This window comes from Kitasatospora sp. MMS16-BH015 (genome assembly GCF_002943525.1).
Taxonomy (GTDB): domain Bacteria; phylum Actinomycetota; class Actinomycetes; order Streptomycetales; family Streptomycetaceae; genus Kitasatospora.
In genome coordinates, this window is record NZ_CP025394.1 from 515,202 (window position 1) to 629,801 (window position 114,600).

Annotated in this window: 96 protein-coding genes, 1 pseudogene and 3 riboswitches (1 of these 100 cut by a window edge); of the genes and pseudogenes, 49 read left to right on the plus strand and 48 right to left on the minus strand. The window is 73.3% G+C overall.

Annotated elements, in window-relative coordinates:
- From CFP65_RS40455 to CFP65_RS02310, 3 genes and pseudogenes are all read left to right on the plus strand, one after another.
- Positions 1 to 486: pseudogene (locus tag CFP65_RS40455) on the plus strand (glycosyltransferase family 2 protein) (its annotated part extends 240 nt beyond the left edge of the window); the annotation flags it as partial.
- A 99-nt stretch (positions 487 to 585) separates the two neighbouring features.
- Complete coding sequence (locus CFP65_RS40460) at positions 586 to 1,230, plus strand: DUF2064 domain-containing protein (RefSeq protein WP_254552806.1); 645 nt, start codon at positions 586 to 588, stop codon at positions 1,228 to 1,230.
- Positions 1,227 to 1,907 (plus strand): methyltransferase domain-containing protein, encoded by a 681-nt coding sequence (locus tag CFP65_RS02310; protein WP_104814505.1) that lies wholly within the window; start codon positions 1,227 to 1,229, stop codon positions 1,905 to 1,907. Before CFP65_RS40460 ends, CFP65_RS02310 begins: the two co-directional genes overlap by 4 nt.
- Here CFP65_RS02310 and CFP65_RS02315 read toward each other — a convergent pair.
- Complete coding sequence (locus CFP65_RS02315; RefSeq protein ID WP_104814506.1) at positions 1,904 to 2,398, minus strand: hypothetical protein; 495 nt, start codon at positions 2,396 to 2,398, stop codon at positions 1,904 to 1,906. The genes CFP65_RS02310 and CFP65_RS02315 overlap by 4 nt on opposite strands.
- 62 nt (positions 2,399 to 2,460) lie before the next feature.
- On the opposite strand from CFP65_RS02315, the gene CFP65_RS02320 reads away from it, so the two are divergent.
- Entirely contained in the window at positions 2,461 to 3,441 is a 981-nt protein-coding gene (locus CFP65_RS02320; RefSeq protein ID WP_104814507.1) for a YafY family protein, read from the plus strand.
- 16 nt (positions 3,442 to 3,457) lie between these two features.
- Here the strand turns inward: CFP65_RS02320 and CFP65_RS02325 are convergent, their stop codons facing one another.
- Positions 3,458 to 4,807 (minus strand): glycosyltransferase 87 family protein, encoded by a 1,350-nt coding sequence (locus CFP65_RS02325; protein WP_254552177.1) that lies wholly within the window; start codon positions 4,805 to 4,807, stop codon positions 3,458 to 3,460.
- A 280-nt stretch (positions 4,808 to 5,087) separates the two neighbouring features.
- Here CFP65_RS02325 and CFP65_RS02330 point away from each other — a divergent pair, with 280 nt between their 5' ends.
- Positions 5,088 to 6,224 carry a molybdopterin-dependent oxidoreductase gene (locus CFP65_RS02330; RefSeq protein WP_104820591.1) on the plus strand — a complete coding sequence of 379 codons (1,137 nt, stop codon included), beginning with the start codon at positions 5,088 to 5,090 and terminating at the stop codon, positions 6,222 to 6,224.
- Complete coding sequence (locus CFP65_RS02335; RefSeq protein ID WP_104814509.1) at positions 6,221 to 6,676, plus strand: hypothetical protein; 456 nt, start codon at positions 6,221 to 6,223, stop codon at positions 6,674 to 6,676. Before CFP65_RS02330 ends, CFP65_RS02335 begins: the two co-directional genes overlap by 4 nt.
- On the opposite strand, the gene CFP65_RS02340 is transcribed toward CFP65_RS02335, so the two are convergent.
- The 4 genes from CFP65_RS02340 to CFP65_RS02355 form a co-directional block, all read right to left on the minus strand.
- Entirely contained in the window at positions 6,642 to 7,478 is an 837-nt protein-coding gene (locus CFP65_RS02340; RefSeq protein WP_104820592.1) for an S-methyl-5'-thioadenosine phosphorylase, read from the minus strand. The two genes, CFP65_RS02335 and CFP65_RS02340, sit on opposite strands and share 35 nt — an antisense overlap.
- A 131-nt stretch (positions 7,479 to 7,609) precedes the next feature.
- A complete protein-coding gene (locus CFP65_RS02345; RefSeq protein WP_104814510.1) occupies positions 7,610 to 8,281 on the minus strand; it encodes a response regulator transcription factor in 672 nt (223 codons plus the stop codon).
- 3 nt (positions 8,282 to 8,284) lie between these two features.
- The gene (locus CFP65_RS02350) at positions 8,285 to 9,466 is read right to left on the minus strand and encodes a sensor histidine kinase (protein ID WP_104820593.1); all 1,182 of its coding nucleotides are present in this window, start codon (positions 9,464 to 9,466) and stop codon (positions 8,285 to 8,287) included.
- Positions 9,467 to 9,493: 27 nt separating this feature from the next.
- Positions 9,494 to 11,761 carry an MMPL family transporter gene (locus tag CFP65_RS02355; protein WP_104814511.1) on the minus strand — a complete coding sequence of 756 codons (2,268 nt, stop codon included), beginning with the start codon at positions 11,759 to 11,761 and terminating at the stop codon, positions 9,494 to 9,496.
- Between the two features lie 260 nt (positions 11,762 to 12,021).
- Here CFP65_RS02355 and CFP65_RS02360 point away from each other — a divergent pair, with 260 nt between their 5' ends.
- The gene (locus CFP65_RS02360; protein WP_174805495.1) at positions 12,022 to 13,242 is read left to right on the plus strand and encodes a hypothetical protein; all 1,221 of its coding nucleotides are present in this window, start codon (positions 12,022 to 12,024) and stop codon (positions 13,240 to 13,242) included.
- Positions 13,243 to 13,268: 26 nt separating this feature from the next.
- Here the strand turns inward: CFP65_RS02360 and CFP65_RS02365 are convergent, their stop codons facing one another.
- The 6 genes from CFP65_RS02365 to CFP65_RS02390 form a co-directional block, all read right to left on the minus strand.
- Positions 13,269 to 14,258, minus strand: coding sequence for an MASE1 domain-containing protein (locus CFP65_RS02365; RefSeq protein ID WP_104814512.1), 990 nt, complete (start codon positions 14,256 to 14,258; stop codon positions 13,269 to 13,271).
- A 74-nt stretch (positions 14,259 to 14,332) separates the two neighbouring features.
- Positions 14,333 to 15,160 carry a PP2C family protein-serine/threonine phosphatase gene (locus tag CFP65_RS02370; RefSeq protein WP_254552178.1) on the minus strand — a complete coding sequence of 276 codons (828 nt, stop codon included), beginning with the start codon at positions 15,158 to 15,160 and terminating at the stop codon, positions 14,333 to 14,335.
- A gap of 78 nt (positions 15,161 to 15,238) precedes the next feature.
- Entirely contained in the window at positions 15,239 to 17,893 is a 2,655-nt protein-coding gene (locus CFP65_RS02375) for a TIM-barrel domain-containing protein (RefSeq protein ID WP_254552179.1), read from the minus strand.
- A 115-nt stretch (positions 17,894 to 18,008) separates the two neighbouring features.
- Positions 18,009 to 19,613, minus strand: coding sequence for a phospholipase D-like domain-containing protein (locus tag CFP65_RS02380; RefSeq protein ID WP_104814514.1), 1,605 nt, complete (start codon positions 19,611 to 19,613; stop codon positions 18,009 to 18,011).
- 104 nt (positions 19,614 to 19,717) lie between these two features.
- A complete protein-coding gene (dacB, locus tag CFP65_RS02385) occupies positions 19,718 to 21,325 on the minus strand; it encodes a D-alanyl-D-alanine carboxypeptidase/D-alanyl-D-alanine-endopeptidase (RefSeq protein WP_158701988.1) in 1,608 nt (535 codons plus the stop codon).
- 242 nt (positions 21,326 to 21,567) lie between these two features.
- On the minus strand, positions 21,568 to 22,182 hold the full coding sequence (locus CFP65_RS02390; RefSeq protein WP_104814516.1) for a hypothetical protein: 615 nt from the start codon (positions 22,180 to 22,182) through the stop codon (positions 21,568 to 21,570).
- Between the two features lie 236 nt (positions 22,183 to 22,418).
- Between CFP65_RS02390 and CFP65_RS02395 the strand changes: the two genes are divergently transcribed.
- Entirely contained in the window at positions 22,419 to 24,344 is a 1,926-nt protein-coding gene (locus CFP65_RS02395) for a PIG-L family deacetylase (protein WP_158701989.1), read from the plus strand.
- 54 nt (positions 24,345 to 24,398) lie between these two features.
- On the opposite strand, the gene CFP65_RS02400 is transcribed toward CFP65_RS02395, so the two are convergent.
- Together CFP65_RS02400 and CFP65_RS02405 are read right to left on the minus strand one after the other, a co-directional pair.
- Positions 24,399 to 25,517: a hypothetical protein gene (locus CFP65_RS02400; RefSeq protein ID WP_158701990.1), complete on the minus strand. Its 1,119-nt coding sequence runs from the start codon at positions 25,515 to 25,517 to the stop codon at positions 24,399 to 24,401.
- A 136-nt stretch (positions 25,518 to 25,653) separates the two neighbouring features.
- A complete protein-coding gene (locus CFP65_RS02405) occupies positions 25,654 to 26,343 on the minus strand; it encodes an alpha/beta fold hydrolase (RefSeq protein WP_104814519.1) in 690 nt (229 codons plus the stop codon).
- A gap of 252 nt (positions 26,344 to 26,595) precedes the next feature.
- On the opposite strand from CFP65_RS02405, the gene CFP65_RS02410 reads away from it, so the two are divergent.
- The gene (locus CFP65_RS02410; RefSeq protein WP_104814520.1) at positions 26,596 to 27,060 is read left to right on the plus strand and encodes a phage tail protein; all 465 of its coding nucleotides are present in this window, start codon (positions 26,596 to 26,598) and stop codon (positions 27,058 to 27,060) included.
- Positions 27,061 to 27,063: 3 nt separating this feature from the next.
- On the opposite strand, the gene CFP65_RS02415 is transcribed toward CFP65_RS02410, so the two are convergent.
- A complete protein-coding gene (locus tag CFP65_RS02415) occupies positions 27,064 to 27,660 on the minus strand; it encodes a TetR/AcrR family transcriptional regulator (protein ID WP_104814521.1) in 597 nt (198 codons plus the stop codon).
- A gap of 108 nt (positions 27,661 to 27,768) precedes the next feature.
- On the opposite strand from CFP65_RS02415, the gene CFP65_RS02420 reads away from it, so the two are divergent.
- Entirely contained in the window at positions 27,769 to 28,506 is a 738-nt protein-coding gene (locus CFP65_RS02420) for an SDR family oxidoreductase (protein WP_104814522.1), read from the plus strand.
- 165 nt (positions 28,507 to 28,671) lie between these two features.
- Positions 28,672 to 29,508, plus strand: a complete 837-nt coding sequence (locus CFP65_RS02425; RefSeq protein WP_104814523.1) for a hypothetical protein — start codon at positions 28,672 to 28,674, stop codon at positions 29,506 to 29,508.
- Here the strand turns inward: CFP65_RS02425 and CFP65_RS02430 are convergent.
- Positions 29,495 to 30,934, minus strand: a complete 1,440-nt coding sequence (locus CFP65_RS02430; protein ID WP_254552180.1) for an MFS transporter — start codon at positions 30,932 to 30,934, stop codon at positions 29,495 to 29,497. The genes CFP65_RS02425 and CFP65_RS02430 overlap by 14 nt on opposite strands.
- 215 nt (positions 30,935 to 31,149) lie before the next feature.
- Between CFP65_RS02430 and CFP65_RS02435 the strand changes: the two genes are divergently transcribed.
- Together CFP65_RS02435 and CFP65_RS02440 are read left to right on the plus strand one after the other, a co-directional pair.
- Positions 31,150 to 31,527: a hypothetical protein gene (locus CFP65_RS02435; protein WP_104820595.1), complete on the plus strand. Its 378-nt coding sequence runs from the start codon at positions 31,150 to 31,152 to the stop codon at positions 31,525 to 31,527.
- Positions 31,511 to 36,085 carry a caspase family protein gene (locus CFP65_RS02440; protein ID WP_217368128.1) on the plus strand — a complete coding sequence of 1,525 codons (4,575 nt, stop codon included), beginning with the start codon at positions 31,511 to 31,513 and terminating at the stop codon, positions 36,083 to 36,085. Before CFP65_RS02435 ends, CFP65_RS02440 begins: the two co-directional genes overlap by 17 nt.
- 51 nt (positions 36,086 to 36,136) lie before the next feature.
- On the opposite strand, the gene CFP65_RS02445 is transcribed toward CFP65_RS02440, so the two are convergent.
- From CFP65_RS02445 to CFP65_RS02455, 3 genes are all read right to left on the minus strand, one after another.
- A complete protein-coding gene (locus CFP65_RS02445; RefSeq protein ID WP_104820596.1) occupies positions 36,137 to 36,856 on the minus strand; it encodes a ribonuclease H in 720 nt (239 codons plus the stop codon).
- Positions 36,857 to 36,924: 68 nt separating this feature from the next.
- A complete protein-coding gene (locus tag CFP65_RS02450) occupies positions 36,925 to 39,435 on the minus strand; it encodes a DUF11 domain-containing protein (protein ID WP_254552181.1) in 2,511 nt (836 codons plus the stop codon).
- A 163-nt stretch (positions 39,436 to 39,598) separates the two neighbouring features.
- Positions 39,599 to 40,018 carry a DUF5997 family protein gene (locus CFP65_RS02455; RefSeq protein ID WP_104814526.1) on the minus strand — a complete coding sequence of 140 codons (420 nt, stop codon included), beginning with the start codon at positions 40,016 to 40,018 and terminating at the stop codon, positions 39,599 to 39,601.
- 58 nt (positions 40,019 to 40,076) lie between these two features.
- Here CFP65_RS02455 and CFP65_RS02460 point away from each other — a divergent pair, with 58 nt between their 5' ends.
- The 5 genes from CFP65_RS02460 (at position 40,077) to CFP65_RS02480 (ending at position 44,895) form a co-directional block, all read left to right on the plus strand.
- Entirely contained in the window at positions 40,077 to 40,883 is an 807-nt protein-coding gene (locus tag CFP65_RS02460; RefSeq protein ID WP_254552182.1) for a LysR family substrate-binding domain-containing protein, read from the plus strand.
- A gap of 72 nt (positions 40,884 to 40,955) precedes the next feature.
- Positions 40,956 to 41,540, plus strand: a complete 585-nt coding sequence (locus tag CFP65_RS02465; RefSeq protein WP_104814528.1) for a TetR/AcrR family transcriptional regulator — start codon at positions 40,956 to 40,958, stop codon at positions 41,538 to 41,540.
- Between the two features lie 126 nt (positions 41,541 to 41,666).
- The gene (locus tag CFP65_RS02470) at positions 41,667 to 42,647 is read left to right on the plus strand and encodes a zinc-binding dehydrogenase (RefSeq protein WP_104814529.1); all 981 of its coding nucleotides are present in this window, start codon (positions 41,667 to 41,669) and stop codon (positions 42,645 to 42,647) included.
- A 79-nt stretch (positions 42,648 to 42,726) separates the two neighbouring features.
- The gene (locus CFP65_RS02475) at positions 42,727 to 44,268 is read left to right on the plus strand and encodes an AMP-binding protein (RefSeq protein WP_104814530.1); all 1,542 of its coding nucleotides are present in this window, start codon (positions 42,727 to 42,729) and stop codon (positions 44,266 to 44,268) included.
- Between the two features lie 183 nt (positions 44,269 to 44,451).
- Entirely contained in the window at positions 44,452 to 44,895 is a 444-nt protein-coding gene (locus tag CFP65_RS02480; RefSeq protein WP_104814531.1) for an SSI family serine proteinase inhibitor, read from the plus strand.
- A gap of 93 nt (positions 44,896 to 44,988) precedes the next feature.
- Here the strand turns inward: CFP65_RS02480 and CFP65_RS02485 are convergent, their stop codons facing one another.
- On the minus strand, positions 44,989 to 46,791 hold the full coding sequence (locus CFP65_RS02485; RefSeq protein WP_104814532.1) for a ricin-type beta-trefoil lectin domain protein: 1,803 nt from the start codon (positions 46,789 to 46,791) through the stop codon (positions 44,989 to 44,991).
- A gap of 148 nt (positions 46,792 to 46,939) precedes the next feature.
- Here CFP65_RS02485 and CFP65_RS02490 point away from each other — a divergent pair, with 148 nt between their 5' ends.
- Entirely contained in the window at positions 46,940 to 47,827 is an 888-nt protein-coding gene (locus tag CFP65_RS02490) for a polysaccharide deacetylase family protein (RefSeq protein ID WP_254552183.1), read from the plus strand.
- 34 nt (positions 47,828 to 47,861) lie between these two features.
- On the opposite strand, the gene CFP65_RS02495 is transcribed toward CFP65_RS02490, so the two are convergent.
- The 5 genes from CFP65_RS02495 to CFP65_RS02515 all read right to left on the minus strand — a co-directional run bounded on the left by CFP65_RS02495 (position 47,862) and on the right by CFP65_RS02515 (position 55,998).
- Positions 47,862 to 48,503, minus strand: a complete 642-nt coding sequence (locus tag CFP65_RS02495; protein ID WP_104814534.1) for a class I SAM-dependent methyltransferase — start codon at positions 48,501 to 48,503, stop codon at positions 47,862 to 47,864.
- 24 nt (positions 48,504 to 48,527) lie between these two features.
- Complete coding sequence (locus CFP65_RS02500) at positions 48,528 to 49,607, minus strand: MerR family transcriptional regulator (protein ID WP_217368129.1); 1,080 nt, start codon at positions 49,605 to 49,607, stop codon at positions 48,528 to 48,530.
- Between the two features lie 306 nt (positions 49,608 to 49,913).
- Entirely contained in the window at positions 49,914 to 53,084 is a 3,171-nt protein-coding gene (locus CFP65_RS02505) for a hypothetical protein (protein WP_104814536.1), read from the minus strand.
- Positions 53,081 to 54,952 (minus strand): HSP90 family protein, encoded by a 1,872-nt coding sequence (locus CFP65_RS02510; RefSeq protein ID WP_104814537.1) that lies wholly within the window; start codon positions 54,950 to 54,952, stop codon positions 53,081 to 53,083. Before CFP65_RS02510 ends, CFP65_RS02505 begins: the two co-directional genes overlap by 4 nt.
- 11 nt (positions 54,953 to 54,963) lie before the next feature.
- Entirely contained in the window at positions 54,964 to 55,998 is a 1,035-nt protein-coding gene (locus CFP65_RS02515) for a hypothetical protein (protein ID WP_104814538.1), read from the minus strand.
- Between the two features lie 289 nt (positions 55,999 to 56,287).
- Between CFP65_RS02515 and CFP65_RS02520 the strand changes: the two genes are divergently transcribed.
- From CFP65_RS02520 to CFP65_RS02540, 3 genes are all read left to right on the plus strand, one after another.
- On the plus strand, positions 56,288 to 57,454 hold the full coding sequence (locus tag CFP65_RS02520) for a CapA family protein (protein ID WP_104814539.1): 1,167 nt from the start codon (positions 56,288 to 56,290) through the stop codon (positions 57,452 to 57,454).
- A 12-nt stretch (positions 57,455 to 57,466) separates the two neighbouring features.
- On the plus strand, positions 57,467 to 58,471 hold the full coding sequence (locus CFP65_RS02525) for an aldo/keto reductase (RefSeq protein WP_104814540.1): 1,005 nt from the start codon (positions 57,467 to 57,469) through the stop codon (positions 58,469 to 58,471).
- A gap of 664 nt (positions 58,472 to 59,135) precedes the next feature.
- A complete protein-coding gene (locus CFP65_RS02540; protein ID WP_104814543.1) occupies positions 59,136 to 59,624 on the plus strand; it encodes a macro domain-containing protein in 489 nt (162 codons plus the stop codon).
- Between the two features lie 156 nt (positions 59,625 to 59,780).
- Here CFP65_RS02540 and CFP65_RS02545 read toward each other — a convergent pair whose 3' ends face one another.
- Both CFP65_RS02545 and CFP65_RS02550 read right to left on the minus strand, forming a co-directional pair.
- On the minus strand, positions 59,781 to 60,986 hold the full coding sequence (locus tag CFP65_RS02545) for a tetratricopeptide repeat protein (RefSeq protein WP_158701991.1): 1,206 nt from the start codon (positions 60,984 to 60,986) through the stop codon (positions 59,781 to 59,783).
- Positions 60,987 to 61,147: 161 nt separating this feature from the next.
- Positions 61,148 to 61,702, minus strand: coding sequence for a restriction endonuclease (locus CFP65_RS02550; protein WP_254552184.1), 555 nt, complete (start codon positions 61,700 to 61,702; stop codon positions 61,148 to 61,150).
- A gap of 316 nt (positions 61,703 to 62,018) precedes the next feature.
- Between CFP65_RS02550 and CFP65_RS02555 the strand changes: the two genes are divergently transcribed.
- Positions 62,019 to 62,216, plus strand: a complete 198-nt coding sequence (locus tag CFP65_RS02555) for a hypothetical protein (RefSeq protein WP_104820599.1) — start codon at positions 62,019 to 62,021, stop codon at positions 62,214 to 62,216.
- A 149-nt stretch (positions 62,217 to 62,365) separates the two neighbouring features.
- Complete coding sequence (locus CFP65_RS02560) at positions 62,366 to 62,710, plus strand: hypothetical protein (protein WP_104814545.1); 345 nt, start codon at positions 62,366 to 62,368, stop codon at positions 62,708 to 62,710.
- Positions 62,711 to 62,865: 155 nt separating this feature from the next.
- Here CFP65_RS02560 and CFP65_RS02565 read toward each other — a convergent pair whose 3' ends face one another.
- A complete protein-coding gene (locus CFP65_RS02565; RefSeq protein ID WP_254552808.1) occupies positions 62,866 to 63,867 on the minus strand; it encodes a DUF6183 family protein in 1,002 nt (333 codons plus the stop codon).
- Between CFP65_RS02565 and CFP65_RS02570 the strand changes: the two genes are divergently transcribed.
- Entirely contained in the window at positions 63,769 to 63,975 is a 207-nt protein-coding gene (locus CFP65_RS02570) for a hypothetical protein (RefSeq protein ID WP_158701992.1), read from the plus strand. The two genes, CFP65_RS02565 and CFP65_RS02570, sit on opposite strands and share 99 nt — an antisense overlap.
- Here the strand turns inward: CFP65_RS02570 and CFP65_RS02575 are convergent.
- Positions 63,970 to 65,442 carry an alpha/beta hydrolase family protein gene (locus CFP65_RS02575; protein ID WP_371682346.1) on the minus strand — a complete coding sequence of 491 codons (1,473 nt, stop codon included), beginning with the start codon at positions 65,440 to 65,442 and terminating at the stop codon, positions 63,970 to 63,972. The two genes, CFP65_RS02570 and CFP65_RS02575, sit on opposite strands and share 6 nt — an antisense overlap.
- Positions 65,443 to 65,754: 312 nt before the next feature.
- Between CFP65_RS02575 and CFP65_RS02580 the strand changes: the two genes are divergently transcribed.
- From CFP65_RS02580 to CFP65_RS02610, 7 genes are all read left to right on the plus strand, one after another.
- Entirely contained in the window at positions 65,755 to 66,933 is a 1,179-nt protein-coding gene (locus CFP65_RS02580; protein ID WP_104814549.1) for a sensor histidine kinase, read from the plus strand.
- Positions 66,930 to 67,601 (plus strand): response regulator transcription factor, encoded by a 672-nt coding sequence (locus CFP65_RS02585; RefSeq protein WP_104814550.1) that lies wholly within the window; start codon positions 66,930 to 66,932, stop codon positions 67,599 to 67,601. Before CFP65_RS02580 ends, CFP65_RS02585 begins: the two co-directional genes overlap by 4 nt.
- Positions 67,602 to 67,936: 335 nt before the next feature.
- Positions 67,937 to 68,428: a hypothetical protein gene (locus CFP65_RS02590; protein WP_254552185.1), complete on the plus strand. Its 492-nt coding sequence runs from the start codon at positions 67,937 to 67,939 to the stop codon at positions 68,426 to 68,428.
- A gap of 58 nt (positions 68,429 to 68,486) precedes the next feature.
- Positions 68,487 to 68,954 carry an NUDIX hydrolase gene (locus CFP65_RS02595; RefSeq protein WP_104814552.1) on the plus strand — a complete coding sequence of 156 codons (468 nt, stop codon included), beginning with the start codon at positions 68,487 to 68,489 and terminating at the stop codon, positions 68,952 to 68,954.
- Positions 68,955 to 69,075: 121 nt separating this feature from the next.
- Positions 69,076 to 69,450: a hypothetical protein gene (locus CFP65_RS02600; protein WP_104814553.1), complete on the plus strand. Its 375-nt coding sequence runs from the start codon at positions 69,076 to 69,078 to the stop codon at positions 69,448 to 69,450.
- A gap of 88 nt (positions 69,451 to 69,538) precedes the next feature.
- Complete coding sequence (locus CFP65_RS02605; RefSeq protein WP_217368130.1) at positions 69,539 to 69,871, plus strand: hypothetical protein; 333 nt, start codon at positions 69,539 to 69,541, stop codon at positions 69,869 to 69,871.
- 44 nt (positions 69,872 to 69,915) lie between these two features.
- Positions 69,916 to 70,728, plus strand: a complete 813-nt coding sequence (locus tag CFP65_RS02610) for a DUF4253 domain-containing protein (RefSeq protein WP_104814554.1) — start codon at positions 69,916 to 69,918, stop codon at positions 70,726 to 70,728.
- Between the two features lie 36 nt (positions 70,729 to 70,764).
- Here CFP65_RS02610 and CFP65_RS02615 read toward each other — a convergent pair whose 3' ends face one another.
- The 4 genes from CFP65_RS02615 to CFP65_RS02630 all read right to left on the minus strand — a co-directional run bounded on the left by CFP65_RS02615 (position 70,765) and on the right by CFP65_RS02630 (position 73,866).
- Positions 70,765 to 71,634, minus strand: a complete 870-nt coding sequence (locus CFP65_RS02615; protein WP_104814555.1) for an ABC transporter permease — start codon at positions 71,632 to 71,634, stop codon at positions 70,765 to 70,767.
- Positions 71,594 to 72,475: an ATP-binding cassette domain-containing protein gene (locus tag CFP65_RS02620; RefSeq protein ID WP_104814556.1), complete on the minus strand. Its 882-nt coding sequence runs from the start codon at positions 72,473 to 72,475 to the stop codon at positions 71,594 to 71,596. Before CFP65_RS02620 ends, CFP65_RS02615 begins: the two co-directional genes overlap by 41 nt.
- Positions 72,472 to 73,029: a MarR family winged helix-turn-helix transcriptional regulator gene (locus CFP65_RS02625; protein ID WP_174805496.1), complete on the minus strand. Its 558-nt coding sequence runs from the start codon at positions 73,027 to 73,029 to the stop codon at positions 72,472 to 72,474. Before CFP65_RS02625 ends, CFP65_RS02620 begins: the two co-directional genes overlap by 4 nt.
- Positions 73,030 to 73,101: 72 nt before the next feature.
- Positions 73,102 to 73,866, minus strand: coding sequence for an adenosylcobinamide amidohydrolase (locus CFP65_RS02630; protein WP_104814557.1), 765 nt, complete (start codon positions 73,864 to 73,866; stop codon positions 73,102 to 73,104).
- Between the two features lie 295 nt (positions 73,867 to 74,161).
- Positions 74,162 to 74,307: riboswitch (cobalamin riboswitch) on the plus strand.
- Between the two features lie 101 nt (positions 74,308 to 74,408).
- Between CFP65_RS02630 and CFP65_RS02635 the strand changes: the two genes are divergently transcribed.
- From CFP65_RS02635 to CFP65_RS02650, 4 genes are all read left to right on the plus strand, one after another.
- A complete protein-coding gene (locus CFP65_RS02635; RefSeq protein WP_104814558.1) occupies positions 74,409 to 75,416 on the plus strand; it encodes an ABC transporter substrate-binding protein in 1,008 nt (335 codons plus the stop codon).
- A gap of 19 nt (positions 75,417 to 75,435) precedes the next feature.
- Complete coding sequence (locus tag CFP65_RS02640; protein ID WP_217368131.1) at positions 75,436 to 76,548, plus strand: iron ABC transporter permease; 1,113 nt, start codon at positions 75,436 to 75,438, stop codon at positions 76,546 to 76,548.
- Between the two features lie 17 nt (positions 76,549 to 76,565).
- Complete coding sequence (locus CFP65_RS02645; RefSeq protein WP_254552186.1) at positions 76,566 to 77,366, plus strand: ABC transporter ATP-binding protein; 801 nt, start codon at positions 76,566 to 76,568, stop codon at positions 77,364 to 77,366.
- Positions 77,367 to 77,592: 226 nt separating this feature from the next.
- Positions 77,593 to 77,880 (plus strand): hypothetical protein, encoded by a 288-nt coding sequence (locus tag CFP65_RS02650; protein WP_104814559.1) that lies wholly within the window; start codon positions 77,593 to 77,595, stop codon positions 77,878 to 77,880.
- Positions 77,881 to 77,940: 60 nt separating this feature from the next.
- Here the strand turns inward: CFP65_RS02650 and metE are convergent, their stop codons facing one another.
- A complete protein-coding gene (gene metE / locus CFP65_RS02655; protein ID WP_104814560.1) occupies positions 77,941 to 80,256 on the minus strand; it encodes a 5-methyltetrahydropteroyltriglutamate--homocysteine S-methyltransferase in 2,316 nt (771 codons plus the stop codon).
- Positions 80,257 to 80,433: 177 nt separating this feature from the next.
- Positions 80,434 to 80,602: riboswitch (cobalamin riboswitch) on the minus strand.
- A gap of 88 nt (positions 80,603 to 80,690) precedes the next feature.
- Positions 80,691 to 82,061, minus strand: coding sequence for a rhodanese-like domain-containing protein (locus CFP65_RS02660; RefSeq protein ID WP_104814561.1), 1,371 nt, complete (start codon positions 82,059 to 82,061; stop codon positions 80,691 to 80,693).
- A 287-nt stretch (positions 82,062 to 82,348) separates the two neighbouring features.
- On the opposite strand from CFP65_RS02660, the gene CFP65_RS02665 reads away from it, so the two are divergent.
- Entirely contained in the window at positions 82,349 to 83,212 is an 864-nt protein-coding gene (locus tag CFP65_RS02665; RefSeq protein WP_104814562.1) for a sulfite exporter TauE/SafE family protein, read from the plus strand.
- Between the two features lie 73 nt (positions 83,213 to 83,285).
- Here CFP65_RS02665 and CFP65_RS02670 read toward each other — a convergent pair whose 3' ends face one another.
- Entirely contained in the window at positions 83,286 to 84,407 is a 1,122-nt protein-coding gene (locus CFP65_RS02670) for an alkaline phosphatase family protein (protein ID WP_254552187.1), read from the minus strand.
- A 189-nt stretch (positions 84,408 to 84,596) separates the two neighbouring features.
- Between CFP65_RS02670 and CFP65_RS02675 the strand changes: the two genes are divergently transcribed.
- From CFP65_RS02675 to CFP65_RS02685, 3 genes are all read left to right on the plus strand, one after another.
- Entirely contained in the window at positions 84,597 to 86,984 is a 2,388-nt protein-coding gene (locus CFP65_RS02675) for a ricin-type beta-trefoil lectin domain protein (protein WP_104814564.1), read from the plus strand.
- A gap of 104 nt (positions 86,985 to 87,088) precedes the next feature.
- Positions 87,089 to 87,940 carry a DUF6585 family protein gene (locus tag CFP65_RS02680; protein ID WP_104814565.1) on the plus strand — a complete coding sequence of 284 codons (852 nt, stop codon included), beginning with the start codon at positions 87,089 to 87,091 and terminating at the stop codon, positions 87,938 to 87,940.
- 108 nt (positions 87,941 to 88,048) lie between these two features.
- Positions 88,049 to 88,813: a maleylpyruvate isomerase family mycothiol-dependent enzyme gene (locus CFP65_RS02685; protein WP_104820604.1), complete on the plus strand. Its 765-nt coding sequence runs from the start codon at positions 88,049 to 88,051 to the stop codon at positions 88,811 to 88,813.
- Positions 88,814 to 88,823: 10 nt separating this feature from the next.
- Here the strand turns inward: CFP65_RS02685 and CFP65_RS02690 are convergent, their stop codons facing one another.
- Positions 88,824 to 89,537 carry an IclR family transcriptional regulator gene (locus CFP65_RS02690; RefSeq protein WP_104820605.1) on the minus strand — a complete coding sequence of 238 codons (714 nt, stop codon included), beginning with the start codon at positions 89,535 to 89,537 and terminating at the stop codon, positions 88,824 to 88,826.
- A gap of 217 nt (positions 89,538 to 89,754) precedes the next feature.
- A riboswitch (SAM riboswitch) is annotated at positions 89,755 to 89,897 on the minus strand.
- Between the two features lie 263 nt (positions 89,898 to 90,160).
- On the opposite strand from CFP65_RS02690, the gene CFP65_RS02695 reads away from it, so the two are divergent.
- Entirely contained in the window at positions 90,161 to 90,799 is a 639-nt protein-coding gene (locus CFP65_RS02695) for a ClpP family protease (RefSeq protein ID WP_104814566.1), read from the plus strand.
- Between the two features lies 1 nt (position 90,800).
- Positions 90,801 to 91,406, plus strand: a complete 606-nt coding sequence (locus CFP65_RS02700; protein ID WP_104814567.1) for a ClpP family protease — start codon at positions 90,801 to 90,803, stop codon at positions 91,404 to 91,406.
- An 85-nt stretch (positions 91,407 to 91,491) separates the two neighbouring features.
- Here the strand turns inward: CFP65_RS02700 and CFP65_RS02705 are convergent, their stop codons facing one another.
- The 7 genes from CFP65_RS02705 to CFP65_RS02735 all read right to left on the minus strand — a co-directional run bounded on the left by CFP65_RS02705 (position 91,492) and on the right by CFP65_RS02735 (position 98,963).
- Entirely contained in the window at positions 91,492 to 91,911 is a 420-nt protein-coding gene (locus tag CFP65_RS02705; protein WP_104814568.1) for a RodZ family helix-turn-helix domain-containing protein, read from the minus strand.
- A gap of 112 nt (positions 91,912 to 92,023) precedes the next feature.
- Complete coding sequence (locus CFP65_RS02710; protein ID WP_371682347.1) at positions 92,024 to 92,863, minus strand: ABC transporter ATP-binding protein; 840 nt, start codon at positions 92,861 to 92,863, stop codon at positions 92,024 to 92,026.
- Between the two features lie 26 nt (positions 92,864 to 92,889).
- Positions 92,890 to 93,864, minus strand: a complete 975-nt coding sequence (locus tag CFP65_RS02715; RefSeq protein WP_104814570.1) for an ABC transporter ATP-binding protein — start codon at positions 93,862 to 93,864, stop codon at positions 92,890 to 92,892.
- On the minus strand, positions 93,861 to 94,703 hold the full coding sequence (locus tag CFP65_RS02720; protein WP_104814571.1) for an ABC transporter permease: 843 nt from the start codon (positions 94,701 to 94,703) through the stop codon (positions 93,861 to 93,863). The genes CFP65_RS02715 and CFP65_RS02720 overlap by 4 nt, the downstream gene beginning before the upstream one ends.
- Positions 94,700 to 95,653: an ABC transporter permease gene (locus tag CFP65_RS02725; RefSeq protein WP_104814572.1), complete on the minus strand. Its 954-nt coding sequence runs from the start codon at positions 95,651 to 95,653 to the stop codon at positions 94,700 to 94,702. Before CFP65_RS02725 ends, CFP65_RS02720 begins: the two co-directional genes overlap by 4 nt.
- The gene (locus CFP65_RS02730) at positions 95,650 to 97,275 is read right to left on the minus strand and encodes an ABC transporter substrate-binding protein (RefSeq protein ID WP_217368132.1); all 1,626 of its coding nucleotides are present in this window, start codon (positions 97,273 to 97,275) and stop codon (positions 95,650 to 95,652) included. Before CFP65_RS02730 ends, CFP65_RS02725 begins: the two co-directional genes overlap by 4 nt.
- A gap of 17 nt (positions 97,276 to 97,292) precedes the next feature.
- The gene (locus CFP65_RS02735) at positions 97,293 to 98,963 is read right to left on the minus strand and encodes an amidohydrolase (protein ID WP_104814573.1); all 1,671 of its coding nucleotides are present in this window, start codon (positions 98,961 to 98,963) and stop codon (positions 97,293 to 97,295) included.
- Between the two features lie 107 nt (positions 98,964 to 99,070).
- Between CFP65_RS02735 and CFP65_RS02740 the strand changes: the two genes are divergently transcribed.
- Together CFP65_RS02740 and CFP65_RS02745 are read left to right on the plus strand one after the other, a co-directional pair.
- Positions 99,071 to 99,889, plus strand: coding sequence for a TetR/AcrR family transcriptional regulator (locus tag CFP65_RS02740; RefSeq protein ID WP_104814574.1), 819 nt, complete (start codon positions 99,071 to 99,073; stop codon positions 99,887 to 99,889).
- A 207-nt stretch (positions 99,890 to 100,096) separates the two neighbouring features.
- Positions 100,097 to 101,824 carry an NAD(P)/FAD-dependent oxidoreductase gene (locus CFP65_RS02745; protein WP_104814575.1) on the plus strand — a complete coding sequence of 576 codons (1,728 nt, stop codon included), beginning with the start codon at positions 100,097 to 100,099 and terminating at the stop codon, positions 101,822 to 101,824.
- A gap of 40 nt (positions 101,825 to 101,864) precedes the next feature.
- On the opposite strand, the gene CFP65_RS02750 is transcribed toward CFP65_RS02745, so the two are convergent.
- Entirely contained in the window at positions 101,865 to 104,012 is a 2,148-nt protein-coding gene (locus CFP65_RS02750) for a DEAD/DEAH box helicase (RefSeq protein ID WP_254552189.1), read from the minus strand.
- 115 nt (positions 104,013 to 104,127) lie between these two features.
- On the opposite strand from CFP65_RS02750, the gene CFP65_RS02755 reads away from it, so the two are divergent.
- The gene (locus tag CFP65_RS02755) at positions 104,128 to 104,610 is read left to right on the plus strand and encodes a MarR family winged helix-turn-helix transcriptional regulator (protein ID WP_104820608.1); all 483 of its coding nucleotides are present in this window, start codon (positions 104,128 to 104,130) and stop codon (positions 104,608 to 104,610) included.
- Complete coding sequence (locus tag CFP65_RS02760; protein WP_254552190.1) at positions 104,603 to 106,312, plus strand: MFS transporter; 1,710 nt, start codon at positions 104,603 to 104,605, stop codon at positions 106,310 to 106,312. The genes CFP65_RS02755 and CFP65_RS02760 overlap by 8 nt, the downstream gene beginning before the upstream one ends.
- An 8-nt stretch (positions 106,313 to 106,320) precedes the next feature.
- On the opposite strand, the gene CFP65_RS02765 is transcribed toward CFP65_RS02760, so the two are convergent.
- The 3 genes from CFP65_RS02765 to CFP65_RS02775 all read right to left on the minus strand — a co-directional run bounded on the left by CFP65_RS02765 (position 106,321) and on the right by CFP65_RS02775 (position 110,822).
- On the minus strand, positions 106,321 to 108,837 hold the full coding sequence (locus tag CFP65_RS02765) for a beta-glucosidase (RefSeq protein ID WP_371682348.1): 2,517 nt from the start codon (positions 108,835 to 108,837) through the stop codon (positions 106,321 to 106,323).
- Positions 108,838 to 108,839: 2 nt separating this feature from the next.
- Positions 108,840 to 109,553, minus strand: coding sequence for an alpha/beta fold hydrolase (locus CFP65_RS02770; protein ID WP_104814576.1), 714 nt, complete (start codon positions 109,551 to 109,553; stop codon positions 108,840 to 108,842).
- Positions 109,554 to 109,625: 72 nt separating this feature from the next.
- Entirely contained in the window at positions 109,626 to 110,822 is a 1,197-nt protein-coding gene (locus tag CFP65_RS02775) for an MFS transporter (RefSeq protein WP_371682349.1), read from the minus strand.
- 151 nt (positions 110,823 to 110,973) lie between these two features.
- Between CFP65_RS02775 and CFP65_RS02780 the strand changes: the two genes are divergently transcribed.
- From CFP65_RS02780 to CFP65_RS02790, 3 genes are all read left to right on the plus strand, one after another.
- Positions 110,974 to 112,029, plus strand: coding sequence for a LacI family DNA-binding transcriptional regulator (locus CFP65_RS02780; protein ID WP_104814577.1), 1,056 nt, complete (start codon positions 110,974 to 110,976; stop codon positions 112,027 to 112,029).
- 154 nt (positions 112,030 to 112,183) lie between these two features.
- Entirely contained in the window at positions 112,184 to 113,677 is a 1,494-nt protein-coding gene (locus CFP65_RS02785) for a transferase (protein ID WP_104814578.1), read from the plus strand.
- Positions 113,678 to 113,752: 75 nt separating this feature from the next.
- Positions 113,753 to 114,454 carry a DUF4328 domain-containing protein gene (locus CFP65_RS02790; protein WP_104814579.1) on the plus strand — a complete coding sequence of 234 codons (702 nt, stop codon included), beginning with the start codon at positions 113,753 to 113,755 and terminating at the stop codon, positions 114,452 to 114,454.
- The last annotated feature ends 146 nt before the right edge of the window (positions 114,455 to 114,600 follow it).

The window sequence follows — 114,600 nt, forward strand, 5'->3', positions numbered from 1 at the left end:
GCCGCCACCGCCGAGCTGGTCTGCTTCATGGACTGCGACGGCTCGCTGGACCCGGCCCAACTGCCCCTGGTCCTGGGGCCGGTGGCCGAGGGCTCGGCCGATCTGGTCCTCGGGCGGCGTCGCCCCCGGACCTTCGGCGCCTGGCCGCCGCACGCCCGGCTGGCCAACGCCGTCCTGGCCCGGCGGCTGCGGGCGGCGACCGGGGCTGCCCTGCACGACCTCGGACCGATGCGGGCCGCGCGCCGCGACCGGCTGCTGGCGCTGGGCCTGGGCGACCGCCGCTCGGGCTACCCGCTGGAGATGGTGCTCGCCGCCTCGGCGGCCGGGATGCGGATCGCCGAGACCGAGGTCGACTACCTGCCGCGCTCGGGCCGTTCCAAGGTCACCGGTACGGTGCGCGGCACCCGGCAGGCCGTCCGGGACATGCGGGCCGTGCTGGCCGCCCCGCCGCCCACCCTCCTGGTGATCGCCAAATCGCCCGCCCCGGGCCGGGTCAAGACCCGCCTCACCCCGCCCTGTACGCCCGAACAGGCGGCGGCACTGGCCGAGGCCGCGCTGGCCGACACGCTGCTCACCCTCTCCCGGATGCCGGCCGGCCGACGGCTGCTCGTGCTGGACGGACCGGTCGGCCGGTGGCTGCCCCCGGGCTGGGATGTCCTGCCGCAGGCGACGGGCGGGCTGGACCGCCGCCTGGCGGCCGCCTTCGCCGCCGCCACTCCGGGTGCTCCCGCCCTCCTGGTCGGGATGGACACCCCGCAGCTGGACGCCGGCCTGCTCGCGGCCGCGCTCTCGCCGGCCCGGCGGGCCGGCGTCGACGCCTGGTACGGCCCGGCCGAGGACGGCGGGTTCTGGGCCCTCGGACTGGCCCGGCCCGACGCGGAGCTCGCCCGGCGGCTACTGGTGGGGGTGCCCATGTCCACGCCCGACACCGGGCGGGCCCTGCTCGACCGCCTGGCAGCGGCCGGCCTGACGGTCCACCACCTCCCGGCGGCCACCGACGTGGACACCATCCGGGATGCGCGCCTGGTCGCCGCCCAGGCCCCGCACGGCCGGTTCGCGGCCCGCCTGCGCGCGGTGGAGGGCGACCACGCAGCGGATGGCAGCCGCGCGATGGAGAGCAGCCGCGCCGTGGCGGGCGACCGTGCGACGGAGAGTGATCCCGTGCCGGAAGGCAGCCGCGCGATGGAGGGCGACCGCGCGACCGCGAACAGCCGCGAGGTGAACCGGTGACCGTCGAGGCCGAGCCCTGGGTGGACGACCCGTTCGCCGAGGCCGTCCGGGCCGGCCGGGGCCCGCTCTGGCTCCGCCACGAGGACGGTCGGCGGATCCCGCTGGACGTCGAGCGCTGGTGCGCGCCCGCCGCCGGGGCCGACCACGGGCTGCTGCTGCGCTGCGCCACGCTGGCCGCGCCGGTGCTGGACCTCGGCTGCGGGCCCGGCCGCCTGGTCGCGGCCCTGCTCGGCCTCGGGGTGCCGGCCCTCGGCGTGGACGTCACCGGCGCGGCGGTGGCCCGCACCCGTGGCCTCGGCGGGCCGGCCCTTCGCCGCTCGGTCTTCGACCGGCTCCCGGCCGAGGGCCGCTGGGGCGGCGCCCTGCTGGCCGACGGCAACCTGGGCATCGGCGGCGACCCTCGGTCGCTCCTGCGCCGGAGCGCCGAACTCCTCGCCCCCGACGGCCTGCTGCTGATCGAGGTGGACCCCTCCGAGGTGGACGAACGGATCACCGTCCGGGTCGAAGGGCGCCACGGCGAGCTCGGCCCCCCGTTCCGCTGGGCCCGCTGCGGCGCAGCGGCCACCGCCCGCCTGGCCACCCGGGCCGGGCTCACCGAACACGAACGGTGGTCCTCGCACGGCCGCCGCTTCCTCGCCTGCCGCAAGCCCCCCCCCCCCCGACGTGACGGCCCCTAGCGGCGGGTGAACTCCATCGACCAGTTGGTCACCCAGCTCTGCCCGCCGTCGGCGGAGAACGCCTGCTGCCAGCGGGCGGTGGTGGCGCTGATGCCGTCCCAACGGTAGCGGACCAGGACCGGCCGGCCGGCGTACTCGTCCTCGCCGGTGAACTCACCGACCAGCCCGGCCGCCGACTCCGTGAACCGCCCCCGCACCGGCGGCTCCAGCCGCCCGGTCCGGGTGCTGGACCAGTACAGCGACCACTCCCCCGCCTCCGGGTCGAACAGCCTGAGCGTCATGCCCTTGACGCCCAGGGTCGGGAAGTCGATCTCGTCCGTGTTGCCCAGGCCGTCGAGCAGCCGCCGACAGCGGGAGAGGCCCGGGAACTCGGTCCAGCCGCTCGCGGGGTCCAGGAAGTCGGTGAGCCTGCGATTGGCCACCTTCCACTCGCCGAGGAAGAAGTCGAAACCGCCGAAGGGGACCCGGGGGTCGGTGTGCTCGTTCGTCATGCCAGGACGGTAGGGCCGGTCCACTGACAACCGATGTCAGTGGAGTCGGCGAGGATGGCCGGATGCGCGCCAGCCGACTCGTCTCCATCCTGCTGCTGCTCCAGACCCGGGGCCGGGTCACCGCCGCCCAGCTGGCGGCGGAGCTGGAGGTCTCCGTCCGCACGGTCTACCGCGACGTGGAGGCCCTGCACGCCGCCGGCATCCCGCTCTACGGCGACGCGGGCCACCGCGGCGGCTACCAGCTCCTCGACGGCTACCGCACCCGGCTGACGGGGCTCAGCCCGGGCGAGGCCGAGGCCCTCTTCCTCTCCGGATTGCCCGGCCCCGCAGCCGAGTTGGGGCTGGGCTCGGTGCTGGCCGCCGCCCAGCTGAAGGTGCGGGCCGCCCTGCCGGCCGCCCTCGCGGCCCAGGCCGAGCGGACGCAGTCGCGGTTCCACCTGGACGCGCCGGGCTGGTACGCCGACCGCGACGAGACCCCCTTCCTGGCCGAGGTGGCCGACGCGGTCTGGCACTCCCGGGTGCTGCACGTGCGGTACCGCCGCTGGAAGGCCCCCACCGAGGTGGAGCGGCGTTGGGAGCCGTACGGCCTGGTGCTCAAGGCGGGCCGCTGGTACGTGGTCGCCGGGCCGGGGCCGTACGCGTACCGGGTCGACCAGATCCTCGCCGTGCTCCCGCCCGAAGACGGCCCGGGAGCCGGCGCGCCGGGCGCGTTCACCCCGCCCGCCGAATTCGACCTCGCGGCCTGGTGGGAGCGCCACCAGGCCGAGTTCCACCGCAGCCTGCACCGGGCCGATGCGACGGTGCGGCTCGCCCCCGCCGCGCTCGGCCGTTTCACCGGCCCCACCGCCCGGGCCCTGGCCGCCACCGGCCGGGTCGAGCCGGACGGCTGGACGCGCGCGGTGCTGCCGATCGAGTCGGTCGAGCGCGCCTGCGCCGAGTACCTCGCCCTCGGCCCGGAGATCGAGGTCCTGGAGCCGCCCGAGCTGCGCGAGGCACTGGTCCGGGCCGCCCGGGCCGTCCTGACCCGGTACGGAGAGACCTGACCTCGCCCGGCGAGCGCTACCGAAGCCACTGACCGGCGAGCGCCGGCCGCGCGGCGCGGACCACCCGCCGGCGGCGCAGCACCGGAACCACCAGCACGACCAGCAAGGCTGCCCCATAAGCGAGTTGCTGCACCGCCTGGCCACCCACCAGGTAGAGCACCTGCCCGGCGGCCGGCACCGCCAGCCACTCCCAGCGGCCGTCGAGGGCCACCAAGGCGACCACCAGCAGCCCGTACCACGGGTAACCGGGGGCGACCAGCAGCAGCGCCGTGCCCGTCACCGACAGCGCACCGGCCCACGGCCGCCGCCGGTCGCCCCGGCGCAGCACCCGGAGCACCACCGCGGCGAGCACCAGAGCGGCCGCCCAGGGCGCGAGGCCATCGGGCAGCACCAGGCGCAGCAGCCCGAACCGGTCGAGGTGCCCCTGCTCGTACCCCTCCTCCCGCAGGTAGCCCGGCAGGTAGCCCAGCACGGCGGGGCCCGAGGCCGCCACGTACGGGAGGTAGGCGAGCGCGAAGGCGCCGAGCGCGGCCCCGGCGAGCAGCAGGTCGGCGCGGGTGGGGCGCCTGGCCAGGATGCCGGACAGCGCGCCGGGCAGCGCCAGGGCCGGCAGCAGCTTGGTCGCGACGGCCGCCCCCAGCAGCAGCCCTCCCCGGACGGACCGCCTGCGCACCGCACAGCCGAGCCCGGCCACCGTCAGCAGCGCACCGAGCGTGTCCACGTGCGCGTCGTTGACCGCCCACACCGTCACCCCGGGGCACCAACCCCACAGCGCGGCGCACCACTTGTCCGTCCCGCGCCGCCACAGCAGCAGCGCGGTGGTCGCCACCGCCAGCACCGCCCCGGCGGCCTGCACCCCGCGCACGCCACCCCCGAACGGATGCACCGCGAGGAACCAGGCCTGCGCCACCGGCGGGTAGACGGTGTGCACGGCCGGGCGGTTGATCCGCGTGCAGTCTCCGGCCGCCGTGCGGTGCTCGTCCCAGGCCCGGCAGCCGTCGCCCACCGGGAAGAGACCCGGATCGCGCAGCCGCGCCAGCGCCGGGTCCTCGGGGGTGTGCGCGTACGGGGAGATCCCGGCCGCCTGGACCCGGCCGTCCCAGACGTACCGGTAGGCGTCGTCGCTCGTGCGCGGCGGTGCCATCAGCCCGACGGCGGCCACGGCGACACCGCCGGCCAGCACCACCGGCGCCACCCACCGGGCGGGCACCGCGCGCAGCAGCAGCACCGCCGCGCCGAACAGCACGGCGTCGAGCAGGTACCAGCCGCCGAGCGGGAGGCCACCGTGGCCGGTGACGGTCAGCGCCAGCGCCGTGACCAGTACGGCGAGGACGAGGAGGCAGGGCAGCACGCGATGGGGGATCACCCGGCCCACCCTCCCACCACCGGCGCCGCGCAGACCGGAGCGCGAGCGGGACGTTCGGATTCCGTAAGCAGGGCGGACCACGGAAGGGACGGCCGTCGTCCCCGCACAGGGCGGACCACGCACGCGACGTTCGGAATCCGTAAGCACGCCGGAGCACCGGAGCGGCCCCGCGGAGCGCTTCGATGAACGGGTGGACACCGAACCCGCCGACTCCGGCGCACCGACCGCCCGCCGTCCCGACGACCGATCACCGGCCACCCGCCGCCGCTACGATCCGCCGCTGCCACCTCCCCCGCCCTTCCTCCGCCGCGGGCCGTTCCGCGCCGGGGCGTTCAGCTCTCCGCTGCGCGAACCGCGGACCGTGGTGGTGGTCGGCCGCTGGCTCGGCGCCGCCCTGCTGGTCTGCTTCCTGACCGGGCTGACCAGCCATCTGCTCCAGGACCCGCCCGCCTGGCTCGCGCCGCACCTGCCCCCGCGGCCGGTGAACGGCTACCGCGTCACCCAGGGGCTGCACGTGATCAGCGGCCTGGCGGCGATCCCGCTGGCCGGCGCGAAGTTGTGGGCCGTCTACCCCCGGCTCTTCGAGTGGCCGCCGGCCCGCAGCGTGCTGCACGCACTCGAACGGCTGGCCGTCGCGGTCCTCGTCGGAGCCGTGCTGCTGGAGCTGTTCACCGGCCTGCTGAACACCCTGCAGTGGTACCCGTGGCCGTTCCCGTTCCGGCAGACCCACTTCTGGCTGGGCTGGCTGGCCATCGGCGGCCTGCTGGTCCACCTGGCCGTCAAGGCACCGCTCATCGCGGCCAATTGGTGGCGACGGGCCGCTCCGGCCCTGGCGCAGCGCCGGGCGTTCCTCACCTCCACCGCCGCTGCGGCCGGTGCCGTCACCCTGGTCACCGCCGGACAGAGCGTGCCCTGGCTGCGGGCCCTGGACCTGCTCGCCCCGCGCCGCCCGGACCTGGGGCCTCAGGGCCTGCCGGTGAACCGCACCGCCGCCCAGGCCGGGACGCTCACCCCGCCCGCCGACTGGCGGCTGCGGGTGGACGGACCCCGGCCGTACACCCTCTCCCTCGCCCAACTCGGCGAACTGCCCCAGCACTCGGCCGAGTTGCCGATCGCCTGTGTGGAGGGCTGGAGCGCCAGCGCCCGGTGGACCGGGGTCCGGCTGGCCGAGCTGGCCCGCCGGGCCGGCGCCCCGCCCGGCTCGGCGCTGCGGGTCACCTCGCTGGAGGCCGAGGGGCCGTACCGGGTGACCGAGATGCCGGCGCCGTACGTGGAGGACCCACTCAGTCTGCTCGCCCTGCGGGTCAACGGCGAGGTGCTGGCCGCCGACCACGGCTTCCCCGCGCGGGTGATCGCGCCGAACCGGCCCGGTGTGCTGCAGACCAAGTGGGTCACCCGGATCGAGGTGATCGCATGACCAGGGTGGTACGAGCCCTGCTGCTGTCGGCGGGGCTGGCCGTGCTCGGCTACGGCCTCGCCGGGCTGCTCACCGATCCCTACGTCACCGACCCGCTCGGCGTGGCGGTCTGGGCGGTGGGTGCCCTGCTGGTCCACGACGGCCTCTGGCTGCCGCTGGTCTGCGCCCTGGGCGCGGCCCTGGCCCGCGCCACCGCCCCACGCGGCACCGTGCGGCACAGCTCGGTGCTGCGCGGCTGGCTGGCGGTGGCCGCCGCCCTCAGCGCCGTCGGTCTGCCGGCGGTGCTGAGGGCGGGCCGGGACGGCGGCAACCCGACCGTGCTGCCGCTGCCCTACCTGCGCAACTGGCTGCTGGTGCTGGCCACCACCGCCCTCCTGGCGCTGTCGGTCGCGCTCCTCCGGCGGTGGCGCCGCGCCGTCAGGCGCCGGGCACCCCGGGCAGGCCGGGGGTGAGGCCGTCCAGGGCGTGGCCGCAGGCGCACTCGCGCAGGGCCGGCAGGCGCTCCAGCGTCTTGAACAGCACGGCGCGCAGCCGGTCCAGGTTGCGGGCGAACTCCGCCAGCACCTCGCCGTGGGTGACGCCCTCACCGCTCTGCACGCCCGCGTCCAGGTCGGTGACCAGGGCCACCGAGCTGTAGCAGAGCCCGAGTTCACGGGCCAGCACGGCCTCGGGGTGGCCCGTCATGCCGACCACCGACCAGCCGTTGGCGGTGAACCAGCGGGATTCGGCGCGGGTGGAGAAGCGCGGGCCCTCGATCACCACCAGGGTGCCGCCGTCCACCGGCTCCCAGGCCGCCTCCCGGGCCGCCTCCAGCGCGGCCCGCCGCCCGGCCGGGCAGTACGGGTCGGCCATCGAGACGTGCACCACCCCGGGCACCGTGCCGTCGGGCAGCGGCAGGCCGTCGTAGAAGGTCTGCACCCGCCCGGAGGTCCGGTCCACGAACTGGTCGGGCACCAGCAGGGTGCCCGGCCCGTACTCGGGGCGCAGCCCGCCGACCGCGCAGGGCGCCACCACCTGGCGCACGCCCAGCGCGTGCAGCGCCCACAGGTTGGCGCGGTAGTCGATCCGGTGCGGCGGCAGCCGGTGCCCGCGTCCGTGCCGGGGTAGGAAGGCGACCCGGCGGCCCGCCACCTCCCCCACGCACACCGCGTCGCTCGGCTCCCCGTACGGGGTCGTCACCCGCACCTCGGTGACCTCCGTCAGCAGCTCGTACAGCCCGGATCCGCCGATCACGCCCAACTCGGCGCTCGGCATGATGCCCTGGTCGACCGTCATTGCGCTCCGCCCTTCTGCTCGGGAACAACCTCCCGGCCACTGTAGGAACGGATCACGGCCGCAGCCGGGCCCGGCACCTTACAGAACACGAACGTCCGGCCGGCGGGCGGTCAGCCGGTGGCGCCGGGGTGGGCGAGGCCGGACTGGTAGGCGATCACGACCAGTTGGGCGCGGTCACGGGCGTCCAGCTTGGTCATCGCACGGTTCACGTGGGTCTTGGCGGTGAGCGGGGTGACGAAGAGGCGGCTGGCGATCTCCTCGTTGGAGAGGCCGGCCGCGACCAGGGTGACCACCTCCCGTTCCCGGGCGGTGAGGGCGGCGAGGCGGCCGGACGCGGCGACGGGCAGCGCCGGCTGGGCCAGGAAGCGGGCGATCAGGGCGCGGGTCGCGGCCGGGGAGAGCAGCGAGTCGCCGGCCGCCACCACCCGGATCGCGGTGAGCAGCTCCTCCGGGTCGATCCCCTTGCCGAGGAACCCACCGGCGCCGGCCCGCAGCGCCTCGGCGACGTACTGCTCGTTCTCGAAGGTGGTCAGCACCAGCACCTTCACCGCGCCGAGGGCCGGGTCGGCGGTGATCTCCCGGGTGGCGGCCACGCCGTCCAGCTCGGGCATCCGGATGTCCATCAGCACCAGGTCGGGCCGCAGCGCCCGGGTCATCGAGACCGCCTGCCGACCGGTGCCGGCCTCGCCCACCACCTCCAGGTCCTCGGTGGAGTCGATCAGCAGCCGGAAGGTGCCGCGCAGCAGGGCCTGGTCGTCGGCGAGCAGCACGCGGATGGTCATGGGTCAGCCCTTGGGTCGGAGCGGGAGTTCGGCGTGCACCCGGAAGCCGCCGCCCGGGCGGGGCCCGGCGCTCAGGGTGCCACCGACGGCGCGGGCGCGCTCGTGCATGCCGATCATCCCGTGCCCGCCGCCGTGACCGAGCCCGCCATGGCCGGGTCTGCCGCCGCCGATACCGTCGTCGGTGACCGTGACGGTCAGCGCCGCCGGCCCGGCGGCCAGCCGGACCAGGGCCGCGCCGGCCCCGGCGTGCTTGTGGGTGTTGGTCAGCGCCTCCTGGACGATCCGGTAGGCGGTCAGTTCGGAGAGCTGCGGCAGCTCCTCGACCGGTCCGGTGCGTTCCAGACCCACCGTCAGGCCGGCGTGCCGGAAGGAGTCGAGCAGGGCGGGCAGGTCGGCCAGGCCGGGGGTCGGCTCGTGCGGCTCCTCGCCCTCCTCGCGGCCGCGCAGCAGGCCCACGGTGGCCCGCAGCTCGTCCAGCGCGGCCCGGCTGGTGTCGCGGATCCGCTCCAGCGCCTGGTAGGCGTGCTCCGGGTCACGCCGCATCAGGTGGTGCGCCACCCCGGCCTGGGCGTTCACCAGGGTGATGTGGTGGGCCACCACGTCGTGCAGCTCGCGGGCGATCCGGATCCGCTCCTCGGTGACCCGGCGCCGGGCCTCGTCCTCCTTGGTGCACTCGGCGCGTTCGGCCCGGTCGCGGTAGGAGGCGATCAACTCCCGGCGGCTGCGCAGCGCGTCGCCGACGGCGACGGCGGCGCCCGTCCAGCCGAGCACCCCGAGGTTCTCGGCCAGCCGGTCCAGGCCCGGGCGGAAGAGGAGGCCGGAGACCAGCAGCACGGCGGCCGAGCCGAAGCCGACCCGCCAGGCGGTGACCCGGTCGGTGGTGACCGCCACCCAGTAGAGCGCGAAGATGACGGAGAGCGGGGTGGCGGCCACCGAGGGCGTGAGGGCGTAACTGAGCTCGGCGGCCAGTACGGTGGCCGCGGCCACCGGGATCGGCCGGCGGCTGCGCAGCAGCAGCGGTAGGCAGGAGAGCACCAGCACCAGCACGGTCAGCGAGACCGACTTGTGCTGCTGGTACGCGGCGGTCAGCGCGATCGGCAGACCGAGCGCCAGGCAGGTGAGGGTGGCGACGAGATCGGCCACGGTCGGCCGCGCACGCTGCCAGTCCCGGAACCGTTCGATCATCGCCACCCTCCCACCTTAGATCGCTGGTCAGCGCCGACCGGCACGGCTGCGCCGGTCACCCGCGGCGTCGGCGTCCAGCGAAGCGTCCGCGTCCGACGGAGCGGCCTGGCCGACCACGGTCGGCTGAGGTGCGCGGACCGGCTCGGGGTCGGGCTCGCCCTCCACCGAGACGTGCGGCAGCGCCCGGTCCAGCCAGCGGGGCAGCCACCAGTTGGCCTTGCCGAACCGGTGCATCAGCGCCGGCACCAGCACCAGCCGCACCAGCAGCACGTCCATCAGCACCGCCACCGAGAGGCCCAGGCCGAACTCGGCGATCATGCGCTGCCCGCCGAACATGAAGCTCGCGAAGACCGATCCCATGATCACGGCGGCGGCGGTGATCACCAGGCCGGTCTCGCCGTGGCCCACCCGCACCGAGCGGTGGTTGTCCCCCGTCCGGTGCCACTCCTCGTGCATCCGGCTGATCAGGAAGACCTGGTAGTCCATCGAGAGGCCGAACAGGATCGCGATGATCATCGTGGGGGCGAAGGCCTCCACCGGCCCGGCCGCGCCGGCGCCCAGCGCCTCGGAGCCCCAGCCCCACTGGAAGACCGCGATGATCACCCCGAAGGCCACACCCATGGTGAGCAGGTTCATCACGGCGCCGAGCAGCGGCACCAGCAGGCTGCGGAAGGCGATCATCATCAGCAGGCAGCCGAGGCCCACGATGATCCCCACGAAGAGCGGCAGCTTGCCGGTGAGCACCTCGGCGAAGTCCGCCGAGGTCGCCGTCGCACCGCCGACCACCACCTCCAGGCCGGTGCCGTGCTCGGCCGCCGGGATGACCTCCTTGCGCAGGTGGGTGATCAGCTCCGTGGTCTGCTCGGACTGCGGGGAGCTGGTCGGCACCACGCTCACCGGGACGACCTGCTGGCCCGGCTTCGCCGGCAGTGCCGTCACCCGGGCGATGCCGGGCGTCTGCTTCAGCTCGGCGACCAGGTGGTCGAGGGCCTGCTGGTCAGCCGGTCCCTTGGTCTGCGCGACCAGCAGCAGCGGCCCGTTGGAGCCCGGGCCGAAGCCCTGCGCCATCAGGTCGTACGCCTGCCGGGTGGTGCTGCTCTTGGGGTTGTTGCCGGCGTCCGAGCTGCCGAGGCGCAGCGAGAAGACCGGCAGCGCCACGGCGACCAGCAGGGCGAGGGCGACCAGCGCCTTGCCCAGCGGCCGGGCCTCGACCTTGGCCGCCCAGCGGCCGAAGGCGCCGCTGTCGGTGTGCGCCGAGAGCTCCCCGGCGGCCAGCCGGCGGCGCTGGCCGCGGCTGAGCACCCGCAGCTTCAGCAGCCCGAGCAGGGCGGGCAGCAGGGTGACGGCGGCCAGCACGGTCATCGCCACGGTGACGGCGGCGCCGATCGCCATGCCGTTCAGGAAGCCGATGCCGAGCACCAGCATGCCGAGCAGCGCCACCACCACGGTCGCGCCGGCGAAGACCACGGCCCGGCCGGAGGTGTTCAGCGCCCGTGCCACCGACTCCTCCACGCTCAGGCCCGCCATCAGCCCCTTGCGGTGCCGGTTGACCACGAAGAGCGCGTAGTCGATCCCGACCCCGAGGCCGACCAGCGAGGCCAGCGTCGGCGCGGTGTCGGCCAGCGAGACGGCGTGGCTGAGCAGGCCGATGCCGAGCACCCCGGCCCCGACCCCGGCCGCGCCGGTCAGCACCGGCAGCACGGCGGCCCAGCCCGAGCGGAAGATCAGCAGCAGGATGGCCAGCGCGGCGGCGATCCCGACCAGCTCGCTGGTGCCGCCCGCGTGCCGCTCGGTCTTGCCGATCGCCCCGCCGCCGGCCTGCACGTCCAGCGCCGGGGTGCGGGCCTGCTCGACCAGCTTGACCACCTGCTCGGCGTCCCCCTTGGCCACGTGCATGGCCTCCTGGGTGAAGACCACCTGGGCGTAGGCGGTGCGGCCGTCCGCGCTGATCTGCGCGGCGCCGTGCGGGCCGTACGGGCCGGCCACCGAGGCGACGCCGGGGCTGTGCGCGATCTTCTCCAGGGCGCCGGTCATCCGGTCCTTGACGGCCGGATCGGTCACCGGGGTGCCGTCGGTGCTGTGCCAGACCACGGTGTCCTGGTCGCCGGCGGCGGCCGGCAGGCTCGACTTCAGCAGGTCCATGGCCTTGCTGGATTCGGTCGAGGGCAGCGACAGGCTGTTGCTGTAGGCCGTCCCGGCCTTGCCGGAGACGGCGGCCAGGCCGAGGAGCAGGCCGAGCCAGAGCAAGACGGTCACGACCCGGTGCCGGTGGCACCAGCGGGCAAGGGCGGACATCGAACCTCCTGGTACGTGGAACCGTTCCAGGCTCCGCGAAGCACGCGGATCCGTCGTCCGGCGGCCGCAGGCCATCGGTCTACTGCGTTCGTAGTACGGGGAGGAGCTGACGCCGTGTGAGGTGGGGCCGACCGGGCCATCGTCCGCCTCCGGTGGCGCAACGCGAGGAGAGGGATGCGGAGGGTTGTGGTCCGATGATCACACAACCCCTCCCGGACGCCGTCGCCAGCGGCGTACGTCCCTACGATCGAGAGGTTCCCATGCTCTTCACCGCACGTCGCAGCACCCGCAGCCGGCACCTCACCCGCCGCCTGGCCGTCGCCGGTGCCGCGTTGGCCGCGACCGCCGGCCAGGTGCTGGCCGCCCCGGTGGCGGGGGCCAGGGGCCCCGGGCCGGCCGCCCCACTGGCCGCCACGCCCCACGCGACCACGATCAGCGACAACCAACTGCCGTTCACCACCCGGTACGAGCACGACATGCACGGCTCGATCACCCGGATCAGCAACAGCCTGATGACCTGTGACGAGACCAAGCAGCCGCCGCTGGACCCCAACCAGGCGGCCTGCGTGGACGCCCGCAAGGGCGACGGCCCCCTCCCGATCAACAACAACTTCTACATGAAGTACATCAACATCGACCCGGGCGGCTTCGGCCCGGCCGGCGACCCGATCTACTCCGCCAGCTCCGCCGACCTCCACCTCATGGAGGGCTCCGAGGTCAAGTACGCCCGCCTCTACTGGGGCGGGACGCGCGGCATCGGCTCGACCGTGCTGCCGGACAGCAAGGTCGACGAGGTCTACCTCAAGCTGCCGGGCGACGCCAAGTACACCGACATCGCCAACGACCAGCCCACCATCGGGTCCATCACCACCACCGACGAGAGCAGCTACCAGGCCTCCGCCGACGTGACCGACCTGGTCAGGCAGCACGGCAACGGCACCTACACCGTGGCCAACATGGACTCCGTGGTCCAGCCGCACAGTTGGGGCGGCTGGACGATCGTGGTCGCCTACGAGAACCCCTGCCTGCCGTACCGCAACATCCACCTGTGGGACGGCTTCCAGGTCGAGCTGCCCGACCGCCCGACCCGCACCATCGAGCTGCACGACCTGAAGACCCCGGGCACCGCCGACTCGGACGTGCGCGGCAAGCTCGGGTACGTGGTCTACGACGGCGACCTCAAGTGGACCGGCGACACCGTGGCCGTGCAGACCAACACCAGCCAGCCGACCCAGTTCACCGACGTCAACCACAAGGCCAACGACGCGTTCAACTCGACCATCGAGGAGCTGGACCCGATCGACCGGTTCAAGCGGAACCCGTACAACCGGAACAACTTCGGTTACGACTCCGACACTTGGGACATCTCCAACCTCCTGCACGTCGGCGACGACACCATCACCGTCACCTTCGACACCGACAAGGACGGCTACGACCTGGGCGTCTTCTTCACCCACATCGACCTGAGCTGCCCGCACTAGAACCTAAGACCGAGACCCCGGCCGGCTCAGCCGTCCCGGTCCGTGCCCCGCTCCCGGCCCTCCACGGGAGCGAGGCGCTCCACCACCTCGGCGAGAGCGGCGCAGGCCTGCTCGATGGTCTGCAGGGTGTTCTCCCGCTCGGTGGTGACGGCGGCGAGCAGCAGGCCGGTCAGCGCGGCCACGGCGTTGAACGCCTGCAGCACGACCATGGTGGCGAGCAGGCCGTGGCCGGCGAACGGGCCGGTGTGGCCGACGGCGGCGGGGACGGCGAAGAGGGAGACCGTCAGCGCGCAGGGCGCGGCGCCGGCCAGCCGGAACCGCAGCGCGGCCCACATGACCACCGGGAAGACCAGGAAGAGCAGCGAGAGCGTGCTGCGGGTGGCCACCACCACGAGCAGCACGGTGCTCGCCACCAGGGCCGCCGCCTCGGCCCAGCGGTGCGGCGGCACCTCCCGGGGCAGCCGGGCGGAGCGGGCGGCCAGCAGCAGCGGGGTGACCACCAGCACGCCCATCGCGTCCCCGGTCCACCAGGCCGACCAGACCGGCCAGAACTGGCCGGTCGGCACCGCCCCCTCGGCGGAGAGCACCAGGCAGGCCGCACTCGCGCTGACCACGGTGGAGAGGAACGCCCCCAGGAAGACCAGGGCCACCCCGTCCCGCAGCCGGTCCAGCTCCACCCGGAAGCCCATCCGGCCGAGCAGCAGCACCGCGGCCACCGGCGCGGCCGTGCTGCCGGCGGCGATCGCGAAGGAGCCGGGGGTGAGGGGGCCGAAGCCCGCGATCACCGCCAGCGCGCCGATCGCGATCCCGGGCCAGACCCGCAGGCCGAACAGCAGCAGCCCGGCCACCGCGACCCCGGTGGGCGGCCAGAGCGGGGTGACGTGCACGCCGCCGACCACCACCTGGGCGAGCAGGCCGAGCTTGCCGCCCACCCAGTACCCGAGCGCGAGGCCGAGCACCGCCAGGGCCGTGGCCCCCCGTCTCCCGGCCTCCGTTTCGCGCAGCACAGCAGCCATCAGACCGCACTCCGGCCCCGGCGCCGCCCGTGACACGCCCGGCCGGCCCCCGGGTCACCCCCCGGCCGCCGGCCTCACGGGTCCTCGTGGCGCAGCACCAGCACGGCGGCGTCGTCCGAGTGGCCGGTGAGCTCGGCCAGCTTGATCACCTCGGCGGCCAGCTCCGCCGGCTCGGCGCCCACCCCGGCCCGGACCGCCCGCAGCACCTGCTCCAGCCCGGCCTCCAGCGGGAAGGACGGCCCCTCCACCACCCCGTCGGTCACCAGGACCACCGCCTCCGACCCGGAGAGCCGCCGCCTGGTCACCGGGTACACCTCGCCCGGCGCGATGCCCAGCGGCATCCCCACCCCGTCCTCCTCCGCCACCGCGGACCGCCCGTCCGCGCTCGCCCAGACGGCCGGGACGTGCCCGGCCCGGGCGGAGGAGAGCACCCGGGTGGCGGGGTCGAAGTGCAGCAGGCAGCAGGTCGCGAAGAGCCCGTCCGGCAGCGAGAGCAGCAGCTCGTTGGTCCGGCTCAGCACCTCGCCCGGGTCGGTCCCGGCGGTAGCCAGCGCCCGCAGGCCGATCCGGACCTGGCCCATGAACACGGCCGCCTCCACGTCGTGGCCCTGCACGTCGCCGATGGAGAGCACCAGCGTGCCGTCCGTGAGCCGGAAGCCGTCGTACCAGTCGCCGCCGATGTCCAGCCCGTGCCGCGCGGGCGCGTACCGGGCGGCGGTCCGCAGCCCGGGCAGGCTCGGCAGCGAGGCCGGCAGCAGGTCCCGCTGCAGGGCCATGGCGAGCTCGACCCTGGCCCGCTGCAGCTCGGCGTGCTCCAGGGCCTGTTCGGTGAGCCGCCCGAGCCGCCCCAGCAGCTCGTGCGCGCTCACGGGCTGGGCCGGCCGGCGGCGGTTCGCGGCCACGAGACCCATTCTCACCTCACCCGATCGGCCCCGCCCTCCCGCCCGTCACGGCGGCCGGGAGGGCGGGGCCGCGAGCGGTCAGTGGCCGGGACCGCCGTGGATCAGGTTGACGGTGAAGGCGTGGTCGGTGGAGATCGACGGGGTCTTGATCCGGGTCACGCCCGTCGCGGCGTCGTAGTACCAGCCGGAGGCGGCGCCGGCCAGTGCGGCGGCCGAGGCCAGCTGCGGCAGCGGGCCGCCCTCGGTGACCACCCGGCGCGGGGCGGTGGCCTCGTGGACGGTCAGCTGGTAGGACCGGGCGGCCGGCTTTCCGGTGTAACTCCCGGCGCTGGCACCGATGGTGACCACGGTCGCGCCCTGGCCACCGCCGGGGGCGTGCAGGTCGACCCGCTGGGTGGCGGAGGCGCCGGCGGCGTACTGGCGGGTGGTGCCGTCGTCCTCGTAGAGGGTGTACGAGGTGTCGCCCTGCGGGTAGAGGTCGTAGTCCAGCTCGGCCTTGTCCCGGGTCTGCCAGGAGGTGGTGCCCTGCGGCCACATCGGGACGATCGAGCCGCCCTTGACGAACAGCGGCAGGGTGTCCAGCGGGGCCGAGTAGCCGTTGATCGTGGTCGGGCCCTGGTAGGTGCGGCCCGTCCAGTAGTCGGTCCAGGTGCCGGCGGGCAGGTAGATGCCGTCCCGGGTGCTGGTGTCGCTGTAGACCGGGGCCACCAGGAAGTCGGGGCCGGCCAGGAACTCGTAGGTGGCGTTCAGCGCCTGCTGGTCGCCCGGGTACTCCAGCGCGAGCGGGCGCACCGCGCCGATCCCGGTCGAGGTGGCCTCGTGCGAGAGGGTGTACATGTACGGGAGCAGACGCTCCTTGAGCTGCAGGTACTTGCGGTTGATCGAGGTGTACGGCTCGCCGTCCAGCCAGGGCTGCTGGTCGTGCGGCTTCTTGGTGGTGAGGTCGCTGGCCCAGCCGTCCATCGTCATGATGGTCGGGATGAACGCCTTCCACTGCAGGTCGCGGGCGTACATCTTGGGGTCGTGCCGGAAGATCGAGCCCACGTCGCCGGTGTCGTAGGCGATGCCGGACATGGTGGCCCCGGCGTAGGTCGGGATCTGCCAGCGGATGTAGTCCCAGGAGAGGCTCTGGTCGCCGCTCCACAGCACGCCGCAGCGCTGCGCCCCGGCCCAGGAGACCGGCAGCCAGACGAAGCCGCGGGCCTCGCTGTTGTTCTCGATGCCCGCCTTGGCCTGGTCGCAGGCGTTGAGCGCGAAGTCGTAGCCGTTGCCGACCCAGGCCACGTCCAGCTTGCGCACCACCGCGCCGGCCTTGACCTCCTCGGCCTGGTTGGGCAGGCCGTTCTGGGTCCACAGGCCGAGCTGGGCGTGGTCCTTGCGCAGGCCCTCGCCGGTCTGCGGCAGGTTCTCGTAGCCGCAGCCGTAGCCGTCGTTGACCAGCATCCAGCCGAGCGGCATCTGGTTCTGCACGTAGCCGTCGGCCACCTTCAGCGCGTCCAGGGTGTGCCGCTCGCCCCGGTTGGCGTTGTGCAGGTAGCAGTCGGAGTCGCCCGGCTCCAGGCCGTAGACCGGCGGCATGAACGGCTTGCCCACCAGCGCGGTGTACTTGCCGATCACCGACTTGGTGTCACCGACGAAGTAGTAGGCGTCCAGGCGCCGTTCCTGCTGGCCGGTGCGGACGGAGGGCCCGAAGTCGTAGATTCCGGGCGCGAATGTGTTGCGGAAGACGCCGTAGCCCGCGCTGGAGACGTAGAACGGCTGGGAGTTGTTGTAGCCGCCCTCGTTCCAGTTGAAGCTGTTGGCCACGTGCATCACCTGGTCGCGGTGCGAGTAGCTGCCGTTCTGCTCGCCGCCGCCGAAGAACTGCTCGTCGCCGCCCCGGGTCAGGCTCTGCCGCAGGCCGCTGGTGGACCAGCGCAGCGGCGCGTTCTCCTGCCAGATGACCGACCGGTCGTCGGCCTTGTAGAGGGCGAACCGCAGCGGCTGCTTGTAGACCCGCAGCACCACGTCCTTGGCACGGATGCCGTAGTAGGCCCCCGCGTCGAAGGAGCTGGTGTCGCGCTGCGGGTCGGGCTGCCTGCGCACGATGGTGCTGCCGGCCGGGTCGGTGAAGACGCCGTCGGGGGCGGCCTGGAGCCGGAGTTGGTCGTCGGCCAGGAAGTCCACCTTGGCCTTGAGGGAGCCGGCCGCGATCGCGTAGCTGCCGTTGCCGCCGTCGAAGGAGGTGAGGTTGCCGGCGTCGCTGGTCTGCGGCAGGTAGACGTGGCCGGTGAAGGCGGCGCTGTGCACGTCGTACGGCACCACCAGCACGTGGTACGTGCCGGAGGCGTTGGGGATCACGGTGGCCTCGGGGTCGGCGGTGCCCGCGCTCTCGGCCACCTCCTTGCCGTCGGCGCCGTAGACGTACAGGTCGAAGTCGTTGCTGCCGTCCGCCCACTGGATCGAGATCGGCACCCCGCCCTCGGGGTTGTCCGCCCAGTACCCGGCCGGCACGTCGACGGTCAGGTCGAACCGGTCGCAGGCCGCGCTGCCCTGCGGGCAGGTATCCGGACCGCCGAGGGTGCCCTTGGCGAAGACCGGGCTCTGCCAGGTCAGATCGGTGTGGGTGAGGTCGAGGACCCCGGAGGCCGGGGTGGCGGCCTGGGCCGGCAGGGCCGGCCCGGCCAGGGCCGTGACGGTGAGGACGGCGGCCGGCAGGGCCGACCGCCGTAGCCGCGAACGGAATGGGCGCACGAGGAGATCTCCCGTCGAGTGAGCATTTGCTGCGCAGTACTGCGCAAACCTGATCGAAAGCGGGGAGTTGCGCACCAAGATTCGCGGCGAACTGAGTGCATGTCAACCGTGCTGCTCAGGCCTTGCAGCGGCCGCTCGCCCAGTCGACGGTCGCGGTGGCCTGCGAGTAGCGCCACTCGGGGGCCAGCAGCTCGCGGTCCAACCGCCCGGCCGCGCCCCGGTCCTCCACCACGTAGCCGAAGTCCTGCAGCCAGGCCGGGTAGAGGTTCTTGGAGCCGATGAAGAAGGCCGAGCCGTCCACGGCGACCAGCTTGTGGTGCAGCGCGTAGGGGTGTCCGTCGGCCCAGGTCGGCGCGTCGGCGGCCCGGAAGGTGGCGAGCTGGAGGTTGCCGCAGAGCGCGGCGCCGGCCTTGCCCGCGTCCCCGGTGAGCTCGGTCAGCCGGGCCTTCAGCACGTCGCTGATCTCGGCGAGCGACTTGATCTGCGAGTAGCCCCCGCTGCCGACGGCGCCCCGGTTGGCCGGGTCGCTCACCACGATCCGCACCTTGACCCCGGCGGCCAGCTTGGCGGCCAGCGCCTGGTAGAGCCGGGCGTCGTAGCGGGGCAGCGGCGGGCAGGTGCCGTTCAGGTCCTGCTGGGAGATCTCGATGTGCTCCTGCGCGCTGCCGACCAGCGCGCGCAGGGCGTTCTCCTCCGGGTTGACCGTCTCGTAGTCCCGGTCGGCGTTGGTGTTGTCGTGCAGGGTCAGCGGGCCGCACTTGGCGCCCGCCGCACCGGTCACCGGCGCCGGGCGGTAGTCGGATGCGGGGTCCGAGGCCTTGATCCCCACCCCCAGGCCGCCGACGGCGATCACCGGGACGCTCCCGGCCGCGGCGGCGGGCGGGTTGAGCTCGCGCTCGATGGAGGGGCGGCAGGCCCCGCCGTCGGAGGAGGCGAACCAGGCGTTGTCGAACACCCCGGTGTGGCCGCAGGTCCACTCCCAGAGGGTGTCCAGGTACCGGGCGGCGGAGGTCGCGGCGGGCCCGCTCAGCGCGAGGTCCACGTCCGTGACGGGGTGGGCGGTGTCGAGGTAGTCGCTCTTCCAGCCGTTGATCCCGCCGGTGATGACGGTCCGTCCGTCCACCACCAGGAGCTTGGAGTGGTTCCAGGAGAAGGCCGTCCGGGAGGCGGTCATCGAGGCGATGTTCAGGCTGACCGAGCCGGCCGCCGGGCCCAGCTCGGCCACCAGCTCGTCCCGGTAGCGCGAGGGCAGCACATTGGCGTTGTAGACCGGCGCCGCCCCGACCAGGATCCGCACCACCGGCCGGTGCCCGGCCGCCACGGCCGCCTTGAGGCCCTCCACCAGGGCGTCCTCGAACCCGCCGTTCGGGAAGGGCGCGAGGGTGGAGACGTCCACCGTGCGGGTCGCGGCGGCCACGTCGGCGGTCATCCGGGCCAGCAGCTCCCGGGTGCCGGGGCGGTCCGCACAGGCGGCGTCGCCCCAGCACCCGGGCGTCTGGAGCAGCCAGCCGTCGCCGAGCGCGTTCCCCTCGGTCCGCTCCCAGGCCGTCCCCTCCAGCCCGGGCGACACCTCGCGCAACACCCGCTCCACGGCGTCGAGATGAGCGGTCGCCGCCCCGGTGTCGGCCTGGGCCGGTGTGCTGAGCAGGGCGGAGACCGCGGCGGCGGCGAGGGTGGCGCGCAGGGCGCGGCGGAGCCGGCCGGGGGTGGATCGGTACACGTGAGTTCCTTCGAGCACGGTGAACGGCACCACGGGTCAGCTGTGGGCCAACCAAATGCTACTCACAGGTAACTCACTGTTCAATTTGGCGATCTGACGGAGTGTCAGCAGTGGGAGAGGACCTCGCAGTCCTCCCAGCGGGTGCCGCCCTCGGGCAGGCTGCCCGAAGTGGCCGGAGCCTGGAAGGACTTCATCCGGGGAGCGGCCGGGGCGGCCGGGGCGGAGCCGGCCGGCGCCGCCGGGCCGGTGGCCAGGCGCACCGCGATCGCGTCGATCACCGGACGCGGGCTGGTGCCCGCGAAGTTGCTGACCATCACCGAGAAGACCAGCTTGCGGCCGTCGGGGGCGGTGGCGAAGCCGGTGAGGTTGTCCACGCCGCTCATCGAGCCGCTCTTGGCGTGCACGTTGTTCTCGGCCTTGGTGCCGCGCATCCGGGCGGCCAGCGTGCCGCCGGTCATCCGGTCCGGGTTGCCGGCCACCGGCAGCGCGTTGTACCAGGCGGTGAACCACGGCTTGGTCTGGGCCACCTTCATCAGGCCGGCCATCTGCGCGGGGGTGGTCAGGTCGTAGCGGGAGAGGCCGGAGCCGTCCACCTGGCGGCCGGCCGGGGTGCCCAGGCCGTTGGCCTTGAGGAAGCCCTTCACCTGGTTGATGCCGGTGGCCCAGTCGCCCTTGCCGCCCTTGACCTTACCGAGCTCCTTGGTGAGCTGCTCGGCCATGCCGTTGTTGCTGAGCTTGAGCATCGGGACGATCAGCTCGGCCAGCGTCTTGGAGTCGTGCGAGACCAGCGGCTGCGAGTCCTCGGTGCCGGTCGCCGTCCGCACGCCCGAGAGGGTGCGCACCCCGTGCCGGGCCAGCGCGCCCTCGAAGGCCTTGCCGGCCAGGGTCGCCGGGTCCTCGACGGTCTCCCAGTAGGTGACCGGGGCGGCGCCGGCCGCGATGCTGCCGGAGAGCAGCAACTCGTTGGCGCCCCGGCGGCGCTCCACCGCGGCGGTGGAGCCGCTGCCGGCCGCGCCGGTGGTGATGCCGCCGGTGAACTTCATCGGCGTCTCGGCGGGCACCACGGCCACCTTGGCCTGCTCCCCCGCCGCGCCCGGAGTGACCGTCACCTGCACGGTGCCCATGGTGTACTCGGCGTCGGTGGAGAGGGTCAGCCCGGATATCTGCGGGCTGTAGGAGTACGGCTGGTCGTCCCAGGCCCAGCCCGGCCCGTACGGGGTCGAGTCGTAGCGGCTGCCGTCGGCGAGCACCCGGCCGGTGACGGTGGTGATGCCGGTGGCCGCCACCTTGGCGGCCAGGTCGTCCAGGTCCTGGGTCAGCAGGCTCGGGTCGCCACCGCCGCGCAGCACCAGGTCGCCGTCCAGCAGGCTGCCGTAGGTGTCGCCGGTCGTGCGGACCTCGGTGGTGAACCGGTAGTCGGCGCCCAGCAGGTCGAGCGCGGCGGTGGAGGTGAAGGTCTTCAGCGTGGAGGCCGGGGTCAGCAGCGCCCCGGGCTGCCGCGCGTACAGCACCTGCCCGCTGTCGGCGTCCAGCACCTCCACCCCGGCCTGCGCGTTGGCCAGCCGGGCGTCGGCGAGCAGCGCGTCCAGGTCGGCCGTCAGCGTGGCGTCGACCGGAGCCGGGTTGTCGGCCTGGGCCGCACCGGCCAGCAGGGAGGCGGCGAGGGCAGCGGCGGCCAGCGGCAGGGCGCGGCGGTACGAGCGTACGGGCACGGGTGCTCCATCTTTCGGGCATGACGGGGCAAGTGGATCGCCCACGCCCCCTTTTACCCGCAGATTACCAGCCGATGTACCGTCAAATGATCTTCGGATCGGTTCCCCGCCACCGACCCCTGGCCCCCGGGCCGCGCCGGTGCTACACCGTCACCATCGGGCGCCGGCGAGAACGGCGGCGGCACCAGCCCTCCGGACCTGGGCCGTCGCCCGCCTGGTCTGAGCGCTTCCGCCGGACGCCCTCATCGGGTGCGGACGGCGCCCGCCCCCTTGCCCGGCCGCTTCGCCTGGCCGGTGCCGGAGCCGGTCACCGTGAAGACCCCGGCGGCCTCCGCCTTCTCCAGCGGGAGGGTGCCGGGCGTGCCGCGGAGGGTGAGCGTGTGGGGCCCCGGGTCAGCGTCGGGAGCGACGGTGGCGCGGAACAGCAGTTGGACCACGCCCGCCTCCCTGATCCCGCCTTCGTACCAGTTCGCGACCTGGGTGGCGTAGGCGATCCGGCAGGCGGTCGGCGCGGAGCCGGCCAGCACCTCGCAGCCGTCGCTCACGTTCCACAGGCCGCTGTCGGACTTCAGGGAGAGGACGGCCACCGTCATCGGGTCCGCCGTCGGCGGCACGCCCTCCGGGGGGACGGTCATCGTCAGGATGACGTCCACCTCGTCGCCCGGCGCCGCCGACAGCGTCGACAGGGTCGCGGACACGTGCTCGGTCACCAGCACGGGTTCGGCCCGGACCGGTAGGGGCATCGCCGCCGCGGGCAGCGCGGCGGCGGCGAGCAGAGCCGGCACCAGCGCGGCGGCGAGCCGCCAGCGCGGACGGGGACGACGGGGCGCAGGACCGGCAACGGGCAGGGCGGGCATACGTGACCTCCTCGGACACCGGTCACGGTAGCCAGCGGTGCCGGGCCGCGCGCCGCACGACGCGGGTCGGCCCCGGCTCGATCACCCGTACGGCCCCGCGCTCCGTCGACGGCCCGTCAGCCGACCTCCGGGAGGAGCAAATGCCACTGCGTCGGTCCGGAGGATCCGCCCGACCGGGGGTTAGCCTCCTCCTTCCGGCCAGGTCACGGCCGAGCTCCTACCGAGGGGAAGACCCCATGGCCCTCGCAAGACGGCGGTTCCTCGCCTCCCTCGCGGCCACCGCCCTCACCCTGCCGGTCCTCGCCGAGCGGGCCGCGACACCGGCGGCCGCCGCCGGACTGCTCGGCTCCGGCCCGCTGTTCATGCAGGTCGTCGCGCACGAGGACGACGACATCCTGTTCATGAACCCGGACCTGTACAACGCGATCTCCATCGGCACGCCAGCCGTCACGGTCTTCGTCACCGCGGGGAACATCACCGGCGACCCCTGCCCCACCTACTGCTACGACGCGGCCGGCGATCCGCTGCGCACCTGGAACCGGCAGATGGGGGCCGTCAACGCCTACTCCAGGATGACCGGGGTGGGGGATGGCGACCCGACCACCGACGAGGTGGGCCACTGGACGGTGGACACCTGGACGGTAGCGGGCAAGCAGGTCGAGCGCTACGTCCTGAAGGGGCGGCCGGTGCACCTGATCTTCATGAACATGCACGACGCCGGGCTCGACGACGTGCAGGCCGGCGACACCGACACCTCGATCGTGCCGGCCAACAGCCCCCCGTCCCTGTCCTCCTCGGCCTACACGGTGGCGGACTCCGTCGCGGTGCTGCGGCAGCTGATGGTGGCGTACCAGCCGACCGTGCTGCGCACCCAGGACGAGAACCCCGACAGCCGCTACACCGGCGAGCACCCGGACCACCTCGCCGCGGCCGCGTTCGCCGGCGAGGCGGCCCGCCAGTACGGCGGCAAGCTGATCCAGATCAGCTACCGGGACTACAACATCAGCGACTGCCCGGTGAACCTCGACCCGGCGACCACCGCGGACAAGAGCCTGTTCTTCTCCGAGTACGCGAGCCACGACCACTCGGGCAACCACGAGGACTCCTGGTTCTCCCGGATGTACTACCGCTGGTCGCGGGGCACCTCCTGGGCGGGGCTGAACGCGGACGGCCGGCCACAGGTCTTCGTCGTCCGGGCCGGCGGCCTGTGGACCCACTGGCGCTGGTGGGACGGCACCTGGGGCGGTCCGCAGCTGCTGGCCGACCCGGGCGGGCGGCTGGCTCCGGGCGTCGCGGTCGGCAACAACGCCGACGGCCGGCTGGAGGTCTTCGCCCGCCGCCTGACCGACCACCACATCATCTCGCTGGCGCAGGACACCCCCAACGGCGGGTGGCGCAGCGCCTGGGTCGACCACGGCAACCCCAACGCCGGCGCCGGCGGGGAGGACCAGGTCGGCGTGCCCGTGGTGGCCAACGACCAGGACGGCCGGCTGGAGATCTTCGTCAAGAACGGCAGCGGCGGGGTCAGCTGCACCTGGCAGACCGCCCCCAGCGGGGGCTGGGTAGGCAGCTGGGCCGATCTGGGCGGCTCCGACGTGCAGGATCCGGTCACCGCGATCCGCAACGGCGTCGGAGCGATCGAGATCTTCGCCAGCACCCGCTCCGGCATCCTCGGTTGGTGGCAGGGGGCGCCGAACAGCACCATCTACGGCCCGGGGCTGATCCCGGGCGCCCAGCCGGCCAGCCCGCCCAAGGCCGCGCTCGACCAGGACGGCCGCATCGAGCTCGCCTTCCGCCAGAGCGGCACGGGGGCGATGCTGGTCAGCTACCAGGTCCGGCCCGGCGGCTCCTGGGTCCAGGCCCCGGTCTCCCTCGGCGGTGACCTCGGCGTGGGCGAGCCGGCGGCGGCCACTCTGGGCGGGCGCGTCGTCCTCTTCGAACGCAACCGCGGCGGCGGCGTGAGCACCACCGCCCAGGGCGCCCCCAACTCCAACTACACCGGCTGGCGCGACCTGGGCGGCATGGTCCTCGACTACCCCTCGGCCGTCACCGACGGCGCGGGCGTCCTCCACGTGTTCGCCATCGGCACGGACGGCCGCGTCTACTACCGCACCAGCACCACGGCCACCTCCTTCGACGACTGGCGGGGCCTGCCGGCCTGAGCGGGGGCGGCGCGGGCGGAGAACTCCTCCGGGAGGTCTCCGCCCGCGGCCCGCTCACCGCACGGCGCCCCGGTGACCGTGCACTCCTGCCGCGCCCTGGGCCGCGCAGTGGAAGTCCGCGAAGGGCGGGTGCCAGAGCCCGCCGTCCCCGTTGGTGCCCTGCGGCGGCTGGTGGGCGAGCGGCTCGAAGTGCAGCCCGGCCTTGGTCTCGTTGGTCTGCCCGGTCCACAGGTCGATGCCCTGCCAGGCCTGCCCGTCCACCACGGAGACGGTGCGGGGCTGCCCGCCGCAGGAGGTGGCCGAGATGTCCCGCCGCCCGCGCTCCGGCGGCCCGCCCGCGGCCAGGCTCACCGGGGCCGACCAGGGGCCGAACGGGCCGGCCGCCGTCATGTACCCGGTCGCGGTGCCCGTGCAGTAGCCGCAGTACGGATCGCTGTAGGTGCCGAACCAGCTCGCGGTGGCCGGCTCGTACCAGATGCCCGGCCCCTCCACCCCGTCCAGCCCGGCCAGGTACGCGCTGCCGCGCCTGGCGCTGGTGGTCCCCCACCGGTCGATCTGCTCGACCGAGAGCGTGGAGCCCGGCATGGTGCAGACCACCACCAGCGAGCGGCTCGCGGGGTCGACCGCCAGGCCGAAGTCCCCGTTGCCGTAGCAGTTGTACAGCGGGGGCTTGCGGTAGGAGCCGTACGGCGGCCCCGCGGTCGGCCCGCAGGGCCCGGCCGGCGAGTTGCACCCCATGACGTTGTACGCGTTGGCGAGGCTGCGGTTGTAGTCGGAGGGCGAGTTGAACCACAGCACCCACGCGCCGTCGTCCGCTCCCCACCCGGACCGCTTGACCATCCGCGGGTTGAAGCAGCCCGCGCTCGCGCACTCCTGCTGCCAGCTCAGCCCCGAGTACGGGTCCGTCGCGTCCGGGGGGAAGAGCGGCCGCGGCGGCGACCACGGCCCGTCGAGGCTGGGCGCGGTGGACACCCCGAACCCGCACCAGGGCGTCTGGGCGTCCAACCACCGGAAGCCGCACCCGTACTCGGTGCCGTACAGGTAGTAGGTCGAGCCCTCCTTGAGCACCATGCCGTCATGGAGGTCGACCGCATGGATCGTCACCGGGGCCGGTACGGCCGCCCCGGCTTCGCCGGCGGGGAGCACGGTCGAGAGCGCGACGAGGCACGCCACCACCCAGACCTGGGCCCATCTGAAGAATCGTTTCGTTCCGGAGGTCGTCGACACCCGATCATTGAACGGAGCCCCCTGCCCGGAACGGCCCGATTAGGCCGCCGCAGGGCGTGTCCGCCGGCGCGCCGGGCCGGCCCTACCCGGCGGCCACCGCGGCGGCGGCCCGGCGGATCAGCTCGATCACGGTCTCGGGGTGGGAGAGCATCGGGACGTGGCTGCTCTCCACCTCCACGGTGGTGGCTCCCATCCGCTCGGCGACGAAGCGCTGCAGATCCGGATGGACGGCCTGGTCCTGGGTGGTGAGGAGGTACCAGGAGGGCTTGGACTTCCAGGCCGGGTCCTCGGTGGTCTCGGCGAGCAGCTCGCCGCGCGGGGCCCCCTGGGTGGCCCAGACCAGCTGCTGGTCCGCCGGGGAGAGGTCGCCGCAGAAGTAGGAGATGCCGTCACGGGCGATCCAGACCCGCCCGTCCTGCTCCTCCAGGTGCGCGAACACCTCGGGCTGCGGGAAGGAGCCGATCAGCTCCTGCGCGCTCTGGCCGGCCTCCGGGCTGAGTGCGGCGAGGTAGACCAGCCCGGCCACCTTCTCGTGGGTACCGGCCGCCGTGATCACGAACCCGCCCCAGGAGTGCCCGACCAGGATCGCCGGGCCGCTCACCCGCGCCAGGGCGCGGTGCACGGCGTCGACCTCGCCCGCCAGCGAGTCCAGGGAGTTCTGCGCGGAGATCACCTCGTGCCCCTCCCGCTGGAGCGTCGGGATCACCTTGCTGAAGCAGGACCCGTCGGCCCACAGGCCGTGGGCGAAGACGATACTGGGCTTCTTCGACATCGAGACGCATCCTCTGTCCGGTACGGACCGCCGGCCCGCACACCGTGCACCGAAACCCCCCGGGCCAGTCCACCCCACCCCGGGCGCACCGACACCCGGGGCGGCCCGACCAGGTGAGCGGCTCGGCCGCTACGGGGACGGGCGGCTTCCCCGATCGATCAGGATCGAAGAAGCCGGGCTGCCGGGCGGCCCGTAGCGTGGGACACGTCGCCGGGGGAGCCGGCGCCGGGAAGTTCGGTACAGGAGGACCTCGTGAGCTACGTCGTCGATTTCGAGAAGGTGTCCACCGTCGGTCTGGAGTCCTCCCCGGTCGCCGAGCGGCTCGCGGGGCTGCGGGCCAACGAGGCGCGGTACTTCAAGAACAAGTACGACCACACCTTCACCGTCCGGCCGGCCGCCGAGGCGGCCGAGGTGGTCGAGTACGTCGGCCGGGTGCTGGCCGAGGAGCGGGACATCACCATCGCCTCGCCCGCCCTGGAAGCCACCGCCTTCGAGGCGGGCGGCTACCGGATGGCCTACGTCTTCTACTGCTCGGGCCTGGCGGTGAACGTGATGTACGGGATCGAGGACGGGGCCAAGCGCGCGGTGGGGTTCAAGCTCTCCGAGGGCATGGAGGTGCCCGAGGAGCTGGCCGCGAAGTTCAAGTTCGCCCGGCAGAAGTCGAAGCTGGCCGGCGAGATCCGGGGCTCGTTCTTCGTGATCAAGGGCGAGTACTGAGGGTCACCGCACCGCCAGGCCGTCCAGCACGAGGGTGAGCAACCGCTCGGCCTGCGGCCGGAGTTCGGGGCCCGCCGAGGTGCGGGCGATGCCCTCGAGGGCGGCGAAGAGATCGGCGGGCCCGAGGTCGGTACGGATCGCACCGGCCGCCGCGCAGGCCGCCATCAGAGTGGTGAGCGCGGCCCCGATCAGCTCGCGGCTGTGCCCGTAGGGATCCGCGCCGGTGGCGGCGATCGCCCGCAGCGCGTCGATCATGCCGTGCTTGGTGGTGACGTAGTCGAGGAAGAGCCGGGCCCAGGCGCGCAGCGCGTCCTCCGCCGGGAGCTCGGCCAGCAGTGCGGGAGCGGCCTCGCAGAGCCGGACCACCTCGGCACGGTAGACCGCCTCCACCAGCGCCTCCCGGGTGGGGAAGTTGCGGTAGAGCGTGGCGCTGCCCACCCCGGCCGCCTTGGCGATCCCCTCCAGCCCGGCCTCCAGCCCCTCCTCGGCGAAGGCCCGCGCGGCGGCGGCGAGGATCTTCGTCCGGTTGCGCTGCGCGTCGGCCCGCAGCGGGCGGGGCGGCTGCTCGGCCGACGGCGTCGGGGGCGGCTGCTCGGTCATCGGTGCTCACCGTCTTCGTCTCGCGGGGAATTGCCAAGTGGGGGCTTCCCCACTTAGCGTCGAGGGCAAGTGGGGACTCCCCCACTTTATCCTCGGGAGGGACCGACCATGACAGGCATCCAGGGCAAAGTCGTCGCCGTTACCGGCGCGAGCAGCGGGATCGGCGAAGCCACCGCGCTCCACCTGGCCGAACGCGGCGCCACCCTCCTCCTCGGCGCCCGCCGCACCGACCGGCTCGACGCCCTGGTGGCGCGGATCGCCGCCGCGGGCGGCACGGCCACCGCCCTCCCGGTCGACGTGACCCGCCGGGCCGATCTCCACCGGCTCACCGACACCGCCGTCGAGCGGTACGGCCGGCTCGACGTGCTGGTCTCCAACGCGGGCACGATGGCCGTCTCACCCTTCGACGAGCTGCGCCAGGACGACTGGGACGCCATGGTGGCCACCCACGTCACCGGGCTGCTCAACGGGATCGGGGCCGCCCTGCCGGTCTTCCGCCGCCAGGGCTCGGGGCAGTTCGTCACCGTCGGCTCCACCGCCGCGCACGTGGTGAAGTCGCCGCAGGGCGTGTACGCGGCCACCAAGACGGCGGTCAAGGTGCTCATGGAGGGCCTGCGCCAGGAGGCGGGGCCGCACCTGCGGGTCACCCTGGTCTCCCCCGGCTTCACCGACACCGAGGGCGTCGGCAAGGGCGCCGACCCGGAGGTGGCGGCGGCACTGATCCGCCAACGCGAGCAGCTCGCCATGCCGCCCGCCGCCGTGGCCGCCGCCATCGGGTACGCGATCGAGCAGCCGGCCGGGGTCGAGGTCGGCGAGATCGTCGTCCGCCCCACCGCCCAGGGCTGAACATCACGACTCCGCCACGAACGACGTACGAATACGGACGATCCTTGTCCCAGACGGAATGAAGGTCAAAACCTGGCAAAGTCCTCGGCTATGCTCAGGCGGTCGCCGCAGCCCCGTTCCGGGGCGCGGACCACCGCTCCGACCACCGCCCGAAGGACCCCAGCCATGCCCTCCAAGCGCCTCGCCGCCACCGCCCTCCTCTGCGCCGCCCTGGCGACCACCGCCACCGCGTGCGGCGGCGAGACGAAGCCGGCCCCCAAGGCCGCCGGCACGGCCACGGCCTCCGCCTCGGCCACGGCCTCCGCCTCGGCCACCAGCTCCCCCACCCCCGCCGCCTTGGCCGTGGACACCCTCAGCGCCGGGGAGATCGCCAAGCAGGCCCGCGCCGCGACGGCGGCCCTGAGCTCGGTCAAGGTCGTCGGCACCGTCACCGACGAGGGTGAGACCACCTCGCTCAGCCTCGTCGCGGACCGGAAGGGCAACTGCGCCGGCACGGTCAGCGTCCCGAAGATGGGGCAGGTCGAGATCCTGCGCACCAACACCCAGATCTGGCTCAAGCCGGACACCGCCTTCTGGACGGCCATGGCCACCCAGCAGGGCAATGCGAAGATCGCCCCCCAGCTCGCCGAACTGCTCAAGGGGCGCTACCTCACCGGCGGCCCCAACGACAAGGTCGTCACCCAGACCGCCGAGGTGTGCAACGTGGTCGAGGGCATCACCAAGGAGGACGACACCCCGTCCACCTACGCCAAGGGCAGCGCCGGCACCACCAACGGCTACAAGACCTTCAGCCTCACCGCCACCGGAGCCGACGGCGACCGCAGCACCCTGCAGATCGCCGCCGAGGGCAAGCCCTTCCTGGTCCGGATCGAGAAGGCCGACAGCCCCCAGGCCAACCACATGGACCTCAGCGACTTCGACAAGCCGGTCACCGTCCAGGCGCCCCCGGCCGACAACGTCATCGACTACTCGGTCTTCCAGAACAAGCTCAAGGACGCCTGACACTCGGCACCGGCGGGGCCGCCCCTCGTCGGGCGGCCCCCGGCACCCACCGGTACGAGGCCACCGCCGCCAGCACCAGCAGCCCGCCCGCCGCCACCGCCGACAGCCGCAGGCCGGTGGCCAGGCCGAAGCCGGCGGCGGAGATCAGCAGCCCGAAGAGGGTGACGCCGAGCGCCCCGCCCGCCTGCCGGCAGGCGCTGAGCAGGCCCGAGACCACCCCCGCCCGCTCGGCCGGAACGGCCTCCAGCAGCGCCGTCATCATCGGCGGGGAGGCCAGGCCGCCGCCGATCCCGATCGGCAGGGTGGCCGGCAGCAGCAGCCAGGCCGGGCCGTCCAGGCCGACCAGCGCGATGCCCAGGAAGCCCGTGGCGGAGAGGAGTTGGGCTCCCGCCATGGGCAGGCGCGGCCCGACCGTGCGGGTCAGCCGGCCGGCCAGCAGGTTGGCGGCCAGCACCAGCACCGTCATCGGCAGGAAGGAGAGGCCGGTGCGGATCGGCGACCAGCCGCGGTCCTGCTGGAAGATCAGCGAGAAGACGAACAGGATGCCGTAGAAGGAGAAGTTCAGCGCGAACCCGGTGGCCAGGCAGGAGACGAACACCCGCGAGCGCAACTCCCGCAGGTCCACCATCGGTGCCCGCGCCCGCGATTCGGCCCAGCGGAACCAGAACAGCGCGGCGAACGAGACCAGCAGCGGCCCGACCACCAGCGGCGACCGGGCCCCCGCCGGCCCGAGCTCGATCAGGGCGAAGGTGAACCCGGTCAGCGCCAGCACCGCCGAGACCTGCCCGGCCGGGTCGAAGGAGCGGCGCTGCGGCACCGACCGCCCGGCCCGGGCCAACCCGACCACGGCGAGCAGCCCGAACGGCACGTTGACGAAGAAGATCGCCCGCCAGCCGAGCGCCGAGGTCAGCAGCCCGCCGGCGATCGGCCCGGCCGAGAGCGCGGCTCCCCCGCCGGCCGCCCAGAGCGCGATCGCCCTGGTCCGCACCGCCGAGTCCGGCACCGACTGCCGCAGCAGCGCCAGCGAGGAGGGCAACACCGCTGCGGCGGCGGCCCCTTGGGCCACCCGCGCGGCCACCAGGGACACCACCCCGTCCGCCAGCCCGCACGCCGCCGAGGCCGCCGCGAACCCCAGCAGCCCGTACCCGAAGAGCCGGTCGGCCCCGATCCGGTCCGAGACCGTGCCCGCCGAGAGCAGCAACCCGGCGAAGGCCAGCGTGTAGCCGGCCACCACCCACTGCAGGCCCGACAGCCCGGCGTGCAGCCCCTGCCCGATCGCGGGCAGCGCCACGTTCACGATCGTCGCGTCCAGGTTGATCAGGAAGAACCCCAGGCAGGAGGCCAGCACCATCGCCCCGCCCCACCGGCCCGGAGTCTCGCCTTCCGTAGCTCTGACCTCCTGCCGACCGAGGGATCCGGTACTCATCTGGGCTCTTTTCCTTGCAGTTGACGGTTGGCCACAAAGCGAGTGGATCTTTCCCGCTCCCACACGAGCACGTCAACCACTTTTGGCCCGGCCACTCCGAGGCGCCCCGCCACACCGCACCCCGGAGGGTTCTCCACTATCCCTGCCATCACCCGTGAGCCCGTGTCAGGATGTCAGCGGTTCGTGTCAGGTCCATGGGAGAGCGGGAAGTGGCCATGCAGGCACGGTTATCGATCCGGGTCGATGGGGGCTGCGGCGACGACCTACGGTCGCTGCGACAGTGGCTCACCGAGGAAGAGGCACTACGGGGCCGGTTGGAACTGGAACGAGTGCGGCCCGCCCCGGGCACGCTGGGCACCGTAACCGAGACACTCACGGTCTTACTCGGCCCCGGCGGTGTGGCGACAGCCGTCGCGAGCGTGCTGATCTCATGGATCCGCCGCAGGCGCGGCACTGTGACGCTCAAGGTGACGCGCCCTGACGGCACGGCCACTGAGCTCAGTGCGACTCACGTCGGCGGCTTGGATGCGGCACAGGTCCGACAGCTGTCCCTCGACCTCTCTGATTCTTTCACCCGTGACGACGACGCCTGACTCCGTCGGCCGGCCACCGCTCACCGCGCTCGACGCACCCGGATCACGCGTCCTACTCGTCGGCACAGGACAACACGCACCCGGCTCCCTGCTGCCGGACGTGCCGGCGGTACCTGCCACCGTCCGCGAGATCGGCAGGGTGCTGCTGGAGATCTGTGGTTTGCGGCCGGAGAACTTGCTCCCTCCGCTGATCGACCCGCAGGACCCGATCACCTTCGGCAACGCCGTGGTGGAGGTGGCGCAGCAGGACGAGGACGTACTGTTGGTCTACTACGTCGGACACGGCCTGGTCAGCCCGGGCAACGAGCTCTACCTAGCAACCGCCGCCACCGACGACCCGGTCGAAGGCCTGGCGTTCAAAGCGCTGCCCTATCAAGCCCTGAGGGAAGCGTTCAGCGGCTGCCGGGCCCGCTCGATCATCGTGGTGCTCGACTGCTGTTTTGCCGGGCGTGCCCACGGCTCGTTCGGCAACGCGGCCAGCGACGGATTTGCGCTGGCCTCCCTCAGCGGCACCTACCTGCTCGCCTCGGCCTCACGGGACGAACAGGCCTTGGCCCCGGAGGGGCAGCCTTACACAGCGTTCACCGGGGAGTTCCTCCGCTTCCTGCGCGAGGGCGAGCCGGGCGGGCCTCCGGCCCTGACCCTGGAAGCGACCTACCGCTACCTGCGCCGCACCCTGCCCCTGCTCGGCATACCTGCTCCGGAGCGCCAACTCAGTGGTCGCGCCGCCGACCTGGTTCTTGCCCTCAACCCCCAGGCGGCACGGCCCGCCACGAATCCGGTCGGCCACCCGCCGCCGGCCGACTCACCTGGAGAACCGCTCTGTCCGTACCCCGGCCTGCAACCATTCACCGCCGACGACACACAGTTCTTCTTCGGCCGTGCCGAGCTGACCGCCGAACTGCTCGGCAAGCTGGCCCTGTGGTCCCGGGTTGGCGGCCCCGTCGCACTGGTCGGACTCTCCGGCGCGGGGAAGTCCTCACTGCTGCGAGCCGGCCTGCTACCTGCTGTCCGCCGTGGTGACTTTCGCACCAACGCAGTCGGCAGCTGGACCCAGCTCTTCCTCACCCCCGGCGAGCGCCCCTTGGCTGCCCTCGCCACCCAGTTGGCCAACCTCACCGATCTCCCCCGGGCCACCGTCCTCGACCAGTTGCGCACAGATCCGTCAAGCTCGGCGACTCTGCTGCACCACACCCTGCATCAACTGGGCGTCAGACCGAAGGTCCGCCACAGCCCACTGCTCCTGGTCGTGGACCAGTTCGAAGAGGTTTTCACAGCCTGTCAGGACGACAAGGAGCGTCACGCCTTCATCACCGCGTTGTGCGCCGCAGCGGACCGGACGGTGACCGGCCACACCAGCACGCCGCCCCTCGTCGTCCTCAGCATCAGGGCGGACTTCTACGCTCACTGCCTGGCCTATCCCGGCCTCGCCCGCACCCTGCAGGACCGCCAAATCCCCGTTCCGCCTATGACCCTCGACCAGCTTCGCGAGGCGATCGAGAAGCCTGCGGAGTACGCCGGCCTCGTCTTGGAGGAGCACCTGGCTGACACCCTGCTGCGCGACCTGCGGGCCGGCGCAGCCTCCGTCGGTGGCGACTTCTCGGCAGGCGCTCTCCCACTGCTTGCCTACGCCCTGTGGCTCACCTGGGGCCGTCGCACCGGTCGAACTCTCACCATGGCAGGCTATAGCGCCACTGGCGGCATCTGGGACGCAGTCACCAAGCAGGCAGAGCTCACCTACAGTGCCTTGGCCCCGGACGCCCAGAGCGCTGCCAAGCTGTTACTACTGCGTATGGTCCGGATAGGTGAGAACAGCGAGGACACTCGGCGCCGCCTCCGCCTTTCCAGCCTGTTGACCGAACGCGCGCCAGCCGAGCAGAACGCCATCGCCATCGCACGCGACGCGCTGGCGAAGGCGCGGCTGATCACCCTGGACGGCGGCACCGCCCAGCTCGCCCACGAGGCGCTACTGCGTGCCTGGCCGAGACTGCGGGGGTGGATCGAGACCAGCCGAGCCGATCTGTTGGTGGAGCAGAGGCTTGTGGAGGCTGCCGAGGCTTGGGATCATACGGGTCGTGACTCCGGCGGGCTGTACCGGGGCGCTGCACTCGAGCTCGCCCGGGATCTGACGGAACGGCCAGGCCACGAGGGATCCATCGCCTCGGCCGGAATCGACAGCCGCCCGGGGCAGCTCGCCCGGGAGTTCCTTGCCGCGAGCCTGCGCGCGGACCGACGGTTCCGGCGCTTGGGTACTGCCGTGGTGACGGCATTGGTCCTGCTGCTGGTGGTCTCGCTGACCGCTGCCAGCCTCGCCGTACGTGCACAGCAGGAGGCGCTACGGCACCAGCACATCGCCTCCGCGTGGGCATTGTTCGGCCAAGCAGACTCCGCTCGGGGCAACTCACCCCAGTTGGCCTTGCAACTCGGTATTGCAGCAGATCAGTTGGACCACAGCCCACAGAGCAGCGCCAACCTGCTGAGGACCCTGATCACGCCCTACAGCAGCACTCTGGCCGGCCACCAGGCCACGGTCTCCCATCTGGGGTTCGCGCCCGGAGGTCGGCTCTTGGCGACCGCCAGTCAGGACGGCACCGTCCTCCTCTGGGACACCAGCGACCCCAACCACCCACAGCAGACGGGCACACCGCTCTCCGCCGACGCGCACGGAGTGTTCGCGCCCGCATTCAGCCCTGATGGACACATCATGGCTATCGGAGGCGCAGACGACTCGATCGTGTTGTGGGACATCAGCACCCCCGGCAGTCCGCTGCACCTCTCCACCCTGTCGACGGGCAGCAAGGGAATATTCGCAGTCACCTTCAGCCCTGACGGGCGCACCCTGGCTGTCGGCTCAGGAGACGCGACGGTGAGACTCTGGGACTTGATCCATCCCCGGACGCCCCACTTGCGCTCCACCCTGCCGGGCCACACCGGCTCGGTGACGACGATCAGCTGCCGATCCGATGGCCGTCTGCTGGCTGCCGGCAGCACGGACGCCACCGTGGTGCTGTGGGACCTCGACGATTCCGCGCAACCTCACCAGCTCGGACCACCGTTCGAGGCTTCTTCGGGATGGGATGCGCTCCTCTTCTTACCCGATGGGCGCACCCTGGCCGGCGCCGGCAGCACTGCGAGTGCCGGGAGTGCGGTCTTTCTCTGGGATGTCCGCGATCCGCGCAGACCTCGCGTGCTCAGCCGACTCCCTGCCTGGGGCTCGACGGCTCCGGTCTACGCACTGGCTTTCTCGGCCGACCGGCTCGACGTCGGCGCGGCCGACCACACCACGAGCACCTGGGACGTCACCGATCCGTCGCGACCACGCCAGACCGCGGCTACAGGGACAGCAGGCGGGTCGAGTTGGTCATCCGCCGTCGCTTTCAGCTCCCAGCCGGATCAGCAGGGTCATCAAATGGATCTGGTCGCCACCGGCAGCGCGGACAATACGGTGATCCTCTGGAATCGCAACGGCCCTGGAGCACGCTTTCCCCTCCTGGCGCATCTCCCTACCCCAGGCCGTGCGGTGAACGCGATCACGCTCAGCCCGGACAGGCGGACGCTGGCCAGTGGGGAGGCCGACGGCACAATCTCACTGTGGGACATCGGCGACCGGCTCCACCCGACCGAGATCGCCAGTGGTCTGGCCGGTCATACCCGTGCGGTGGACACCATCGCCTTCAGCGCCAACGGACGCCTGCTGGCAACCGGAAGCCAGGATGCGAGCGTGGTCCTCTGGAACACCTCCGACCCGAAAAAACCAATCCCGATCACGCGGTTCACCGCCAACTTCGGTGGTGTCTACGGCCTCGCGTTCCGCAGCACGGGAGACATCCTCGCAACGGTAGGCGCCGACGGCACCGCCATGCTCTGGGACACCAGCGAACCTTCTCTCACCCAAGAGCTGGGGCAGCCTCTCGCCCGGCAGCGGTACCCAGTCGACGCCGTGGCGTTCACCGCTGACGGAGGCACCATGGTCACGGGAAGCACAGACTCGAGTGTGGTCCTCTGGGACACCCGTAACCCAGCCGCTCCGCGCTACCTGAAGACTCTCAACGGTCACACGGACGCCGTCGTCGCGCTGACCTTCAGCCACGACGGGCGCACGTTGGCGACCGGCAGCAAGGATGCCACCGTCATGCTCTGGGACACCTCAGTCCCAGCACTGGCACATCAGGTGGGGCTCCCGCTCACCAACCACCGGGGCTGGGTCAAAGGTCTGGCGTTCAGCCCCGATGACCACACTCTGGTCTCCGGGAGCTCCGACCAATCCACCATCATCTGGGACGTCACCACACCAGCGCAGCCCTATGCCCTGGCTGGTTTGGGCCAGCGCGGCGACGCGACCACCTCGGTCGCGCTCACTCCGGACGGGAGGACCCTCCTGACCGGGTCCGCAGACCAGAGCGTCGACCTCAACGATCTCAGCGTCTTCAACTCTTTGCGCGACCAAGCCCGCTCGGCAGCCTGTGCCCGGGCTGGCGGAGGACTGTCCGCCGAGAAGTGGGCCCGCTTCCTGCCCGGCCTGGCCTATCAGCGAACCTGCGGCGGCCAAAGCCGTTGAGGCAGGCGGAGCAAGCCGAACGTCGCCCGGGCAAGAACGGGAAGCCTTCCCTCAGTGGGCCGCCACGCACTCCGGGTGGCCCCAGCCCGCGCCGACCTTGGTGATGGTCGCGCCCTTGGGGTAGGCCTGGCCGCACGGGCAGGTGCCCGGGAAGCGGGCCGCCAGGGTGCGGCCACCACTCTTGCCGCCAGCGCTCTTGCCGCCGCCGGTCGTGCCGCCGCCGGTCTTGGCCGCGCTCTTGGCGGGGGCCGTCCGGCGCGGCTTGGCGGTGCTCGTGCTCGCCGGGTCGGGCTCGGGCAGGTCGGCGGCGGTGCCGGCCGCGTCCTGCTGGGTGCGGGCCGCGTCGCTGGCGGCCTTGTCGGCGATGGCGTTCAGCGGGTCGCCGTCCACCTGGTGCGCCGGGACGTAGACGAAGGTCACCTCGCGGCCCTCCAGCAGGCCGTCGATGCTGCGGATCAGCTCCTGGTTGGCCACCGGCTTGCCGGCGGCGGTCTTCCAGCCGTTCCGCTTCCAGCCGGCCAGCCACTTGGTGACGGCGTCCCGGGTGTAGGTGCTGTCCAGGCGCACCTCCAGCGGCACCCCGGGGTCGGTGGCGGCCAGCAGCCGCTCCAGCGCAGTCAGCTCCCCGACGTTGTTGGTGCTGTGCCCCAGTGCCCCGGCCGCCCAGCGCTGCGGGGCGGCGGTGCCATCCGCCACCACGTACGCCCAGCCCGCCGGACCGGGGTTGCCCTTCGCCGCTCCGTCACAGGCCGCGATCAGTCGTTCAACCATGAGCCCGATCATGCCAGCCGCCCCCGGCTCGGCCGAAACCGAACCGGGGGCGGCGCAACGGCGCGCGGTCAGTTCTTGTCGGGCACCGCCAGGATGCAGAGCAGCGAGCAGGCCACCGCCGCGGAGGGCGCGCTGGTGCTCGGCGGCGTGCCGGCGGGAGCGCCGGCCGCCACGAAGCTGGCCGAGGCGGTGTTCTTCAGCGGCAGCGCCAGCAGGAAGGAGTCGCAGTAGACCTGGCGGCTGGCACCGCTCGCCAGGCTGAAGCTGCCGGCGGCCTGTCGGCAGCCGGGGGTGACGGCGTCGTTCACGGTGACGTTCGCCGCGTCCACCGGGCCCGCGTTGGTCACGGTGATCCGCCAGTGCGCGGTGCCCAGCAGGCCGAGCAGCCCGACCGGGCTGGTCTTGGCCCAGGGGCCCGGGCCGCCGGGGGCGCAGTCGTGCCAGTTGCCCGAGCCGCAGATCTCCTTCTCCACGGTGACGTTCGGCCGGCAGCCGGTGCCGGGGGCGACGGCGGTGGTGACGGTGTTGGAGGTGAGCGCGCCGGTGGCGTCGGTGCCGGTCGCGGTGTTGGTCAGCTGGGTGGTCGCGCAGTCGGCGGTCACCACCGTGCGGAAGCAGAACTGCGGTGCGTCGCCCTGGAATTCGGCCACCAGCGCGGGGTGGTTGGTGCTGGTGAAGTCGCCGGTGCCGGTGAGCACCAGCTGCACGGTGACGGTCACCGCGGGGTGTGCGGTGGCGTTGAGGGAGGCCAGGTCCACCGTGCCGTCGGCGCCGAGCGCCGGGGCGAGCACCGGGGTGCCGTCGGCGTCGGTGACCAGGACGTGCGAGGCCGCCAGGTCGACGTGGGAGAGGTCGAGGTCGGTCAGCCGGGCCTTGCCGTACTGCTGGACGTGGCCGGCGGCGCCGTCGCAGTAGAAGTCGCCGGGCTTGAGCGTGACGGTGGCCCCGCTGTGCACGCAGGGGCTGGCGGCGGTGGCCGGGTCGAGCGAGAAGACCACGCCGCCGTCGCCGAGGCCGATCAGGCAGCGGGTGGTGGCGTCGTAGGAGTAGCCGTAGTCGCGGGTGGCCCCGCCGTTCACGCCGGGGTGGCCGGCCGGCAGCGGGAAGCCGGCGCAGGGCGCGTTCGCCGTCCAGTCGTGGCAGAGCGTCGCCCCGGGCACGCTGCCGCCCCAGGCGGGGAAGTAGCTTCGGGTCGCACCCCCTGCGGTGACCGTCTCGGGGTTGAAGGTCAGCACGTTGCCGGCCAGCGCGGCCAGCGTGCCGGGCGCGGCGTGCGCCGAGCCGTCCAGGCCGTAGCAGGTGGTCAGCACGTTGGCGCCGCCCACGGTGCTGGTGCAGACCCCGTCGGGCTGCCCGGCGGTGCTGTACGAGGCGAAGGCGTCGTAGGTGTAGTAGCCCGCGTTCGGCCCGGCGGGGTGCGGGGTGTCCCAGCCCGCGCAGGTGGTGTTGGCGGCGGTGTCGAAGCAGCCGAGCACCGGCGGGCCGGTCACCGTCGAGCCGGAGGTCTGCGGCGAGGAGGAGGCGAAGACCTTCTCCCCCACCACGATGAGCCCGCCCAGGTAGAGCGCGGTCGGGGTGCTCGGCAGGTCGTGGTTGGGCGCGACCACCGGCGCGTACGGCTGCCCGGCGCAGGGCTGGCGGGTGGCCAGGGTCAGGCAGAGCACCTGCCCGGTGGTGGCCACCCCGTAGACGCTGCCGCCGGCCTTGACCAGGCCGGCCAGGCTGTTGGCGCTGCTGGGCGAGGTGCCGGTGGGCGCCAGCGCGGTGTACCCGCAGTTGGCCTGGGCCGCCAGGTCGAGGCAGCCGACGCCGACCGAGCCGGTGGTGACGGCCGGGTAGTAGAGCAGGTTCGGCTGCTGCGGGTCGAAGACGTACTGCGGGGTCAGCGGGCTGCCGATGTCCCCGGTCCGGCCGGTGCCGAGCGGGCCGGCCGCCGTGTTCAGCGGGCGCGGCCAGGGGCCGCCGGCGCAGAGCTGACCGGTGGAGAGGCTGTTGCAGACCAGCTGCGGGGCGCCGATCGCGGCGTGGTGGTAGATGCTCCAGGACTGCACCTCGCCGGCGGCCGTCCGGTACAGCACGGGCGTGAACCCGTCCCCGCCGGTGGCCTGGGCCGCGGCCTGCACCGGGGCGAGCAGCGGGGCCGACACACCGGTGCCGCCGGCCCGGGCCACCGGGTTGTCGGCCCGGACGGCCGTGGTGGCCGCGCCCTGGTCGGTGCCGGTGAAGGTGGATCCGTCGGTGGACCAGGACGGCGTCCACCCGGGCGGGACGTGCAGCGAGCCGGGGACGTAGCTCTGCGCGGTGCCGGCGCCGACGATCCGGTCGGTGACGGTGGCCGGGGCGGCGGCGCCGCCCGCCGCGCCGTTCGTGTAGTTCACCGTCCAGCCGACGGTGTCCCCGTGGTCGGCGGCGGCCGCCCCGGGGTGGGTGACGTCCTGCACGCTCTTGACCAGCGTGGACGGCGCGGGCGCCGGGCCGTCGGCGGCTCGGGCGGCCAAGCCGCCCGGCGCCAGCAGGAGCAGGGCGACGGCGAGGGTGGCGCCCAGCAGGGCGCGTGGCGGACGCGAGCTTCTCAGCACAGGTGTTCCACCTCTGACTCTGATCAGCAGGAGGCCTGACGTGCCGTCAGGCCGGGCCGCCGATCAGATTAGAAGAGTGGAAGGTAAAGCCCGGGCCGCAGTCCGGTATTGGCCGTATCCCGACCGGAACTGACCATCCGTCCGCGAAGCGGGGCAGCCCGGATCAGGCGCCCTTGGCGGCCTTCGCGGCCTTGGCGGCGGCGTCCTTCTCCTGCTTCTCCTTGATCCGCACGGCCTCCTTGCGGACGTCCACCTGGTTGGCGCGCTCGTGCTGAAGCCAGAGCGGGTTCTCCTGCTTGAGCGCCTCGATCTCCTCGGTGGTGAGCGCCTCGCTCACGCCGCCCCGGGCCAGGCCGGAGATGGAGACGCCGAGCTTGGCGGCGACCACCGGGCGCGGGTGCGGGCCGTTCTGGCGCAGGTCCTGGAGCCACTGCGGCGGCTCGGCCTGCAGCGCGTTGAGCTCCTCGCGGGAGACCAGGCCCTCCCGGAAGCCGGCGGGCGCCGCGTCGAGGTAGATCCCGAGCTTCTTGGCCGCGGTGGCGGGCTTCATGGTCTGGCTGGTCTTCTGCTTGAGCGAGGTCATGGTGACAAGGGTAAGGGAGTGGGCGGGCGCTCCCCGCCACGGTCGGTAGCCTTGGCCCGTGACAGAGATGCAGGTGAACCCGGACTTCCGGCTCGTGTACGTCCCGGGCGTGACGCCCGGCAAGTGGACCCGGGTCTGGGGCGAGCGACTCCCGGACGTACCGCTCGCGCTGAGCGCGGTGGCCGTCGGCGAGGCCGAGCCGGCCCTGCACCAGGGCACGGCGGACGCCGGGCTGGTCCGGCTGCCGGTCGACCGGGACGTGCTCAGCGCCATCCCCCTCTACACCGAGACCACCGTGGTGGTCATCCCCAAGGACCACTGGCTGGCCGCCGCCGAGGAGGTCACCCTGGACGACCTCTCCGACGAGGTGGTCTTCCACCCGCTGGACGACAGCCTGGACTGGTCGGCCGGCCTGCCCGGCCGCCCGGCCTTCGAGCGCCCGGCCACCACCGGCGACGCGATCGAGCTGGTCGCGGCCAACGTCGGCGTGCTGCTGGTGCCGCAGTCGCTGGCCCGGCTGCACCACCGCCGCGACCTCACCTTCCGCCCGATGGTCGAGGCCCCGCAGTCCCAGGTCGCGCTGGCCTGGCCGCAGGAGCAGACCACCGAGCTGGTCGAGGAGTTCATCGGCATCGTCCGCGGCCGCACCGCCAACAGCTCCCGCGGCCGGGGCGCCCAGCCCGCCGAGACCCCGAAGGCCGCCCCCAAGAAGGCCGCCCAACCCCGCAAGCCCCAGGCCGGCAAGCCCCAGCCCGGCAAGGGCGGCTCCGGCCAGCGCACCCAGGGCAAGCCCCGCCCCGGCGCCGGCGGTCGGGGCGGCACCCAGAAGCGCACCGGCGGCGGCAAGCCGAAGCGCGGGCGCTGATCCGGCCCGCCTCCCCCGGCCCCGCTCCGGAAACCCCTGGTTCTTGAATGACCGTTCAGCTACAGTCGGGGCATGCCACGACCACGGGAGTTCGAGCCGGAGCAGGTCCTGGAGGCGGCCATGCGGCGCTTCTGGGAGCGCGGCTACCGGGCCACCTCCATCGAAGACCTGGTGAAGGCCACGGGGGTCAAGCCGGGGAGCATCTACAGCGCCTTCCCCGGCGGCAAGCGGGCGCTCTTCCTCAAGTCGCTGGAGCGCTACTCGAAGCTGATCGTCCCGCAGAAGCTCGGCGAGCTCGACTCCCCCGCCGCCTCGGTCGCCGAGGTGCGCGGGTACTTCGACGGCCTGGTCCGCGATCTGACCAGCCCCGAGGGCCGGCAGGGCTGCCTGCTGGTCAACACCGCGATCGAGGACGCCGCCGAGGACGACGAGGCCGCCGCCGTGGTCCGTGGCCACCTGGCCCGACTGGAAGACCGCATGACCCGCGCCCTGCGCACCGCGCAGCGGCGCGGCGAGGTGCGGGAGGGGCTCGACCCGGCCGGTTCGGCCCGGCTCCTGGTCGCCACCGCCCAGGGGCTGATGGTGGTCGGGAAGGCCAATCCGGACGAGACCGTGCTGCGGGCCATCGTCGACAACGCCTTCGCCGGGCTGCACTGACCCTTCCGCCCCCTGCGGGCCGCCACACCGCGTGGCGGCCGTTTTTTCGGCCCCATAAATGAACGACCATTCAAGAACGACCCGCGAACCATCCGAGAACGTCCTTCGCGAACGGAGACAGCCACCATGCGCGCCATCGTCATCTCCTCCCCCGGCGGCCCCGAGGTGCTCACCCACACCGAGCTGCCCGACCCGCACCCGGCCGAGGGTGAAGTCCTGGTCCGCGTCCGCGCGTTCGGCCTCAACCACGCCGAGACCTACCTGCGCAGCGGGGCCTGGGGCGAGGTGGCCGAGGTCACCGGGATCGAGTGCGCCGGCGAGGTGCTGCAGGACCCGAGCGGGCGGCTCGCGGCCGGCACGGCCGTGGTGGCCCTGCTCGGCGGGATGGGGCGGACCAGGAACGGCAGCTACGCCGAGCAGGTCACCGTGCCCGCGAGCAACGTGCTGCCGGTCCAGACCACCCTTTCCTGGGCCGAGTTGGCCGCCGTCCCGGAGGTCTACGCGACCGCCTGGAGTGCGCTGCACGGCAATCTCGCGCTCCGCCCCGGCGAGACGGTGCTGGTCCGGGGCGCCACCTCCTCGCTGGGCCGGGCGGCCGTCGACTTGGCCCGCGACCACGGCGCCACCGTGCTGGCCACCACCCGCGACGCCGCCCGGGCCGGGCTGCTGCGGGAGTTCGGCGCCGACCGGGTGCTGGTGGACGACGGGCAGCTGGCCTCGCAGGTGCGGGAGCTGGGGCTCGCCGTGGACGCGGTGCTCGACATCGTGGGCAACAGCGTGCTGCGCGATTCGCTGGCCACCGTCCGCCCGCGCGGCCGGGTCTGCCAGCTCGGCTTCCTGGGCGGGCTCGCGCCGGTCGACGCGTTCAACCCGCTCACCGATCTGCCCTCCGGCGTCCAACTGAGCTTCTTCGGCTCCGCGTTCGTCCTCGGCACGCCGGAGTTCCCGCTCACCGCGATCCCGTTCGACACCATTCTGGCCAAGATCGCGGCCGGCCGGCTGCGGGCGGAGCCGGCCCGGGTGTTCGACTTCGCGGAGATCGTCGAGGCCCACCGGGTAATGGCCTCCGGCACGGCGCTCGGCAAGCTGGTCGTCACGGTGGATTGATTCGCGCCACTGGCGCCCGGCCGGCGGCGGGGGATATATCGTGGTCGCACCATTCCAGTGCGAAGGGAACGAACTGCCCATGACCGACGCGGAGTTCATCAGTGCCCCCGCCTTGATCCTCCGGTCCCTCGCCGCCACGCCCGAGCGACAGGTGATCGTCACCGCCGACGGCCTCGGCATCACCGCCCTCGAGTTCACCACCGCCACCTGCCGGCTCGCGCACGAGCTGATCGCCCGGGGCGTCGGCCGGGGCGACACCGTCACCCTGCTCACCGGCAACACCGCCGAGGCGCTCGGCGCCCGCCACGCCGCCGGGCTGGCGGGCGCCCGGGTGGTGCACCTGTACGACGGCATGAGCGCGCCCTCGCTGGCCCGGATCGTGGCCAGCGTGGACACCACCGTGCTGCTGGTGGACGCCGAACGGTACGCGGACGCCGCCGAGTTGCTCCCGCTGATCGAGGTGCCGACCGTGCTCACCCTGGGCCCCGGCCCGGCGGGCATCGGGCCGGACGTGACGGCCGCCGCCGCGCACCGGCCGGCCACCCCGCCCGCCGTCGAGATCCTGCCCGAGGACGACATCGGCATCCGGCACACCGGCGGCACCACCGGCATCCCCAAGGGCGTGCTCAGCCTGCACGGGCCCTACCGCCGCGCCTTCGACCTCGACCTCGGCTTCGGCGGCGACGCCCGGTTCCTGGTCGCCACCCCGCTGGCCCACATGGCCGGCGTCTTCGCCGACCTGACGCTCCACCACGGCGGCACGGTGGTGCTCCAGCGCTCCTTCGACCCCGGCGAGGTGCTGGCCGCCGTCGAGCGCGAGCGGATCACCTTCCTCTGGACGCTGCCGCCGCTGCTCCACCAGCTGCTCGACCACCCGGCGATCGGCCGCACCGACCTCTCCAGCCTGCGCCACCTGGTCTACGGCGGCTGCGCGGCCTCGCCCGCCCGGATCCGGGAGGCGATCGGGGCGTTCGGCCCGGTCCTGGTCGGCGCCTACGGGATGTCCGAGGCCCAGGTGATCTCCCTGCTCTCCCCGCCGGAGCACGACCGGATCAAACCCGGCGACCCGGTGCCGGTCGGCCGCCCCTCCCCCGGCGTGGAGGTGGAGATCCGGGCCGAGGACGGCCGCCCGCTGCCCACCGGCGAGCACGGGGCGGTGCACGTGCGCTCCGGCGGCCTGATGGCCGGGTACTGGAAGCAGCCGGAGCTCACCGCCCAGGTGCTGCGGGGTGGTTGGCTCGACACCGGCGACCTCGGCTACTTCGACCAGGAGGGCTACCTCTACCTGGCCGACCGGGCCAAGGACCTGGTGATCGTGGTCGGCGGCCACGTCTACCCGACCGAGGTCGAGGAGCTGCTGCTCACCCACCCGGCCGTCGCCCGCTGCGCGGTCTTCGGCGTGCGGGACGACCAGGAGGTGGAGCACGTCCACGTCGCCGTCGTCCCCACCCCCGGCCTGCACCCCGAACTATCCTCCCTGCGAGCCTTCGTGACGGCTCGTCGAGGCCGGATCTACGCCCCAGACGCCCTCCACCTGGTCGAGGAGATCCCGCTGACCCCGGTCGGCAAGCCGGACCGCAAGCGGATGCGGGCCGAGCTGGCGAATCGGGAGCCCTTGTGAGGTGAGCACGTCATCTGACGGTTCATCAGCTGTTCATGATCTCTTGTATGCCGGGGGCTGATCAACGGACTCAAGATCCGCATAGTGTGCCTACGCACCCCACGGTGGATCCACCGGGCTGGGGGCTCCCCCTCGTCAAGTCGCCTGCCACGAGCGTACGGCGACCTCACGAAAGGCATCACCATGCGCAAGATCACGATCACGGCCGGCACCTTCGTCGCCGGCGCGGCCGCCCTGCTCCTCTCCACCGGAGTGGCGCAGGCGAGCGCCGAACGCGTGAGCACGCCCGTGCTGCTGGGCTCGCTACAGCTCGCCAAGACCGGGGCCGACGGCACCACCACCACGGCCTCGCTCAACTGCGTCCGCGGGATCGACGTCTACGGCCAGACCTACCTGGACGGCAACGGCACCGTCACCGACCCCACCGCGGCCTGCCAGGAACTGGCCGCGGTGAACGGTGACTTCACCCAGCTCAACGTGCACCCCAGCTGGCTGCCGACGGCCCAGGTCGCGCCGGTCACCGCCTCGGCCACCGGCCACTGGGGCAACACCGCGGTGAACTGGTCACAGGACTTCACCAACCCCTCCGCCCTGGCGAAGAAGACCGGCGACGTCTTCGTCTTCTGACGCCCGGGGGCGCCGACCTGACGATCCACCAGGTCGGCGCCCCACGGGGGGCTCAGCTCCACCCGTCTCCGCCCGTCTCGGCCGCCTGAGTCGTCAGGAGGCGGGCGGAGTCGCGAACGGCGCGCTCCAGGTCTGGTTGGGCTGGTGGCTGCCACAGGTGTAGGTGGCCACCGGCTTGGCCTTGTTGTTCAGCGAACCGCCGGCGATGTCGGCGCAGACCCCGCCCGCCTTGAGCTGGCCGCCCAGGGTGTAGGTCCAGAGCTGCTTGGCGTCGGCTCCGTTGCAGGTGCGCAGCTTCAGGCCGGTGGACTCGCCGGAGATGCAGAGCCCGGGCGCGGCGAGCGAGCTGATCCGCCCGTCGGCCTGGCGCTGCCACTGCTGGTTGCTGCCGCTGTGGCAGTCCCAGAGGCCCACCGTGGTGCCGTTGGTGGCGCCGTTGTACGCGTCCAGGCAGTAGGCGTACGCCTGGAAGCCGGGCTGCGCGGCCTGGATCTGGCCGGTGGGCAGCGCGGCGCCGCAGTTGCCGGGGGCCACGGTGTACATCACGTTGTCGTGCGCGCCGATGGCGGTGGTGAGCGAGCCGGTCACCTGCGAACTGGCGTGACTCCACAGGTCCTTGACCGTGTGGGCGCAGCCGGCGTCGGTAAAGCCGAGCCGGGAGAGGTCGAGAGTGAAGTTGGTGGCGGTGGCGTTCTTGTTGACCACCACCACGGCCCGCGAGCCGTCGGCCAGCGGCTTGACCACCGTCTCGGTGCCGGCGGTGGTGCCGGCCCCGTCCCGGGTGGCGAGGTAGCCGCCGGCGGTGGTGTCCTGGTCCACCGCGATGATGTCAGCGTTCTTCAGGATGCTCAACTGCGGGGCGTAGGCGGTCGGGTCGGCGGCCATCTTCCGCACGTCGGTACTGATCATCAGCGGGGAGCCCATCGCGGACCAGAGCGCGAACTGGCTGCGCTGCTCGGCCGGGCTGAGCTGGTTGTTGTCGCCGATCAGCAGCATGTCGGCGTCGTTGTGGTTGCCGGCGCCGTTGTAGCGGGCCAGCGCGACGGTGTCCTCGAAGTTCTGCAGCACCCCGCCCTCGTAGTAGTCGCCGCCGTGCTGCCAATCCCAGCCGCTGTTCGGCTGGTTGGCGTGCCAGACCTGGATGTCGGGGCTGACCCGCCACATCTGGCCGAGGCCGCGGACCCACTCCTGGGTGTCGTACTTCGTCGCGCTGTCCGGCCCGTACCCGGCGGGGGCGGACTCGTTGAAGAGGATCTTGCGGGTGGAGTTCGCGGTGGCCGTGTTCAGCGCGTTGGCGGTGGCGGTGAACTCCTGGCGCCGGTTGGCGTCGGTCGTCCCGCAGTTGTCGAGCTTGAGCGAGTCGACGCCCCAGTACGCCAGCGAGTTGGCGTCCACCTGCTCGTGGCCCATCACCCCGCCGGGCACGCCCTGGCAGGTGTTGACGCCGGAGGTGCTGTAGACGCCCGCCTGCATGCCGAGGCCGTGCAGGTAGTTCGCGTAGTCGGTGAGCTCCCAGTCGAAGCCGGGCTGGCTGCTGCCGCCCCAGGTCGCCGCGCCGTGCAGGTAGCCGGCGCTGGTGCGCTGCATCCAGCAGTCGTCCACCGTGAGGTTGGTGTATCCGGCGGCGACCAGGCCGGTGTCCTTCATCGCCTTGGCCTGGTCCTCCATGAACTGCTGGAAGGAGTACCCGGCCGTGGTGCCGTCGAGGCGCGCCTGCGCCGCGCAGGTGAACCGTGCCCAGTCGTTGAACCCCATCATCGGCTTGACCCCGACCGGGGTGCTGGTGTTCGCCGCCACCGGGTCGGCGACGGCGGCCGTGCTGCCGATGGTCACGGCCGGTGCCAGCGCCAGCACGGCCGCCGTACAGACCCCTGTGACCCGCTGCTGCCATCTCATGTGGATGCTCCCGACTGAGTGCTTATGATCAAATCTGCGCTTTAATCAATGCTTCGCGCAGCTTCGAGCAAGAGTGCTCATGCCGTGCACGCTCCGTCAAGAGATCCGGCGTTGCAAAACCTGACGTTCCGTCGGTTCATAGGGAGATATGAGGATCACTGCGCAGCGTCCCGGCCCCGGCCGCATGCTCAGCCGACGGACGCTGCTGGCCTCGGCCGCCACCGCCCTGACCGCCTGCGGTTCCTCCGTCCCAGCTCCGCCCGGGACCCCGTCCCCCGCGGTGACGCCCTCCCCCTCGGCCTCGCCCTCCGCGCGCCCCACCCCGGTGCTGCCCACCGAGGCCGAGGTGATCGCCCGGCACCAGGGCGCGGTGCCCACCGAGTGGGGCACCGCCGTCACGGGGGTGGTCTCCGCGCTGCCGGACGGAGCCACCGGGACGGCGCTCACCTTCGACGCCTGCGGCGGGCCCGGCGGGTCCGGGTACGACGCCGCGCTGATCGACCTGCTGCGCGAGCACGGCGTCCCGGCCACGCTCTTCCTCAACGCCCGGTGGATCGACGCCAACCCGGAGGTCTTCGCCCGCCTCGCGGCCGACCCGCTGTTCGAGATCGGCAACCACGGCACCCTGCACCGCCCGCTCTCGGTCACCGGCCGCTCGGCCTACGGCATCGCCGGCACCCGCGACCTGAGCGAGGCGTACCAGGAGGTCGCCGGCAACGCCGCCAAGCTCACCGGGCTGCTCGGCCGGCCGCCGCGGTTCTTCCGCTCCGGCACCGCCCACTACGACGAGATCGCCACCCAGGTGGTCGCCGACCTGGGCCAACGGGTGGCCGGCTTCTCCGTGAACGCCGACGCCGGGGCCACCTATACCGCCGCCCAGGTCAGCCGGGAACTCGCCGCCGCCCCGCCCGGCGCCATCGTCATCGGCCACTTCAACCACCCGGGCAGCGGCACCGCCCCCGGCCTGGCAGCCGCCCTGCCACCCCTGCTGGCGGCCGGCCGCCGCTTCCTCCGCCTCTCCGAGGCCCTCCCCTGAGGCCCCCTCCCCCTGCTACTCGGGGGAGCCTGCTTCAGCGACCCCCGTCCTTCACCGCCAGCAGCTGCACCTCCCGGAACTGCCGCTTGTCGGCGGGCCCCGGCTCGGCGATCAGCCGGGCCGCCTCCCGCAGCCCGACCGCGCGCAGCAGCTCCGCCAGCCGGTCGGGCGACCAGCGGTACGCCGTCACCACCGAGTGGTCGTACGGCTGGGTCTCGATCCCCGGCTCCTCGGTGGTGAAGCAGCTGATCAGCAGCCGCCCGCCGGGCGCCAGCACCCGGGCGAACTCGGCGAGCACCGCCGGCACCTCGGCGGGCGCGAAGTGGATGATCGAGTACCGCGACAGCACCCCGCCCAGCACCCCGTCCGCCAGGTCGAGCGCCCGCAGCGACCCCCGCTCGAACCGCAGCTGCGGGTACGCGGCCCGGGCCAGCCGGATCATCTCCGCCGAGCCGTCCACCCCGAACGCCCGCAGCCCCAGCTCGGCCAGCCGGGCCGTCACGTACCCCGGCCCGCACCCGAGGTCCGCCACCTCGCCACCGCCCCCGGCCCGCACCTGCTCGGCGAAGGCCGCGAGCAGCGCCCGCTCCACCGGCCGCTCCCGCAGGCTGTCGGCGAACAGCTCCGCGTACCGCACGGCCACGGCGTCGTAGGCGGTGGGGGTGGCGTCACTCATCGGGCGTCTCTCCTTCGGTCGGCGTCAGTCCTGCGGCTCGATCACGTCCGCGACCGCGCAGGCGATGTTGTCGGGCCCGCCGGCCCGGTTGGCCAGCTCGACCAGTTGCTGGACCACCTGGTCGGGGTCGGGGGTGGTGCTGAGCACGGTGTGCAGACGGTCGGCGGGCACCACGGTGGTCAGCCCGTCGGAGCAGAGCAGATAGCGGTCGCCCACCCGGGCGGTGTGCAGCGAGAGGTCGGGCCGGTGCTCGCCCGAGCCGGTGAGGGCGCGGATCAGCAGCGCGCGCTGCGGGTGCGAGGCGGCCTCCGCCAGGGTCAGCCGTCCGTCGTCCACCATCGACTGCACCAGGGTGTGGTCGTGGGTGATCTGGTACAGCTCACCCGCGCGCAGCAGATAGGCCCGGGTGTCGCCGATGTGCACCAGAGCCAGCTGCGAGCCCGTCCAGAGCATCGCCGTCAGGGTGGTGCCGAGTCCGGGCAGCCCCGGCTCGGCCTCGGCGAGGCTGCGCACCTGGGCGTCGGCCCGGGTGACGGCCTCCGCCAGCGCATTGAGCAGATCACCGGCGGGCAGCCCGTCCGCCAACCGCTTCAGCGCCTCGATCGCCACCGCGCCGGCGCGGTCGCCACCGCCCTCGGCGCCCATGCCGTCCGCCACGGCGATCAGCCGGGCGTCGGCGTAGGCCGTGTCGTCGTTGCGTTCGCGGACCAGCCCGGCGTCGGAGCGCGCGGCGTAGCGGATCCGCAGGTCGGTGGTCTCGGTCATGGTGGGGTCCTTCCCGGAGAGGTGGTCCACGAGGAAGGCGGCCAGGTCCTGCCGGGCGGCGGTCTCGGCCACCACCTGCTGCCAGTAGCCGGCCACTTCACCGGCCGCACGGATGGGCTCGAGCTCCAACACCAGCCGGATCCGCGCCAGCGGCATCCCGAGCCGGCGCAGCCAGGCCACCAGCCTGGCCCGCTCCACCTGCCCCGGCGCGTACCGCCGGTAACCGGTGACGGGATCCACCTCGGCGGGCCGGAGCAGCCCGAGCTCGTCGTACAGCCGGAGCGCCTTCGGCGACAGCCGCGTCACCCGGGCGAACGCCCCGATCGTCAGCAGCTCCACGCCCATCCTCCTCGTCACCGGGCACGGTGCCCGGCCCCACCGATGCTGGGCCTTCCCCAAGGGTCAAGGTCAACAGCCCCGGCCCGGGCACCCCACCGGGCCCTCGTCGCCGACCGGTCCTCGCACCCGCCTCGCCCACCCGCCGGCCGCCTCGCCCGCCGGTCGGCGCCTAGGGGCCCAGGCACTCGGTACCTCGGTGCCTCGGTGCCTCGGTGCCTCGGTGCCTCGGTGCCTCGGTGCCGGGCGGAGGCACCGGCCGGACGGGAGGAGCCGCGCCCCGGCTCCTCCCGTCCGCCCGCCACCCGCTCAGCCCAGGCTGCCCCGCAGGGCCCGCAGGGTGTGCGCCGCCTCCGGCAGGCCGGCCGTGTCCGCCTCGGCGGCGGCACGGTCGAGGCGGACGCGGGCCGCCTCGCGGCGGTCCAGCTTGCGACCCTCGACCAGCGCGGCCAGCCGGACCGCCTCGAAGCGGGCCGGGCGGTCGGCGAAGCCCGCCGCGTCGTAGACGGCCACCGACTCCTCGAACGCGGCCAGCGCCTCCTCGAACCGCTCGGTGATGCCGTGCACCCGCCCCCGGGCGTAGAGGCACTGGGCCCGGTCCACCTCGACGCTGCGGAACTGCTCCCGCGCCGCCTCCGGGTACTCCTCCCGCAGCCGGTCGGCCTGGTCCAGGTACCCGAGCGCCTCCTCGGCGGCCTCGCCGCCCCGGCGGTCGGCCGCTTCGAGCGCCATGGTGCGCAGCGTCTCCGTGAGTTCGGCGACCAGCGGAGCCTCCCGGTGGGACTCCAGCGCCCGCCCCAGCGCGGCCCGCGCACCGTCCCAACTCCCGGCCAGCGCGAGTGCCCGGGCGGCGCCGGCGGCCGCCGAGGTGAGCGGCTCCTTCGCCGGCCAACCGCTCACCGCGTCCGCGAGCAGCAGGAACTGCGCGGCGGCCTCCCGGGGTTCGCCCACCGAGAGCAGCGCATTGGCCAGCTCCAGCCGGATCTGCGCGGTCAACTCCTCGGCATCGGAGACGGCCCCGCCCTCACTGGTTCCGCCCTCACCGGTTCCGGCCGCACGGCGCTCGGCCGCAGCGGCGGCGTCCTCGTCACCCTCAGTCGCCGCAGGCCCGGCCGCCGCACGCCCGGTCGCCGCAGGCCCGACCGCCCCGCGCTCCGCAAGCAGGCCCGGCCGGGCAGCGGTGACGCCGTCGACCAGGGATTCCAGGATCGCCACCCCGTCCGCGGGCGAGCCCTGGGCGGAGAACGCGCGGGCCAGCTGGAGTCGGACCTCCCGGGCCTCCTCGGGCCGGCCCTCGCGGTCGAGGCGGGCCGCCGCCTCGGAGTAGGCGCGGACGGCCGTCCGGTAGCGGCCGGCCCGGTGGGCCAGGCCGCCGAGCATCCGGTGCAGGCCGGTCAGCTCGTCAGCGGGGGCCTCGGGCGTGGCCTCGGCCAGGCCGCGCTCCAGCTCGGCCATCGCCTCCTCCGACCGGCCCTGGCCGCTGATCGCGAGCGCGAGCAGCATCCGGGCCCTCGGCAGGCGCCAGGACCAGCCCTGCTGCTCGAAGATCTCCACGGCGCGGCGGGCGTCGGCCTCGGCCACCGCCCCGTCACCGTGCCCGGCCCGGTACTCCGCGAGCACCTCGTGGGCCACGGCCGGCTGCGCCCAGATGCCCCCGGCCAGGCCCTCGGCGATCAGCGCCTCGGCCTCGGCCACGAACACCCCGCTCCACCGGGCGTGCTGCTCGGGCGATTCGGCGTGGAACATCACGTGCCGCGCGATGAAGACCCGGCACTGCCGCACCACGAGGCGCCGACGCGGCGCCTGGTCCGCGTCGGCGTCCGCGTCCGCCGCGCCCCCGTCACCGGGGGCCTCCGCCACCAGCTTGTCGATCCGCCCGAGCAACTCCTCCAACACCGGCCAGACCGCCTCCGCCGCCACGGCCTCACGCGAAGCCGCACCCTCGTCGGCGCCCGCACCCGCGCCCTCGTCGGATCCCTCGTCGGATCCCGCGTCGGCGCCCGTCCCCGCGTCCGGCCGGACCGCGCTGCACCACGCCGCCCGCGCCTGAGCAGCGATCGCCCGCGCGGGCAGGCCGGCGGCCGTGTAGGCGGCCACCGCCTCCGCCAACTGCTCGGCCACCGTCTCCCAGTCGTGGCGCTCGGAGGCCCGGTGCGACAACTCCAACGCGATGTCGCCGCGCAGCCGTTCGTCCACCGCCGCCGCGTCGTCCTGCCCGGCCCGCTCGATGATCGCGGCCCAGAGCACCTTGGCCCGGGGGTGCCCGATCTGGTCCAAGGCCCTTGCCTCGGCCACGAGTTCGCCGAACTCCGCCGGCAGCTCGACCGGCGGTGCCGGAGCAGCCTCCACCGCAGGGGCCGGCCCCACCGGCGCCGAGATCTGCACCCCCAGGTTGAGCTGGGCCACCAGCGGCCGCACGGCCAGCCGCTTCCGGCGTCGGTCGGAGACCGCCTCGTTCCCGTTGCGCGCGTCGAACCGACCGGCCAACTGGTCGGCCTGTGCGGCGACTTCGGAGCGCAGCGCAGCCACCGTCCACTCGGTGCCGAGCGGGCCCGCGCAGGGCAGCTCGCCGTGGCCGGTCTCCACCAGGCGGGCGAGCAGCAGCTCCACGCCGGTGAGGAAGGCGAGCCGGTTGCTCGGGGCGGCGGTGAACTCGAAGGAGGCCCGGTTCTGGGCCAGCAGTTCGAGGCCGCGGGCCTCGTTGCCGGTCAGCGCGCAGAACTCCAGGTGGCGGCCGATAGCGGTGAGGGCGGATTCCTTGCCGCGCACCTTGCGGTAGCCGGCCAGGTGCGCGGCGCGGGCCTCCTCGTACCGGCCCAGGCGCAGCAGCGGCAGCAGGGCCAGTGCCTGGCTGCTGTGCGGCTCCTCCTCGCAGCCGCCCTCCTCGAAGAGCCGCAGCTCGGCCAGCCCGCGCTCGTCCTCGCCGTGCCGGAAGTGGTGGGCGGCCCGGCCGCGCGGTTCGCAGGCCCGGCAGTCGCTCAGCTGGGTGCGGGCCCGAGTGGCCCAGAGCTCGTACGCGAGCTGCTCGTTCTCGCCCAACTCCCGGGCCAGTTCGAACTCCTGGGCGTACACCGGCTGGAGGTCGTGGCCGGCCTCCTCGTACCGGCGGCGCATCTCGGCGATCCAGCCGCGCACGGCGGCCAGCGGCACGTCCGGGGTGGCGAGCAGGCCGGCGGTGACCCACTTGAAGTACCAGAAAAGCCGGTGCGTCTCGTACTCGTCGAACCAGCTGCGGTCCTCGTCCCAGAGCTGGAGCAGCCGGGCGAAGGCGACGGGGTACTTCACCGCCTCGCCGCTGCCGTGGTAGCAGCGCATCAACTCGACCAGGGCGGAGACGGTGACCTCGGGGTCGCCGAAGCTCTCGGCGGCGTCGACGAGTTCCTCCGCGATCGCGGCGGTGGCGCGCCCCTCGGGGCGCTCCCGGTTCGCCCGCAGGGCGGCGTAGAACTCGTCCCGGGTGGCGGGGGTGGTCTCGGTCATCGGGGGTCCTTGGTGCCGTTGTCGGCCGCCGGCGCGCCGGCGGCCTGGGTGGCGAAGTCGAGCAGGCCCAGGAACGAGCGGTTCAGCAGGGCGTGGTCGGAGGGTCGCAGCGGGCGGCGGGAGAGCAGCAGGGCCTGGCCGTAGAGCGCCTCGACGGCCGTCTCGGTCAGCTGCGGGTCGGCCGTGCCGGCCAGCTCCGCCAGCCGGCGGATCAGCGGGTTGAGGTGGTTGAGGATGAGCTGGGCGCGCGGGGCCGAGGAGCTCAGCGAGTTGAGGATGCCGGCCCACAAGTCGTCCGCCCCGGCGGAGAGTTCGGCGCGGCGGCGGTCGTGTCGGGCCTCCCGGTTGTCCACCAGCATCGCGGGCACGCCGACCGGCTGGAAGGAGCGCAGCGCCACGTCGGCGCCGAGCCGGTCGGCCACCGCGCGGGCCCGGGCCAGGAACGGCGCGGCGGCCAGCTCGGTGCCCGGGTCCACGCTGTCCAGGTGGGCGGTGACGGTCTCCGGGTCGAGGTCGGTCACGGTGGTGCCGGGGCGCACCTGCGGGAGCCGGTGCACGAGTTCGCGGTCGTAGACGTACCCGCCGTTGATCACGCCGAGGCCGGCGGCGGCCGCGATCGAGGAGACCTGGCGGAACTCCTCCACGGTCTGGGTGACCAGCACCACCGGGTGGCTGCGGCAGAACTCGTCCAGGCTGACGGTGCCGTCGGTGGTCTCGAACGGCAGCCAGGGCAGCAGCAGCGCGAGCAGCTCGTCGTCGTAGCGGGCCAGCGCCTTGACGGCCAGGTGGTGCACGTCCAGGAACCGGCGCAGCAGCGCCAGGTCGCTGGCGGCCAGGCCGGTCAGCCACTGCCGGATCCGCTCGCCGATCGCGTCCCGGACGGCGGCCAGCGTCTCGTCGGCGTACAGCGCCTCGCGCGAGGCGGTGGGCCGCAGGCCGGTGGTGTCCACCACGCAGGCCGCGAAGAAGGCCCAGTCGGGGAGGAGTTCGGTGGCCTGGTCGGAGAGCAGCATGCCCTTGAGGTGCACCCGGTGGCCGGACCGCTTGGTCGGGTGGGCGGGCGTGGGCAGCACGAAGGCCACGCCCTTGAGGCCGACCAGCGGGATGTCCAGGTCGATGGTGTCCAGCGGGGTGAAGTCGAAGGTGGCCTTGCCGTAGGCGGCCAGCGCCTCCCGGCGGGCCAGCGGCGAGCGGTACGCCCGCTCCCAGACCGGCGGGGTGTCGTTCACCCGGGTCGCCTCGCCGTGCCGGTCCACCACCGCCACCTCGTAGCGGAGCAAGGACCCGAAGTGGCGGGCCAGTTGGAGCACGGTGCCGGGCTCAAGCCACTGGCTGCCATCGGCCCGAGGGGTGAGCGTCACGGTGGTGCCGGGCTCGGTGACGGTGCCGGCGGGCAGGGTGCGGATGGCGTACGTGCCGTCGCTGCGCCCGCGCCACTCGACGGCGGGGGCACCGGGCGTCTTGGCGCTGCGCGAGACCACCAGGATCTCGTCGGCCACCACGAAGCAGGCCAGCAGGCCGATGCCGAACTGGCCGATGAAGTCGGCCCGGGCCTCGGCCAGGTCGAGGTCGCCGTCGGCGGTGCGCTTGGAGGAGCGGCCGATGGTGGCCAGGAAGGTGTGCACGTCGGCCTCGGTCAGGCCGACCCCGGAGTCCTGCACGGTGATGCCGCCGCCGACCCCGGTGCGGATGGTGATCCGGGCGGGGGCCTCGGGGTCGAGCGCGCGGCGCGCGGTGATCGCGTCCACCGCGTTCTGCATCAGCTCGCGCAGGTAGACCCGGGGCGAGGAGTAGAGGTGGTGGGAGAGCAGGTCGACGAGGCCGCGGAGGTCGACCTGGAAGGTGTGGCCCGGCTGGTTGGTGGTCACTGGTCTGGCTCCTACTTCGCCTTCTTGCACTGCTGACGGGCGGTGGCGAAGACCCGGCCCGGGTCTCCGTAGAGCTGCCAGGGCGAGGCCGTCGGGCGGTCGCCGATCAACTCGAACAGCTGCCGGGCGCTCACCTTGTCGTCCGCGAGCCAGAACGCCATCGCGAAGGCGTTGAGCGCGGGGTAGGGCGACTCGGTGGGGGCGTACTCGGGGTGCAGCACGGACTCGGCCGCGGCCTTGCGCAGGTCGAGGATCACCTCGGGCTGGGTGATGTAGGCGGCGTCCTCACCGTTGGTCAGGTCGAGCCACTGCTCGAGGTGCGCGTGGGCGCTCAGCGCGCCGAGGCTGCTGCCGGGCGCGGCCTGGGCCCGCGCTTCGCGGGCGAAGGCGTGCATCTCCTCGTGCGAACCGCTCCACTTGGCGCAGACCTGCTGGAGCATCGCCAGGTGCAGGTTGAGGTCGCCGGGCGAGCGGCGCCGCCCTGCCTCGAACCGGCGGCGGGTCACCTCGGGCCCGTGCTCCAGGCCGCGCGAGACGGTGGTCAGGAAGTACCAGGGCGCGGCCGCGTCCGGGTCCAGCTCGGCGGCGGCGTACAGGTGCTCCTCGGCCAGGGCGAGGCGCTGGTGGAACAGCTCGAACTGCTCCCGGCTGACCTGCGAGGCCCGCGCCCCGCTCCGCGCCTCCCAGGCCCAGCCCACGTGCCGGGCCCCGCAGACCGTCCGGGCCAGCGCGTCCTTGGGCCGGCTGCCGCCGATCTCCAGCAGGAAGTCGCCGCCGAGCCCGTCCACGGAGCCGATCAGCCAGTTCAGCCGGCTGTGGTCGCCCCGGTCCCGGCAGGGCTGCAGGATCGCCGCCACGGCCTCCCAGTCCTTGCCCGTCACGGCCCCGCGCAGCTTGGTCAGCTCCGGGTCGTCGTGGTTGTGGCCGAGCGGCACCGGCTTGACCCCGGACGCCGAGCGCCCGGAGCCCGTGCCGCGCTTGCCGACGGCGCGCGCGGCCAGGAAGCCGGCGATCAGCACCGGCCCCAGGAACGAGAGGTTCGACACGAATATCCTTCCGACAGCCGTACCGGTGCCTGATTCACCCGGCCGGCAGCGGCAGGCTATCGGACCCCCGCGACAGCCCGACAACGCAATATCCCCGGCCCGGTCCGATTGTCCGGTTCTGCGCACGAACATCCCCCCGCGCCCCCGCTGGCCTGGGATTTCGCCCGTCCCGGCTGCGCCCTCCGGGTGGACCGCCGGACGCCACGCCTCCGCTTGCCGCCCCATCCGCCACGCCGGCCGCAGACTCGACGGATCCGGTCAGCCCTTCCGACTGCAAGGTGATCCGACGATGCGTCTGCCGGCCCTGGCGGTCACCGCCGCGCTGCTCACCACCGCCACGGCCTGCACGGCCTCCCCCGCCCCGGCCCCCGCGCCGACGCCCAGTCCGGCGGCCTCCTCCGCCGCCGGGCCGCGCCCCTTCACCCTGGTCGCCTCGGGGGACGTGCTGCCGCACAAGGAGATCATCCAGCAGGCCGCCGAGGACGCGGGGGGCGCCGGCTACGACTTCACCAGGATGTTCGCCGGGATCAAGCCCGTGGTGCAGGGCGCCGACCTGGCGATCTGTCACATGGAGACGGTCTACGGCCCGGACGGCGGCCCGTTCACCGGCTGGCCCACCTTCAAATCGCCCCCGCAGGTGGCCCGCGCGCTCAAGGAGACCGGGTACGCGGCCTGCGACACCGCCTCCAACCACACCCTCGACGACGGCGCGGCCGGCATCCGCCGCACCCTGGACGCCCTGGACGCGGCCGGCCTGCGCCACACCGGCTCGGCCCGCACCGCCGAGGAGGCCGCCGCCCCGGCCCTGCTCCACGTGCACGGCGCCACCGTGGCCCACCTCGCCTACACCTACGGCACCAACGACTTCCCGCTGCCGGCCGGTCAGCCCTGGGCGGTCAACCTGATCGACGGCGACCGGATCCTCGCCGACGCCAAGGCGGCCCGCGCCGCCGGGGCCGACCTCGTGCTGGTCAGCCTGCACTGGGGCACCGAGTGGCAGGACGAGCCGAACGAGCAGCAACTGGCCCTCACCAAGCAGCTGACGGCCGGGCAGCCGGCCGACGCGCCCGTGATCGACCTGATCCTGGGCACCCACGCGCACATCCCGCAGGCGTACGAGAAGGTCAACGGCACCTGGACGGTCTACGGGATGGGCGACCAGCTCGCCGGGCACATGTTCGACTACACGGGAGCCGAGGACCCGCGCGGCAACTGGAGCTCGATCGCCCGCTTCACCTTCTCGCCCCCGGCCGCGCCGGGCCGCCGCTGGCAGGTCACCAAGGCCGAGGCGATCGCCCAGCTCACCGACCTCGGCCCGCCGTACCGCGTGCTCGACCTCGCCGAGGCGGCCCGTCTGCACCCGGACCGCACCGACTACGCTCGGGCCCTGGCCCACATCCGCTCGGTGGTGCTCAGCCGTGGCGCGGCCGCAGCGGGGCTCTCCTTCGCCCCCTGAGGACGTCCCCCCGTGCCCACCGCACTCCCCCATTCCCCCTCCTCTTCATTTTCCTCCTCCTCCGTCGCTCGCTTCGGCCTGGGCACGGCCGCCGTCGGACGGCCGGGGTACATCACCCTCGGCCGCGCGGCCGACCTCCCGGCCGAGCGCACGGTGGACGCCCTGCGCGAGCGCACCCACGAGCTGCTCGACGCCGCGTACGCGGCCGGCGTGCGCTACTTCGACTCGGCCCGCTCCTATGGGCGGGCCGAGGAGTTCCTCGGCGGCTGGCTGGCGGCCCGGCCCGAGGCGGCGGCCAAGGTCACCGTCGGCAGCAAGTGGGGCTACACCTACACCGCCGACTGGCGCACCTCGGGCGTGGCCGCGCACGAGGTCAAGGAGCACTCGGTCGCGGTGTTCGACCGTCAGATCACCGAGACCCGGGCCCTGCTCGGCCGCCACCTGGACGTGTACCTGGTGCACTCGGTCACCCCGGAGAGCCCGGCGCTCACCGACCCGGCCCTGCACGAGCGGCTCGCCGCCCTGGCCGCCGAGGGCGTCCGGGTCGGCCTCTCCACCAGCGGACCGGCCCAGGCCGAGGCGATCCGCGCGGCCCTCGCCCTCACCGTCGACGGCCGGCCGCTCTTCTCCGCCGTCCAGTCCACCTGGAACCTGCTCGAGACCTCCACCGCCCCCGCCCTCGCCGAGGCCCACGCGGCCGGCTGGCTGGTCGTGGTCAAGGAAGCCATGGCCAACGGCCGCCTGGCCGACCGCAATGCCACCGGCCCCGACACCGCCCCCCTCCGCACCGCCGCCACCGAGGCCGGCACCACCTGCGACGCCCTCGCCCTCGCCGCAGCCGCCGCCCACCCCTGGGCCGACCTCGTCCTCTCCGGCGCCGCCACCCCGGCCCAACTCACCTCCAACCTCACCGCCGCCACCCTCACCCCCACCCCCGCCGACCTGACCCCCCTCACCCCCATGTCCGAGCCCGCCGAAACCTACTGGCGCACCCGAGCCACCCTCCCCTGGTCCTGACCGCCCGTCACCCGTTCCGCAAGAACCGCAGGTAACAGGCCCCGAACACCAACACGATCCCCACGTTCACCATCAACCGGGACTGATACAAGAGCCGCGGCGCCGTCGTCACGGCCGTAGCCCTGGTCGCCGCCGGCGTCACCCCACCGGCCCTGGCCGCCGCGAGCTGGGAGGAGGCCTCCGACGACGTCAACGCCCTGAGTGAGGAAGCCTCGACCCTCTACTCCTCCACCCCGGCCAACCGCGCCATCGGCGGAGCCCTCCACCAACCCCCCGACTTCTCGCACGCCGACCGCCCCGAAACGCACGCTCTGGCCGAGTTCGCCGCCCAATGCGCCACCGGCTCCCGCACCCCCGTCCTCGACGTCCTCGTCGACCCGACCACCGGCGCGAACGCCCTGGTCTTCCCCACCCTCGCCCACACGGCGAGCAGCATCCTGATCGGCCGCGACGAGACCGGCGCGGGCGTCGGCATCTTCTGGTCCAACTTCGACGGCTGAGGCGGCCGGCCGCAGACCTGACGGCGGGTTCGATTCCGCCGACATGTGGTCATCGTCCCGGCCGGCGATGCCTCCCCTGCCAACTGCAACGCGGTCGCTGAGACTGTGCGTCAGCCGTTCGGGTCGGCAGCGACCCGAACGGCTGCGGCGCGAGCGTGGCGGCCATGGAGACCACCACCGCCATCCGGTACGTGCGCGGCGACGCCACATCCCCTCAGGCCAAGGGCGCCAAGGTCACCGCGCACATCCGCAACGACCTGGGCGGCTGGGGCAAGGACTTCGTGCTGGCGCTGTCGCGGCGCTGGCCCGAGCCGGAGACCGCGTACCGGCGGTGGCACCGGGAGCGGGCACAGAACGACTTCGCCCTGGACGCGCTGCAGTTGGTCCAGGTCTCACCGGACACCTGGGTGGCGAACCTGGTCGGCCAGCGCGGCATCCGCACCCGCCGCTCCGCCGGCGCTCCGGTGCGCTACGAAGCCATCGACCGCGGCCTGCAGACTCTCGCCGAGCACGCCCTCGTGCTGGGAGCCTCCGTCCACATGCCACGCATCGGCTGCGGCCTGGCCGGCGGGCGCTGGGACCGGATCGAACCGCTCGTGGCCGCCCGACTGACGGCACGCCACGTGCCCGTCACGGTCTACGACCACGACTGAGGGCTCAGGCGCAGGTGCGACGGGCCACGGGCGCACTCGGGCGCCCTGGCTTGCTGAGCTCCCGAGCCACCGGAAGCAGCGGTCTCCCAGGCGCGGAACAGGGTGAGGGCCTCTGTGAGGTCGGCAGGGCCGCACCCGGCATGAATCGGGCTCGGCTCAGGGGTGGTCGAGGGCGCCGAGTGCCTGCTCGGCCCCCGCGGTCAGGGGGTGATCCGTGCCGAAGTGGGTGCGCCAGGCAGCCGCGTTGGTGGTCAGTTCGGCGCGGGCCTCGGCCCGGTGGCCTTGGGCGGCAAGCACACGGCCGCGCAGGGTGCCCAACTCCAGTGCGCGGTGGTGGCGTTGCCCGAACACGGCATGGCAGTCGGCCAGCGCCCGGTCGACTTCCAGGATGGCCGAGTCGGCTCTGCCCAGGCCGAGTTGGGCGGTGCCCAGCTCGAGACCGAGCGCCGAACGATACCCGCGGCGGGACCGTGGTGCGGCCGCGACGGTGGCTTCGCCGGTCTCGGCAGCGGAGAGCGCCTCGCCGTACCGCCGTTGCGCGTTCAGCGCCTTGACGAGGGTGAGCTGCCGCAGGTCCGAGCCGGCGGGGTCGGCACCCGCCACCACCTCACGGAGCAGCGCCTCGGCCTCCGCGGCCTGGCCCTGACCGATCAGGGCGAGAGCGAGAGTGCACCAAGCGGACCAGTCGGTGTTGGCCAGGGCCTGGTTCGGGTCGATGGCGGCCCGGATCAGCTCCCGGCATTCCGTCTCGGCCTCCTCGTAGTGGCCGAGACGGACCATGTGCAGAGCCCACGAGGCTCGGGCCTCCATGACCTGCGCCGCCTCCGGGCCGCCCTCGGCCGTCCAGGCCTCGGCCAGCTCGGCGTACTGCGTGGCCGCCTCCGTGTCACACCCCAGCAGGCCGTACGCGAGGGCCCGAGTGCTGTGCACCTGCAGGGGGAGCCTGCCGAAGTGGTGCCGTTCGGCCAGGTCCAGGAAGGCATCCATCTCACTGATGGCCTGCTGAGTACGGTGGGTGGCCAGCAGCACGTCGCCGAGCAGCATGCGGGCGAGGCCCTCGGTCTTCCAGCCGGCCGGCAGCGGCGCGGCGGCGGCGAGCAAGGTGCGGAGCTCGCTCTCGGCCTCGGCATAGCGGTGGAGCCTGCGCAGCACCCGGGCCAGTACAAGGCGGGCGGCCGAGGTGGCGGGTGCCGCCGGGCCGAGCAGGTCGGACCGGATCCGCACCGCCTCGGCCAGCGGGGCCTCGGCCTCAGCTTCGCGCTCGTCCCGCCGCAGCTGGTCACCGTGGCGGAACAACCGATCCGCGTGCCCCAGGGCCGCCCGCGCAGCACGGCGCTCGCGCCAATCACCGATCAGCCCCACGTGGCCCTCCGCTCCCGTTCCCACCTGCCGAACCGGTGCGCGATCCTACTGGTGAGCTGCAGCGATGTACGGACGGGCCCCCTGTCTCCCGTCCAGGCTCTACCCCTGTCAGCTGTCCTGGGCGGGACCCACACCCGCGCGTGGGGTGGGGTCGACCGGCCTCAGCTCCAGGGCGGGCGCCCCGTCCCCTCCGCCCACCGTGCCAGCGCCCGCTGATCGACCATCCGGATGCCGACCTTCGCGCAGAACTCCGCCGCCGGTCTGGTGAACGAACTGGTCGTCACCACCATCGCCAGGTCGCAGCCGTGGATGTCCCGGAACGTCCCGTTGACCTTCTGGACGTCGTTCGAGCCCACGAACGTCCTCGGCCCGTACCGCTTGGCCTGGATCAGGACCCGCTGCCCGGCCGGGGTGGTGGCCAGCACGTCGGCCGCCAGATCCCCGGCACCGCCCACGACCCGCACCTCCGTGCAGCCGTCCCGCCGACACAGCACCGCCAGCGCCTGCTCGAACTCCTTCGGGCTCATCACCAGGAACGCCCCGATGTGCCGCAACCGCGCCGTGGCCGCCTCGAGCCCACGCCGTTCGGCCAGCACCCGACTGCGCACCAGCCCGACTGTTACGGCCAGCCCGACCGCCAACAGCCCTGCCAGCAGGAGGAGATGATGCGCGAGCCAGGCCACCCCGGAGACGGCCAGGACGAGGAGGAGGACCACCGGACCGAGGGTCAGGATCGCGCTGTCCCGGCTCCTCCGGGCCCGCCGGGCCGTCGTGCTCCCCCGCCGTCGTGCAGGCCTACGGGCCACGGTGCCCCCTCCGCGTCACGATGTGTCCGTGATCGTAGGAAGGCGCGGCGCTGGTACACCGACGGTTCGGACAGACGGGCCGCCGGTCGGCGCGGAATGACCGGATCACGCTGGTCCGTGGCCGAACAACCTGCCCTGATCGGGCCGAGTTCCCGATCTCTGCCTCCATCGCCTCGATCCTCTGGCATGCTCACCGAGAGTTTCCGGTACGTGACCAGGGGTGGGCATGCAGTTCGTCAGCGCGAGCGCGTTCCTCGCGATCATCATCGTCATCCGGCTACGCCGACGGACCGAGGCCCGCTCGCGCGTCGATGAGACGGTCACCGTGCTGACCGCTGTCGTCTTCGGTGTCCTGATCGCCGCCACGAGCTGGGGCCACACGATCCTCCAACTAGTCGGCACCGCCAGCAACGCCACCCACTGAGCACCCGTTGGCACTGGGCCGGCCCGCCGGTTGCCACACCCGCACACCGCCGGCGATCTCACCCAGGAGGTCGAGCGGCCAACGGCTGCAGCGCGCACCGAGAGCAGGGCGGTGACCTCGGCAAGGTCCACACCTGCGATCATCCGCCCATGAGCTACGACCTGGCCGTATGGCATGGAGAACGCCCGAAGGACGAGGACGCGGGCGCGGTGTTCGACGAACTCTACGAGCGTTACCTCGAATCGGAGGACGTGTTCGCGGAGCCGGCGCCCCGCATCGAGGCGTATGTCGAAGCACTCGTCGAGCGGTATCCGGACGATGTTCCCGGCGGCCCCTGGGCCTCACCGCCCGTCCTGGGCGAGGCCTCGGGCCCGATCGTCTATCTGCTGATCTCCCACAGCCGGGCGGAGGAAGTCTCCGAGTACGCCGCCGCATTGGCACGCGAACACGGGCTCCTCTGCTACGACCCGCAAGGCGAAACCCTTCGGGATTGAGCAGAGCCGATCGGCTGATGACGCCCCTGCTTCCCGACCACCTTCCCCGCCCCCATCCTGCCCGAGCGCGGATCCGGCACGGCGCCGGCTCGATCAGCCGACCTCGGGCCACCAGCCACCAGCCACCACCCGCTGTGCGCCGCCGCCTTCCCGGCTCAGCCACCGTCGTAGTCGGTGGCGGCCAGGACGGCGAGACGGCGGCCGTCGGGTGAGACCACCAGGAGGCCGATGTCCATGTCGGCGTAGTTGAACCAGTCGGTGGAGGCGTTGAAGCCGTACCAGGTGCACGCCGCCGCCCGCTGCTCCACCTCGCCCGGCCGCGCGTCGTCGGGTACGCCCACCAAGGCTGCGATGGACCGCCAGGCCGCGAGACGGCCGTAGGCGCCGCGCCACCGGTAGTCATCGTGGCCACCGCCGAGGGAGGCCGCCGTGAACAGTACGCGCCAAGCCTCGGCGGGCGTGGTGGTGAAGACGGCGAGGTGCTCGGAGGTGGCCAGCCCTTCGAGGCAGTCCAACCCGAGGGAGAGCAGCACTGGGTGGACAGTGTCGGGCCCGACCGGCCCGTCCGTGAGGTGGATACTCGACTCGACCCGCCCGTTGTGGCGCCCCGCCCAGCGCTCGACTGCGGCTTCGAGGGCGAAGTCGAGCCGGTTGCCGGTGACCACCGGCAGGTCGCCGGCGGCGCGACCGGGCAGCCGGGCGCCCTCCGGGAGGGTGTACTGCAGGCCGCCGGCTGAGCCGCCGGCGAAGTAGTGCGGGAGGGTGGGCCGACCCTCCATGGGCGTCAGCCTCCAGGGCAGCCAGGACAGCGGGTGTTCCTGCCAGAACGGGGAAGCTGCCGCCCACGCCACGGCCTCGGGAGCATCCTCGGCCCTACGGCCACGCAGGGCCAGCTCCTCGATCAGGCAGGCCCGCAACTCGTTCAGCTCGGCATCGGCCGACCCCAGCTCGAACACCGGCCCCAGATCCCGGGCCGACTGGTACTCGGCCAGCACGGCGGCCGCGCGGCGTTCGGCCATGCGGCCGGATCCGAGCGCGGCCAGGCCCAGATGCACAGCATGCCCGACGTGCTCGCGCCCCTGCGTCGTGGCAAGCCGCCACAGGAGCAACTCGAACAGGAGCCGGTGCTCGCCGCCACCCGCACCGTAACGCCTCAGCAGAACGGCCCCGAAGTCCGCCACGAACTCCGCGTCACCGCGCCGCAGGTGGTCGTCGAGAAGATCGGTCCGGCCCTGCCGTGCTCGACGCGGGGCGGCCGTTCATAGGCCGTCACCCGGCTGGTGAACGGAGAGGCTGCCGTAGGCCGACAGCGCCCCGGCCGGATCGGCTGGCGGCGTGTGCCGCAGGGTCGCGTCCAGGAAGGCCAGCGTGGTCGCGGCGACCAGGTGCGGGCTGCCGGTGCGGCCGAGTGTCCCGACGATCGAGGGTATCGGCGGGAGGTACAGAGGGCCGTCCATGAAGGTGAGGTGGGCGGCGCCGGGGACGGTGAGCCGGTAGGTGGGTGCGGTGTCGAGGGCGAGAGCCTCGGTGAGGCGGGGGAGGTAGCGCGGGTCGGTGGCCGGGGTGACGGCCTGGGTGAGCGCGAGCACCGGTTGGTGGAGAGCAGGGGTGGTGGGGCCGTGGGGGAAGCCGTCCAGGTCGATGACGGCGGTGAAGCGGGTGTCCTGCCGGGCGGCTTGGAGAGCGGCGCCGCCGCCCATGGAGTGGCCGGCCACGGCGACGCGGGTGGTGTCCAGGCGCCTGGTCAGCGGGTCGGCAGTCGTGCCCTGGTCGAGGCCGGTCAGCTGGGTGAGGACGAAGCCGAGGTCGGCGGCGCGGATGGCCGTCCAGTCGGCGGCGAGCCGCTCGTCCGCGTCTCGGTCGCCGGTGGAGGCGGTCTCGGAACGGATCGTCCGGCCGTCCTCGAGTACGAGGGCGGCCGAGTCGTACGGGTGGTCGAGGGCCGCCACCACGTAACCATGGCTGGCCAACTCCTCGGCCCAGGCGGTGTTCTGGGTGCGGACCCCGCCCGAAGCGGGCGAGAACAGCACGACCGGATACCGCTCCGCCCCGCCGGCCACCGGGGCGTCGACGTACGCGTGGCTGTGGGCCCGCGCGACACCGTCGACCAGGAAACCGGGCAGACCGACCCCGTGGGCGAGCGCGTCGGAGACAGTGCGCGCCTCCTGCTCGGTGCGTCCGAGGTACCGGCCCTGTGGCGCGCGGGCCGCGGGCCTCCGCGCGGGGTACCAGAGCTGGACCACGACCGTGCGGTGGTCATTCGGGTCTGGGGTGAAGGTCTCGGGGCGGTGCGGGTCCGTCCACTGCACCACCCGCGTCCCGACCGCGAACGCGCCCGACGGCACCGGGAACACCGGCACGGGGAAGGCCCAGGCCGCGACCGGCCCGGCGGCTATCAGACCGAGGCAGGCCGCCGACCCGGGCAAGGCCAGCCACCACCGGGCCCGCCGGACCGGCCGACCGGGCTGGCGCCGGAGCCGGCGCGTCCGCAGCAGCGGGGCGAGGGCGAACGGCAGCGCCGCCACTGCGCCCGCCAGCACCGGCAGCAGCTGCCAACGGAGCCCGGCCAGGCTCAGTAGGATCACGGACAGCGCGAAGACCGCCGCCGCCACGACCGTGGCGCGCGGACGGGCGCCCGGCGGCAGCCAGCGCGCCAGCACCAGCACGACGGCACTCAGGACGGCGAGCAACTTGGTGGGGGACATGGACAGTCCCGTGATGATCTCGTTCACACCGCCATGCTCAGGCCGGGGCAGGGGCCGCCACATCGTCCCCCGGCACTCGCCGCATCCCACCCCGGTCGTAAACCTGTCTGCCCGACGAGCGGCCGTTTTGCGACCTCAGGAGGTACGCGATCTCCTCCTCCGGGCGTACCCGGACACCGTACGTTCCATCGGCGGGCCGATGTGCGTCAACGCTCCCCCGACCTACTGTGGCGTCAGTACTCCAGAGACAGGGGCGTGGTGATGAACGAGACAGCGGAAAGGACGAGCACGTACCAGTCGGCTTGGCGCGCCTTGGAGCGGTCAGCCGGAGCCGAGCGCATGGCCTCGGCCATCCGGCGCCGCGCTCTCCGCCTGTCACCTGCCACACGCACCGCCCTGCCGGCGGTGCTGCTCCTGGTCCTGCTGCTCCTCCAGGCCACCACCATCCACGCACCCTACGAGCTCCCGACCGCGGCTGCTCTCACCGTCGGCCTCGTCCTCCCCCTGGCATGGCGGCACCGCGCCCCTCGTGCAGTGTTCAGCGTGGTGGCTGCCACGGCCTTCGTCCAATGGCTGACAGACATTCAGCTCGCGGCTGACAGCGCCCTGCTGATCGCCCTGCACGCGGTGGCGTGCTGCTCCGACCGGCGCAGCACGCTTGTCGCCGCCACCGCCCTGGAGGGTGGGGCGCTGCTGGCCTGCCTGCGCTGGGCGCCGGAGGGCGGGTTCGCGGCGCCCTTCGTCGCGCTGACCGCGATGATCATCGCCACCGCCGCCCTGGGCGCGAATGCCCGGACCACGCGCGCCCACCTCGCCACGCTCGAGCAGCGGGCGACCGAGCTGGAGCAACAGCAGGACCAGCAGGCCCGGCTCGCCGTCGCCGAGGAGCGGACCCGGATCGCCCGGGAGATGCACGACATCGTCACCCACAACCTGTCGGTCATGGTCGCGCTCACCGACGCCGCCGTCCACACGCAGCACAGCGCACCCGACAAGGCCACGTCGGCGATGCTCCGCAGTTCCGAGACCGGCCGACAGGCCCTCACCGACATGCGGCGCTCGCTCGGCATCCTGCGGACCGACGAGCCCGACGCCAGACTCCACCCGCTCCCCGGCTTCGACCAACTCGCCGCGCTGGCCGACCAGATGCGCGCCGCCGGGCTGCCCACCAGCCTCGAACTCACCGGCAGCCACGCCCACGTCCCGGCCACCGCCCAGCTGACCGTCTACCGCCTGGCGCAGGAGGCCTTGACCAACACCCTGAAGCACGCCCCCGCCGGCACCCGCGCCAAGGTCCGGATCAGCTGCTCAGCCGCCGCGGTCACCGTGGACGTCACCGACGACAATCCTCACCCGCCCCGAGCCGAGGCCGGCCGTCCCGGCCAGGGCATCCCCGGCATGCGCGAGCGCTCGGCCGCGTACGGCGGATCGCTGCGAGCCGGTCCGATCCCGGGTGGCGGCTGGGGAGTCCACACCCGACTCCGTCTCGACCGCGCCGGAGCGGCGGTGCCCGCATGACCATCCGTGTCCTGATCGCCGACGACGAGGCGCTGCTCCGGATGGCCTTCGGCACCATCCTGGAGGCCCAACCCGACATGACGTCGGTCGGCGAGGCCGCCGACGGCGCCGAAGCCGTCCGCCTCGCAGGCCAGTTGCGCCCGGACGTCGTCCTGATGGACGTGCGGATGCCAGGCACCGACGGCATCGAGGCGACGCGCCGGATCACCCGGCTCTCCCCGTCGAGCCGGGTGCTGATCCTCACCACCTTCGACCTGGACGATTACGCCTTCGCCGCCCTCGGCGCCGGGGCCTCGGGCTTCCTCCTCAAGAACACCAGACCGGAGGAGCTCCTCACCGCCATCCGCCACGTGGCCGCCGGCGACGCCGTGGTCTCAGCCCGCATCACCCGCCGCCTACTGGAGGACTTCCGCCCGCACCTCCCCGGCGGCAGCAGCGACACCGAGACCGCCCACCGCGAGCGGCTGAGCCGGCTCAGCACCCGCGAGGTCGACGTCCTCACCCAGGTCGGCTGCGGCCTCTCCAACGCCGAGATCGCGGCCGCCCTGTACCTGGCGGAGACGACCGTGAAGTCCCATCTGGGGCGGATCCTCCACAAGCTCGGCCTGCGCGACCGAATCCAGGCCGTCGTCTTCGCCTACGAGAGCCGCCTCGTCCAGCCGGCCTGACCACCCTTCCGATCAACCGTCCCATCGCCCGCGCGGAGCCTCAGCGCCAGAGCCCGCGCAGCGCCGTCTCGATCAAGCGGCCGGGGTAGCCGGCAGTGAGCGGCCCGGTGCGCAGCAGCCAACGGTTGAGCAACGGCCCCCAGAATCCCTGCCCACCACAGTCCAGCAGTGAACCCACCACTCTCGGAGGCGCGTTCCACTATCGACAACGGTCATCAGGCAGTCCATCTACGATCTTCGACGTCGACCCGGAACTACGTCGGGGCTTCCCGGTCACAGCACAAGGACATCGAGCGGAGACACAGATGAGCTTGCCCGGTCCTGACCTCCATACTTTGAGCCTCGAGGAGCTTGAGGCCCACCTGGCCGGCGTCGAGGACAGACACGAGCTGGAGCGGATCCGCACGGTGGCGCAGTTCCACGTCTATCACTCCACGGCCCCTCGCGAGGTCCGGCTGGCCTGGGCGAAGCTGTCTCTGGCGGCGAACGAGCGAGGCCACGGTGACGACCCGGGGGATCAAGCTCGCATGCACGGTCAAGAGTTCGCTCTCCGTACTTGGGTCATCGGGCACCTCGGCCCCGACACCGATCCGGCCTGGAACCCCGAGACCCTGGCCGAGGACACACTCACCGTGCTCTCGCTCGACCCTAGCGTGGCGGAATCGACTGCGAGAGACTGGCCGGACCTGCCCATCGAGGAGATCGTTGCCTTGCGCCGGCACAAGAACCTCACCGCCCACGTCGAACGGCTGATGTCCGACTTGCCGCCCGGGCTACTCAAGGAGCACCTTGCAACTTGGGCTGCGGCTCGACGGCACCTGCCGTGAGCCGGACTGCTGAGCCGGACTGCCAGCCGTGACGTCTGGACGGTCCCGGAGGGACAGCATGCCGAGGCGTGACTACGAGGACGACCCGGACGCCCCCAAGGCGAACAGCCTGGTGCCGGCCGCAAGCGTGGTGTTGGTCGACGCTGAAGGGCGGGTGCTGTTGCAGCGGCGGGCCGACAACGGGATGTGGGCTCTCCCGGGCGGGAAGCACGAGATCGGTGAGTCCCTGGCCGACTGCGGCATTCGGGAGACCCACGAGGAGACCGGCATCGAGGTGGAGATCATCGGCTTCGTCGGCACCTACACCAACCCGGGGCACGTCTTCGCGTACGACGACGGCGAGGTACGGCAGGAGTACTCGATCTGCCTGCTCGCCCGCCCGGTCGACGGCCGGCTCCGCGTCTCTGACGAGTCGTTCGAGCCCGCCTGGTTCACGCCCGAGCAGACCGACGGCCTGCCGATGGTGGCCGCGATCCGCAAGCGGGTGAACGACTGGCGCGACGGCCGGTACCCCGTCGTCCGCTGAACCGGAAGCACCCGGATGCCCGGTGCTCTCCCACCCCCACTTGACGTCGGATAATGGTCAGGCTGCGGACCGACCAGGTCGGCGGCACCCATGGACGGAAGCGACGAGAGGTAGCGGACGGATGACCCTGGAGAAGGGCCGGCGCGTCAGGTTGGGCGAGGACCTCGGGCTCGGTGAGGCGGTGGCCGGGGAGCACGGGATGGCCGTCGGGTTCCTTTCGCTCGCGGCCGGCCTGGAGGGCACCGTCGAACGGGTCGACGGGGAGCTGCCGGAGAGCGAGGAGTCCCTCGAGTACCAGCGGCTCACGGCGTTGTTGACCGACTACGGCCACACCATGCCGGAGGCCAGCCGCGAGCGGCTGGAGTCGCAGATCGCCGAACTCCGACCGGAGTGGGCCGCCCACCAGGAGCGCGGCGCCCAGGTGACGGTACGGGTCCGGCTGGACAACGGCTTCGTGCTCGACGGCGCGCACCAGGATGTCCTGATCCCCTTGTGACGAGCGCGGGGGCTGGCCGGGACGCCCACCGCACTGCCAAGGCAAACCCGTTCAGGGGACGCAAGGGCGTTGGGTAGTGTGCTACCCCATGGGTCCGGAGCATCCCCTTGTCCGTCATGTCTTCCCCGACCTCGCCGAGGAGTTGATCGGCCTTCTGCAGGAAGAGGGTGAGGAGGAGCTGGCCCTCCTCGCAGCAGATCTCCGCCTGGTCGCGGAGTGCGGCTGTGGTGACGACTTCTGCCAGAGCTTCAAAACAGCGCCGCATCCGGCTGGGAAGGCATACGGTCCGGACCATCGGTGCGTGCTGCTGGCGCCAGCGCAAGGCATGCTCGTCCTGGACGTCGTGGACACGCGGATCATGTACGTGGAAGTGCTCCACCGGGACCCCTTGCGGGACATGCGTCTCCCGCAGTCGGAGTAGGCCATCGGGGCTTCGGTGTCAGCAGCCGGATCTAGCATCAGCTCATGACCCCTGAGCTCCTGTCGGTCGTCCGGGCCGCGCTCCCTGCTGGCCGGATGATCAGGTCGGACGAGGGCAACGGAGAGGTCCGAGCCCTCTGGATGTCCGACGGGCCGACCAAGGCCGGACTCTGGGCGCAGCTGTACGGCGACCACCGCCGCACTGGCGTCTGGCCGCTGCTCCTCGATTCCCGAGACCCGCACGACGGCGAGTTCAGGCCGTGGGGCGCCGGCGAGCTCTTCCCTGAACGGATGTCGTCTCCGGAGGCCCACGACGCCGCCGAGCTTCTCGGGAGGTGGTGGCGGAGCTACACCAGCGTGGACGACGAGGAGGACGTGCTGTCGCCGGCTGACCGGCTGGCTGTCACCGCGCCCTTCGGTCGGGTGTGGCCGGGGCCTGCCCCGGCCCTCCGGCCGACCGCAGACCCGATGGCCACGGCCGTCGACTACGCGCGCCACTTCCTCGCTCGCCGACCGCACTCCCGGCTGGGCCTGGTCGCGGCCGGCTCGGGAGCACACGCCCTCGCCGCCGTCGGCTGGGACGGGCCCGTCAACTACGCCAACGACACCGCCGAGTTCGCCGCCGTCGTGGCCGACTGGGAGGAGCGGTTCGGCGCCCGGGTCGTGGGCGTCGGCTCCGCGACGCTCCACCTGAGCGTCGCCGCGCCGCCGACCACGGCAACCGAGGCTCTCCTGGTGGCCGCCGAACACTTCGCGTTCTGCCCGGACAACATCTGGCAGAACCACCACCCGCACACAGTGGCCGCGTACGCGGGGCGGCTCATCGGCTGCCACGGCTGGGACTTCTGGTGGGACTGACCTGACTCGTCAGCGCGCTCCCGGCGGGCCGGGGCGTCAGCGGGCCAGGCGTCCCAGCAGGGAGGAGGCGACGGTGATGCCGGCGGCGGTGGCGAGGGCGAGGACGGCGAAGTCGAGGGGGAGGTGGGACGGGGTGCCGATCAGGAGGCCGCGGAGGGCGTCGACCTGGTAGCTGAGGGGGTTGGCCTTGCTGACGGCTTGGAGCCAGCCGGGCATCAGGTGGACGGGGTAGAGGGCATTGGAGCCGAAGAAGAGCGGCATGGTGATGGCCTGGCCGATGCCCATCAGCCGGTCGCGGGTGAGCACCACGCCGGCGATCGCCATCGAGAGGCAGGAGAAGAAGGCCGAGCCGAGCACCACGGCGGCGGCGACGCCGAGCAGGCGCAGCGGGTTGGCCGTCATGCCGACGCCGAGCACCGCCGCCAGGACGACCACCACGGCGGCCTGGATCACCGCCTTCACCCCGGCGGCGAACGCCTTGCCGGTGACCAGGGCGGCCCGCGGGGTCGGGGTCACCAGGAGTTTGGTGAGCACCCCGGAGTCCCGCTCCCAGATGATCATGATGCCGTAGAAGATCGAGATGAACATCGCCGACTGCGCGATGATCCCCGGCGCCAGGTAGTCGAGGTAGGGGATGCCGCCGGTCGGGATGGCCTTGAGGCGGGTGAAGGTCTCGCCGAAGATCAGCAGCCAGAGCGCGGGCTGGATCGCCCGGGTGTACAGCTCGGTGCGGTCGTGGCGCAGCTTCTGCAGCTCCACCGTGCACATCGCGACCACCCGCGCGGGCACCACCCGCCAGCCGGTCCGCGCCCTCGGCGGGACCAGCAGCAGCCCGAGCTCGGCGGCAGGATCCGCACCGGCCGGCTCAGCCGACCCGGCCGGCGGTACGACGGGTACGACGGACATCACCGAAACCTCCTTCTGTGGCCTCGCCGTTCTCGCCGCGGGTCAGCCCGCGGCCCGAGTAGTGCCGGAACACGTCGTCCAGGGTGGGCTCGGCCAGGGCGGGATCCTGCTCCCGCACCTGGGCCTTGAGCTCCTCGGGCGTGCCGAGGGCCCGGATCCGGCCCCGGTCCATCAGGGCGATCCGGTCGCAGTGCCGGTCGGCCTCGTCCATGTAGTGCGTGGTGACCAGGACGGTCATCCCGGTCGCCCGCCGCACCGCGTCCACCCGCTCCCAGACCCCCGCCCGCGCGATCGGGTCGAGCCCGATGGTCGGCTCGTCGAGCACCAGCAGCCGGGGCGCGCTGACCAGCGCCTGCGCCAGCTCCAACCGCCGGACCATGCCGCCCGAGTACGTCGCGGCCATCCGGTCGGCCGCCTCGGTGAGGTCCACCGCCACCAGCGCCTGGGCCACCCGGGCCGCCCGCTCGGAGCGGGGCACGTCGAAGACCCGGGCGAAGAGTTCGACGTTCTCCCGCCCGGTCAGCCCGCCGTCGGCGGAGAGCTGCTGCGGTACGTAGCCGAGCAGCCGCCGCACCTCGGTGCGCTCCCGCCCGGCGTCGTGCCCGAACACCCGCACCATCCCGGCCGGCGTCGGCAGCAGCGTGGTGATCGCCCGGATCGTGGTGGTCTTCCCGGCCCCGTTCGGCCCGAGCAGCCCGAACACCTCACCCGTGTGCACGGTCAGGTCGACCCCGTCCACCGCCCGGGTCCCGCCCTCCTTCCGCCGGCCCCGCTGGAACGTGTACTCCAGCCCGTGGCAGACCACGGCCTCGGTACCGCCGCTCTCGCTCACCGCACTCACCCCGCCCTCCCGTTGCCCTGGAACGAATCGCCCGGAGCCGAACCTCCTACGGACGCGCCGCCCGGGAGCAAGCCATCCGAACCCGAGTCCCCCGCCTCTCGCAGGCCCTCGGCGACTGCGCGCAGCGCCGGCAGCGCGGCGGTCAGGGTCGCCCGCTGTTCGGCGGGCAGGCCGGCGACCACTTCGTTGACCAGCGCCGTCCGGCGGGCCTGCCAGGCCGAGAGCCGGGCGACCGCCTCGGGGGTGGCGTGCAGCAGGGCGGCCCGCCGGTCCGCCGGGTCGGTCTCCCGGCGCAGCAGGCCGAGCCCGATCAGCTGGTTGACCAGGGTGGAGACCGAGTTACCCGCCAGGCAGAGCTCCCGCGCGGCCTCCGACACCCGCAGCCCCGGCGTATCGATCACCAACCGCAGCAGCTCCACCTGCGCACCGCGCAGCCTCGGCTCGGTCAGCCGCTCCCGCAGCCTGCGCCGCACCAGCCGCTGGATCCCCACCAGCAGCCCGGCCAGTTCCCCGCCGAGCGCCCCCTCGGGCGCCCCGAGCCCTTTTGTCGTCACACTGTCATATTAGCTCTCACTGAGAGGCATCTGGCTAGACCGAGAACAAGGAAAGACAGCCCGATCCGTGGCTCAGGTGGACTCGGTCGCGCCGAGCAGGAGATCACCCAGGCAGCAGGCCGGCCCGGGCACCGCGTGGTCGGGGCGTGGGCCAGACGCGCGCCGGGTGCGGTCGAGTTCGGCGCCGGCCAGGACTGCGGCGTGGACCGCGCGGGCCAGGCGGGCACCCCAGGTGGAGCGGGGTCCGCCAAAGAGATCGGGGGTGAGGCCGGGGGCAGGGGTGCGGACGGCGATGCAGACGGCGTCGGACGGGGTGCCCGAGCAGTCGTAGCCGGCGTCGAGCAGCGCCTGCACCTTGGCCTCGGTCGCGGTGGCCAGCAGGTTGACCAGCCCGGCGTCGCCGACCGGGGCCGGTACGACGGCGAGGATGTTGATGGTGCCCGGTACGTAGCGGCGGCCGGGGAGCGCCACGGCGGCAGGGCCCGCATCCGGGGCCGACGGCGCGAACGAGGCCGACGCCGGGGCAGCGGCGGCGGCCCAGGTGGGGACGCCGATGCCGGTGGTCACCACGGCGGTCACGTCGGTGTCCTCGGCCCAGGTGGCGTCGTCGACCTGGGCCGCCGTCATGAGGCCGACACCCGGGCCGGTCAGGCCCTCGGCGGCGGCGAGTTCGGCCAGGTGCTGCGCCGGGTCCATCCGTGCATAGCCGGGCCGGACTTGGGCGTTGAGCACCCAGCCGCGTTCGCCGAGACCGCCGCCGAGCACCGCACTGCTCACCATCCGCCAGCCGGGGCCGGCCCGCCAGACCAGGTGGTGACGGCAGGCGCCGTCCTCCATCCGAGCACCCCGCGCCACCCTCGGCCGCACCTTCGCCCCGCCCAACTCTCACTCCCGTCACGACGAGCCCCCGACGGCCCGCCGGGCGAGCCTAACCCGGCCCGAGCAGACCGATGATCACAGCAGTGGACCGTCACCACCGACCCCACCGAAGCACCATCACCGACCGCGCCGCATCACCACGAGCTGCCGCGCCACACCACCACGACCTGCCGCACGGCCGCCCACGCGGCCGACCCATTCGCCGCGCCGGACCACCACGGCCTCAACCCCGTGTTAGTGTCGCGCTGCCGGACACCTGCAGAATCGTGCAGGTGTCCGACAGCGTGTCAGGCAGCGAAGCCGGTGACGCCCAGCACGAACGGGCCACTCCGGCGCTGTCCCGCAACTGTGAGGCCCCGCCCGGGGCCGAGCCAGGTCGCCTCCTGCCGCGCTCCGACATCGACCCTCGCAGGAAGGGGCGATCCGTCCCAGCCGGTCTGCCTTCGGTGCTGCCGTCCGGCGGATCGACCGCTTCCCGACCGCACAGGAGGAAGCGGCGCATGACGCCCCACCCCGACCAGCTCCGGCCGCGCTCGCCGCTCGCCCGCACCCTCGCCACCGCGACGGCGCTCCTGGCGGCCACCGCCCTGCTGACCGGCTGCGGAAGTTCGGGGGGCTCCGGCAGCTCCGGGAGCGCGGGCGGCAGCGGCTCTCCCTCGGCCGCCGCCGCGTCCTTCCCGGCCACCGTGACCGCCGCCAACGGCGCCGTGACCCTCAAGAGCCAGCCGCAGCACATCGTCTCGCTCTCCCCCACGGCCACCGAGGACCTCTACGCGGTGGGCGCCGGCAAGCAGGTCGTCGCGGTCGACTCCTCCTCCAACTACCCGACCGGCGTACCGACTTCGACGCTCAGCGGGCTCACCCCGAACATCGAGGCCATCGTCGTCTACCACCCCGACCTGGTGATCGCCTCGCAGGACACCAACGGGCTGGTGGCCGGCCTCACCAAGCTCGGCGTGCCCGTCATGATCGAGCCGGCCGCCGCCAAGCTGGACGACGCGTACCAGCAGATCGAGCGGATCGGCCAGGCCACCGGGCACAGCGCCGAGGCGAGCAAGACGGTCACCGACATGAAGACGAAGATCGCCGACACGGTGAAGCAGGCCGGCAGCGGCCACACCGACCAGAGCTACTTCTGGGAGGTCAGCGCCAACCCCTACTACTCGGCCACCTCTACCACCTTCGTCGGCCAGGTCGCCTCGCTGTTCGGCCTGAAGAACATCGCCGACGCCGCCGCCAAGACCGCCGACGGCGGCTACCCGCAGCTGGCGCAGGAGTACATCGTCTCGGCCCAGCCGCAGCTGATCTTCCTGACCGACAGCGGCGCGGCCAGCGGCGGCCAGACCGCCCAGGTGGTCGCGGCCCGGCCCGGCTGGAACACCGTGCCCGCCGTGAAGAACAACCGGATCGTCGCCCTGAACGAGGACATCGCCTCGCGCTGGGGGCCGCGCCTGCCCGAGCTGGTCACCGCCATCGCGCAGGCCGTCCAGAAGGCCCCGGCCCAGTGACCGAGGGCGAGCTGACGGCGTGACCGCCGAGGGGGACGAGCCGGCCCAGGCCCCGAGCGGCCCGGCGACCGCGGCAGCGACGACCGCAGAAGCAACAAGCGACATCGGCGCCGGCCGCCCCGCCCGCACCCTGCGGGCCTACGGCCTCGCGGTGGCCTTCCTGGTCGCGGCGGTGCTGGTCGGCGCGATGGCCGGGGCGGCGAACCTCAACCCGTTCGCCACGGCCGCCGCGCTGCTCGACCGGCTGCCGCTGGTGCACCTGGGCTCGGGGCTGGACCAGCTCGACCAGGCCGTGCTGTTCCAGATCCGGCTGCCCCGGGTGGTGCTCGGGGCACTGGTCGGCGGGGCCCTCGCGCTGGCCGGGGCCGGGTACCAGGGGGTGTTCCGCAACCCGCTGGTCGACTCCTCGCTGCTCGGCTCCTCCGCCGGGGCCGGCCTCGGCGCCACCATCGCGATCGTCTCGCTGGGCGGCTCCTCGCCGCAGGCGGTACCGATCGCGGCCTTCGTCGGCTCGCTCACCGGCGTGGCCTTCGCCTACCTGGCGGGGGCGGCGAGCGGCACCGGCACGGCCACCCTGCTGCTGGCCGGGCTCGCGGTCTCGATGTTCCTGACCGCCGTCCAGACCTACGTGCTGCAACGCTCCACCGAGTCGATCCAGCAGGTGTACACCTGGCTGCTCGGGTCGCTCTCCACCTCCTCCTGGGACCGCGCCTGGCAGATGCTGCCCTACCTGGCGGTGGCCGGCACGGTCGTGCTGCTGCACGGGCGCCACCTCGACGTGCTCTCGGTCGGCGACGAGGAGGCCCGCTCGCTGGGCCTGCACCCCGGGCGGATCCGGCTGACCGTGGTCACCGCCTGCGCGCTGGCCGCCGCGAGCGCGGTGGCGGTCAGCGGCCTGATCGGCTTCGTCGGGATCATCGTCCCGCACGCGGTACGCCGCCTGGCCGGCTCCTCCTACCGCCACGTGCTGCCGCTCTCCCTCCTGGTCGGCGCGGCCTTCCTGGTGCTCGCCGACACGCTGGCCCGCACCGTGGTCGCCCCGGCCGAACTGCCCATCGGCGTGGTCACGGCCCTGATCGGCTCCCCGCTCTTCGTCTGGATCCTCCGCTCCACCAGGGCGGTGCGGACGTGACGGCAGGCGGTACGGACGTGAGCGGACAGCACGCGGCCGACGGCCTCTCGGCGGTCGGCGTCGAGGTGGACCTGGACCGTACCCCGGTGGTGCACGGGGTGGACTGCGCCGTCGAGCGCGGCGGCTGGCTGGCCCTGATCGGGCCGAACGGGGCCGGCAAGTCCACCCTGCTGCGGGCCGTCGCAGGGCTGCTCCCGCACCGCGGCACGGTGCGGGTGCACGGCACCGAGGTCTCCCGCCTCCGGCCGCGCGAGCGGGCCCGGCTGATCGGGTACGTGCCGCAGGACCCGGTGCTGCCACCGGACATGACCGTGCGGGACTACGTGCTGCTCGGCCGCACCCCGCACCTCGGCTACCTCGCCGCTCCGGGCGAGCGCGACCGCCGCACCGCCGCCGAGACCCTGGCCGCCCTCGACCTCGCGCAGCACGCCGACCGCGGGCTGGCCACCCTCTCCGGCGGTGAGCGCCAACGCGCCGCGCTGGCCCGGGCCCTGGCCCAGGAGCCGCGCCTGCTGCTGCTCGACGAACCCACCTCGGCGCTCGACCTCGGCCACCAGCAGCAGGTCCTCGACCTGGTCGACGACCTCCGCCGCACCCGCGGCCTGACCGTGCTCACCACCCTGCACGACCTGACCGCCGCCGCCCAGTACGCCGACCGGCTGGCCCTGCTCCACCGGGGGCGGATCGAGGCGAGCGGCACGCCCGCCGAGGTGGTCACCCAGGAGCTGATCGCCCGGGTCTACGCGGCCCGGGTCGCGGTGACCACGGACCCCGACGGCCGCCCGGTGGTCACCCCGCTGCGCACCCGCACTCGGTAGGTCACCTCGACCCGGTCACCTGCACCACCGTGTGCAGCACCCACGACTGCAGCACCCACAGCGGCGTGCCGTCCACCAAGTACCTCCTCACCCGCTGACCCCGCCACCGGTTGTCAGCAACCGGCCAACAGGCCGCGACTTCCGTCCCAGCTGATGACACCGCGCTCCGGCAGTGCCTGAATGAATGCACTAGCCACCAACGGACCGCCCCCGAAGGGACTCCACCGTGAAGTCGCTCCGCACCGTGCTCGCCACCACCGTCGCCGCCGGCACCCTGGTGCTCACCGCCGCCGCCATCCCCGCCTCGGCCACCACCTCGGCGAGCTTCACGGGCACCTCCGCCGGCAAGTCGAGCTCCAGCGCCGCGATCCAGTACGCGTACATCGCGGCCTACAACAACGCCGCCAACGCGGGCTACCCCAAGGCGCAGTGCTCGGCCGGCGGCGTCGACTGGGTGGACGGCAACTCGGTGGACGGTTGGTTCGCCGAGGTCACGGTCAACTGCTCGCACTGACAGTCCGTCAGTGTGTGCTGTGGGGCGGATGCTTGACGGCGCCCGCCCCACACTCCTTGCTCAGAGCGCGAGTTCACCGCGCAGCTGCCGCGCCGCGGCCACCAGACTGTCCAAGGAGGCCCGGGTCTCGGGCCAACCACGGGTCTTCAGGCCGCAGTCGGGGTTGACCCAGAGCCGCTCGGCCGGGATGGCGGCCAGCCCGGCGCGCAGCAGGGCGAGCGCCTCTCCGGTGCTCGGCACCCGTGGCGAGTGGATGTCCCAGACGCCCGGGCCCACCTCGCGCGGGTAGCCCGCCTCGGCGAGCTCGCCCGCGACCTGCATGTGCGAGCGGGTGGCCTCCAACGAGATGACGTCCGCGTCGAGTTGCTCGATCGCCGTCATGATGGCGCCGAACTCGGCGTAGCACATGTGGGTGTGGATCTGGGTGTCGGCCCGGACGCCCGAAGTGGCCAGCCGGAACGCCTCGGTGGCCCAGGCCAGGTACGCCGGACGGCCGGCCGCCCGGAGCGGGAGCGTCTCGCGCAGCGCGGGCTCGTCCACCTGCACCACCGCCGCACCGGCCGCCTCCAGGTCCGCCACCTCCGCCCGCAGCGCCAGCGCCACCTGCCGGGCGGTCTCGGCCGCGGGCTGGTCGTCGCGGACGAAGGACCAGGCCAGCATGGTGACCGGCCCGGTGAGCATGCCCTTGACCGGCCGGTCGGTGAGGCCCTGCGCGTATCGGTACCAGTCCACCGTCATCGGCTGCGGCCGGGAGATGTCGCCCGCCAGCACCGGCGGCCGCACGTACCGGGTGCCGTAGGACTGCACCCAGCCGTGCCGGGTGGCCAGGTAGCCGGTGAGCTGCTCGGCGAAGTACTGGACCATGTCGTTGCGTTCGGGCTCACCGTGCACCAGCACGTCGAGCCCGGCCTTCTCCTGGTACGCGATCACCTCGCGCACCTCGGCCGCCATCCGCTCCCGGTACGCGGCCTCGTCGATCCGCCCGGCTGCCAGATCGGCCCGGGCCACGCGCAGTTCGGCGGTCTGCGGGAAGGAGCCGATCGTGGTGGTCGGCAGCAGGGGCAGCCCGAGCCGGGCCCGCTGCACCTCGGCACGGACGGCGTAGGGCTGGGCCCGCCGGGTGTCGGCCGGGGCCACGGCGGCGGCCCGGGCTCGGACGGCCGGGTCGCGGGTGATCGGGGAGGCCGCACGGGAGGCCAAGTCGGCCCGGTTGGCGGCCAGTTCGGCGGTGATCGCACTGACGCCCTGACCGAGACCCCGGGCCAGCAGGGCCGCCTCGGCGGCCTTCTGCTTCGCAAAGGCCAGCCAGCGGGCGATCTGCGGGTCGATCTCGCGCTCGGCGGTGGCGTCGATCGGCACGTGCAGCAGTGAGCAGGAGGGCGCCACGTCCACCCGGTCGGCCAGTCCGAGCAGGGTGCCGAGGGTGGCCAAGGACCGCTCCAGGTCGTTGATCCAGACGTTCCGCCCGTCGATCACCCCCGCCACCAGCCGCTTGCCCGGCAGGCCGCCGACGGCCGCGAGGTCCGCCAGGTTGCCGGCCGCCGGGCCGGTGAAGTCCAGCGCCAGCCCCTCGACCGGGGCCTTGGCCAGCACCGGCAGCGCCTCGCCGAGGCGGTCGAAGTAGCTCGCCACCAGCAGCTTCGGCCGGTCGGCCGAGCCGCCCAACTCCCGGTAGGCGCGGGCGGCGGCGTTGAGCTCGGCGGGGGTGCGGTCCTGCACCAGGGCGGGCTCGTCCAGTTGCACCCATTCCGCTCCTGCTGCCTTCAACGCGGCCAGCAGTTCGGCGTAGACGGGCAGCAGCCGGTCGAGCAGGGTGATCGGCTGGAAGTCCTCGGCCACCCCGGGCGCGGGCTTGGCGAGCAGCAGGTAGCTGACCGGGCCGATCAGGACCGGCCGGGCGGTGTGCCCGAGCGAGCGAGCCTCCAGGTACTCGCCGACGGCCTTGGCCGGGTCGGCGGCGAAGGCCGTATCCGGGCCCAACTCCGGCACCAGGTAGTGGTAGTTGGTGTCGAACCACTTGGTCATCTCCAGTGGCGGCGCCTGCTGGGTGCCGCGCGCCATGGCGAAGTACCCGGCCAGACCGTCGGCCGCCACGGCCGCCCGGTGCCGGGGCGGGATGGCGCCGACGGCCACCGTGGTGTCCAGCATGTGGTCGTACAACGAGAAGTCGCCGGTGGGTAGTTCATCGAGGCCGGCCTCGGCCAGCTGCCGCCAGTTCTCCCGGCGCAGCTCGGCGGCCGTGGCCAGCAGCGCCTCGGCGGTGACGGCGCCCTTCCAGTAGCCCTCGATCGCCCGCTTAAGTTCCCGGTGGCGGCCTTGGCGGGGGTAGCCGTGCGCGGTGGCCACGGCGGTGGCAGGGGCGGAGTTCGTGGTCAAGGGACTCTCCTTCGCGAGCCTGGATCCTCAGGTCCCCGGCGACGGGACGAGGGTGCGAAGGGGTCACCGACCGGGCGGGCACCGGCACTTGGGGCACGGCTCCGCCTGGTATGTGCGCCGACCCGCCCACGAGGTCACCGGTTGGCCGCGCGCGGAAGGCCGCGCACGGGCAGCGGCAGGTCTTCGGACTCGCGGGCACGGCCGCCCTGTCGAAAGGGCGGTCACCTACTGGCCGTCGCTTCCCAGGCCCTCTCGGACCCAGTGCGTATGACGGCGGTCGTTCCCACTCACCGCTGCGGGGCAGTCCCGGACTGGCCTGTTCAAAGGCGTCACCGGGTTCCCTCTTGCGACGCCGCCGTCTGGCTGACGGGGCGTACCGGCTGCGGGGTCAGCTTAACCACAATCCGCGGCGGAACGGCAAGATCCGCACGACATCAGCAGGTTGCGGCCCAGGCCGCGTAGCCGCCGAGCAGGTCGGAGACATCGGTGTGGCCGTGGCGGCGCAGCAGGCTGGCCGCGATCGAGGAGCGGTGGCCGCCGGCGCAGTGCAGCACGACCGGGCGGTCGGTGGGTATCTCGGCCAGCCGGCTGGGGAGTTCGTTGAGGGCGATGTGCAGCGCGCCCTCGACGGTGCCCTCCGCGCGCTCGGCGCAGCTGCGGACGTCGATCATCAGCGGCGGTTGGTCGGCGGCCAGCGCGGTGCGGAGCTGGTCGGCGGTGAGGCGGCTGGCGGGGGTGAGCAGGTCGGCGAGTTCGGGCAGGGTGGCCTCCGGTTCGGCGAGGTGGCCGGCGGTGCGGTCGAAGCCGATCCGGGCCAGCCGGGTGGTGACCTCGGCGGCCCGGCACTCGGGGGCGAGCACCAGCAGCTCGGCCTGTGGGGTGAGCACGGCCCCGGCCTGCTCGGCGAACCGGCCGTCGGCGGGGATGTTGACCGCCCCGCGCAGGTGGCCGGCCGCGAACTCCTGCGGGCTGCGGGCGTCCACCACCACGGCCCCGGCCGCCCGGGCGGCGCGGAACTCGGCGACGGTGAGCGGGCGGTGGGCCCGCCCGGCGTCGAACAGCTCGCGCTCCTGCCGGTTGAGGGTGGCGTCGTAGCCGAAGTAGGAGGGCGCGGCGGGCTGCCCGGCGGTGACCAGCGCGACGAAGTCCTGCTCGGCCATCGGCGCGCAGGCGTAGTTGGTGGCCCGCTGGGCACCGATGGTGGAGGAGCGCTCGGTGGAGAGGTTCTTGCCGCAGGCGGAGCCGGCCCCGTGTGCGGGGAAGACCCGGGTCTCGTCGGGCAGCGCCATCAGCTTGCCCTGCACGCTCTCGTACAGCATCCGGCCGAGCTCCTCGGCGGTGACCCCGCTGGAGGCGAGCAGGTCGGGACGGCCCACGTCGCCGATGAAGAGCGCGTCGCCGGTGAGCACCCCGTACGGCACGGCGTCCTCGGCCCGCTCACGGACCAGCACGCTGATCGACTCGGGCGTGTGGCCGGGCGTCTCCAGGATCTCCAGGGTCACCTCGCCGAGGCTGATCCGCTCGCCCTCGGCGAGGTGGCGGATCGGGTACTCGGTCTCGGCCCGGCGGCCGTAGCCGATCCAGGCACCGGTCCGGGCGGCCAGCTCCAGGTGGCCGGCCAGGAAGTCGGCGTGGAAGTGGGTGTTGAGCACGGCCTCCACGGTGAAGCCGTACGCCTCGGCGTCGGCGAGGTACTCGTCCACGTCGCGGCGCGGGTCGACGACCACGGCGCGGCCGGTGGTCTCGTCGGCGATCAGGTACGAGGCCTGGGAGAGGCAGTCGAGGTAGTACTGGGCGAAGAACAAGGGGACTACTCCAGCTTCCGTGAGATACCGGGTGGGGTATCCCTTGCCTCTCACAATACCCCCACGGGTATTATCGGCGGCGGCCGGGCCCGCGCCAAGCCCCGCCGCCGAGCCCGTCTGCTCCTCGTCAGAACGGACCCGACGCCCCGGCCCGGCAACCACCCGTCCCCACGACCGAGAGCGCACCCAGCACTCTCCCCCGCCAGGAGCGAACCCATGCCGCCCTACTGTCACCAGCCCGGTCCGCGGCCGGCCACCACGGCCGGATACCCGGACGGACCGGGCATATGACCCCCCTGATCCTGGCCCTGCTCGCGGGAGCGGCGGTCGGCCTCGCGCTCGGCGGCCTCGGTGGCGGCGGCAGCATGCTCGCCGTGCCGGCCCTGGTCTACCTGCTCGGGTTCTCCCCCGCCCACGCGGGCACCGCGAGCCTGCTGATCGTCGCCACCACCTCCCTCACCGGCCTGCTCGCCCACGCCCGGGCCGACCGGGTCCGCTGGCGCACCGGTCTCCCCTTCGCCGCCGCCGGCCTCCCGGCGGCGGCCGCCGCCGGAGCCGTCTCGGCCCGCCTGCCCGCCGCCCTGCTCACGGCCGGCTTCGCCCTGCTGGCCGCAGCCGCCGCCTGGCGGATGCTCTCCGCCGCCCGCCGGGGCGCGCCAGCGGCGGCGTGCCCGGCAGCCGGCTCCGGTGAGGCCGTACCGGACGACGGACCGGGCGACCCCACCCCGGACGAACCGGTCGGCGGAGCCACCGTAGCCGGCGCCGGAACACCCACCGCCGCCCCGACCTCCCCCGCGCGGGCGGCCCTCACCGGGGCCGGCCTCGGGGCGGTGACCGGGCTGCTCGGGGTCGGCGGCGGGTTCCTGGCCGTGCCGGCCCTGGTCTCGGTGCTGGGGTTCTCGATGGCGGAGGCGGTCGGCACCAGTCTGCTGGTGATCGCCGCCAACTCACTGGCCGCGCTGGCGCCCCGGCTCGGCGCCACCGGGGGGCTGGACTGGGCGGTCATCGCCCCGTTCACCGCCGCCGCCGTGCTCGGGGCCTGGGACGGCAAGCGGCTGGCCGACCGGTTCAGCGGCCGCACGCTGCAGAGCGCCTTCGCCACCGTGCTGTTGGCCGTCGCCGCCCTGATGCTGGTCGACGCGGTCCGCTGAACCGGCCGGCGCGGTGGCGACCCACCGGCCGATCCGCTGGACCCCGCGTGCCGCCCGAGTGGCCTCCCGGGTCCTACCGGCGGCCGGTCGGCCGACCGGTGGCCGGGTCGAGCAGCAGCGGCCGGGCGTTCGGCGCCTCGCCTTGGCCATCGCCCCGACCGTGCGGGAAGTCGAACAGGTTGGCCAGGGTGCCGGCCACCCGGTCGGTGCTGCCGGCGATCCGCGGCAGGGCCCAGTTGTCCTCGACGAAGCGGATCACCGAGGACTGGTCGGTCAGCGTGTGGTCCACCGAATTCCGCTTCGCCCAGGGCGAGATGACCAGCAGCGGCAGGCGCGGGCCGTACCCGCAGCGGCCGTCGAGGCCGGCGATCGGCGTGCCGCTGCCGCAGACGCCCGGGCCGGTGAGCGCGTCGGAGACCGAGGCGGAGGGGTTGGTCACGCCGGAGTAGGCGTGGTCGTACCAGCCGTCGGAGTCGTCATAGGCGATCACCACGGCGGTGTTCTGCCAGTCGGGGGTGTGCTGGAGCGCATTGATCTCGTCCACCACGAACCGCTGCTCGTCGTACGGGCCGGAGTAGGCGGCGTGGCCGTCCTGGAAGCCGGGGGCCTTGAGGAAGCTGACGGCCGGCAGGGCCGAGCCGGGCAGCTTGCCGTGGTTGATCGCGGCCACCAGCTGGTCGAAGTCGCCGGAGTCGTACTGGTGGTTCGGGGTGTCGAACTGCGGCTTGCCCCCCACGTAGTGCTGGGTGTCGCGGCCGATGCTGCGCAGCGCGGCCCCGGTGTCCTGGCCCCTGGCGTCGGTGGGCAGGGTGAGGTGGTGCGGGTTGGCGGTGGAGGCGTAGTACTGGAAGGGCTGGTGGTGCGGGATGTAGTCATTCTTCCAGCCGTACTGGCCGCTGCCGGTGCCGAGCCCGGCGGGCAGCCCGAGGCCCACCGGGTGCACGGCGTCGCAGAGGCTCTCGTTGGAGGCGTGCGGCACGGTGCTGTTCAGGTCGGCGCTCTTGAACTCGTCCGGCACGAAGGTCGAGGTGGGCTGCCCGGCGTGGCCGGTGACGGCCGCGGCGGCGGCGAAGCTGGTGGTGGGGCGGAAGCCGCCCTTGAAGAAGCCCCAGCTCAGGATGGAGTTTCCCCCTACCGGGTGAGCGAGCGGGTGGGCGAGCGGGCGAGCGAGCAGGATGGCGAGAGCGAACCGCACCGGGGACAAGGCCACTTGAGGCCCCGGCGAACGCCCGGTGCCGAGCACGCGAACAGCCGTCCGGAGCGTACCGGGCGTGTCGTTCGACCGGTCCGGACGCGCGATTCTGTTAGAACTTGTTGACTGATGGTCAATTCCGGTTCATATTGAGCAACGCTTCCCACCCGTGCCTTCCCCTGGAGTCCCCCCATGGGTCGTTCAAGCGTGTCCTCCGGCTGTCGCGCCGTCCTGGCCGCCGCCCTCGCCCTGCTCGGTCTGACCGCCGCGCCGCCCGTCCATGCCGCCACAACTCCCAGTACCGCCATTACCGTTGACGGCACCAAGCCGGGCCTCACCTTCGACGGCATCGGCGCCATCTCCGGCGGCGGCGGCAACTCCCGCCTGCTCGCCGACTACCCCGAGCCGCAGCGCGCCCAGCTGCTCGACTACCTCTTCAAGCCCGGTTACGGCGCCGCCCTGCAGACCCTCAAGCTGGAGATCGGCGGCGACACCAACTCCACCGACGGCGCCGAGGCCAGCATCGAGCACACCGCCGGAGCCATCGACTGCAACAACGGCTACGAGTGGTGGCTGGCCGAGCAGGCCCAGGCCCGCAACCCCGCGATCAAGTTCTACGGCCTCGCCTGGGGCGCTCCCGGCTGGATCGACCACGGCTCGGGCAACTTCTGGTCCCAGGACACCATCGACTACCTGGTCTCCTGGCTCGGCTGTGCCAGTCAGCACCACCTGACGGTCAGCTACCTGGGCGGCTGGAACGAGCGCGGCTACGACAAGACCTGGTACGAGAACCTCAAGTCGGCGCTGAACAGCCACGGCTACTCCGGCATCAAGGTGGTGGCCGCCGACGACGGCTGGGGCGTGGCCGACGCGATGGCCACCGACCCGGCCTTCCGCAACGCCGTTGACATCGTCGGTGTCCACTACCCCTGCGGGTACCTCGGCGCCTACACCTCCTGCCCCAGCACCGCCAACGCCCAGTCGCTCGGCAAGCCGCTCTGGGCCAGCGAGAACGGCTCGCAGGACGCCGACACCGGCGCCACCGCCGTGGCCCGCGCGGTCAACCGCGACTACCTCGACGGCAGGATGACCTCCTACCTCAACTGGCCGGTCATCGCCGCGCTCTACCCGAACCTCTTCTTCGGCACCGACGGCATGTCGGTGGCCAACCAGCCCTGGTCCGGCAACTACGCCATCGGCAAGACGACTTGGGTGACGGCCCACACCAGTCAGTTCACCCAGCCGGGCTGGAGCTACATCGACTCGGCCGGCGGGTACCTGGGCGGGGCGCGCGGCAACGGCAGCTACGTCACCCTCAAGCACGGCCAGGACTACTCCACCGTGTTGGAGACCGTGGACGCCACCGCCGCCCAGACCGCCACCTTCACCGTCACCGGCGGGCTCTCCACCGGCACCGTCCACGTCTGGTCCACCGACCTCGGCTCGGCCGACCCGAACTCCTGGTTCGTCCACTCCCAGGACCTCACCCCCAGCGGTGGCCGCTACTCGCTCACCCTCCAGCCCGGCCGGGTCTACACCGTGACCACCACCACCGGCCAGGGCAAGGGCAGCGCCACTCCCCCGGCTCCCGCCGCGCTCCAACTCCCTTACGCCGACAACTTCGAGACCTCCGCCACCACCACCTCGCCGAAGTACTTCACCGACATGAACGGCGCCTTCCAGACCGTGGCCTGCGGCGGCGGCCGGGCCGGCACCTGCCTGCGCCAGATGGCCACCACCACCCCGATCCGCTGGACGGACGAGCACTACGCGGCGCCGTACACCTTCATGGGCGACGCCGGCTGGTCCAACTACACCGTCACCGCCGACGCGCTCTTCGAGCAGTCGAGCAGCGTCGAGCTCCTCGGCCGGGTCAACCAGCAGGGCCGCAACGACAACGGGCTCAACGCCTACCACCTGCGGGTCTCCGACACCGGCAGCTGGTCCATCGACAAGAGCGACACCAGCTGGAACTTCACCACCCTCGCCTCGGGCACCACCAAGGCTCTGGGCACCGGTAGTTGGCACTCCATCAGCCTGCGGATGCAGGACAGCACCCTCACCGCGACCGTCGACGGCACCACCCTGGGCAGCGCCACCGACGCCGCCTTCACCAACGGCCAGGCGGGCCTGGGCGTGACCGACTACCACACCGACCAGTTCGACAACTTCGCCCTCACCCCCGGCACCGCCACCACCCACACCGGCCCGGTCACCTCCGCGCTGCCCGGCAAGTGCCTCGACGACAACGGCAATTCGGCCGCCGACGGCACCGCCGTCCAGCTGTGGGACTGCACCGGCGGCGCCGCCCAGACCTGGACCTGGTCCAACGGCACCCTCACCCACGCCGGCAAGTGCCTGGACGTGACCGGCCAGGGCACCACCAACGGCACCCTGGTCGAGCTCTGGACCTGCAACGGCGGCGCCAACCAGCAGTGGACCCTCCAGTCGGACGGCAGCCTGAAGGGCGTCCAGTCCGGCCGCTGCCTCGACGACCCGGCCGCCGCCACCACCAACGGCACCCGTCAGGAGATCTGGGACTGCAACGGCGGTGCCAACCAGCACTGGCGGATTCCGTAGGTTCCCACGAACCACCCGTCCTTGACCGGCGTCTGACAAGGCGTGCCATCATCGGCGCGCAGACGGATCCGCGCACAGGCGCGGTCAAGGACGGGGGATCGGTCATGAGCGAGCACGAGACGACCCGGGCGCTGGACGAACGCGCCCACCAGCAGGCGGAGCAGGCCTCGGCCCGCGCCGCGCTCGGCACCCACCGCGCCGCGTACGCCTCGATGGCGGCGGCGCAGCGCGGCAACGCTCGCGGGATCGGCATCGCGGCGGTGGTCCTGGGGCTGCTGACCCTGTGGGCCGTGCTGGGCGGGTACCCGGTGCTGGCCGCGGTCCCCGGGCTGCCATTCCTGATGTGCCTGCTCGGGCTGGCCAGCAGCAGGAGCAGCGCCGACCGCAACCAGGGCGCCCGGCTGGACCTCTTCGAGCGCGGGCTCACCGTCGCGACTCCGGACCGCAGCTGGGCCGTCCGGTACGCCGAGGCGACCGTGCTCCAGCACCTGGTGCGGCACACCCAGTACGGGCGGACCCTGCGCACCACCTACGCGTACCTCCTCACCGACACCGAGGGCCGGAGCGTGGTGCTGCGCGACGGCTTCGGCGGCCGGATGGACGCCCTCGCGCTGGCCACCATGCCCAAGCCCGAACTGGCCCGGGACTTCGCCGGTGCCCCCGAGTGGGGCCCGGCCATCCAGCGCGCCGTCACCGAGGCGCGGCTGCCCGAGGCGCTCGACCGGGTGCGGGCCGGCGAGAAGGTGCAGTTCGGCCCGCTCTGGCTCACCCGGAGCGAGATCGGCGCCCGGGAGAAGGCCGTGCCGTGGACCGAGGTCGAGGACGTGCAGGTCAAGGACGGTGTGGTGAGCATCCGGGTGGCGGGCAGGTGGAGCAGCCTGGCCACCGCCACCGTCAGCACCATCCCGAACTTCTTCGTCTTCCAGGAGCTGGCCGCCCGGCTGCTCGCCGCCTGAGCCCGAAGCCGCGTGTTTCGCGCCGAGATGCTTGACAGGCTCAACCTTCCAGGTCTACCGTCGGCCGCAATTGCTTCATGAGCTGAACAGTCCTGGAGAATGACCTTCATGAGCCCGCTCGACCACGGCAGCGCCGTCGCCACCGAGACCGCCCGCTTCGTCGCCGCCGTGCGGGACGCCGACCCGGCCCTGCCGGTGCCCGCCTGCCCGGGCTGGACGCTCGCCGACCTGGTCCGCCACGCCGGCAGCGTCCAGCGCTGGTTCACCGCGCTGCTCCGGCAGCGGATCCAGGAGCCGCCGCGCAGCCGCGACGTCGACCTGAAGCTGCCCGAGCAGACCGCGGACTACCCCGCCTGGCTGGCCGAGGCCGCCGCGGAGTCGGCCGCCACCTTCGCCGCCGGCGACCTGGACGCGCCGATGTGGGCCTGGGGTGCCGACCAGCACGCCCGGTTCTGGGTGCGCCGGATGCTGTTCGAGACCCTGGTGCACCGGGTCGACGCCGAGACGGCCCTCGGGCTGCCCGCCGAGATCGACCCGGAGCTGGCCGCCGACGGCGTGGCCGAGTTCCTCACCAACCTCCCGTTCGCCGCGCTGTTCGCACCCGACACCGCCAAGCTGCGCGGCGCCGACCGCACCCTCCGCTTCACCCGCACCGACGGCCCGGGCGACTGGCTGGTGCGGCTGCGCCCGGACGGCTTCGGCCTGGACGAGACCGCCGGGGCGGCGGAGGTCACCGCCGACGCCACCGTCCGGGCCACCGCCGCCGAGCTGCTGCTCGTCCTGTACGGGCGGCTCGACCGCACCGCCCCGGGCGTCGAACTCGCCGGTGACGCCGAACTGTTGGACCACTGGTTCGCCCACTCGGCGTTCTGAACCACCCCGGTCAGGGGGTGCGCAGCGCCTCGGTGAGGTAGCCCGCCGCCTCCACCACCGCCTGCGAGAGCCGGGCGCCGGGGTGGCGGGTGAGCCGTTCGATCGGGCCGGAGACGGAGACCGCGGCGACCACCCGGTTGCCCGGGCCCCGGACCGGCGCCGAGACGGAGGCCACCCCGGGCTCGCGCTCGCCGATCGACTGGGCCCACCCGCGCCGCCGCACCCCGCTCAGCGCGGTGGCGGTGAACCGGGCGCCCTGCAGGCCCCGGTGCAGGCGTTCGGGCTCCTCCCAGGCGAGCAGCACCTGGGCCGCCGAGCCCACCTTCATCGGCAGCGTGAGCCCGACCGGCACGGTGTCCCGCAGGCCGGAGAGCCGCTCCGCGACGGCCACGCAGATCCGCAGCTCGCCCTGCCGGCGGTAGAGCTGGGCGCTCTCCCCGGACAGGTCGCGCAGCCGGGTCAGGGTCGGCCCGGCCGCCGCCAGTAGGCGGTCCTCCCCGGCCGCGGCCGAGAGCTCGGCCAGCCGGGGCCCGAGCACGAAGCGGCCCTGCAGGTCGCGGCCGACCAGCCGGTGGTGCTCCAGCGCGACGGCCAGCCGGTGCGCCGTGGGCCGGGCCAGGCCGGTGGCCGTGACCAGGCCGCCCAGCGTGGTGGGGCCGGCCTCCAGGGTGCCGAGGATCGAGGTGACCTTGTCGAGCACGCCGACGCCGCTCGTGTTCTCCAGGAAGTCCAGGTTCGCCATGGACGGGGTACTCCAGTCTCAAGTGCCGTGAGCCGCAGGTGGGTTCGGCTCACGGAGGCTCCGGTGGCGGAGCCCGGGGTGGTCAGCGGGGACGGGCCGGAGAAGTCGGCCGGGGGCCTGCGCCGAGCACGAGACGGGTACGCGGAAGGGCCGGGACGGGAAGCGCCCGGGCGAAGGACAGCACTGAGAGCACCGTGTCTCCTCATCTTTCCCGCGCCACGTTGGCGACAGGCCGGAGTTGGCACTGCCCCCGGGCGGCACGGCGCGTACTTCGCACGCCGAGCTGGCCGGGGAGTTGCCGGGGCTTCGTAGGGCCGGTCCCTCCACCCCTCTGGATGATTCGCCAGGAACCATACAAGATCCCGTGCCCTGCTCGCCAAACCTTTCCGATCGGGCCCCGTCCGCCCAGGCCGCCGACCGCCCCCGGCCCGCCTCCCCGGCCGCTCCGCCCAGGCCGCCGGCCGCTCCGGCACCGGTCGCCCTCGGCTCTGCCCTCGGCGAATCTGCCCGGGGCAGAGAAACGGCCGCCGGGGCCCTCGGCGGGCCGAGAGTGGCACTGGGACGGCGGCCGACCGCCGTCCGCAGACGCTCCCGGAGGAGACCCGATGGCACCCCTCAGCCCGCTCCAGCCCCGCGCGGCGGACGGCGACACCCCGCCCAGCCGCTTCGACGACCACCTCGCCGCCCAGCTGCTCGCCCAGCGGATCGTCCTGCTCGGCACCCAGGTCGACGAGGTCTCGGCCAACCGGGTCTGCGCCCAGCTCCTGCTGCTCTCGGCGGAGGACCCGCGCAGCGACATCAGCCTGTACGTCAACAGCCCCGGCGGATCGGTCACGGCCGGCCTGGCCGTCTACGACACCATGCGGCTGATCCCGAACGACGTGTCCACCCTGGCCATGGGCTTCGCCGCCAGCATGGGCCAGTTCCTGCTCACCGTCGGCGCGCCCGGCAAGCGCTTCGCGCTGCCGAACGCGCGGATCATGATGCACCAGCCCTCGGCGGGCATCGGCGGCACCGCCTCCGACATCGAGATCCAGGCCGAGAACCTCGAGTACACCAAGCGCTCGATCGAGCGGATCACCGCCGAGCACACCGGCCAGACCCCGGAGACCATCGCCCGCGACGGCGACCGGGACCGCTGGTTCACCGCCGAACAGGCCAGGGAGTACGGGCTGGTGGACCGGGTGGTGGAGTCGCTCGCCGACATCCGCCCCGCCACCGCCCGCCGGAAGATGGGACTCTGACATGGGCTCGTACACCGTGCCGTACGTGATCGAGCGGACCTCGCAGGGCGAGCGCTCCTACGACGTGTTCAGCCGCCTGCTCAACGAGCGGATCGTCTTCCTGGGCACCGACATCGACGACGGCGTCGCCAACGTGGTGATCGCCCAGCTGCTCCATCTGGAGTCGGCCGATCCGGAGCGGGAGATCTCGATCTACCTCAACTCGCCCGGCGGATCGTTCACTTCGCTGATGGCCATCTACGACACGATGACCTTCGTGCAGGCCCCGATCTCCACCTTCTGCGTGGGCCAGGCCGCCTCCACCGCCGCCGTCCTGCTGGCCGGCGGCGACCCCGGGCGGCGGTTCGTGCTCCAGCACGCCCGCGTGCTGCTCGGCCAGCCGGCCACCGGCGGCCGGCAGGGGACGGTCTCCGACCTCAGCCTGGCGGCCAAGGAGATCGTCCGGATCCGCTCCCAAGTCGAGGAGGTGCTCGCCCGCCACACCCACCACGACCCGGCCAAGCTCCGCGCCGACCTCGACCGCGAGAAGGTGCTCACCGCCGCGGAGGCCGTGGCCTACGGGCTGGCCGACGAGGTGCTGACCCGCCGCGTCCTCCCGGGCCGCTGACCCGGCGGCCGTCTCCCGTCTGGTCCGGGTACGGCGCAGCGCCGTACCCGGACCGGCGTCCTCCGTCGCACCCGGCCGCTCGTCCTCAGGCGGCCAGGCAGAGCCCGTCGAACCGCGCCGACGGCGCCCGGTGACCACGGCTCAGCCGGCTGCGGGTGCTCTGGCGGGCCAGGTCCTCCTGCGCCAGCGAGAGCAGGTCGCCCAGCCCGAGCCCGAGCGCTGCGGCCGCGGCGGCGAGCACCTCGGAGGAGCCCTCCTTCCGCCCGCGCTCCAGCTCGGACAGGTACGGCATCGAGATCCGGGCCGTCTCCGCGACCTCCTTCAACGTCCGCTCCTGAGCCTGCCGTTCGCGGCGCAGCACCCCGCCCACCAGGTCACGCCAGAGCGGCTCGCGCTCCCGCTCCCGTCGGACCGGAGCGGGCGCGCCGCCGACCGGCCGCAGCGGGATCACTCGGGCTCCGTCCGACGCGGTCGCCGGCGCTTGCTGCGGTGTCTCAGTGCTCATCCCCTCAGCCTAGGCAGTTCCGGCCCGAACGGAAGGGTGCGGCGTTCTGCCCTGGGTGAAGCCGGGTGGCCGGGTGAAGCCCCGCGCGGCCGCCGCCCTCCCGCCCGGGACCTCAGAGCGCCCGCCGCCGCTGCGCGATCTCCTCCGGTGCCCACCCCACGTGCGGCACCGAGGCGAGCAGCAGACGGGTGTACGGGTGCTCCGGCTCCGCCAACAGCTCGGCCACGGGCCGGTGTTCGACCGGGCGTCCGCGCCGGAGCACCAGCGCCTCCTCGCAGACGTACCGCACCACCGCGAGGTCGTGGCTGACGAAGACCAGCCCGATCCCGGCCTCGCGGCGGATGTCGGTGAGCAGGTTGAGCACCTGCGCCTGCACCGACACGTCGAGCGCCGAGACGGCCTCGTCGAGGACCAGCACGGCCGGCTCGACGGCCAGCGCCCGGGCGATCGCGGCCCGCTGCCGCTGCCCGCCGGAGAGCCGGCGCGGTCTGGCGGCGGCCTCCCGCTCGCCGAGGCCCACCTGGGCGAGCAGTGCGCGGATCCGCTCGGCCCGGGCCGGGCCGTCCCGGTGGCCGTGCAGCCGGAGCACGCCGTCGAGCGTGTCACCGATGGTCAGCCGGGCGTCCAGCGAGAGGTACGGGTCCTGGTAGACCATCTGCACCGCCTTGGCCCGGGCCAGCCGGGCGGCCCGCCCGCGCACGGTGGGGGCCAGTGGGCGGCCCAGCACGCTGATCGCCCCGGCGTCCGGCCGCTCCAGGCCGACCAGCATCCGCGCGGTGGTGGTCTTGCCGGAGCCGGACTCCCCGACCAGCCCGAGCGCCCCACCGGGCGGCAGCGTGAACGAGACCCCGTCCACGGCCACGGTCGAGCCGTAGCTCTTCCGCAGCCCGCTGACCTCGAGCAGCGCACCCGCGGCCACGCCGCCTCCCCTGCTCTCCTCACTCACCGCCACGCCTCCTGCCTCCTCGCTCCGCGCCTTCACGGCCGCACCTGCGCCAACTCGTCCAGCCGCACGCAGGCCGCCGCCCGTCCGCCGCCCAACGGCCGCAGCTCCGGCACCTCGCGGTCGCACCGCCCGGGCAGGGCGTGCCCGCACCGCGCGGCGAACGCGCAGCCCGGCGCTGCCTCGTCCAGGCCGAGCGGGGTGCCCGGCACCGGGCGGAGCCGGTCCAGCGGGCCGGTCAGCGGCGGGGTCGAACCGAGCAGCCCCACGGTGTAGGGGTGCCTGGGCCGCCCGAACAGCTCGGCTGCCGTGGCATGTTCGAGGATCCGGCCGGCATACATCACGTAGACCCGGTCGCAGCTCGCCGCCGCGAGCTCGATGTCGTGGGTGATCAGCAGCAGGCCGAGGCCACGCTCGCGCTGCAGCCCGCCGAGCAGCGCCAGGATCTCCGCCTGGGTGCTGACGTCCAGGGCGGTGGTGGGCTCGTCGCAGAGCAGCAGCCGTGGTTCGGCTGCCAACGCGCCCGCGATCATCACCCGTTGCAGCATGCCACCCGACAACTGGTGCGGGAAGGCACGCAGTTGGCGCTCCGGCTCGGGCAGGCCGACGGCGGCCAGCAGCTCCACCGCCCGGGCCGCGGCCTCACGGCGCGGCACCCGGTGGGTGAGCCGTGGAGGCTCGGTGAGGAAGTCGCCGATCCGGCGGACCGGGTTGATCCCGGCGCGCGGGTCCTGGAAGACCATCGACACCGTGCCGGACCGGAGTTCGCGCAGCCGGCTCCGGCCCGCGTCGAGCAGGTCCGTCCCGTCCACCAGCACCCGCCCGGCGGTCCGCGCGGCGGGCGGCAGCAGCCCGAGCGCGGCCCGGGCGGTCACCGACTTGCCCGAGCCCGATTCTCCGACCAGCCCCACCACCTCGCCGGCCGCCACCGAGAGGCTCACCGCATCCAGCACCGGCCGCGCCGCGCCCGGCAGTTCGACGCTCAACCGCTCGATCTCCAGCAGGTTCACCGCCCGCTCCTCTCCCCGAGCCGCTCACCGACCACGTTGAAGGCCACCACCGCGACCACCACGGCCACCACCGGCACCACGGCCGAGAGCGGCTGCCCGGCCAGCACGGCCGACTGCGCCCGGTTGATCATCGCGCCCCAGTCCGGCGTCGGCGGCTGCACGCCCAGGCCCAGGAAGGAGAGTGCGGCCAGATCGAGCAGCGCGTAGCCGAAGTTGACGGTGGACTGGGCCAGCACGGTCGGTGCGATGTTCGGCAGCAGGCCGCGCACCGCGACGTATGTCGGCGCGTGGCCCTGCACCAGGTAGGCGGCCACGTACGGGCGGGTCTTCTCCTGGGCGGTCAGGCCGCGTACCAGCCGTGCGGTGTAGGGGAGGTAGGCCACCGCCATGGCCAGCACGGGGGCGCCCAGGCCCTTGCCGAACAGCGCCACCGCGAGGATCGCCAGCAGCAGCGAGGGGAAGGCGAACAGCACGTCGAGCACCCGGCCGATCAGGGCGTCCAGCCGGCCGCCGCGCCAGCCGCTGAACAGGCCGAGCGCGATGCCGCCGAGGCTGGAGAAGACCACCACGCCGAGCGGCCCGAGCAGGCTGGTGCGCGCTCCCAACAGCAGGGCGGAGAAGGTGTCGTGGCCGCCCTGGTCGGTGCCGAGCCAGTGCCCGGCGCCGATCGGGGCCATCGTCTCGGCGAAGTCGCCGACGGTCGGGTCCTGCGGGGCCAGCCAGGGGGCGAGCAGCGCGGCGAGCACCAGCAGCGCCAGCACGCCCAGGCAGGTCTTGAACAGCCGGTCGCCGCCGAGTCGGCGCAGCACCGGGCCGGTGCGCGCGGCCACCGCGCTCATCGGGCCTCCCCTCGCCCGACTCGCGGGTCGATCAGCGGATACAGCAGGTCGACGGCGGTGTTGACCAGCACGAAGGCCGCCACCACCAACAGCACCAGGGCCTGGACGACTTGGAAGTCCAGCTGGTCCACGCACTGGACGAGCAGCGAGCCGATCCCGGACATCCCGAAGGCGGTCTCCACGATCGCGGTGCTGACCAGCATCCCGGAGACCAGCAGGCCGGAGACGGTGACGATCGGGCCGAGCGCATTGCGCAGCACGTGCCGCCGCAGCACGGCCAGCTTCGGGGTGCCCCGGCTGAGCGCCACCTCCACGTGCTCGCGGCCGAGTTGGTCGATCATCGAGCTGCGGGTGACCCGGGTGACCAGGGCCATGAAGGTCACCGAGAGCGCGACGGCGGGCAGCAGCACGTGGTGCAGCCGGTCGCCCAGGCCGGTGCCGTTGCCGATGGTCGGGAACCAGCCGAGCCGCACCCCGAACACCGAGCGCAGCACGATCGCGGCGGCGAAGGAGGGCACGGCCGCGCCGACCGTGACCAGCAGCAGCACCGCGCCGTCCGTCCGGCTGCCGCGCCGCAGCGCGCCGAGCGCGCCGGCCCCGATGCCGACCACGGCGATCAGCGCCGTGGCCACCGCGACCAGCAGCAGCGAGGCGGGCAGTCGGGCGCCGATCACGGCGGCGACGCTCTGGTGGAACAGGTAGGAGCGGCCGAAGTCACCGTGCAGCACCGCCTCCAGCCAGTGCCAGTACCGCAGCAGGAAGGGTTGGTCGAAGCCGAACTGGCTCCGGATGGCGGCCAGTTCGGCCGGGTTGGGGCTGCGGCCACGGACCAGGAAGGAGACCGGGTCGCCGGGCGCGAGGTAGAGCGAGGAGAACACCAGGAAGGAGGTGACCAGCAGGGTGAGCGCGGTGCCGATCAGCCGCCGCAGCAGCGCGACCGCGATGCTCATCCCTTGGCCCCGATCTCGGCGGCCCACGGGTAGTACAGGTAGTCGATCGAGGGCCGCACGCCACTGATCCGGTTGCCGAGGAAGACCGAGACCGGGTCGTTGTACAGCGGAAGCCAGGGGAGTTGGTCCATCGCGATCCGCTGCGCCTCAGCCGTCGCGGCGGCCCGGGCGGCCGGATCGGCGGCGCCGACGGCCTGGCCCAGGGCGGCGTCGAACTGCGGGTTCGACCAGTTGCCGTAGTTGCTGAACGCGCCGGTCTGGAGCGAGCCGTACATGTCCAGCGGGTCGGTGATCGAGGTGTACCAGAAGGTCTCGAACAGGTCGATGCCCTTGCGCGCGGCCGGGTCGGTGAACAGCGCGGTGTACTTGTCGGGCGGGATGGTCTGGATCTCCGGCTTCAACCCGATGGCGGTGGCGGCCTGTTGGACGGCCTGGGTGATGATGGTGGTCTGCGAGTCGAGCGGGCTGCCGGCGATCACCACCTTCTGGCCGTCGACCCCGGCGCTCGCCGCGAGCTGCCTGGCCTTGGCCGGGTCGTAGGGGTACTGCACGAGGCTCTTCAGCAGCGGATCGACCGTCTCCTTGGGGCTGTCGGCCCAGGTGTTCCGGGTGACCAGCGAATCGGCCACCTCACCCACCCCGCCGACCCCGGCCTTGACGATGCCCTTGCGGTCGATGGCCATCAGCAGGGCCTGCCGCACCCGTGGATCGCCCAGTGGGCCTTGGAGGTTGCTCACCACCTCGTCGGCCACCGTGGTGTTCCGCCCGTAGTAGAGCTTGCCCTTGGTGGAGGCGGACAGCCGCTGGTAGGAGTCGGCCGGGACCATCCAGCCGCCGTCCACCTCGCCGCTCTCGAAGGCGTTGACCCGCGCGGTCTCGTCCGGCAGGAAGACGAACTTGACCTGCTTGGCCTTGGCGCGCAGCGCCGGGTCCCAGTAGTCGTCGAAGCGCTTGAGCACGATCGACTGGCCCGGGGTCCAGGAGTCGAAGGCGAACGGGCCGGTGCAGTCCACGCCCTTGCCCGGGTTGCCGTAGTCCTTGCCGGCCGCCTTCAGCGCGGCGGCGGACTCCACCGTGCCGGGGGCGGCCGCCAGGTACTCGTTGAAGGTGGCGTCGGGGGTGTTGAGGGTGACGGTGACCTGCATCGGGCCGGTCCGGTCCACCGACTTGACGTTGCGGAAGGGGTACGCCCAGTCGCTGCCCACGGCCGGGTCGAGGTTGCGGCGCAGCGAGGCGACCACGTCCTCGGCGGTGAGCGGCGCGCCGTCGTGGAAGTGCACGCCGCTGCGGATGGTGTAGACCCAGGTGGTCGGGGTCGGGTTGGTGTAGGAGCTGGCCAGGCCGGGCGAGGTGGTCAGGTCCGGGTTCCACCGCAGCAGGCTCTCGCAGACGTTGGCGAGCACGGTGTTGGGCGGGTAGTCGAAGGAGAGCGCGTAGTCGATCGAGACCGGCTCGGCGAAGAGCGACCAGGTGAAGGAGTCGAGCGCGCCGGGGCCCGGCGGGGTGCGGTCGGTCAGCTGGTAGGCGGCGACGCTGTCACCGGGCTTCGCGCTGCCGCTGCAGGAGGTCAGGGCGAAGACGCCCGCGAGCGCGGCCAGGGCCGCTCTGCGTGGTCTGGTCAAGGGGGGCCTCCGGTGGGTCAGTTGGCGGTGGTGTGGACGGCGCGGCCGTCGACGAAGGTCATCCGGACTTCGGTGGCGCCGATCTCCTCGGGCGGGCCGGCGAACGGGTCACGGTCGAGCACCACCAGGTCGGCGCACTTGCCGGGCTCGACGGTGCCGGTCTCGGCGTCCAGGTGGTTGGCCCAGGCGCTGCCGGCGGTGTAGGCGGTGAACGCCTGGGCGAGGGTCAGTGCCTGCTCGGGGTAGAACGCGGGCTGCTCCGAACCGCTGTGCGGCGCGCGGCGGTTGACGGCGACGTGGATACCGAGCAGCGGGTCGGGGCTGCTCACGCCCCAGTCGCTGCCCGCGACCAGCCGGGCCCCGGCCCGCGCCAGGTCGCCGAACGGGTACTGGAGGGCGGCGCGCTCCGCCCCGAGGTAGGGGATGGTGAGCTCGTCCATCTGCGGCTCGTGGGCGGCCCAGAGCGCCTGGATGTTGGCGGCGGCGCCCACCTCGGCGAACCGCTTGAGCTCCGCCGGATCCACCACCTGGAGGTGGGCCAGGTGGTGCCGGTTGTCGTTCGGGCCGTTGGCGGCCCGGGCCAGCTCCAGCGCGTCCAGCACCTCGCGGACGGCCCGGTCGCCGAGCGCGTGGAAGTGCAACTGGAAGCCGAGCGCGTCGAGTCGGGGGACGGCCTCGCGCAGCACCTCGGGGCCGACGAAGCTGAGCCCGGAGTTGGCGGTCGCGCAGCCGCAGCCGTCCAGGTAGGGCTCCAGCATGCTCGCGGTGAAGTTCTCGGCGATGCCGTCCTGCATGATCTTCACGGTGGTGGCGTTGAACCGGCCGACCCGGCCGTGCAGCCGGCGCTCCACCAGCTCGTCGATCTGCTCGGTGCCGCGCCACCTGTCCCACCAGAGCGCGCCCACCACCCGGGCCTCCAGCGAGCCGTCCCGGGCGGCGTCCAGGTAGACCGGGAGGTTGTCCGGATTGCCGGGGAAGGTGCCGATCATGGCGTCCTGCCAGGCGGTGATGCCGAGCGAGAACAGGTGCCGCTGCGCGGCGAGCAGGCCGGCCTTGGCCTCGGCGGGGGTGGCCACCGGCACCAGCGCGGCGACCAGCTCCATCGCCCCCTCCTGGAGGGTGCCGATCGGGGTGCCGTCGGGCTCGCGCTCGATCCGGCCGTCGGCCGGGTCCGGGGTCTGCCGGGTCACCCCGGCCAGGGTCAGGGCCCGGGAGTTGACCCAGGCGCCGTGGCCGTCCCGATTGGTGAGCAGCACCGGGCGGTCGGGGACGACCGCGTCCAGCATGGCCCGGGTGGGGATGCCCTCCGGGAAGACGTCCATCGACCAGCCGCCGCCGCAGATCCACTCGGCCTCGGGGTGCTCGGCGGCGTACCGCGCGATGGTGCCCAGGTAGCCGTCCAGGCTGCGGTGGTGGGAGAGGTCGCAGCGGAGCAGCTGCACGCCGGCGACCACGGGGTGCACGTGGGCGTCCTGGAAGCCGGGGGCGAGCAGGCCGCCGTCCAGGTCGACCACCTCGGCGGCCGGGCCCAGCAGGCCGCGCAGCTCGCGTTCCTCGCCGACGGCGAGGATCCGGCCGGCCCGGACGGCAACGGCGGCCTCGATCGGGGTGTCACCCGTTGCGGTGAACACCCGGCCGCCGCGGAAGAGCAGGTCGGCCGAGCGGTGTGACGGTGCGTCATGGTCCATGGGCTGGTTCCTCCCGGAGTGGTGGTGAGGAGGAGTGAAGCGCTGCGCAACACTGTTGTCAACGGTGTTGCGCAAACCCGGAATTGCCTCGCTACACTGACCGCACCATGTCGAATACAGCCGCGAACCCGCCCAAGCCCCCCACCCCGGCCCCGCCCGCAGCCGCGTCGGCGCCGCCCGCGCGGCCGGTCGCCACCCCGCCCGCCGCACCGTCCGCACCGTCCGGCCGTGCCCGCAACCGGCGCTCGGGCACCCAACTGACCCCGGAGCTGATCGTCGAGGCCAGCCTCCGGATCGCCGCCCGGGGCAGCGCCGACGCGTTCACCGTCCGCCGCCTCGGCGAGGAGCTGGGCGCCGACCCGACCGCCGTCTACCGGCACTTCCGTGACAAGGACGACCTGCTGCTCGAGGTCGCCGACCGCACCCTGGGCGAGGTGCTGGACAGCATCCCCGAGGGCCTGGTCTGGCAGGACCGGATCCGCGCCCTGGCCGACGGCTCGCTCGCCGTCGCCCTCAAGTACCCGGCCGTGGCCTCGGCGATGGCCAGCCGCACCACCCGCCGGGCCAACGAGTTCCGGGTGGTCGAGCTGATCCTCGGCGCCGTCGCCGAGGCCGGCCTGACCGGAGCCGAGGCGGCCGTGCACTACCGGATGGTCGGCGACTCGCTGCTCGCCCTGGTCGGCCAGCGCGCGGCCTACCTGCTCTTCGCCCCCGAGGCCCGGGCGGCCGACGAGGCCTCCTGGACCCGCGAGTACCGGCTGGTCGACCCCGTCGCCTTCCCGCAGATCACCGCCGTGGCCGAGGAGTTGGCCCAGGTCACCCAGGACGGGGTCTACCGGGCCCGGGTGGAGGCCCTGATCACGGCGGTGGAACGCCGGGCGGCCGAGCTCGCCGTCATCCCACCCGAGCCCGTCCGGCCCAACTGACCCGCACCCGACCTCCGCCCTGCCCCGGCCAAGGAGCGCGCCGCGTCCCGCGGCCCCGCCGCCCCGCCGCCCCGCCGCCCCGCCCCGATCTTCGGTCGATCTGTGCGCAACACTGTTGACACCAACGTTGACAGAACCGTTGACATTCGCGCCGCACCGCCGTTCACTCCTGGTCAACCACCCGCTCTCGCAGAGAGGGACACCCCCATGGACCGGGAACCCGCCAGACGCCTCCCCAGCACCGTCGCCACCCCCACCGTCCCGACCGTCCCCGCCTCCCCCACCACCACCCGCGCCGGCCTCCCCACCACACTCGGCCTCGCCTTCTCCCTGGAGGGCGAGGCCCGCCGCCGCGGCCTGCCGGTCGCCGAAGTGGCCGGCCAACGCGCCGAACGCCGCGAACTGACCCGCCGCCGGCTCCTCGCCACCGGAGCCCTGGTCACCGCCGCGGCGGCCCTGGCCGGCCCCACCCGTGCGGCAGCGGTCACCCCACGCACCGCCCCCGGCCCGACCGACCCCACCGCCGCCAACCCCGCCACCGCACCCCGCATCGTGATCGTCGGCGCGGGCCTGGCCGGCCTGCGCTGCGCCCACCGCCTCTGGACCGGCTCCCGCCCGCTCGCCGCCACCGTCTACGAGGCCGACACCACCCACCTCGGCGGGCGCTGCTGGTCGCTGCGCGGCTACTTCGCGAACGGGGCGGTCAGCGAGCACGGCGGCTCGTTCATCAGCTCCACCGACACCGCCGTGCTGAAGCTCGCCGCCTCCTTCGGCCTCAAGACCGAGTACGCCAACGGCGGTTCGCTCGACTCCGGCGACTACGCGGGCTGGTTCAACGGCGGCCGCTACGACAGTGCCCAGCAGCAGGCCGACTGGGTCGCCGAGGCGTACTCGGCCTTCGCCGCCTCCTACGCCGCGATGGGCACCCCGCGCTGGAACGCCTCCACCGCCGAGGCCCAGCGGCTCGACCAGCTCTCCTGCCTCGACTACCTGGCCTCGATCGGCCTGCCCACCGGCTCCGCGCTCAGCCAGCTGATCCAGTCCGTCCAGCTCCAGAGCGGCGGCGACCCGGCGCTCGCCTCGGCCCTCGGGATGATCGGCTTCCTCGGCGGCTCCGCCACCTTCGACGGCGACGCCGGCTTCGACGAGAAGTACCACCTCGTCGGCGGCAACGACCAGTTGGTCAGCCGGATGGTCGCCGCACTGCCCGCCGGCACCGTCCAGCAGGGGTACCAGCTGGTCGCGGTGGTCCAGAACGCCGACGGCAGCTACACCTGCACCTTCGACCGCACCGGCGGCGGCTCCCCCGCCGTCTCCGTCCAGGCCGACCACCTGGTGCTGGCCCTGCCGTTCAGCACCCTGCGCGCCGTCGACCTCACCCGGGCCGGGCTCTCCGCGCTCAAGCTCCGGGCGATCCAGCAGCAGGGCATGGGCCAGAGCGCCAAGCTCGTCCTCCAACTGCGCGGCAAGACCTGGCCGGCCCTCGGTTACAACGGCGTCAGCAACACCGCCCCGGCCGGCTACCAGACCGCCTGGGACGGCTCCGTCCAGCTCGGCCCGAAGGGTGGCCCGGCCCTGCTGGTCAACTTCCCCGGCGGCGACACCGCCCGCTCCACCCTCACCGGCGCCGCCCACGGCCCGGCCCCCGCCGCCGACGCCGCCTGGTTCCTCGACCAGATCGAACAGGTCTACCCCGGCACCAAGGCCGCCTACAACGGCCTCGCCTACGAGGACCACTGGTCGCTCGACCCCTGGCACCTCGGCGCCTACCACTACTACCGCACCGGCCAGTACACCACCATCGCCGGCTACGAGGCCGTCCAGGAACACCGCATCCACTTCGCCGGCGAACACACCGACGTGGACAACGCCACCCTCAACTCCGCCGTCGCCTCCGGCGAACGCGCCGCCACCGAGATCACCACCCAGCTCTGACCCCCACCCACCCCGGGCCACCCACCCCGGCCCGGGGCCACTAACCCTCTGCGGCCAGCCGGAGTTGCTCCTCCTCGACAATCCGCACCGCCAGCGAGCGCTCCGAAACGTCCACCGCCTCGGGCGAGTTCTCGGCCACCTCGCTTCGGCGGGCGTAGGCGTCGAAGAGGCGCGACTTGCCCCGCAGCATCTCCACCATCCGCTGGTCCACGCTGTCCTCGGCGAGCAGCCGGTGCACCTGCACCCGCCGCACCTGCCCCATCCGGTGGGCCCGGGCCACGGCCTGGCTCTCCAGGGTGGGCTTCACCTGGGGTTCGCAGATGATCACCACCGAGGCCGCCTGCATGTTGAGCCCCACCCCACCGGCCTGGATCTGACTGAGCAGCACCGCGTGGCCGGCCACCGCCGAGTACTCGTCCACCACCTCCTGCCGCCGCTCGGCCGGCATGCCGCCGTCGATCGGCCCGAACACCCGCTGCTTCAAGCCCTCTTGGACAGTGGCGAGCACCTCGCGGAAGTACGAGAAGACCACCACCTTGAGCCCGTTCGCCTCGGCCTCGGCGACGATCTCGGCCAGCCGCTCCAGCTTCGCGGAGGTCTTGGGCTCCGCGTACCCGGCCCGCCGCATCGCCATGAAGTTGCCGGCCGCCACGGCCGTCCGGTACGCGGCGGCGTCCCCGGCCGAGAACTCCTCCCACTCGTCCACCTGCACCGTCTCGGGCAGCTCGGTGAGCACGTCCCGCTGGTTGCGCCGCAGGTACACCGGGGCCACGGCCTTGCGGAACGCGTCCGGACCCACCGCCCCGACGCCGTGGTGGAGTCGGGGCAGCAGCTCGGGCTGGAGGTGGGCCACCAGACTGCGGAACTCCTCGACCCGGTTCTCCATCGGCGTGCCGGTCAGGAACAGCACCCGGTCGACCCGGCCGGCCCAATGGGCCACGGCCTGCGCGCGTCGGGTGGCGGGGTTCTTGACGTAGTGGGCCTCGTCCACCACGACCTGTCCGACCGCCAGATCGGCCGGCACCGCCAGCCGCCGCAGCCCGTCGAAGGTCGCCACCAGCACCCCGCCCCCAGTCGACCACGCGGCGAGCGCGGCGGACCGCTCCGGCCCGTGGTACCGGTACGCCCGCAGGGAGCTGCGCGCCTCGACCTCCCGCACCCAGTTGACCAGCACGCTGGCCGGGCAGACCACCAGGAAGTGCCGACCGCCGGCCGCCTTGAGGTGGCTCAGTACGGCCACGGCCTGCACGGTCTTGCCGAGACCCATCTCGTCGCCGAGGATCGCCCGCCGCTGCGCCAACGCGAACCGGGCCCCGAACGCCTGGTACCCGCGCAGCGAGATGCCCCGCAACTCGTCGGTCAGCGGCTCGGCTTGGACTCGCTGCACCAGGTCGTCGGGGAGGAAGCCGGCGGCGGCGGTGTAGTCCGCGCGACCGTCCGAGACCAACTCGCCCAGCACGCCGTAGAAGTCGGCCGACCGGGTCTCGAACTCCAGCCAGAGCGAGTCCCCTTGGGCCGGCGGACGGAGCAGGTCCACCACGGTCTGGTCGAAGGCCAGCGACACCTGCTGCTCCGCCGCCTCCGCCAGCAGCTCGGTCAGCGCCCCGACCGCCTCGGCGGCCTCCGCCCGGCCGCGCTTGCCGGCGAACAGGCCGCGCAGCACACCCCCGGCCGGGCGGGCGGCCGTGGTCAGCGGGCTGAGCTCCTCGCTCAGCAGGGCGGCGGCCTTCCGGGCCCGGGTGGCCTCCGGCCCGGCGGCGACCAGCCGGGCGAGGGCACTCAGCAGCGCGGTGCTCTCCTCGTCCCGCCGGTCGGGGTCGACCCGCACGGCCACGGTCTGCCCGACGGCCTCGGCCAGCTGCCGGGCGGCGGCGAGCGCCTGGTCGGCGCTGACCTGGCCGATCCCGGGCACCAGGCGCAGGTCGTACCCGGAGGCCTCCAGCACCTGCCGGACGGTCCGGTACCCGGCCTGTTCCAGCGCCGCGACCCGCAGCCGCCCGTCGGTCACGTCCTTGAGCCGGGCCACCGGGAGGGCTGCCAGCTCCTGGCCGACCAGCCGGTCGCGCAGCGCGGCGGCGCCCTGCCGCACCTGCACCACCGCCGCCTCGTGCTCGGCGAGCACGGCCTGCGCCGAGGCGAGCAGCCGCTCGGCCTCCGCCAGGACGGCCTTGGGCTTCCGCTCCCCCACTGGTTCTCCCGTCGCAGTCGATCATGCTCCCGATCCGGAGCCCGCCCATGATTCCACCGAAGTACCGATGCCACCGGGGCTGTCAGGTCGAACTGATAAGTCTAGACTGATGACCATGGCAGACTCCCCCGACCAGACCGGCCCCGCCTCCACCACCGCCACCGCCTCCCCCGAGGGGGCGGCCGAGCTGGCGGCCGACCTGCGGGCCTGCCTCGGCCCGCTGGTCAGGCGGCTGCGCCAGCTGAAGCCGGACGACGAGCTCACCCTCTCGCAGACCTCGGTGCTCGCCCGGCTCGACCGGGAGGGGCCGGCCACCTCGGCCGAGCTCGCAGCCGGGGAGCGGATCCGGCCGCAGTCGATGGGGGCGATCGTCTCCGCGCTCGGCGAGCACGGGATGGTGGCCCGCTCGGCGGACCCGACCGACGGCCGGCGGGTGCTGATCTCGCTGACCGAGGCCGGCCGGGAGCGGCTGCGCGGCACCCGGGCCGAGCGCGGCCGCCGCCTCACCGAGGCCATCGCCGAGGAGCTCTCACCCGAGGAGCAGCGGCAACTCGCCGCCGCGATCCCCCTGTTGGAGAGGATCACCCGCCGTGTCTGAGCAGACCGGGGAAGCCACCGTCCGCACCGGCAGCACCGCCTCCGGCGCCGGGCACACCGACCGCTACAAGTGGCTCGCGCTCTCCAACACCTCGCTCGGGATGTTCATGGCCACGGTGGACGCCTCTATCGTGATCATCTCGCTGCCCGCCATCTTCCGCGGCATCCACCTGGACCCGTTCGCCCCCGGCAACATCGGCTTCCTGCTCTGGATGATCATGGGCTACCTGCTGGTGACCGCCGTCCTGGTGGTCACCCTCGGCCGCCTGGGCGATCTGGTCGGCCGGGTCCGGATCTACAACCTGGGCTTCGTGGTCTTCACCCTCGCCTCGGTCGCGCTCTCCTTCGACCCGCTGCTCGGCGCGGCGGGCGCGCTCTGGCTGATCGGCTGGCGGGCGGTGCAGGCCCTCGGCGGTTCGATGCTGATGGCCAACTCGGCCGCCATCCTGACCGACGCCTTCCCGGCCCGCCAGCGCGGCATGGCCCTCGGGGTCAACCAGATCGCCGGTCTCTCCGGCCAGTTCGTCGGCCTGGTGCTCGGCGGGCTGCTCTCCGCCTGGGACTGGCGCGCGGTGTTCTGGATCAACGTGCCGTTCGGCATCCTGGGCACCGTCTGGGCCTACCGCTCGCTGCGCGAGGTGGCCACCCGCGGGCGGGTGAGGATCGACTGGTGGGGCAACCTGACCTTCGCGGGCGGCGTCGGCCTGCTGCTGGTCTCGATCACCTACGGCATCCAGCCGTACGCCGGGCACACCATGGGCTGGACCAGCCCCCGGGTGCTCGCCGGGCTCGCCGGCGGCGTGCTGCTGCTGATCGCCTTCGGCCTGATCGAGACCCGGGCCGAGCAGCCGATGTTCCGGCTCGCGCTCTTCCGCAACCGCGCCTTCGCCTCGGGCAACCTGGCCGCACTGCTCGCCTCGGTGGCCCGGGGCGGGCTCCAGTTCATGCTGATCATCTGGCTCCAGGGCATCTGGCTTCCGCTGCACGGCTACGACTACGCCGACACCCCGCTCTGGGCGGGCGTCTTCCTGCTGCCGCTGACCTTCGGCTTCCTGCTGGCCGGCCCGCTCTGCGGCCACCTCTCCGACCGGTACGGCGTCCGCTATTTCACCACCGGCGGGCTGCTGGTCTTCGCGGCGAGCTTCGTCGGCCTGATGCTGCTGCCGATCGCCTTCCCCTACTGGGCCTTCGCCCTGCTGCTCGCGCTCAACGGCCTGGGCTCGGGCATGTTCTCCGCGCCCAACACCTCCGCCATCATGAGCAGCGTGCCGCCGGCCGACCGGGGCGCCGCCTCCGGCATGCGCTCGACCTTCCAGAACTCGGGCATGTCGCTCTCGATCGGCATCTTCTTCTCGCTGCTCATCGCGGGCCTGGCCCGCCGGCTGCCCGGCGCACTGGAGTCCGGCCTCACCGCCCAGGGCGTGCCCGGCCCGCTGGCTCACCAGGTGGCCGGGCTGCCGCCGGTCTCCACCGTCTTCTCGGCCTTCCTCGGCGCGAATCCGGTGCAGACCCTGCTCGGCCCGAGCGATGTGCTGCCCACCCTCACCCCGCAGCAGGGCGCGGTGCTGACCGGCCGGGAGTTCTTCCCGCACCTGATCTCCGCGCCCTTCCACCAGGGCCTGGTGATCGTCTTCGCGGCCGCCACCGCGATGTCCCTGCTCGCGGCGGCGGCCTCCCTCCTCCGGCCCTCCCACACCAACTGACCAGCCCGTCAGGGCTGCTGCGGCACCACCAGGGCCAGCGCCAACGGACGCTCGCCCGCGTTCGGGCCGGCCTCGACGGTGTGCACGCCGGGGTTGGTCCGCCAGGCGTGCGCGGCGGCGTCCCAGCTCTGCACGGCCCGGCGCGGCACGGTGATCCGCGCGGTGGCCGGTGCGCCGGCCGCCGCCTCGACCACGGCGAAGCCCGCCAGCTGGCGGTCCGGGCGGCTGCGGTCGGAGCCGTCGGTGGCCAGGTACACCTGCACCACCTCCCGCCCGGCCCGCTCACCGGTGTTGCGCACCCGGACGGTCACCTCCGCCAGCGCCTCGCCGCCGCCCTCGGCCAGCCGCGCCTCCAGGCCCTCGTACGACCAGCTGGTGTAGCCGCTGCCCGCGCCGAACCAGTACGCGGGCGCCGCGCCGGCCCGTCGCTGCCAGGCCCGGTAGCCGATGAACAGGCCCTCGCTGTAGTCGAGTTGCCCATTGGTCGGCTCGACCTGCCAGACCGGGCAGTCGGCCTCCTCGGCCGGCCAGGTGGTGGGCAGCCGGCCGCCCGGCTCGACCGTGCCGAGGAGCACGTCGGCCAGCGCCTCGCCGGCCTGCTGGCCGGGGAACCAGGCGAGCAGCACGGCCGCCACCGACTCCCGCCAGGGCATCAGCACCGGCGCTCCCGCATTGACCACCACGACCGTGCGCGGGTTGACGGCGGCCACCCGGGCCACCAACTCGTCCTGTCGGCCCGGCAGCCCGAGCCCGGCGCGGTCCACGCCCTCGCTCTCCACCTCCTCGGTGGTGCCGACCACCACCACCGCCACATCGGCCGTCCGGGCCGCCTCGACGGCCCGCTCGATCAGCTCGTCGGCGGTCACCACCGGTGCGCCGTGGCCGAGTTCGAAGGAGACCAGACCGAACCCGGCGAAGGCGCTCGCCTCCGGCATGGTGTACGTCAGCGTGACGGCCACCTCGCGGCCCTCGGCCAGCTCCAGCTCGAACCGGCGCTCCGGCGGGTTGAGGAACGCGGCGGCCGGGTCCTCGCCCTCGGGCAGCAGCGCGCCGTCGTACAGCACCACGCCGTCGGCCTCCAGTGTGAACCGGCCCACGCCCCGGACCGAGAGCTGGTGCACCCCGGCCACCTCGGCGGTGAGCGTGCCGCCCACCCGCACCCCGGTGAGCTCCGCGAACGAGACCTCCCCCGGCAGCGCGCCGAGCCAGCGGACGCTGCCGTTGGCCAGCGTCTCGACGCCCAGCACGCCGTCCCCACCGAGCAGTTCGGCCCGGCGGGCGAAGCCGGCCGGCGGCAGGAAGGTGCGCGGGTCGGCGCCGAGCTCGTACCGCAGCTCGCCGCCCAGCGCCTCCCGCAGCCCCTCCAGCGGGGTGACCACCCGGGTCGGGAAGACCTGGGCGCTGCCGCCACCGCCGATCCGCGCCTCGGCCGCCGCCGCGCCGATCACCACCACCGACTCGGGCGCCGTCGCCGGGCTCAGCGGCAGCAGACCGCCCTCGTTCCGCAGCAGCACGAACGACCGGGCCGCCAACTCCCTTACCAGCGCCTCGCCGTCCACCGGTGCGGGCAGCTGCTCGGGCGGCACGGCGGCCGGGGCCCCGGCCAGCAGGCCGACCCGGGCGGCCAGCCGCAGCACCCGGCGGGCCAGGTCGTCCACCAGCTCCTCGGGCACCAGGCCCTCATGCACGGCCTTCACCAGGTGCTCGCCGTAGACGGTGGCCGGGCCGGGCATCGCGATGTCGAGCCCACCGAGCGCGTCCCGGACGGTGTCCCGGGCACCGGTCCAGTCCGAGACCAGCACCCCGTCGAAGCCCCACTCCTCGCGCAGCACACCGTTGTTGAGCTCGGCGTGCTCGGTCATCGAGACCCCGTTGACGGCGTTGTACGCCGCCATCAGACCCCACGGGTGAGCCTTCTTGACGATGGTCTCGAACGGCGCCAGGTAGAGCTCGCGCAGCGTCCGCTCATCCACCCGGGCGTCCACGGTGTACCGGTCGGTCTCCGAGTCGTTGGCCACGAAGTGCTTGGGCGTGGTGCCGACCCCGCCGTCCTGCACGCCGGAGACCAGCGCGGCGCCGATCTCGCCGGTGAGCACCGGGTCCTCCGAGTAGCACTCGAAGTGCCGGCCGCCGCGCGGGCTGCGGTGCAGGTTCACGGTGGGCGCGAGCACCACGTGGGCACCCTTGCGGCGGGCCTCCTGGGCCAGCAACCGGCCGGCCCGGCGCACCAGTTCGAGGTCCCAGGTGGCGGCCAGCGCGGTCGGCGAGGGCAGTGCCACGGACGGATCGTCCGGCGTCCACTGCTCACCGCGCACCCCGGCCGGACCGTCCGACATGACCAGCCGGCCCAGGCCGATCCGCTCGTTGGCGGGCAGCGACCACATGTCGGCCCCGGCCAGCAGGGCCACCCTGGCGGGCAGGTCGAGCCGCGCGAGGGCGGCCTCCACGGCGGCCTTCCGCGCGGCCTCGGGGGTCATGCCGGTCTCCTGACCGTCGTTCACGGACTGCTCCCGGTACTCGCTCATGCTCAGATCCACCCTTCCAGTGCGGCGAGGAAGCCCTCGTGGTCGTCGCGGTGCACGGTGTGTCCCGCACCCGGCACGGTGCGCACCTCGAAGCCGCGCCGGCGCAGCAGCTCGGCGTCCTCGGCGCTCACCAGGAAGCTCTGGTCGGCGAGCACCACCAGCGAGGGCACGGCGGGGGCGACGGGGAGGCCGGAGTGCTGGCCGGGCATGGCGAGCGCGGAGTCCGGATCCCAGGCGGCCAGGGTGGCGAGCTCGACCTCGATGTCCTCGGCCTCCCAGCGCGGGTTGAGCCCGGCGATCTGCTCCCGGGTGGCGTGCCGGAACTCCACGAACATCGCCGGGTCCACCCCCTCCGCCTGCCCGAACTGCCAAGCGGGGTCCACGTACACGGCCCGGGCCGGCGCCAGCCGCTCGACCGCCCGCAGCAGGGTGATCCCGCCGAGCGAGTGCCCGACCGCGAGCTCCAGGGAGACCCCGGCGGGCAGCGTCTCGACCAGGTCCTCGGCGTACGCCTCGAGCGCGTACCGCTCCTGCGGGGTCTCGCCCGCACCGCGCGGGCTCAGCCCGTGCCCGCGCTGGTCGACGGCGATGACCCGGTAGCCGCGCTCGGCCAGCGCCGGGCCGACCCGACGCCAGGTGCGGTGGTCGGACATGATGCCGTGCACGAGCAGGGCGACACGGTCCCCGGTGCCCCATTCCTGGGTGTTCAGCTTCACGGTTCTTCAGCCTTTCCTACGTACGATCATCAGTTCTTACGGACTCGGCGGGCCGATGCGCCCCGAGCGGGCTCAGCGCACGCCGCGGATCGGCCGCACGGCCAGTGCTCCGGCCACCGCGAGCGCGGCGCCGAGCAGGAACAGAGGGGTGTAGCCGCCCACCGCCACCACGGCGGAGGCGACGAAGGGCGCGACGATCTGGGGCCCGGCATTGGCGATGTTGAGCACGCCCATGTCGCGGGCGGCATCCTCGGCCCGGGGCAGCACCATGGTGACCAGCGCGGTGTCCACGGCCATGAAGCAGCCGAAGGCCAGCCCGTTGACGGCGGAGAAGACGATCATTGCGGGCCAGGTCGGGCTCAGCACCGGGATCAGCAGGGAGAGGCCGGAGAGGGCCGCCGAGACCGAGACGAAGAGCTTGCGCCGGTCCAGCCGGTCCGAGAGCACGCCGCCGACCACGGTGGAGACGGCCATCGCGATCGCCGAGACGGGGGTCAGGATCGCGATCGCGCTCTCGGGCTTCAGTCCGCCGGGCAGGCTGATGTGGTCCTGGAGGATGTACAGCCGGTAGCCGACCACCGCGAAGTACCCGAGCACCAGCAGCGCCCGGCCGATGAACGCCCACCGGAAGTCCGGCTCGCGCAACACCCCGAGGAAGGCGGCGGCCTGCTCGCGCAGCGGCACCGGCTGCTTGGCGGCCATCCGCTGCTCGCGGGCCAGCCCGCTGAACACCAGGCCGGCCACCGCGACCAGCAGGCCGAGCGCCAGGTAGCCGGTGCTCAGGTGGTCCGAGAACGCCGAGGCCAGCAGCACGCCGACGGTGGAGCCCACCGGCAGCCCGAGCCCGACGGCCGCCGAGGCGGTGCCGCGCCGCTCCACCGGCACCCGGTCGGGCACCACCGAGGTGAGCGCGGCCTGGTAGAAGTTCATCGCCGCCTGGCCGAGGCACCAGGCGAGGCAGACGAGCAGCACCGTGTCGACGTTGCCCAGCAGCGCCATCGCGGCCACAGCGGCCAGGCCGCCGCCGAGGATCCACGGGTTGCGCCGACCGGACCGGTCGGAGAGCGCCCCGGCGAACGGGTTGAACACGGTGGCGAAGACCGCCGAGACCCCGCCGACCAGGCCGAGGTTGGCCACCTTGGCGGCCGGGTCGAGGTGCTCGATCTGCAGCGGCAGCAGCACGCTGCCGACACCGAGGTAGAGCGCGTACATCGCGCTGTTGCCGACGAACAGCAACGGCAGCAGGCCACGGGTGGGGGTAAGGGCCACGTTGCCCTCCAGGAGAGTGCTCGGCGTGGTTGGGGGTCCGAGCAATGGACTGTGGTCAGGTTACACGTGTAACGCTTACTCGTGTAACCAGGTGTTTAACAGGGGTTTCCGCCCCACCACCAGAGCCGGACGTGAAAAGATCCGAACCGTTATGAACAGCGACCACACCACTCCCGCCGCCGCACCCGCCGATGCCCCCACCACCGCACCTGGCGCCGCGCCCACCAGCGCCGACGTGGCCCGGCTGGCCGGCGTCTCCCGCGCCACGGTCTCCTTCGTGCTCAACAACACGGCCGGCGGCCGGGTCAGCGAGCGGACCAGGGCCAAGGTCCGGGCCGCCGCCGACCAGCTCGGCTACGTGCCGCACGCGGGCGCCCGCTCCCTGCGGGCCGGCCGCACCGGCCTGGTGCTGCTGGTCGGCTCGGCCGTGCCGATCGGCCCGCTGTTCAGCGGCTTCTACCGCGAGCTCCAGGAGGCACTGCCCCGGCACGGCTACACGGGCGTGCTGCTCGGGCCCACCCCCGGCGGCTGGGACAAGGCCGCCCGCGCCTGGGCCGAGCTGCGGCCCACCGCCGTGCTCTGCCTCACCCCGGGGCTCACCGCCGAGGGCGTGCGGGTGCTCCGCCGCTCCGGCACCCGGGCGGTCTTCACCCTCGGCATCCCGCCGGTGCCCGGCGCGCACGCGCTGATCATGGACCAGCGCGAGGTCGGCGCGGCGGCCGCCGCCCACCTGCTCGACCGGGGTCGCCGCCGGATCGGCGTCGTCATGCCCACCGACCCGGCCCTCGCCCTGTTCAGCGCCCCCCGCCTGGCCGGCGTCCGCGCGGCCGTCGCCTCGGCCGGCCTCGGCGCCCTGGTCGAACCCCTCCCCCTCGACTACACCGAACCCTCCGCCGCCCAACTCGCCGACCAGTGCCGCTCCCTGGGCCTCGACGCCGTCTTCGGCTACAACGACGAGTACGCCATGCTCACCCAGCGCGCCCTCCAGGACGCCGGCCTCGACGTCCCCCGCACCATCGCCCTGGTCGGCGCCGACGACCTCCTCCTCGCCCGCCTGCTCCGGCCCCGGCTGAGCTCCGTCCGGATGCGCCTCCCGGCCGGCGAAGACCTCGCCGACCTCGTCGACCGCGTGGTCGCCGACCCCGAAGCCCCCACCGTCACCCGGGACTTGATGACCGTCGAGTTGATCCCCCGCGACTCCTCCTGACCTCGCCCCCACTGGCCTGCCCGGTCACCCGGGCCATCCGCTGCCACGGTCCCGCATTGAGGTCGTCTCGCGGGAATGGCCGTGCGCAGTCAATCCGTCGTGGTATGACTGACTGCGCCGGACCACGGGGGGCTCCGGCACAAGGGGGTGCCGCGTGAAATCCGGCTTACGGTCGTGTGCCCGACTCTGTACGGCTGCTGCGGTTCTCGCCGGCTACATCGCAGTCCACCTGGCCATCACCGCAGGCCTGGACCTGCAGGCCCGCGACCGGTTCCGTGACGGCCCGGCCCGCGCGGCCGCCTTCACTGCCATGGTGGACCGCTACGCGCTCGGCGATGAATCGGCTCAGGCTCAACTCGAGGCGGCACAGGCCTGGTTCGAGGCGAATGCACCGGCTGGTCACACCCGCACCACGGTCGCCGCCGCCACCGACCTGGTCCGACGGGGGAAGGGTCCCGCTGCCCAGGAACGCGCCTCCACTCTGGCGGCCGACCTGACCGAGGACAGGTCGGTGCTCGATCGTGAACTCCACTCCCTCTGGCAGGCCACCCTCTGGTTCACCCTGGGAGCCGGGGTATTCGTTGTCCCCTCTCGCCGGCTACGCCGCCGGCGCCGCGCGGCCATGGCAGCCATCGCCCGCACGGTCAGCCGCTTCGCCGCACCACAGCCGAGGTGGCGCCGACCCCTGTTCCTGTCCGTCAGTGGCGTCGGCTACCTCCTCTTCACCTGCGGGGAGTACGCCGTCACCGCGGCTCAACAGAACGGACGCAAGCTGCCGTTGGAGGCACAACTCCTGCTGATGCCCTTGGGCCTGGCCGCACTCGGTGCCGGCTTCCTGGTACTCAGGTACGCCCGCCCTCGCTCCAGCCGCCCGGCTGCCCGCGCCCTCCAGGCCGACGGCCGCCCGCCGGTGCTCTACCTGCGCAGCTTCGCCGACGACCCGACCGCCGCACAGATCGACGACGGGACGGCGCTCAACATCCACTCGCGGGAAGAACAGCTCACAGCAGCTCTCCACGCATTCGGCCCCGTGATCGCGGTCGGCAGACCTGGGGAACCGCTGCCGCAGCTCGGTGCGGCTCGGTTCTACCTGCCGCTGGACGACTGGAAGCCGACGATCCTCGAGCTGATGGACCTGTGCCAGCTCATCGTGCTACGCGTGGGCCTCGGCGAGGGCCTGCGTTGGGAGATCAGCCAGGTTGTCGCTCATCAACCCAGCCGCAAACTGGTTCTACTGACGCCTGGTCGGATCGACGATGCGGTCGACAGCCTGGCTGGCCGCCTGCCCGTCCCCCCGCAGCTGGCGGAAGTGGCGGCCGACGCCCCGTGGCTCTCGGCGGCCATCACCTTCGGCCCCGACTGGACCCCGCACGTTCGAGCCGTGGAAGCCTTGCCCGGCAGCGCACCACAGCGCGTCGGGCTGGCGCGGCGCGCAGCCAGGGCGGTCAAGGCCGTGATCTGGCAACCCTCTCCGGCACGACTTACGGTGCGGGCGATGAAGAGTGCCCTGGCCGCAGTGGGAGTCCGCGGCCGGTTGATCGTCCTGCGGAGCGACAGCGGAACGCTGGTCACCATGGGCCGGGGCTTGGCAGTGCTCGCGGTCCTGGCCCTGCTGTACCGAGTGTTCGAGCTCATCGGCGCCTGGTAGCAGCACAGTTCGGTCGGCGCCACACTCGCAGTGCCTGATCGGATCTCGAACACCTCGACTCAATCAGGGGGAGCCATGAGAACCCAAGGACCGAAGAGCCCAGACAGCACCGACCGCCCCGGAGGTGAACGGCCCAGGCCGGTCTCCGGCTGGGCGACCGCGACCACGGTGCTGATCTGTCTGGCCGTCGTGCGCGAGCTGCTGGTCCTGGCCGCCAACTGGCGCGAGTATCAGCTCGTCCACGACTACCTGAACGGATCGGCCACCGAGGCCGACGTCGCAGCCACCGAGGCCGACACTCTGACTGCGGCGGCAGGCTCCTCGGGCCTGCTGCTCCTGGTGGCCGTCCCGACCGCAGTGGCGTTCCTGGTCTGGCTCTGGCGGGCGCGGGCCAACGCCGAGCTGATCGGCGGTCGCGAGACACAGCGTCGCTCCCGGCTCTGGGTGGTCGGGTCCTGGATCGCCCCCGTCATCAATCTCTGGTACCCCTACCAGGTAGTCGTGGACATCTGGCGGGCGCGAGTGCCCCGTCGGCAGGTCTCCCTCGCCCTGGTGAACGGTTGGTGGGCCTGCTTCGTTCTCGGCGGCTTCGTCAAACCGATCCAGTGGCGGGTGGCCGATTCGGAACAGAGCGAGCAGGACGTGCTGACCAACGCGAACCTCTCCACCCTGCTCACTGCGCTGATCCTGCTGTCGGGCGTACTGCTGATCCTCATCATGCGGCGAGTCACCGCCACGCAGAACCAGGCCTTGGAGCTAGGCCGCCATACTCGCTGACCTGCCCCCCGCCAGTACCAGCCCTCGGGCGGGGCGGCACGGGCGAGGTACGGCGGGGCCACGACGCCGAACCGCGCCCGCGCCGGCCCCGCCCGGCGGGGCCGGCGCGGGCGCGGCGGGCGGGCCGCGGGAGCGCTCCGCTTGCC

Bases quoted from the DNA above. Each gene is read 5' to 3' on its own strand.
- CFP65_RS02600 (WP_104814553.1), top strand. From the start codon at position 69,076: ATGACCCTGGAGAAGGGCCGGCGCGTCAGGTTGGGCGAGGACCTCGGG.
- CFP65_RS02790 (WP_104814579.1), top strand. From the start codon at position 113,753: ATGAGAACCCAAGGACCGAAGAGCCCAGACAGCACCGACCGCCCCGGA.
- CFP65_RS02740 (WP_104814574.1), top strand. From the start codon at position 99,071: ATGTCGAATACAGCCGCGAACCCGCCCAAGCCCCCCACCCCGGCCCCG.
- CFP65_RS02570 (WP_158701992.1), top strand. From the start codon at position 63,769: ATGCCCGACGTGCTCGCGCCCCTGCGTCGTGGCAAGCCGCCACAGGAG.
- CFP65_RS02430 (WP_254552180.1), bottom strand. From the start codon at position 30,934: ATGAGTACCGGATCCCTCGGTCGGCAGGAGGTCAGAGCTACGGAAGGC.
- CFP65_RS02390 (WP_104814516.1), bottom strand. From the start codon at position 22,182: ATGCCCGCCCTGCCCGTTGCCGGTCCTGCGCCCCGTCGTCCCCGTCCG.
- CFP65_RS40460 (WP_254552806.1), top strand. From the start codon at position 586: ATGCCGGCCGGCCGACGGCTGCTCGTGCTGGACGGACCGGTCGGCCGG.
- CFP65_RS02780 (WP_104814577.1), top strand. From the start codon at position 110,974: ATGAACAGCGACCACACCACTCCCGCCGCCGCACCCGCCGATGCCCCC.
- CFP65_RS02700 (WP_104814567.1), top strand. From the start codon at position 90,801: ATGGGCTCGTACACCGTGCCGTACGTGATCGAGCGGACCTCGCAGGGC.
- CFP65_RS02745 (WP_104814575.1), top strand. From the start codon at position 100,097: ATGGACCGGGAACCCGCCAGACGCCTCCCCAGCACCGTCGCCACCCCC.
- CFP65_RS02405 (WP_104814519.1), bottom strand. From the start codon at position 26,343: ATGTCGAAGAAGCCCAGTATCGTCTTCGCCCACGGCCTGTGGGCCGAC.
- CFP65_RS02675 (WP_104814564.1), top strand. From the start codon at position 84,597: ATGGGTCGTTCAAGCGTGTCCTCCGGCTGTCGCGCCGTCCTGGCCGCC.
- CFP65_RS02610 (WP_104814554.1), top strand. From the start codon at position 69,916: ATGACCCCTGAGCTCCTGTCGGTCGTCCGGGCCGCGCTCCCTGCTGGC.
- CFP65_RS02580 (WP_104814549.1), top strand. From the start codon at position 65,755: ATGGCCTCGGCCATCCGGCGCCGCGCTCTCCGCCTGTCACCTGCCACA.
- CFP65_RS02665 (WP_104814562.1), top strand. From the start codon at position 82,349: ATGACCCCCCTGATCCTGGCCCTGCTCGCGGGAGCGGCGGTCGGCCTC.
- CFP65_RS02490 (WP_254552183.1), top strand. From the start codon at position 46,940: ATGAGGATCACTGCGCAGCGTCCCGGCCCCGGCCGCATGCTCAGCCGA.
- CFP65_RS02505 (WP_104814536.1), bottom strand. From the start codon at position 53,084: ATGACCGAGACCACCCCCGCCACCCGGGACGAGTTCTACGCCGCCCTG.
- CFP65_RS02335 (WP_104814509.1), top strand. From the start codon at position 6,221: ATGACCAGGGTGGTACGAGCCCTGCTGCTGTCGGCGGGGCTGGCCGTG.
- CFP65_RS02605 (WP_217368130.1), top strand. From the start codon at position 69,539: ATGGGTCCGGAGCATCCCCTTGTCCGTCATGTCTTCCCCGACCTCGCC.
- CFP65_RS02720 (WP_104814571.1), bottom strand. From the start codon at position 94,703: ATGAGCGCGGTGGCCGCGCGCACCGGCCCGGTGCTGCGCCGACTCGGC.
- CFP65_RS02555 (WP_104820599.1), top strand. From the start codon at position 62,019: ATGCAGTTCGTCAGCGCGAGCGCGTTCCTCGCGATCATCATCGTCATC.
- CFP65_RS02435 (WP_104820595.1), top strand. From the start codon at position 31,150: ATGCAGGCACGGTTATCGATCCGGGTCGATGGGGGCTGCGGCGACGAC.
- CFP65_RS02340 (WP_104820592.1), bottom strand. From the start codon at position 7,478: ATGCCGAGCGCCGAGTTGGGCGTGATCGGCGGATCCGGGCTGTACGAG.
- CFP65_RS02695 (WP_104814566.1), top strand. From the start codon at position 90,161: ATGGCACCCCTCAGCCCGCTCCAGCCCCGCGCGGCGGACGGCGACACC.
- CFP65_RS02725 (WP_104814572.1), bottom strand. From the start codon at position 95,653: ATGAGCATCGCGGTCGCGCTGCTGCGGCGGCTGATCGGCACCGCGCTC.
- CFP65_RS02485 (WP_104814532.1), bottom strand. From the start codon at position 46,791: ATGAGATGGCAGCAGCGGGTCACAGGGGTCTGTACGGCGGCCGTGCTG.
- CFP65_RS02345 (WP_104814510.1), bottom strand. From the start codon at position 8,281: ATGACCATCCGCGTGCTGCTCGCCGACGACCAGGCCCTGCTGCGCGGC.
- CFP65_RS02445 (WP_104820596.1), bottom strand. From the start codon at position 36,856: ATGGTTGAACGACTGATCGCGGCCTGTGACGGAGCGGCGAAGGGCAAC.
- CFP65_RS02360 (WP_174805495.1), top strand. From the start codon at position 12,022: ATGCTCTTCACCGCACGTCGCAGCACCCGCAGCCGGCACCTCACCCGC.
- CFP65_RS02415 (WP_104814521.1), bottom strand. From the start codon at position 27,660: ATGACCGAGCAGCCGCCCCCGACGCCGTCGGCCGAGCAGCCGCCCCGC.
- CFP65_RS02685 (WP_104820604.1), top strand. From the start codon at position 88,049: ATGAGCCCGCTCGACCACGGCAGCGCCGTCGCCACCGAGACCGCCCGC.
- CFP65_RS02585 (WP_104814550.1), top strand. From the start codon at position 66,930: ATGACCATCCGTGTCCTGATCGCCGACGACGAGGCGCTGCTCCGGATG.
- CFP65_RS02465 (WP_104814528.1), top strand. From the start codon at position 40,956: ATGCCACGACCACGGGAGTTCGAGCCGGAGCAGGTCCTGGAGGCGGCC.
- CFP65_RS02520 (WP_104814539.1), top strand. From the start codon at position 56,288: ATGCGTCTGCCGGCCCTGGCGGTCACCGCCGCGCTGCTCACCACCGCC.
- CFP65_RS02475 (WP_104814530.1), top strand. From the start codon at position 42,727: ATGACCGACGCGGAGTTCATCAGTGCCCCCGCCTTGATCCTCCGGTCC.
- CFP65_RS02735 (WP_104814573.1), bottom strand. From the start codon at position 98,963: ATGGACCATGACGCACCGTCACACCGCTCGGCCGACCTGCTCTTCCGC.
- CFP65_RS02635 (WP_104814558.1), top strand. From the start codon at position 74,409: ATGACGCCCCACCCCGACCAGCTCCGGCCGCGCTCGCCGCTCGCCCGC.
- CFP65_RS02320 (WP_104814507.1), top strand. From the start codon at position 2,461: ATGCGCGCCAGCCGACTCGTCTCCATCCTGCTGCTGCTCCAGACCCGG.
- CFP65_RS02315 (WP_104814506.1), bottom strand. From the start codon at position 2,398: ATGACGAACGAGCACACCGACCCCCGGGTCCCCTTCGGCGGTTTCGAC.
- CFP65_RS02425 (WP_104814523.1), top strand. From the start codon at position 28,672: ATGCCCTCCAAGCGCCTCGCCGCCACCGCCCTCCTCTGCGCCGCCCTG.
- CFP65_RS02615 (WP_104814555.1), bottom strand. From the start codon at position 71,634: ATGTCCGTCGTACCCGTCGTACCGCCGGCCGGGTCGGCTGAGCCGGCC.
- CFP65_RS02705 (WP_104814568.1), bottom strand. From the start codon at position 91,911: ATGAGCACTGAGACACCGCAGCAAGCGCCGGCGACCGCGTCGGACGGA.
- CFP65_RS02470 (WP_104814529.1), top strand. From the start codon at position 41,667: ATGCGCGCCATCGTCATCTCCTCCCCCGGCGGCCCCGAGGTGCTCACC.
- CFP65_RS02395 (WP_158701989.1), top strand. From the start codon at position 22,419: ATGGCCCTCGCAAGACGGCGGTTCCTCGCCTCCCTCGCGGCCACCGCC.
- CFP65_RS02765 (WP_371682348.1), bottom strand. From the start codon at position 108,837: ATGAGCGAGTACCGGGAGCAGTCCGTGAACGACGGTCAGGAGACCGGC.
- CFP65_RS02350 (WP_104820593.1), bottom strand. From the start codon at position 9,466: ATGATCGAACGGTTCCGGGACTGGCAGCGTGCGCGGCCGACCGTGGCC.
- CFP65_RS02480 (WP_104814531.1), top strand. From the start codon at position 44,452: ATGCGCAAGATCACGATCACGGCCGGCACCTTCGTCGCCGGCGCGGCC.
- CFP65_RS02355 (WP_104814511.1), bottom strand. From the start codon at position 11,761: ATGTCCGCCCTTGCCCGCTGGTGCCACCGGCACCGGGTCGTGACCGTC.
- CFP65_RS02455 (WP_104814526.1), bottom strand. From the start codon at position 40,018: ATGACCTCGCTCAAGCAGAAGACCAGCCAGACCATGAAGCCCGCCACC.
- CFP65_RS02365 (WP_104814512.1), bottom strand. From the start codon at position 14,258: ATGGCTGCTGTGCTGCGCGAAACGGAGGCCGGGAGACGGGGGGCCACG.
- CFP65_RS02495 (WP_104814534.1), bottom strand. From the start codon at position 48,503: ATGAGTGACGCCACCCCCACCGCCTACGACGCCGTGGCCGTGCGGTAC.
- CFP65_RS02630 (WP_104814557.1), bottom strand. From the start codon at position 73,866: ATGGAGGACGGCGCCTGCCGTCACCACCTGGTCTGGCGGGCCGGCCCC.
- CFP65_RS02680 (WP_104814565.1), top strand. From the start codon at position 87,089: ATGAGCGAGCACGAGACGACCCGGGCGCTGGACGAACGCGCCCACCAG.
- CFP65_RS02560 (WP_104814545.1), top strand. From the start codon at position 62,366: ATGAGCTACGACCTGGCCGTATGGCATGGAGAACGCCCGAAGGACGAG.
- CFP65_RS02595 (WP_104814552.1), top strand. From the start codon at position 68,487: ATGCCGAGGCGTGACTACGAGGACGACCCGGACGCCCCCAAGGCGAAC.
- CFP65_RS02540 (WP_104814543.1), top strand. From the start codon at position 59,136: ATGGAGACCACCACCGCCATCCGGTACGTGCGCGGCGACGCCACATCC.
- CFP65_RS02755 (WP_104820608.1), top strand. From the start codon at position 104,128: ATGGCAGACTCCCCCGACCAGACCGGCCCCGCCTCCACCACCGCCACC.
- CFP65_RS02420 (WP_104814522.1), top strand. From the start codon at position 27,769: ATGACAGGCATCCAGGGCAAAGTCGTCGCCGTTACCGGCGCGAGCAGC.